Source organism: Bradyrhizobium sp. LTSPM299, assembly GCF_000938235.1.
Lineage (GTDB): Bacteria > Pseudomonadota > Alphaproteobacteria > Rhizobiales > Xanthobacteraceae > Bradyrhizobium.
The window spans coordinates 111596-225076 of the sequence record NZ_JYMU01000006.1 but is presented as its reverse complement, the minus strand read 5'-3'; the positions used below and the strand labels follow the sequence as shown (position 1 = coordinate 225076).

The following is a 113481-nucleotide window of genomic DNA, read 5'->3' as shown; positions in this document are numbered from 1 at the left end:
AGTCGCAGATCCTGGTGCCGCTCGACACTCCCGGCATCAAGGTCGAGAAGATGCTGCCAGTGTTCGGCTTCGACGACGCGCCGCACGGCCATGCCCAGGTGCTGCTGGAGAACGTGCGCGTGCCGAAGGAGAACATCCTGCTCGGCGAGGGCCGCGGCTTCGAGATCGCGCAGGGCCGGCTCGGCCCGGGCCGCATCCATCACTGCATGCGCACCATCGGCAAGGCCGAGGAAGCGCTGGAGAAGATGGTGAAGCGGCTGGCGTCGCGCACCGCGTTCGGCAAGAAGATCATCGAGCACTCGGTGTGGGAGCAGCGCATCGGCGAAGCCCGCGCCGATATCGAGATGAACCGCCTGCTGTGCCTCAAGGCTGCCGACATGATGGACAAGGTCGGCAACAAGAGTGCGCAGGCCGAGATCGCGATGATCAAGGTCGCGGCCCCCAACATGGCGCTGAAGATCATCGACAACGCGATCCAGGCCTATGGCGGCGGCGGCGTCTCCGACGAGGCTGGCCTCGCCAAGGACTATGCCCACATCCGCACGCTTCGCTTGGCGGATGGTCCGGACGAGGTGCACAATCGTGCCATTGCCAGACTTGAACTTCGGAAGTATGCAAACAAGTCGCACTAACGGGACGCCGCCTGAGATGGCGCTCCCCAAGAACCGATAGGGAGCGTCATCGTGGCGGACGGCGTCAGGAAAGACGAAGAATTTTCCGGCACAAGGGAAGTCGAGGAACGCCATCGCATCAACGAGGCGAACCTCGACGCCTGGATGCGGGAACACGTCGATGGCTATCAGGGCCCGCTCAAGGTCCTGCAGTTCAAGGGCGGCCAATCCAACCCGACCTACCAGATCGAGACGCCCGGCCGCAACTACGTGATGCGCCGCAGGCCGTTCGGTAAATTGTTGCCGTCGGCGCATGCGGTCGATCGCGAGTTCCGCGTCATCGCCGCCCTCGGCAAGCAGAATTTTCCGGTCGCCAAAGCCTACGCGCTGTGCACCGACGACGCCGTGGTCGGTTCCGCCTTCTACATTATGTCGATGGAAGAGGGGCGCGTGTTCTGGGATCCGGCGCTGCCGAGCCAGGAGCCGGGGGCGCGCCGAAAGATCTTCATCAGCAAGATCGAGACGCTGGCGCATCTGCACATGCTCGAGCCCCAGAAGATTGGGCTCGGCGACTTCGGCAAGCCCGGCAATTATTTCGCGCGTCAGGTCGACCGCTGGACCAAGCAGTATCGCGCCTCGGAAACGCAGCACATTCCGGAATTCGAGAAGCTCGCCGAATGGCTGCCCAAGACCGTGCCGCCGCAGGAGCGCGTCTCGGTCGTGCACGGCGACTACCGCCTCGACAACATGATCTTCCATGCTACCGAACCGCGCGTGCAGGCGGTGCTGGACTGGGAGTTGTCGACGCTCGGCGATCCCATGGCCGACTTCACCTATCTGCTGATGCAATGGACCATGCCAGGCCTGGCGGGCGCCGACCTCAAGGCGCTGAACATTCCGAGCCAGGACGAAGCCGCGCAGATCTACTGCAACGTCACCGGCATGACGGTGCCGGATCTGAACTGGTACTTCTCCTACAATCTGTTCCGGCTTGCCGGCATCACCCAGGGTATTGCGGGGCGGGTCCGCGACGGCACCGCCGCGAATGCCAAGGCCCTCGAATCGGCTAAGCGCACCGTGCCGCTGTCGCAGGCGTCATGGGACTACGCGCAGAAGGCCGGCGCGGTGTGACGCCGACGCTACGTTTGGCGTTGCAATGATCAAGGCCCCGGTTTGGATGCGACGCTTCGAAATCGACCGGGGCCTTTACTTTGCGTGCGGGCATCGCTGACGGGCGAAATCGCGCTTCAATGTGGGCCGCCGGACGGTTGGGGGGGCGCTTTATCGATGCCGCCGTTTTTCGGCTTGTGCGGGGCGCGCGGCGGCTCGGAGGGAGGTTTCCGCGACGCCGTCTTTGCATCGCGGGCCTTCGCGGCCTGCCCCTTGGGTTCATGATAGCGGCCGTCCAGGCTGCTGTTGATCACATCCCAGATCTGCCGCAGCCGCCTGACGTGAAGATCGTCACGGATGTAGGAGATGGCGGCGCCGAGGATGTCCGTTTGGTCGAGGATGCGTTCGGTCCCGACTGCGCCGTCCTGCAGGACGTGGGCCGCCGTGTCCGCAAAGCTGCTGATGTCCAGTCCGAGCAGGATGCGGGCGACGCGCTCCTTCAGCAGCGGATTGTCGAGGCAGCGTTCGAGATCGAAGATAGTGCGGATATGGATATCGCGCAGCGCGATCGTCCGCGCCGGCCCGACGGCCAGGATGAGCTGCGCCTGCGCGACCCAGTCGATCACCTCGTAGAGCCCGTAGGGCGTCTCCACGAAGATCTGGATCGGATTCATCGTCGCCAGGTTCTGCACGTCCTCGATCTCGAACTCGCCGAGGCGAAGCTTCATAAACGGGTCGATGCCCAGGATCATGTCGAGCGGCAGCTCCTCCTGCAGCGCCTTGCTGGCCGGTGAGACGCGCCGCAGCCTGATCCAGGGAAACTTCGCGATCAGCACGCTGATGAAAAGGTCGGGGACGAAGCCAATGACGAACGCCGCGGCAATCTTCGGCTTGTCGCCCAGCAGGTCGAAGACACCGCTCTGTGCCACGGCTGCGCTGACGAACAGTGCCAGCGTGATGTGCATGAAGGAGGTGAAGAACGAGATCGGAGACAGGTCGAAATTCGCGATCCGCCGCACCAGATATTGCAGCGTCCAGATGTAGCTGCTGAGGAATGTATATGTGACCATTCCCGGCCACCCTTTGGGTTGCGCGTAAAAGCTCAGGCCGTGGGGATCATAGAGGCCACTGGAATCGCGCGGCGTGAAAGCGAATTCGAAGCAGAGATACGTGAGCAGGACATAGATCGCGACCGGAAAGACATAGTAGCGGATCGAGTTGGCGTTGGTCGATCCGCTCCGCTTGGGGTTGGACTTGGGATCGTACTTGTATTTGACGAGCTCGAAAGACGGCAGGATGATCGGCCGGCCGTCGGATTTTGCAAACTGGAACAGTCTTTCGAGGTCGAGCACGATCTCGTGCCGGGAGGCACGCACATTCATGCGACCGACATAGACTCCCAGTGGAACAAGAAGGCTGAAGGTGGCGATCGCCATCATGCGAAGCACACTCTCGTCATTCAGAAGCTGATTAAGATAAGACATGATCCAATTCGCCTTTGCTGAGCGGACGTCAGAGACATCTGTGGCCCTCGGCAGGCATCCGGCAGCGTGCAACGGCTTTCTGCTCGTGCATCAATCGTGCCTTGAGGATTCAAACGCGCGATTGGTGCCTATACGCTGACGCTGAACCGGTTATGCGTCGAGGGGAGCTTCAAGAAACTTCCCGGCAATGGACTTGCATTCAATTTCAAACGTCGAATATGAGGGTATTCAACCATTGATAGAATATTACCGCAAGTGAAGCCGATCACACGTCAGGTGGGGCGTTGGTCCCGAAACCGGACACCAAGCCCTCACGGAGCGACAAAAATGCGCGACGCGGCTTGAGTTTGTGGCGCTGTTTTGGCAAGGGAATTGGTCAGATAACCTGCACTTGTCCTGATCGGACGCACCATCTTGAAGCTCTCCCCGAATGTCCGCGGCGGCCTGTTCATGGCGGTCGCGATGGCCAGTTTCACCACCAACGACACCATCACCAAGGCGGTCTCGTCCGAGATGAACATCGGACAGATCATGCTGGTGCGAGGCGGGTTCGCGATGCTGCTGATCGGCGCGCTGGCGCTGCATCGGCAGGCGCTGCGGCCGATGACCGCGTTGGCGGTCGGGCCGCTGAGCCTGCGGGTGTTTGGCGAGATCGGGGGAACACTGACCTATCTGCTGGCGATTGCGCATATGCCGCTCGCCAATGCCTCGGCGATCTTCCAGGCGCTGCCGCTGGTGATCACGCTTGGCGCCGCATTGGTGTTCGGCGAGCCGGTGGGCTGGCGGCGCTTGTTTGCGATTTCGGCCGGCTTCCTCGGCGTGCTCATCATCGTCCGTCCCGGCATGGCCGGTTTCAGCGAGTTCTCGCTGCTGGCATTGCTCTCGGTCGCGTTCTGCGCCGTGCGCGATCTCGTCACCCGGCGCATCCCGGCGGAGCTGCCATCGCTGTTCATCACGCTGGTGACGACGCTCGCGGTGACGACCGCCGGCGCCATCGTGCTGTTTCCGCTCGGCGGCTGGACCCCGCCATCCGCAAGCGCGCTCGGGCTGCTGGCGCTGGCGGCGGTGTTCGTGCTGATCGGCTATCAGTGCACCATCATCTCGTTGCGATCGGGCGATATCTCCGCGGTGGCACCGTTCCGCTATCTCGCGCTGCTCTGGGCGATCGTGACGGGCTATTTCGTATTCGGCGACCGGCCCGATGTTCCGATGATCGCGGGCGCCGCAATGATCGTGGCGTCCGGTCTCTACACGCTCTATCGCGAACGCATCCGTGACCGGTTGCGGCCGGCGGCAAGCGCATCAGGCTTGCCACCGGACGGGTTATGACGTCACGAGAAAAACCGCCTCAGTGCAGACCGCCCGTCACGTGCAACGTTTCGCCGGTGATGTAGGAGGCATCGTTCGAAGCAAAGAAAGCCACCGCCGCTGCGATCTCCTCGACCTTGCCGATCCGCGCCAGCGGCGTGACCGATTCGATCCACTTGCGCATGTCGCCCTCGGCAAGGCCGGCGGAAACGACGCCTTCGGTCGCGATCATGCCGGGGTTGACGGTATTGACGCGGATCTTGCGCGGCGCCAACTCCTTCGACAGCACCGAGGAGATCGCGTCCACCGCGGCTTTGGTCGCGGTATAGACCGCGGCGTTTGGCGGCGCGATCGTCGATACGCCGGAGCTGATATTGATGATGCTGCCACCGGCCGCATTGAAGTGCCGCGCGGCTTCCTGCGAAACCAGCAGCAGGCCGAGCACATTGAGATCGAAATGCTTATGGAAGTGCTCAGGCGTAATGCCATCCAGCGGCGCGAACTCGTAGAGGCCGGCATTGTTGACCAGGATATCGATCGGCCCAAACGCCTTGACGGTCTCTGATACCACCGACTTGACGTGGCTGGCGTCGGTGAGATTGCCATGGACGGCGATGGCCTTGCCGCCCTTTTCGGTGATCGCTGCCACCACGCGCTCGGCCGCCCCTTTGCTGGCACTGTAGTTGACGGCAACCGCGGCACCCTCGGCGGCGAGGCGGACCGCGATCTCGGCGCCGATACCCTTTGACGCGCCGGTTACCAGCGCCACTTTGCCTTCAAGTCTCTTGCTCATGTTGCTCTCCATGACCGCGCGGACGCGCGGCTTGTTCAATAGTTCAGTAATAGTGAACCATTGAACAGGTTCAAGGGCCGCGCTATATATTTCGGCATGGTGCAATTCGTTCACCCCTCGCGCGAGGACATCACATTGGCCGGAGTGCTGGCAGCGCTCGCGGACCCGATGCGGCTGAGGATTGTCAGAAGCCTGCTCGAGCAGGGCGATTGCATGTCGTGTACGGACGCGGCGCCGTGCCCTGGTATGGCCAAATCGACCCTGTCGAACCATTTTCGCGTTCTGCGCGAGGCAGGTCTGATTCAAACATCGAAAAAAGGCGTCGAGCATCGCAATGTGGTGCGCGAAGCCGATATCAATGCGCGCTTTCCCAAATTGCTGAAGACGATTTTGGGGTATCCGGATTAGTCCGTAGGATGGGTGGAGCGCAGCGATACCCATCAAGCTGTCAGGCAACGACGTCCACCATCGTGCTGCGGTGAAGTGATGGGTTTAGCAAGGGCTCTACCCATCCTACGGCATTACGCAGTCGCCTTCGCGCAATACGCGATCAACCGCGCGACGAAGTTTCCGCAGCTCTCGAGCTGCGATATCTCGATAAACTCATCCGGCGTGTGGGCCTGCGCGATTCCGCCGGGGCCGACCACGACCGACGGCACGCCGGCCATGTCGACGAACAGGCTGGCCTCGGTGCCGAAGGCCACTTTGGCGTGGTCGTTGCGGCCCGCGAGTTGCTTCGCCAGCGTGACGATGGGATTCTCCGCGGGCGTGTCCAGCGCCGGATAGTCGAGGATCTCCTCGAAATCGATGCCGCATTCCGGATGCCGCTTGCGCATCGCCGGCTCGATCTCGGCCTTGGCCCAGGCCACGATCGCGTCCGTTACCTGCCGGGACTCGCTGATGCCGATGCCGCGGCACTCGAATTCCACCGTGCAATGATCGGGCACGATGTTCAGCGCCGCGCCGCCATGCACGATGCTGGTCAGAAGCGTGGAGTGCGGAACGTCGTAGAGGCTGTTCTGTTCGGCCTCCTGAGCAAGCAACACGGCGCGGCGGCGAATCTCCGTGATCAGGTCGGCCGCGTATTCGATGGCGTTGACGCCATCAGGCGCGATCGAGGAGTGGCGTGCCAGTCCGCGGAACGTGGCGCGGACGCCGTGCTTGCCCTTGTGTCCGATGATCACCTGCATCTGGGTCGGTTCGCCGACGAAGCAGCCGAGCGGCTTGACCGGCTTGCGGCTGACCTCGCCCAGCATCCGCCGCACGCCGACGCAGCCGATCTCCTCGTCATAGGAGATCGCGAGATTGATCGGGGTCTCGAGCCTGGCTTCCAGCATCTCCGGCACCATGGCGAGGCAGACGGCGACAAAGCCCTTCATGTCGGTGGTGCCGCGGCCGTAATACCGCCCATCGCGCTCGACGAGTTCGAACGGGTTGTGGGTCCATTCCTGTCCGGCGACAGGCACGACGTCGGTATGCCCCGATAGCACCAGGCCGGCCTTGTCCTCAGGCCCGATGGCGACCCACAGCGAGGCCTTCTGCCCGGACTCGTCCACGATCCGTTGCCCGGTCACGCCGAGCGAGGCGAGGTAGTTTTCGATATAGGCGATCAGCGGCAGGTTCGAGCGATCGCTGATCGTGTCGAAGGCGACGAGGTCGGCGAGGATCTTGCGGATACGGTCGGGGCGTTGGGTTTGCATGTCTTGGTCTACTCAATGGCGTTGGAAAACTGGCTGGCCGGGTGGCCGGTCCGGACGAAGTTTGCGAGCGAGCGCGCGGCCGGCGCCAGCGATCCCCGCGCTGGAACGACGACGGCGGTTTCGAGCGTCATTTTGAGGTCCAGCGGACGGAACACCATGGACTTTTCGGGACGCAGTTCGAGCGGGAAGGGATTGAGGATCGCGATCCCGAGGCCGGCGCGGACCATCTCGACCAGAACCACCGAGGTGGAGGCCTCCGCGACGATCAGCGGTTCGGAACGAACCGCTGCAAAGGCTGCATCGATCTTGTTGCGCAGGGGGAAGCGCCGGCTCAATGCGATCATGCGCTCGCCGACGAGATCACCGATCGTCAGTTCGGATCTGATGGCCAGGCGATGCCGCTTCGGAAGCAGCGCATGCGGGCGCGCCCGCCGGAAAATCTCCAGCCGGACACCGTTATGGGACGTCGCCTGGTCCACCAGCCCGAGATCGGCGCTGCCGTCAGCAACAGCCCCGAGACAGTCGGTCGACTTGCCGACTTCCAGATGAACGCGCGTGCCCGGCTCGCGGGCGATGAAGCGCGCCAGCAGCGGCGCGAGAAACAGATGAGCGAGCGTCGGCGGTGCCACGACGCGGATCGTGGTCGCGACGTCGCCGCGCGGGGCCGCAAGCTGATCGAGCAGGTCGAAGACGACGGCGGCCCGCGCTTCGAGCGCGAGGGCTTCCGCAGTCGGCGCGAGACGGCCGTTGCGGCGCGCGAACAGCGGCTGCCCGAGGCGCGCCTCGAGGCTTGCGATCGCGCGCGACACCGACGGCTGCGACATGCCGAGCTGGCGCGCCGCATGTGTCGTCTTTCCCGTCGCGATCATGGCACGCAGCGCCTCGATCTCGCGCAGCGAGGGACGAATCTTGCTGTCGCCTGCCAAATCCACGGTGTTTGGTTTTCTATTCATCAACCGCATAGAAATTCGGAAAGGAAATAAATATTTGCATAGCATGATGCTGCGTGCAAGCTTTTTGCCCCACACGACGAGCCGACGCCGGTTGGCGCGGCATCGACGGGATTGCAACTGGGAGGGGGCACAGAGTGAGCGCAATTGCGGAAAGTGGGGCGGCGAATGAACGTCAGTCGGCGGCGCGCGCCGTCGTTGCGGCGACAGTCGGCAATATGCTCGAATGGTACGACTTCGCGATCTATGCGGCCTTTGCAGTCCCGATCTCGAAGGCCTTCTTTCCGGCTGACAGCGAGGTGGTGTCGCTGCTGCTTGGCTTCGTGACCTTCGGCCTCGGCTTTGTTGCGCGACCGTTCGGCGCAATCGTGCTCGGCGGCTTTGCCGACCGGCGCGGCCGGCGTGACGCGCTGAGTCTGACGATCCTGCTGATGGCGCTCGGCACCGGCATCATCGCGCTGTGCCCCGGTTACAACTCTATCGGACTTGCGGCGCCGATTATCATCCTGGTCGCGCGCCTGATCCAGGGATTTTCAGCGGGCGGCGAGATCGGCGGTGCCCTCTCGACGCTGGTCGAACACGCGCCACCGCAGCGCCGCGCGCTCTTTGCATCGTTTCAGCAGATGTCGCAGGGTGGATCGACCATGCTGTCGGGACTGGTCGCGATCACCATCGCGCTGCTGTTGCCGGCCGATGCCGTGACCGAATAGGGGTGGCGTCTGGCTTTCGTCGTCGGTCTCCTGATAGCGCCGGTCGGACTCTATATCCGCCGCGAGCTCGAGGACGCGCCGCTGTTCAAGGCATCAGACCATGCGGCCGAGGCGCCGATCCGGCTGGTGCTGCGTGAGCATTGGCGCACGGTGCTGACGGGCATTCTGATCGTGATGCTGTGGACCGTCGCGCAATACCTCGCGAATTATTTTCCGACCTTCGCGGTGCGCGAGCTGAAGGTGTCGCTGTCGCAGTCGTATCTCGGCCCGCTGGTGATCGGCACGGTGCTGTTGTTCTGTCCGCTGATCGGCGCGCTGGCGGATCGCTACGGCCGCCGCCGCATCATGCTCGCTGGCGCGGCCGGGCTTGCGGTCGTTGCCTATCCGGCGTTCTCCTATCTGATCGCGGCGCCGACGCCGCAGCGTCTGGTTTCGACTCAGATCGTCGTTGCCGTGTTCATGTTGATCTATACGGCACCGGCCTCGGCGGTGCTGGCCGAACTGTTTCCGACCCGGGTGCGTGCGACCGGGATCTCGCTCACCTACAGCCTTGGCGTCGCGATCTTCGGCGGGTTCACGCCAGCCATCATTACGGCCCTGATCAGCTGGACCGGACAGCCGGTCACGGTGGCGTTCTATCTGATGGGCGCGGCCGTCATCAGCTTTGCGGCGGTTCTGACGCTGACCGATCGCACCGGCGAGGTGCTGAAGTGATTTGGCTCCAGTCTTCGTCAAATCGCCAATCACTGAGTTGCCCGGCGGGTCAAGCCATCGCGACAGAAGTAATTTCGTATTTTCGGAATTTGTGCTTGATGCGCACCCCAACTCAGCCGTTTAATACCGCCGTCCCACCCGATCGAGGGGCGTGCGCACGTCACGCACGCGCGGTGGGATGCGGTGGACGCGGAATGCGCAACTGACGAGTGCGCATGACGCGGACGGTGAAATCGTGTGGACCTGACGCCCCAGTGGCAGGTGTCCTCTCGTGAAGTACGCGAAAGCGTCTTTGCGAGGGCGGTGACGAGCAAGCCTAGTCTCGCCAAGAGCACGTATAAGCCGTAACCCATCGCGAAGCCGGAGTGCCTCCGCTGAACCTGTATGCTCGTGTGCGTTTCTCTTTCTACTTTTGCACACGAGACCGCGGGCGCAGCGTGCACCCGGCTTTCCCTGCGCCCTCTGTTTCGAGAGGGGGCGGAACGAAGAGCAAAGCTCGGACAAATCATGTCGCGAGATGGCGAAGTTGCGTCCTCATTCACAGCTGTCATCGCCCGGCCTGTGCGCAATTGCGCACCTGGACCGGGCGACCCAGTACGCCGCGGCCCATCGACTCAATCACGACTGCCTCTGGAATACTGGGCGGATTCAACCGGTCGCCCGGTCAAGCCGGGCGACGACACTGAATGTTTGGCCTCAGTCGAATTCCAAAAACCGGTGGGACGACGAGTTGAGAGAACCCCTAAATCGGCTTCCCCGCATACGGCATCGATGCCGTGAGCCCACCATCGACCGGGATCGCCTGGCCGTTGACGTAGGAGGCGTCGTCGCTCGCCAAAAACAATCCCATCGCCGCGAGCTCGTGCGGCTGGCCGGCGCGCTTCAAGGGATTGAGCTGGCCGATCTTGTCGGCGGTGCCGCGCTCCTTGGCGCGGTCGAACACCGGTTTTGTCATGCCGGTTTCGATCAGGCCCGGGCAGACCGCGTTGATGCGCACGCCGGTGCCGGACAGCGAGTAGGCCGTGGTCTGCACCAGGCTGATGACCCCGGCCTTGCTCGCACCATAGGGATGTCCGCTGGCGCCGGACTTCAGGCCTGCGACCGAGGCGGTGCAGACGATCGAACCGAAACCCTGTTTGGTCATGTGCGGAATCGAATGCTTGATGGCGAGGAACGGACCGATCAGATTGACGCGCAGCACCTCCTGCCAGTGTTCCACGGTCTGGTCGGCAATCGGCACCAGGCCACCGCTGACGCCGGCATTGGCCCAGATCGCATCGAGCTTGCCGTATTTGGCGACAGCTTTTTCGATGAAGGCCTTCACGTCGGCTTCCGAACCCGCATCGGCGGTGACCGCTTCGACGGTACCGCCGGCATCGCGCACCAGCTTTGCGGTTTCGTTCACGCCGTCGGTGCGGTCGACTGCGATCAGCTTGGCGCCTTCCCTGGTGAACAGCAGCGAGGCCGCGCGGCCGATGCCGCTTCCGGCGCCGGTGATGATGACGGATTTGCCTTCGAGGCGGCCCATATGTTTCTCCCTGGTGACGTGTTCCTTCGCGCTTGCCGCGCGACGGAATTCAAACAAGATTTCAAACGTCCGAAGCACTTGAGACGATGTGCAGCGTGACGTACAGCGACAGGGGACAGTATTGAAGGGTCTTCGCCATGTCCAATCCAGACAAGCCAAAGGTGACGGTGACGCGGTGGTGGTGGGTGCGTCACGCGCCGGTGCGCAGCGATGGCGGTAACATCTACGGGCAGGCGGACATCGAATGCGACACCGGCGACACCGAAGTGTTCGAGGCGGTCGCCAAAATGCTGCCGCGCAATGCAGTGTGGTACGCCAGCAGTTTGAAGCGCACGCATCAGACCGCGGATGCGATCTGGGCCGCCGGCTTTCCGAAGCCCGCTGAGATGACCAAGGACGCGGCCTTCGCCGAACAGAATCTTGGGCAATGGCAGGGCATGAACCGCGCTGTGTTTCTGGCGAGCCAGCCCCCGGGCCGCGCCTGGTTTGCCGACGTCAACGAGCCCGCGCCCGGCGGCGAGAGTTTCATGGATCTCTATACAAGGGTCTGCCGCGCGATCGTGCGGATCACGGCCGCGGAGGCGGGCAAGGATATCATCGCGGTCGGCCATGGCGGCGTGATCAGGTCTGCGGTCGGCCTCGCGCTCGGTGGTCAGCCGGACCGAGGCTTGTCGTTCGACATCGACAACGTCTCGGTTACGCGGCTCGATCACATCGCAGGTCCCGGCCTATCGACGTGGCGGTTGCCGATGGTGAACCAGCAACCCTGGATCGCCGATCCCAGGCACGCCGCGATGCATCAGCCGGCCGGGCCGGAGGTGACTAGCAAGCTTGCTTGATCGTCATTCCGGAATGGTCCGAAGGACCATATCCGGAATCTCGAGATTCCGGGTTCGACGCTGGCGCGCCGCCCCGGAATGACGCTAAGACGAAAACCTCACACCTGGGAGAGAAACATGACCTTGTTCGACATGAAGGGAAAAGTCGCCGTCATCACCGGCTCGACGCGTGGCATCGGACGCGCCATTGCCGAGCGCATGGCCGAGCACGGCGCCAAGGTGGTGATCTCCTCGCGCAAGGCCGACGTTTGCGAAGAGGTCGCGACCGACATCAACGCGACCTACGGCAAGGGCACAGCCGTGGCGATCGCTGCGAACATCTCCTCAAAGGAAAATCTGCAAAACCTCGTCGACGAGAGCAACCGTGCCTTTGGCAAGATCGACGTGCTGGTCTGTAACGCGGCGTCGAACCCGTATTATGGTCCGCTCGCCGGCATCTCCGACGATCAGTTCCGGAAAATCCTCGACAACAACATCGTCGCCAACAACTGGCTGATCTCGATGGTGGTGCCGCAGATGATCGAGCGCAAGGACGGCTCTGTTATCATCGTGTCCTCGATCGGCGGCCTGAAGGGCTCGACCGTGCTCGGCGCCTACGCAATCTCCAAGGCCGCCGACATGCAGCTCGCGCGCAATCTCGCCTGCGAGTACGGCAAGCACAACATCCGCGTGAACTGCATCGCGCCGGGCCTGATCAAGACCGACTTCGCCAAGGCGCTGTGGGACAATCCGGACACGCTGAAGGCCTCGACCGCCCGCTCGCCGCTTTTGCGCATCGGCATCCCCGACGAAATCGCGGGCGCGGCCGTGCTGATGGGCTCGAAGGCCGGCGACTTCCTGACCGGCCAGACCCTCGTGATCGACGGCGGCGCGACGATTAGTTGATGGTTGGGAGTCATTCCGGGGCGCGCGTTAGCGCGAACCCGGAATCTCGCGCAACAATGTTGGGATTCCGGGTTCAGCCCTGCGGGCTGCCCCGGAATGACAACTCACTCCACCGCCGCGTACACGCCATTCCGCACCAGCGAGCGGAAATATTCGCGCTGGCCGGGGCCCTGCATCATGAAGACTGCGATCAGGTCTTCGCTCGGGTCGATCCAGAAGAACGTGCCGGCCATGCCGCTCCAGAAGAACTGGCCGACCGAGCCGGAGAATGGCGCGATGCCCTGCTGCATCCGCACGGAGAAGCCGAGGCCAAAGCTGTGGCCAGGCGACACCAGCGTGCCCTGGATCTTGACGTCAGACCCGAGATGATCCGCCGCCATCAGCTGCAATGTCTTGCGGCCGATGATCCTGGTGCCATCGAGAGAGCCGCCGTTGAGCAACATCTGGGAGAACCGCGCGTAATCCATCGTGGTCGAAACCAGGCCGCCGCCGCCGGATTCCATCGCCGGCTTCTCCAGCATGTTGAACAGCTGGACCTTCTCCCGGCTCCACGGATCCATCGCAAACGCCTCGGCGAGGCGGCCGGCATTTTCCTCGCCGGTGTGGAACGCGGTCTCCGCCATCTGCAGCGGGTTGAGGATGCGCTCGGCGAGGAACGCGCTGAGCGTCTTGCCGCTGACCACTTCGATGATGCGGCCGAGCACGTCGGTGGAGCGGCTGTAGTTCCATTCGGCGCCGGGCTGGCAGATCAGCGGCATGCTGGCGAGCATCGTGGCGTGCTCGGCATTGGTGATCTTGCGGCTGCGCAGCCGCGACTGCTGGTAGAGCCGCTGCACCAGGCCGCTGCCGGTGTGGTCGTATGTCAAACCGGAGGTGTGGCGGAGCAGATCCTGGATCGTCATCTGCCGCTTGGCGGGAACCAGTTCGAGCTCGCCATTGTATTCGACGCCGACCTTGGTCTCGGAAAATTCCGGAATGAATTTCGCGACGGGATCGTTGAGCAGGAAGTGGCCGTCCTCGAGCAGCATCATGATGCCGATGGAGACGATCGGCTTGGTCATCGAGAAGATGCGGAAGATCGCGTCATGCGCCATCGGCGCTCCGGCCAGCGGGCTCTGTCGGCCGATCGCGTCGAACCAGCCGATCTGGCCACGCCGCGCCACCAGCACCGTCACGCCCGGCGTGGTTCCCTTGTCGACCTCGCGCTTGAAGGTGTCGCTCATCGCCTGCAGCCGCGCACTCGACAGCCCGATCGCTTCGGGCTTGGCGAGGGGGAGGGACGGGGTTTTCGGGCTGCTTGCGTGCTTGGTGGCGGTTTGAGCGTTCATGATCTCTCCCTTGCGCATGCTTCTTGCGGCGGCGTATCGCCGGTTGGTGATGGCCGGAGTCTGGCGCAGAAGTTCTGCATTGAACAGGACGTTAACCGCTTCACTCTTGCAAACCGGCCATGCCCTGTGCTTGAAACGGCGCGAACCGGCGGCGACGCCGGTTCCCTGCAGGAGTGTAGCTCAATTGGTAGAGCACCGGTCTCCAAAACCGGGGGTCGCAGGTTCGAGCCCTGCCACTCCTGCCAGATAACATACTGAAATTACTTGAGATATTTGTTCGCAAATGTTCTCAAATTCTCGCGCTGCTACCGTTTTGCTACCATTCACCGCTTTTTCATCGCGGCTTGTAGAGCAGCATCGGCACGGGCGGCGGCGTCTTCTTGCATCCCCGGCATTACATGGCTGTAGAGGTCCAAGGTGATCCCGACTTTGCTATGCCCCAACCGCTCTGAGGCGACCTTAGGGTGGGCTCCCGAGGCCAGCAGATGCGTTGCGTGTGCATGTCGCAGGTCATGGAAGCGGTAAGCGGGCAACTCTGTTCCACGGATTAGTCTGACCCATTCGTGGGTAATCCATGTCGGCTGCATCATTCGACCGTCCGCATGGGCGCAGACGAAATGGTCCTCGGATAGCCTCACGCCGAGCTTTAGGAGGCTCTGGGCTTGTTCAATCCGATGGGCGCGCAGTTCATCAACGATTGTCTGCGCCAGCGCCACGGTCCGCGCCCGTCCACTCTTTGGCGGTTTGAGCCGAACGGTTCCGTTCATCTGTTCCGCGCTTTCGACCACGGCGACCTGACCGGCGTCCAAATCGACCGAACGCCAGCGAAGCGCCGCTATCTCGCCCCGGCGCATTCCCAGAAGCACGGCCAGCAACGTGGGGATAAACAAGCCAGTTCCTCGCATGGCTCCAATCAGTTCGCCAGTCTGTTTCAAATCGTAGGTTGTCATGGTGGCCCGCTCGACTTTGGGAGGGTCAACGGCGTCGGCTGGATTGCGGGCGAGCAACTCCCAGCGGACGGCTTGCGCCAAGGCCTGCTTTAGCACTCGGTGACAATGATGCACCGTGCGAGGTGCTAAGCCGCCACCGCCGTCACGCCGGCCACTGGTGAGCGCTGTGGAGTAGGCGGTAGAAATTGCCATCGGGGTGAGTTTCGTCAGCGCGATGCTGCCAATTAAGGGCGCGATATTTTTTCGAGCGAGTTCGCCGTAACGTTCAGCAGTCCGAGGGCTCACCTGGGATTTGATGTGCTCCAACCATTTGTCGAGATATTCGGCAACGGTGGTCTTGCTCGGTTCAAGATAACTCCCGGCCTGCACGATAGAGATCAGCCGAGCGCTTTCGATCTGCGCCTGTCGCTTCGTACCCTTAAATGAATGCCACTTCCTGCGGCGCTTCCCGGTCTGAGGATCGGGGATGTCGAGGATGATGGCCCAATGGCCGGGCGAACGCTCGCGGATATGGCCCTTCATGATCGCTCTCCTCGTGATTTTATACGGAATACGTTGTCTGCCGGGGAAGGAAGCTCACTTTGTCTAAGTAGACCTCGGAGATAAGGAAGAATCGCACTGGGCATTTCCGCGGTGATGAAAACAAATGCTCCAAGCGACGCTTGCCCGAATTGAATCGAACCACCGCTTTTCAGGCCGACAGCAGCCGTTCGCGGCTGGCGAAAAACTTGTATCCAGGTGATTTCATCGTCGTCCGATGAAAGGCAGTGCACAACCGCCGATCTAAAGGTACGAACTGTGGGCAACGCGTCCGCGCTCTGGGATTTATGACGGATTGCCTTCGAAACTTCGTTCGTATGTGCGACGACGTCAGACAGGCTATCTGTGGCCAACACCGAAATGATTAGCATAGCAACATTCTCGGGCGTCGCCTTGACCCCGCTGCCTGGGCCGCGACCCTTCGTTGCCGTTAACAGGCCACCGCGCACCAGTGCTCGTTGTCGTTCGTATAGGGCATATTCCGAAAGCCCCAGAACGTCCGGCAGCAGCGGGATAAAAGATTTCAGGCTGTGCATATTCGCGTTCTAGCCCGAATAATAGTGTATGTCCACCATTGAATGGTGTGAATTGTACACTACTTGCCTTCTTAGTGGTGATGTCCACCATTGGAGGCCATACAATGTATCGCAAGGTTTATAGTAGAGAAAACAGCCGCTTAGTGGGCGACAGCCGGTTGGTTTATGAGGTCCCGGAAGCGGGGGAAATGCTCGGCCTTGGTCGGAATGCCAGCTATCAGGCGGCAAAGCGGGGAGACATTCCGACAATCAAGATCGGCAAACTCATCAGAGTTCCGAAGGTGGCGTTCGATCTTATGTTGAAAGCCGTTGCAGCTCCAAGCGTGGCCGCTCAAACCGAGGAGGAATTTTGATGGTGAAAATTCCCTTGGAGCACCAAGAATTCTTGCAAAACAACAAGCAGGTGGTTTTTCCGGACCAGCGCATTCGCTTAATGACGCTGACGTCTATCCGTGACGCGGTAATTGCCGGCAAAGCCGATGGTTGGGGTGTGATCGACTTTGATTTCGATACCGGAGAAGCGACGTTCATCTGCGTCTATTGCGCGACAGGTGTTGAGCATCCCGACGCAGAGGCTTTTTCAGTCAAGCCTGGGGTCTTGAGTACGCTTCACTGACACGGACTTGCAGACTGATGCTGGCGTGCTCGGCAGCGTGTGAGCACGCCACAACATCATCGGGATTTTTTCGGCCTTCCGACAGTACGAACTCCTGGATCCGCGCCGAACCAAAAAGCGATAAAAGGAATATGGACAATGAATGAGCATTCGATTCACTCAAAGGCAGCGTTGCGCGGCGTAGATTTAGCACCAATGGCGCTTTCGCCGAACAAAGCCGATATTTCCGCGCATCTTTACGCGCTGTTTTCCCCGGCGTTAGCGAAGTCGTATCCTGATGCTTGGATAGAGATCGCGTGGAGCGATCCTGCGAATGGCGATCTCAATAGGGCTCGCAAGTTTGCCGCGCACGATCTGGAAACTATTGCGGATTTTGCCGAGAGAAAAAGCCGAGCTGGTTGCAACGTCTATGTTGGCGCCGCATTGCGTCAGGGGGACATGCCGCCAAAGGGCCGGGCGAATGACGATAACTTTCAGACTACGACATTTGCCTGGGCCGAGTTCGATGGCGCAGGCGACGCCACACGTATCAACATGGTACTGGAGGCAAACCAGCTGACGCCAGCATTGGTTGTTACCACTGGAAGTGTGCCACATCTCCGCGCGCATCTATACTTCGCTATCGATGATGGGGCCGACCGTACAAAAGTGGTCGCGGCGCTCAAATCGCTAAAGGTTCTGCTCAAAAGCGACAACGTGGATAACGCCAGCCGTGTGATGCGATTGGCCGGCACTGTCAATTATCCGACACCGAAGAAGGCGTTGGAGCGCGGATATGTCGTAGAATTGGTGACATTGCGTCAACAACAGCACGCCCCCGTATATCGTCCGACCGGTCTGGCGCCAGTAACGGATCTGGCCAATTCTTTTACGAAGCAGGGCGAGAGTGCCACGGGCGGACGCAGCGATGATGTGCTGGCGAAGTTGCTTGAACAAAGCCGCGTCGATGGTCAGTGGCACGAATCGATGCGGAGTGTAACGGCAACCATGGCTGGTCGCGGAAGGTCGGCCATCGAGATCCGATTAATGTGCGGATCTTACTGCAAGGGTGGTGCCCAGGATGCCGATCTGAAGGTGCTGATTGACGGGGCGATTGCCAAATACCAGTCCGGCGATGGTCTTGACGTCGAACGATCGTCGGCCAGAGAAGGCGATGAACGTGTGGCCAACCAGGCTCCGGTCGCAGCCGAGCTTCCAGTCCTTCAGATCAATCAGCGCATCTCAATGGTTACGAGCAGGACGCAGAAATTATTGATCGATGCCAGTGTCCCGTTCTATCAGCGCGGGGGCGAATTGGTGCGGCCGGTAATCCGAGCGGTTAAGGCGGCGCACGGTCGCTTAACCAAAACAGCACAGCTAAAGCCTGTAACCGCAACGTACTTGCGCGACACCATGTGCCGCCACATCCTGTGGGAACGGCTTACTGATGGGAGCTGGAGTAGCGCGATGGCCCCAATGAATGTCGCCACCACATTGTTGGATCGTGACGGTGTATGGGGATTTCAAGAAATCGTCGGGGTGATCGCTACGCCTACGATGCGGCCCGATGGATCGCTTCTCGTTAAGCAGGGTTACGATCTTGCGACCAGATTGCTTCTGATCGAGCCTCCACCGATGCCGGCGATTCCAGATGAGCCAACACGAGGCGATGCCCTGGAAGCACTCGCGTTGCTTGATGAACTGATCAGCGAATCACCGTTTGATGACGATTCGTCCAGATCAGTTGCCTTGTCTGGTCTCATCACGCCGGTGGTACGCGGCGCATTTGCGGTGGCTCCAATGCACGTTTCGTCGGCGCCGGTGGCTGGCTCTGGCAAATCGTTCCTATGGGACGTGGCCGCGGGAATATCGACCGGCCAACAGCGAATGCCAGTGATCGCCGCGGGCAATGAAGAAGAAACCGCAAAGCGCCTAACCGGTGTCATGCTTACCGGGCAGCCGCTCATCTCGGTCGATAACGTAAACGGTGAACTCAAAGGTGATTTTCTGTGTCAGGCGATCGAGCAGCACTTCCTTGACATTCGCCCGCTCGGTCGTTCCGACATCGTCCGTATCCAAACGGGCGGCGTGACGATCTATGCCACCGGCAACAATATCATCATCGTTGGCGACCTATGCCGACGCACCATAACCGCGCGCCTCGATGCCAAGTTGGAAAATCCGCAGTTGCGGCAGTTTCGTAACAATCCAATAGGCAAGATTCTCGATGATCGCGGCACGTACATCGCCGCGTGTTTGACAATCTGCCGCGCTTATATTGTCGCAGGCAGGCCAGGACTGTTGCCTCGGTTAGCATCGTTCGAGGGTTGGTCCGACACTGTCAGGTCTGCGTTGGTCTGGCTCGGCAAGGCCGACGCGGTCGACAGCATGGAGGATACCAGAGCGGAAGATCCACAGCGAGCGGCGCTGACCGATTTGCTAAACGCATGGTCTCAAGGTCACGGTGTTGGGTCAGGGAGTGGTGTCTCATTGGCGGTTATCATCGAGAAGTCGATGAAAATGGAAAAGATGGGAGGAAGCGAAACAGGCGAGTTCAAATATCCAGAGCTCAATGCGGCCGTCCGGGCGGCTGTGTTGGCGATAGCCGGAAATTCGCCAAGCTCAAAAATCGATCCCCCGCGGTTTGGGCAATACTGCAAGGCGAACAAGGGCAGGATTGTCGATGGACTTTTCCTCGCAAACAGGCCGAGCAGCAGAGGTGGTGCCGCGACGTGGTGGGTCGATCAGGCAAAGGCAGCATGATGGGGGAGATGGGGGATGATGGGGCAGTTTAGCTTCGGTCGAAGCGACGGTGGCATGAAGTAAAGCTGACCCTTTTTAGCACTTGCCTGAAATTGCCCCATCATCCCCCATCACGCCCATCATTGGGGGCGTCGATGTTGCTGCGCACGGTCGCCGCCACACCACGGTGAGCGATGCCGTGCATCCAGCACGGGTGCCTTTTCAGACAAGGAAACTCGATTCAAACGAATGTCGGTCATCATGAATGCAAATGAGTAGTTTTTACAAGTTTTGACTACGGTCTATTTCGCGCTGGCAAGAGGGGCGCCCCGACGACCTGCTACGGAATGCCAGTACCAATCGCACCGACGTGGTCCACACCGGCACCATCGACAACCAGAACGCCCGTCCCGCTGTTGCGTCCTGGCGTGGTGCGGATACCCCGACGCTTCGTTCGGACAGTTGAAATGCACATTTGTCGAAGTTCGGTAGCAATTGCGGTTGCAACCAATCGCTCCAATGCGGCCGGCTATTGAAATGTTGAGTCTGGTCAATGGCATAGGCGTGGCTGCCGGCGCAATAGCACCGGTTTCGCAATTCGGTTACGCGACCGATGGGTCCAATATTGGATTGATTGAACAATGGCGCATCCCGTGCGACCCGCATTCTTTAGCCCGCAACGCTATTCCGGAGCGTTGACCCGTGTGTCACACTAAATTTGCGTGCAATCACGGAGTAACCAAATGACCGTCGTCGAACGTACCTCTGCCGGCCTACAGACTGTCATCCCAGGTTGCGAGCGCCGCACATTGCCGAAATCCGTAACGCACGCGGATGAAAACGGCCAAGGTCTGCTGTATTTCTACAGGCCGCCAAGCCTACGCGAAGAACTCGCAAGGCAAGCGAGTGCACCTTTAGTCCCGAAACGAGGGCAAAAGGCGCTACCGAAAAGTGGCTTGTTTGTCTCATAGTGGACGAATGTCGCGGGCACGCGAATAGCTTCACTCCGCACCTCATCTCGACCGATGACCAATCGGCCGATCCGAGGGGGTAGAGGGGCCGCCGCCACACAGGGTTTTGGATACGATGATGCCGTGTCTGAATTTTTTCGGTTCCGTTATGGCGAGCAGGGTTGCAATTGTGTCTGACGCACGCTGAGTGATTGTTGTAACCAGCAAGACGTTCCATGGAACACACGTACCCGTGCCATCGGGCTTGCAACCTTAGACCGCTCAGTCATCCTGGCGACGCTATCGGAGACAGAATCGTGCTCCGCCCGTGGCAAACCGTCAATGTTTCACGTATAGATTGTGAAACGAGGCAGGCGTTTATGGCAAAAAAGTCGGGCAAGAAAATTATTCGAGAAGATATCGAGCTGGATGTGCGTTTGGATAATGACGGGCCAAATTCCACAAAATGGACTGTCATGAACGGCTCAAAGGGAGTGCAGTCAGGCACCGTTTCCGGGCCTGGGCACCGCGAGAAGGCCCGTACAGCGGGATACAAAAAGCAGATGGAGATAGAAGATCAGTATCGCAAAACGGGAAAGATAAAGCGCGCCGATAAGTTCGAAGCCGGCAGCTTCCTCGGCGTGCCTCGCAAGAAGTGACACTTTGGGTCGCTGGGTCACGGCCCAAAGTCAGGTGCCTGTTGGAGCCCGTGTCTGTTCGGAGAGCCCGAAAATCGAGGCCCAGCCATCGGGTGGGTTGGGGCTGTCTGAATAGCGCCTCTGGCGGGGCGGGTTGTATTGGAACTGGCGCGGCCCTCAATCTCTAGCGGCTGGACTCATCGTTCTCTTTTCGTTCTAATCCGGCCTTTCTGTAGGAGGGGACATGCCGGACATCGAATACATCCGTGCGGAGATCGAGCGCATGCGCGTCCAGGTCGGGCGCCAGCGGAAGGAGATCCTCACCCTAGAACGCGCCGGCATCCCGACGGCCTCGGCCAGTCTCCTGCTGGGGGACGGATGCTTGAGAAAATCGACAGCCTGTGTGCCGTACGTGACCGGCTCAAGAAAGACCTCCCGAGCCCAAAGACCGGGAAGGCTTTGGGAGGTCGGAGCGGGTGAGGCAACCTACGAGATGGTTCTGCGACGAACCTGGCCTTTCCCCATTTCCTGACGGCGCTCGAAGATGTGCGACGCAAAGCAACTCGTGAGGGATGGTGCCGAGCACACGTCGAAGCCATCACGGTTTCTATCGACCAGTATGCCGAAGCGGCCACGGGAAGCCGGGACTACTTCCTCAACAAGCCTCACTCAATTGGTGGTAGTAGGAAGGCTGGGGACGTTCCCTGATTAGAGGCTGTAATGTTTGAAGAGAACCGCTTCGAGTGGCAACTAGCGAAGCTGCAAAAAGAAAAAAAGAAACTTCGCGCCAGTTTCGCCGCTAAAATTGCAAAATCGAGAAAAGATAAAAAGTCGAGAGATGACCGAGAGGGCCTGCGGTCGCAGGAGCAATTCGAGGAGCAAGAACTTGATGCCGGCATCCAAGCATTGATCACGAGCTTTCTCATCGAACAGGCCAACAAGTTGTTGGTTCCGATTCCGCACTCTGAGACAGATTGGTTTACGGACACGACCTTCGGTGAAAGATTTTTGACCGCTGAGGCGAGGTCAAAACTGCGCAACGACATTCGAGCCGAGAAAAAAGCCCGCTGGGATCTGTTTCAATCTCACACAGGACTTCTGATTAGCTTAATCACAGCGACGACCGGAGTTCTAGGGACGGTCATCGGTGTTTTGTCATTTATGAAGGCAGCTCCACCACCGCATTAGTCCTTTGCCACCGGCGCTAGTGCGGCCTCGGCAATCTCAGCGTGATTTCTAACTGCCGCATCCCAACCTTCATCCCAACCGGGCACATTGCTAGCGCGGGGGCCTATAACCTCACGGTCTTTACGGATTTCTTCGAGGGCCTGCCGCATACGCAGCGCCTCCTGTGCTGGGCGCTCGGTGGCCAAGGCGCGGATTCAGTATGCACACTGACGTGTTGCTACAGCGCCGCCCTCCGCGTAGTTGGCGATACTGTTCTGGTGGTTTGCACGCCATTCATCAGCTTGAGCATCACAAATGAGAGCTGCCAGTTCGCGCTCATCTAAGGTGGCCCATCCATGGCTTGCCGCCTAGAAATCCCGCGAACAAGTCGAGAATCTCGTCAATCAGATTGCTAAGTCAGTGGACTGAAGAAGTCTGAACGAAATTGCGCACGAAAATAAAAGCGTACAACAAAATTACGGCCCTTGCGGAATATCGCCAGAACGCAATGTAGTTCTTCGCGTCGTTCGAGCTTCGCCAAACGCCGACCGAAGCGACGGCCCAATAGCCCCAAATCACAACCAACGAAATGATTTTGAAGGGCGGTCGAAAATCGGGAAATAAACCCATGAGAACCGCCATGAGGATTCCGATTATCAACTAGACAGCTAAAAAGCCCAGGACGTAAAAGCCCCAAAAGGTCCGCGGTAGTGGATACAGGCCCCACCAAAGCCGCCGAAACATTTCCATAATTATTACTCGCGCTAAAATTGAACATTAGCGGCGATGTTTTGGCTCTTCAACCGACTTAAAAAAAGCGGGATGCTGGGCATCACGCCTGCCTCACGGCGAGTAGCGGTTAGGCAAATGCAAGAGGGGTTTGGTGCGGCCGCAACTTAGTGAGGCTCGGCGCTCTTGCACGCGCCAAGGGCAGCGCCCTTTAGTCCCTCAGCTTCTTACGGCCCTCGATTTTTTGTCCAGCAAGAAGGCCACCGATGGTGCTGACGCAAACCAGCATGAGGTCAGCAAATCGTTTCACAAGAAATTCGGCCATAGGCTGATGCACCCAGGCATCGATCGCGGTTTCTGCCACCGCAAGCAAAGCGCAGGCCGCAAAGATGTAGCCAACCACTCTCAAGACGAGCTGGAAATCCGTCACGAAACGCTCCCACTGTTAGGAGCTATCTTGACCGGCCTAAGTAAAAATCGACTTAAGTGGAACGGTTTCTTAACCATCTCGTCGGCCATCGAAATGTCCTCTTGCCGACAACCCAGTGTGGCACGAACCATGGCGAAGTGAGGATGACATTGCTCCAGCAACGCGGAATATATGTCCCAACTTGGGACATAAGCAAAAACCCCCGCGCTAGGCGGGGATCTTCGAGACTGTCATTATTTGAGGGCTGAATGGCAGCAAGCGAGGGCAAAAGCTCGTCACCCGGAAATCCATCTCCCCGTAGACCCTGGACCAGAGATGCCGGCAATGTTCAATCTGCTCCTCGCTAGTGTGTGCCCTTCGAGCTGAACCAATAGCCGCAGGCTCGTTGAATCGGCTTCCACATTGTGTGGCCCCACATCGCCAGCCCCAGGGCGGTCAGTCCCGCTATGGCGTAACCTTCGACGGTGAAGCTTAGACGGTGAGGCGGCTCAGGTTGTCGCGGCGGGCGGCTTCGTCATCAATCACATGGGCGGCTCCGGGTTGGCCCATGGAATCTGATTTTGGGAATCGGCGTCAACTACCGTCTAGACAACCCCAAGCCCGTAGTTAGGCTTTCTGCTCGCTTCGAGGGAGAACGGCATGTTTCGGGCAACAATCACCGGGGTTATACCGAAGGGGATGCAGCTATCGGCGGCGCCGGTCGAAACCCGCGACTTTGACAACATCACCACTGCCAAGCAGTGGCTCCTGGGTGAAGCGCTGACCAACCTCCCGACACCCGTGTATTCCGTTCAAGTTTTTCAGGATGGACAGTCGGTCTGGCAAGCTTACCATTCCAGCCATGATGCTTTGAAGGACAAGAACGAGTTGTGGTGGGATGCCCGCGATCCTGGACGCCACGAACGGGAAAGGGAGAGGGTAGAACGAAAGCGGCAGGTCGAATCTGGCGCCATCTCTCACGACCAGCTTTCACTCAAGGAGCAATTTGAGAAAGCTAACCCGCGCTGGCTCGGGCCGTTTTTCGCCTGGCTACCAACCAGCACTATGGATGCTGGGACGGTGTGGATGTCGGAATATTGGGTGCGTGCTACGCTCGGCCTAAAATACAAAAACAAGTCGTTGTTCTTCGACAACGACTAGTTCTGTCTGGCATTCGACTCCCGGCTAGGCAGACCACGTGTTGGTCATGCTGCAAGCCGTTCATCAGCGAAAATCGGTAGATCGAACGTCACCATAACTGTGCGTACCATCGTGCCACTGTCTTTGAATGCGCCTTCGGGGAGCGGGATAAAGCGGCCACCCATCTCGTGCGCAAAGGATCTGAAAAACTCACTCTCCCAGGCAGTGAGATCCCTTTCTGATGTTCTTCAGCCGGCGCGCGAACGTGGCGTCGAGCTGGAAAAGGCCATCACGTCAATGTTTGCGGTGATAACGTCTACACCGGGGACCAGGCGAAACTGACCCTGCAGGTGGCGGAATGGTGTCACTACCTCGAAGACTTCCCGTTGTACGCCATCCGCAAGGCCGCAAAGTGGACCGTCGTCAGCAAGGACTGGCTGCCGAGCGTTGCCGCGTTCATTACTGATCTGACGCTGGCGATCGGGCTTGGGGGTACTGGAGCGCCGGAAGTTGCTCGAAGGCCTTAGCTAAGCGCAAGCACCACGTTGTGGACCAGGTCGCTGATGACATCGTCCGCCTGTGGTTGACCGATAACCATCGTGGAGGGGTGAGCAGCGATATTCCGCTTACCGAGCTTTTCCTTGAGATTGCGGGTGAGATTATCGTTGATCAAGTTCGCGTTCTTGCAAAATTCGATAATTTCGAACTCTTTCAACTCGTCAGAGAAATCGTCGTAGCGAGTGATGACAGTACCTGCCTTCTTCGGATTGTTCTGAAATCTCTTCGTTACAGCATCGTTAAAAGCAGCAAGCCGCGCGGGGTCTTTAAGTATCCAGTGCAGAAGATGGTCGAAGGCAAGATTCCAAACCATGACGATGCACGCTCGGTAGGCCTTGACCCGGTAGCAATTGATGGCCTCTTCGAGGAAGACCTTCTCCGCCACGTTTGGCACTTTGGTGGGTAGTTCGATCAGAAGCTTGCTTATCACCTGCATGCTCGGTTGATCGCCATACTTTGCATCAAATTGACTTCGCACTGGGCGCGTCAGCTTGAAGCCTTGCTTCTCGCGAACCACGTCTGGCGTGTTGTAACTGGCCATTCGCAGCAGATACTGGCCTATGTTCTCTGTGGTGACGAGATGAAGCGTCTTGTAACACGCGCGAATGTGGTCGGAGTGGAAATGCTCCTTTCCCTCATACGTGTGAAGATACCAACCGATCAGCTTGATCTTTTCCCTTGGTGGCAGCTTGTCAAAGCCCGGCACCTGGTCGACGAATTCACTCAGCACCATTGGCCAGCTTCTTATTCACGTAATCAAGGCCGATGTGGTTGATTTCGTAATGACCGCGCTCGGGCGTGGTGAAGAACTTGCGACCCTTCAACTCGCGCAAGGGCTGACCGAAGTCATTGATGGCGGTAGACCATCCAATCGACCGGAAGCAGGTGTAGATATGTCCATCGGTGACGATGGGCGTGTTGCGGTGGTCGTGAAGCCATGCGGCGGCGATCATGAACTTCTTGTGCTGACTGCCGTCATCCTTACCCTTCGCGAAGTCAGCAAACGACAGCGGCTCGTTCATTTCAATAGTAACGATGTCCGGAGCCTTCGGCGCCTTACGTGGCGACTTCTGCCGCGGAGCAGCCGGGGTCACATCGACGGTGTCGAGTTCGTTCTCTTCTTCATCGACGACCTCGGCTTCTGGTTCGGCGTGACCATTGATCGCAGGCATCGCAGGAAGCCTCCTCAGTTGCGGAGGACCTGAGGGGCCGCGAAAGGCATTGGTGATCGCCTGCGTCACCGACTGAATCTGGTCGTCGGCAATCTCGGCGTCGAACATGATGAACTTAATCCGGGAGGTCCCGGTCGGCTTACTAGGCTTTGCCATTACTCGGTTTCCATACTACTGGGACGAATCAGACGTTGCGAAGCAACCCTGATGTATCCCCCGGTAGCAAGTTCCATTCAAGGGAAGGTTGCTAATTTGTTCCAGTTGTCCGGCTTTTTCCCACGGTTGACTGCGCGTTCTCTTTTTGTTCTTATATGCTTTCCCTTTTGAGGCCAAAAAATACCGGACTTGGACCATATCCGCTCGGAAATCGAGCATATGCGGGTGCAAAACAGCCCGCCAGAGGAAGGAAATTCTCCAGCTACAGCGGGCTGGTATCCCCACCGGATCAGCCGAAGCGCTGCTGGAGCGTATGCTGGCCAAGGTGGATGGCCTGGTCGAAACGCGCGATCGGCTGAAGGCGGAAGCGAAGCTTGATAAGCCGACCTATTCGTCAGGGAAGAGGATACTCGGGACACCCGCCCACCGCAGGATGTGATGGACAATCTCCGGCGGTTTCCGGCGCCGTGGGTAATGGAAGAAGACGAGCACGGCTTCCGGGTGAAGGATGCCAACGGCTTCTTGATCTGCGCCGTCTCGCACCGCGACGATCTTCACGCCCGGCATTACCAATACGCTGACAATTACCTGTCGCGGGATGAGGCGAGGCGGATAGCAAAGCCATCTCAAGGCTGCCCGAACTGCTCCAGCGGCCTCAATACGAATCAGTACGCCGGCTCCGCGTGCGTCCGGCAATCAAATGGCCCGTCCTCGCCCGAGCCCTTGATGTTGGCGTTGTAGTGTTGGCCCATTGAGGACGCATTCAGGAAGGCGTCGTAGGTAGCCGCCGGCATTTCACAGTAGGGATAATAGGTGCCCTTGAGCTTGCACCACCATGAACTGCTTCGCCTTGTCGTAGCAGGCGCGGTTGATGAAGCTGCTTCTGGTGACATCGGTACAGGCGAACGGTGTGAGATCCAGCGAGCCGTAATACTTCACGTCGATCGTTTCCGCGTCCGCCCAGGTGGCGTTGGCGAGGATCGAAACGAGAAGGGTAAGAATGCGTAGCATTGAAATTTCCTAAGGCTCGTGGCTACCAACGGCCAAACCAACCTTTTTTCTTCTCTTCTGGTTTTGAGCCACCGCCTGCTTTTTCAACTTCCTGGCGATAGATAATTGAAAATTCGTCATCGTTGAAAAACGGCATATCGACAAGCTGTTCCTGCCCCTGAAAAACTGCGAACTTCAAATGTTGGCCGGTGTGCAACGAGAGGAGCTGACGTTGAATTCCCTGTGGGGTTCGGGGCGACATAAGTGCGGCTTTTCCACCATCGACCGATTTTACATCCACGCCTACCGGCATAGGGCGGTCGGCACCCATTGGCACCAGGGAAAGACCCAAGTCGAGGCCGTCCACAACCGCGAATGGCGCGAACCTGTACGAAAGTGTCGTTGCCGTGGTGCCTCGTTCGATCTTGCAGGTGAAGTGGATGGTGGCGACGTGCTGTTTCGTCTTGGAGTCCGCATAATCCAGCCGACGCCTCATCTCACCGTCTTGAACCGACCACGCGCTGTAATCGACACCTAATGCCATAGTGTGCCCCTCCGCCGTGGGCAGGTTCGCACCGCGGCCGGGTCGATTGCAAGCCTCATTTCGGTCTTCTGGAGGTGGTGGGACATCGCGTACATGCCAGCGGCTTACGAGAAGTGGAAGGCCGATTTCATCCGCTGCATTCCATACCAGTGCAAAGTCGGTCTAACCGGGGCGGTAAAGGTTTTCCATCGACGCCAGATGGCTTGTGCCCAAGTCGTACAGCAAAAAAGAGCGTGAGGACGCCCTAAGTGGCGTGAAGTATCCTGTCGCGGACAACGACAACATCGCCAAGGCTGTTCTCGATGCGATGACCCAGGGCGGCGTCTGGAAAGACGACAAACAGGTGGTTTGTCTGACCGTGATAAAGGGGTATGCGACGGCGGACGAGGGGATTACGGTCAAGGTTGCCTAGCCGTTTTGAGGTGAAGATGTTCGGCATCACCAATCCTTCGCAGCTCTACGCCAAGCTCGTCCTGGAGTTCGACGACTTCTGCGCCGACCAGGGCTCGGGCCGTCACGCGATGAATTTCGTCATCACGGCGTTTCATCTGACCGAATGGGTGTGGAAGGATTTCCTGAAAGAGGATGAGGCCAAGCGTAACGAGTTGGGGATCGCAAAGGACATCAACGCCTTCCATCGCTGGATCATGGATAAGAGTATCTGGACGGCCCAAATGCAGGATCTGGCCAACGGCTCCAAGCATTTCCAACCCAAGGGCTTACCTATCAGGCAGCATGTCGTCGGGCCGCTCAACACGGCAGCCTTCAACACCATCGGATTTAATGAAGTCGAGGTGACGCTGGTGGTCGATATGGGCGAGCTGGAGGGCAGGCCGCATTTTATCCCGGCGGCGCAACTGTTCGAGGTTGTCATGCGCTTCTGGCGAGACTTCTTATGCTTGCACGCCCCGTACGGTGGCCTCGTCTACAAGGGCAAGGTGAAGCTGTCGGACGAATGAGGCCTATCCGACCCTCGGCATTTCGATCTTCGCCTCCGCCTGGCGCCGTATCGCGGCTTCCTGAATGGCGCGCTGTACAGAATTGTCGTGCACAGCGGTCTTGTGGCACGTCGGGCAAGCGCGGATGGATGACACGGGCCTACCCTGTCACTGTCTCGCGATTGCTTACCGCCTGTCCGACGTGGAACGTACCGCCGAACGACTGAAACAAAAGAGAAAGTGAGGAAATGAACACCGACAAGCTTATCGACGACGCGCTGTACTGCGGCCTGATAGCCTTGGCGTGCGGCTGCACATTGTTCCTGTGTTCATGAACAAGGCAAATTCATTTCTCTTCCGTTCATTTTCGGAATCCAATTTGGCCGCAATCGTTAAAACTAAAGGATTAGGCCAACTGGCTTAGGAGCCGTTTTTTGTAGGCTTTCCGTCGCGATTCTTCGGGATTTCAAGCCTGCGACGAGATGACTAAAGTTTCTCGAAAAATTAACTTGGCAAGCAGGATCTGAGTGTCCACATTCGTGAGGTTGAGCCTCGAATGAGGAGAAGCACGATGGCCGTTTTTTGGAATATCACCTTCGGTGGCGTGAGCATTGAGTTCGCACCCCCACGCAATACGGTCGTACATTGTGTCGTTGCGTTCGTTCATTCTGTTCGGAGCGTCTTTGAGTTTGACCGACGCCATGAGCGCGCGGAACCCAGCCTGCGTCACCGCCAGACGCCCCTTTTTAAAGGGTCGTGGAGGTACGCACATGTCACAAACTCAGCAGAATGGCTCTCGCAACGGGGGGCAACACAAACCGTCTGCCCCGCGCTCTCATAAAGATGAGCCGGTGGTTGTCGAGCAACCGCCGGTCGTCGTCGAGCACAAGGAGGTTGTGCTCGCGCCGCAGCCTCACCATCAGTTGGAGAAGCTGGACGTCGTAAAGACGGCCGCGGAACAATTGAAATCCCTAGCCCCGATGATGGGGCGGGAAGGCGCGGTCATTGTCGCGGGCTCGTTCCCGGCGCATGCCGCCGTGATGGCGGGCGCCAATCCCGCCTATGTTTACGGCAGCGCGATCATCTTCGCGGTGCTTTACATGATCCAGACATGGAGGCATCCGTGACGTGGAAACGTCACGGTCGCCGACGCGCCGCAATTTGTGCTGGTCAGGTAGAGGTCTTCGTCATCTCTTCCGCCGGCTCGGCGATTTCCATTACACCTTCGGCAAGCAAAAAGATCGCCTCGATGGGCATTGTCTTCAGTTTGCCTACCAAGAACGCGGCTTTTGCTGCGCGGGAGCCGAAAACGTTGATCGCATCACCGGGGTGTTTTCGTATAAAATCCTCAACAGCCTTCAGGCCCGCACGCGTAATGTATTTGCGGCCCATTTTCTTTTCGACGACGCAATGGACGTTGTCGTCATGAATCTTGAGATGCTTCAGGATCACGGTGACCTGGGGTGGGTGAATGCGGTTGATGCCGTACACTTCCCTGACCACCTTTGTCAGCATCTTCGCGGCCTCGGTCGGGATGTTCTTGTCTTCGTCCTCCAGCGGCGCATGCACGACTTGCTGGAGATCCACGTTGCCCATGACGACATAGGCCGGCGCTCCAGCTTCCTGCACGATCTGGCCCTTGTTGATGAACGCCAAACCCTTGGCGGTTTCCTTGGACATGAAGATGCGGGATTTCGGTACCGACATGTCCACGATGCCGGCGTTCTCCAGCCCCACCTTTTGAATGACCTGCAGGGTTTCCATCATTTTGCGTAGGTATTGGGTCTCGCGATCGACCAGCATGGTGTGCAGCTCGGCAAAGCCGATGTTGCGCGTTTGGCCGGCGTAACGGAAGTAGATCGCGCCTTCCTGGATGACGCCAACGTCTTTCTTGCCCGCCTTTTTGTCGTCGACCACCTTTGACCGGGTCTTCTTACAGATAACAGGCTTATGCAGGCAGGAGTCGACGCCCACGGCATACAGCTTGAATTCGCCGATATCGTATTCACGGATGGAGAAGGGCATCTCGGGCTCGAAATCGTCCCGCAGTCGGTTCGCCCAATTCGCCTCGTCGCTCATGTCCTTGGCGCCGACGATTATCCGCGGCTTGTTGCTGACACCGAACACGATGACGCCGCCGGACGCATTGGCGAACGACGCCAGCACCTTGGTGTAGTCGGAGAGATCGCCGGCAATGAAGTCCTGCTTGAACTCCAACCGCTTCCCCTCACGGGTCGCCACGGCGCCGGTAGCGGCGTCAAAACTGACCAGTTCACTGAAATCAGCGGGCAAGGCGAGCATGGGGACACCAACTTGGCTGCGATCAATATCTCACTTCAAAAACACATTATAGGCGACCGTCCCCTGCAACGCTGACAAAGGTGGCGATGCCGACATAGCCCTGCCGCGCCTTGATGACCGTCACCACGACCACGAGCGCACCAAGGTATGGCCCGAAGGCCTCGCGGCATGCACGAGTATCTGGCTCAGTTCGGATTCAACGGGCGGCTTCTGCCGCCTCGGTGCGGGTTCACTGGTCATTCTTCACCGGTACAGGTACCGGATTTGCGACCGATACTGAGGGAATTGATTTCGGACTCATTTTTCCCGTGTGTTTTCGCAGCCAGATTGCCATTCTGCCAAGCTTCGCTGATCAAATCAGCTTTCGCCAGGAAGAACTCACCGCCAAGCGAGCAGCCTCCCGGTGGCCGACGCAGAACATCCTGCATCGCCAGCTCGCCGGCTTTGGCATGACCTGAACTCGGATAGGGCTCAGATCCGGCCTGCGAACCGGAATGGAGGACTTCCCATCTGAACGCGCACTTTGGAAGCGCCCGATTGAAATCGTTGCACCGGGTTATCGGACTTCGGGAAAAGCCCGCCTTGACTACATGCTTTCCATGTGTCGGCTCGCCCAGAAACGCGTCCATATCGCCTTGCAGCCTGAGGATATAGAGATGTTTCGGGCCCTCCGCCTCAGCCACAACATACGGTGATTGGGATACTGGTCCCGCCTTGGTCGGTGCAAGGATTTGTCGTGCTGTCCCACTCACGGACGCTAGAATAGGCGTCTCGCCGTAAACCTCAATCTCTTGCAAGTCGAGCTTAAGGATTCTCAGGGCTTCCTGGCGCGACAACGGCACGCCCTGTGAGCCGATGTGCTGCCAAGCCCCGCTGGCCGTCGCCTCGGGCGCAAAATCGCGAATGTCCATTCGTGATTCCGGCGTTACGCGCCATGCGCGAACCGCTTTGACGGCGAAGTTCCATCTTTCACGATTATTCGGGTCGCGCTCTTTCGCGATCCAGGCGGCCGGCGACATGAATGACTGTGTCGGGCCAATCTGATGCGAGCATTGCTGGATGCCTATCACTTTGCCCACTTCGTCCTTGGCTGCTCCAGTCGCTCCGTAGACGATGACCAGCACGCCGGGTCGGGTTTTGGCGATGAAGGTGCCGCGTTGGTTTTCCGGCGTAAAACCTATCAGCCCCCATTCCTCCGGTCTGAAACCGTAAAAGCTAGTCAACCAGACGTTCGGCGGATCGGAATAGATTGATGCCAAAGGATGCATGAGCTCGCCAGAGCCATAGACTTGCTCAAAAGCCCGAATGCTCCCGTACCTTTCAACAATGCGGGCAGGCGCTGCGGTCATCATTTTATTGCCTGGCTCAGGCCATTCGTGAGCTTCGAACAAGTTCTTGAAGCTTCCAAAGTAACTTCGAGCAATCCGAGCTATTGCTTGCGCATCTCCGCCTTGGTTGTATCCGTCTGAAGCGCTCATTGGACGGCCAGCCCCTTGCCCTTACTGCCAGTGCCTTTACTGCGAGAAACCATTTTGGTGTACAGCTCAAATAGCTTTTCTAACCGCTCCGTATCTTTGCGAAAGCGGCGGCCGATGTAAATTCGCTCAACCACCTCGTCGTTGCGCTCGTGCGCCTCGCGTATATCGGCGGACGTGGCGGAAGGACGTAGAGATTGGCGATGGTCGCTGGGAAATGCGCCTCCCGTGCCAAAAGGATGTCCTCAGCGCAGCGGGGCAGGTCAGCATCGTCGGTCGGCGTCGGGACTGGGAACGTGTTCCAGCCGAGGGTGCAGTTTCGCGGACGTCTCATCACTCGCGCAAAGGCAGCTAGCAGGGGAAATGAACCAGAACAAACGTGCTACCATTTTTGCTACCAAACTTCCGATAATGAGAAGTAATATGGCGGTATTCAGCTGTCTTTCTCACGCGACTTAGTCAAACAACATCAAACACATTCACACTACAGACAATTTGCTGGGATGGGAGTAAACGAGCTCCAAAACCGGGGGTCGCAGGTTCGAGCCCTGCCACTCCTGCCAGATTTTACCCAACAATTTGAAGCAATTGGCCGAGGTTTTGGATCTCGGCCATAATGATGCTCGCTCACTTGAGGAGCGGGCAGCCGTCATCCCGCCCGGCAGTAGGGACGGCCGCACAGCCAGGCTAAAATAACAAAAAAGAGCACATTCGGGAGGGACACCATGAGCGGAGATATCGCAGCGACCATCCAGCGCGCACGGGAGCACAGCATCGGCGATCTGCTGCGCCGGTCGGCAAGGCGCTATCCCGACAAGACCGCGCTGATCTGCGGCGAGGTTAAGTGGACCTTTGCGGAGATGGACGCGATCTGCAATCGGCTTGCGCACGGCCTGCTCGGGCTTGGCATCGGGAAGGGCGACCGCGTTGCCGTGCTGTCGCGCAATTCGCACGCCTTCGCAGGCCTGCGCTTCGCGGTGGCGCGGATCGGTGCGATCCTGGTGCCGATCAACTTCATGCTAAACCCGGACGAGATCAATTTCATCCTCGCCAACTCAGGCGCGAAGCTGCTCGCGGTCGGGCCGGATTTCGTCGAGACGGCGCGCGCCGCCGCGGCCAAGGGCTCTGCGGTCGAAACGCTGGTCTGGTTGCCGGGCGAGGATCCGGCCACGGCGCCCGACGGGATCAAGACCTTCGACGGCCTGCTGCACGGCGACGCCTCGGCGCCGGACGTCTCGGTCGATAGCCGTGATCCCGCGCAGATCATCTACACCAGCGGCACGGAGTCGCTGCCCAAGGGTGCGATCCTGACCCATGACGCTGTGATGTGGCAGTATGTCAGCTGCATCATCGATGGCGGCATGGCCGTTGACGACAACGTGCTGCACGCGCTGCCGCTCTATCACTGCGCGCAACTCGACGTCTTCCTGGGGCCTGCGATCTATCTTGGTGCCACCAGCCTGATCACCGGCAAGCCGGTGGCCGACAACATCCTGTCGCTGATCGCAACTCACAAGATCAACGCGTTCTTCGCGCCGCCAACGATCTGGATCGCGATGCTGCGCTCGCCGGCCTTCGACCGCACCGATCTGTCGACGCTGCGCAAGGGCTATTACGGCGCCTCGATCATGCCGGTCGAGGTGCTGTTGGAATTGCAGCGCCGGCTGCCGAACGTGAAGTTCTGGAATTTCTACGGCCAGACCGAGATCGCGCCGCTCGCGACCGTGCTGACCCCGGAGGATCAATTGCCGAAGGCCGGCTCGGCCGGCAAGCCCGCGATCAATGTCGAGACGCGGGTGGTCAATCCAGATATGACCGACGTCGAGGTCGGCGAAGTCGGCGAGATCGTGCACCGCTCGCCGCATCTGTTGTCCGGCTATTACAACGACCCGGCCAAGACCGCAGCTGCCTTCGCTGGCGGCTGGTTCCACTCCGGCGATCTCGCGACTGTCGATGCCGACGGCTACATCAGCGTCGTCGACCGCGTGAAGGACATGATCAAGAGCGGCGGCGAGAACGTGGCGAGCCGCGAGGTCGAGGAGACGATCTACCGGCTGCCGGCAGTGTCTGAGGTGGCGGTGGTCGGGCTGCCCGATCCGCGCTGGATCGAGGCTGTCACCGCGATTGTCGTGGTCAAGGCCGGCGAGAGCCTCGATGCCGACGCCGTTATCAAGCACTGCGCGGCTGCGATGGCGCATTTCAAGGTGCCGAAGCGCGTCGTCTTCGTCGACAGCCTGCCGAAGAACCCGAGCGGCAAGCTGCTCAAGCGCGAGCTGCGGCAGCGCTATCTCGGCGGCGCCACGCTCGACCAGGCGGTGCAGAAGAGTTTTGCCGGGTAGCGGGGTTAGGGGAATGGCGCGGCTTTTCGGGTACCATCAGCCTAAGCCCTTGATTCGAGAGACCCTGTTCCGTCCGGCCGGGGCGGGGGGCGGCGGCGCCGACCTTGACCTTTGGCCGCCGCCGCAGTACATACCCGCCACTCGCAGCCGGCCCGCTTTGATGGCGGATATCCGGCGCGGCCTTAAATCCCCCGAACAATCGAGCTCGTTCACCGGCTCAACCTTCCAACGAGGGCTGGGTCCTAAACGTCGGCTGTCCGGATTCCTTGAAACGTTGCAAATCGTCCGGCGACGGACGCGGATCTCACGATGGCTTTCAGCCCGTTCAAATTCCTGCAGGAAGTGCGCTCGGAGACCAACAAGGTCACCTGGCCGACACGCCGCGAGACGACCATCACCACCATCATGGTGTTCGTGATGGTGGCGCTGGCCTCGATCTTCTTTTTCGCCGCGGATCAGGTCATCCGCTATTTGATCACCCTGGTACTGGGCATCCACTGATGAGCACCGGAACCCTATTGATGGACAAGCGCTGGTACATCGTTCACGCCTACTCGAACTTCGAGAAGAAGGTGGCGGAATCAATCCGCGAGCAGGCCAAGCAGCGCGGGCTCGAAGAGCTGTTCGAGCAGGTGCTGGTGCCGACCGAAAAGGTCACCGAGGTGCGCCGCGGCCGCAAGATCGACGCCGAGCGCAAGTTCTTCCCGGGCTACGTGCTGGTAAAGATGAAGCTGACCGACGAGGCGTTTCATCTGATCAAGAACACCCCGAAGGTGACCGGCTTCCTCGGCGCGGAAAACAAGCCGATGCCGATCTCGGAATCCGAGGCGATGCGCATCCTGCACCAGGTGCAGGAGGGCGTGGAACGGCCGAAGGCGTCGGTGTCGTTCGAAATCGGCGAGAATGTCCGCGTTGCCGATGGCCCGTTCGCGTCGTTCTCGGGCGTGGTGGAAGAAATCGACGAGGCGCGCTCGCGCGTGAAGGTCGCGGTGTCGATCTTCGGCCGTGCCACCCCGGTGGAACTGGAATTCGGTCAGGTCGAAAAGGTGGTCTGACCGGACGGCGTGGGGTATATCCTCGCGTCACATAAGGCCGTGGGAGGGAGGAGGCGGTCGCCAGCCCCCTTCAACCGAACCACGGAACCTGAAACCGCCGGCATTGTCCGGCCCAACAGGAGTACTCAATGGCAAAGAAAGTGACCGGATACCTGAAGCTTCAGGTCCCGGCCGGTGCGGCGAATCCTTCGCCCCCGATCGGCCCCGCGCTTGGTCAGCGCGGTCTCAACATCATGGAATTCTGCAAGGCGTTCAACGCCCAGACGCAGAAGGAAGAAAAGAACACCCCGATTCCGGTGGTGATCACGATCTACGCCGATCGTTCGTTCACCTTCGAGATGAAGACCCCTCCGATGTCCTTCTTCCTCAAGCAGGCCGCCAAGATCCAGTCCGGTTCGAAAGCCCCGGGCCGTGACAAGGCCGGTGCGGTGACCAAAGCGCAGGTGCGCGAGATCGCCGAGAAGAAGATGAAGGATCTCAATTGCGATTCCATCGAATCGGCCATGAAGATGGTTGAGGGCTCTGCCCGTTCGATGGGTCTGGAAGTGGCGGGGTAACGGGTCATGGCAATCGGAAAACGTTTGAGCAAGGCCCGCGAGGGTGTCGACCGCGAGAAGCTCTATCCGCTCGTGGATGCCATCAAGATGGTCAAGGAGCGCGCCAAGTCGAAGTTCGACGAGACGATCGAGATCGCGATCAACCTCGGCGTCGATCCCCGTCACGCCGACCAGATGGTCCGCGGCGTGGTCAACCTCCCGAACGGAACCGGCCGCACGCTGCGCGTCGGCGTGTTCGCGCGTGGCGCCAAGGCTGATGAAGCCAGGGCTGCGGGTGCCGACGTCGTCGGTGCCGAAGACCTGGTCGAGAAGGTGCAGGGCGGCGTGATCGATTTCGACCGCTGTATCGCCACCCCCGACATGATGCCGCTGGTCGGCCGCCTCGGTAAGGTACTCGGCCCGCGCGGCATGATGCCGAACCCGAAGATCGGCACCGTGACCATGGACGTCACCACGGCCGTGAAGGGCGCCAAGGGCGGCTCGGTCGAGTTCCGCGTCGAAAAAGCGGGAATTGTCCAGGCCGGCATCGGCAAGGCCTCGTTCTCGGAAGAGAAGCTGGTGCAGAACGTCAAGGCGCTCGCGGATGCGGTCTCCAAGGCGAAGCCGGCGGGTTCCAAGGGCACCTACATCCAGCGCGTGGCGGTTTCCTCCACCATGGGCCCCGGCGTGAAGGTCGAGCCGGGCACGCTGCTCGGCTAAGGTCTGTCGCAGTGATGAGATAAAGGGGCGGGATCGGGCAACCGGTTCCGCCCTTTGTTTTGGCGTGAAGCCTCTCGCAGGAAACAACAAGAATGCCCGACAAGGTCCTGATCTATTCCCGCTTTCCCAAAGCCCAGCTCACCCGCTTCGGCGAGCGCTACGAGCTTTTGAATGCCGCCGGCAAGGGGCCGACCGAGATGTTCCCGGCGGGCGAGCTTGCCGACATCCGCGCGATGATCACCGCCGGGGGTACGCCGCTTGGTTGCGAGGCGATGGACCTGCTGCCGAAGTTGGGGGCGATCGCCTGCTACGGCACGGGGTATGAAGGGATCGATCTCGCCGCTGCCGCAAAGCGTGGCATCGCCGTGGGTCACAGTCCCGGCGCCAATGCGGCGTCGGTGGCCGACATCGCTGTGATGCTGATGCTGGCGGCGGTCCGCCGTCTGCCAGTCGCCGATAACTATATCCGCAGCGGCGATTGGGCTGGGAGGAAGCCGTCGCCGATGATGCGGCCGCAGGCTGGCATGCGTGGCCGCAAGGTCGGCGTCTACGGGATGGGGGAGATCGGCCGCAAGATCGCCGCCCGCGTCGCCGCCTTCGAGACCGAAGTCGGCTATTTCAGCCGCTCGAAGCACGACGTGCCCTATCATTATCTCTCGAGCCTGGAAGCGCTCGCCGACTGGTGCAGCGTGCTTGTTGTGGCGGTCCGCGCCGGCGCCGAGACCAACCATGCGGTCAACGCCGACATCCTGCGCCGGCTCGGCAGCGACGGCTTCGTCGTCAACATCTCGCGCGGTTCCGTCATCGACGAAACGGCGCTGGTCGCAGCCCTGACCAATCAGACCATCGCCGGCGCCGGCCTCGACGTGTTCGCCAAGGAGCCGCACGCCCCCGATGCGCTGACCGCGCTTCCGAACGTGGTGCTGTCGCCGCATCTCGGTGGCCACACCCTCGAATCGCACGTGGCGATGCAGGATTGCGTGCTGGCCAATCTCGAGGCATTCTTCGCCGGCAAGCCGCTGCCTTACGAGGTCAGGGGCTCCTGAATCGGGCTTATTTGCCCCCTGGAGCGGGTTCCCGGGGACAGTCTGAATTGGTCTGAAATTTGCTCTTGGCAAGTCGAGCAGGACTCGCTAGATAGCTCCTTCCGGGCGTGCTGGCCGTTGCTGGCATGTCCGTGCTCGCATTCCGAAAACCCGATACGATAGGAGATCATTCCTTTCTGCATGCCCGCAAGGATGCTCGAAAGGAAGGAAACCCGTCGCTTCAAACGGAATGAGAGCAGGGGTCTTCGGCTGAGCCGAATGGCCTCGATCCTGTCCGAGACTGCAGGCGCCCGCGAGAACATCACGTTTTCAACGGCTTAATCGCATGGCCTGCATAGACGGGTGAAGACCGGATTTTCGCATTCACGCAGCGATCGCATCGCGGCTGGATGCTGATTTGGTTCGAACCTCGACAACCCAGAGCCGCAAGGTTTTGGGAGGGCAGGCTTCTAGATGTCGTCTTGCCCGGCATGTCCTGGGGACTTCGGTCCCTGAGATCAGGTTTTGGGCGGGACGATGGGTGCAACCCGGCGGTCCTGCCTTCGCGGAAAGGCCGCCAACCGGAAAGAGCTTGCTGTGGAACGAGCGGCAAAAAAAGAGGCGGTCGAACAGCTCAACGAGGCCTTCAAGGCCACGAGCGTTGCGGTCGTCGCTCACTATTCCGGCCTCACCGTGGCCCAGATGCAGAAACTGCGCATGCAGATGAAGCAGGCGGGTGCGTCGGTGAAGGTCTCGAAGAACCGTCTCGCCAAAATTGCTCTTGAGGGCACTGACGTCGCTGCCATCGGCTCCCTGCTGAAGGGGCCGACTGTGATCGCTACTTCAAACGATCCGGTCGCGGCGCCAAAGGTTGCCGTCGAATTCGCCAAGGCGAACGAAAAGTTCGTCATCCTTGGCGGCTCGATGGGTAAAACCGTCCTGAATGTCGACAGCGTGAAGGCGCTTGCCTCACTGCCGTCGCTCGACGAACTGCGCGGCAAGATCGTGGGCCTCCTCGTGGCGCCGGCGACCAAGCTCGCTCAGCTGTCCAACGCGCCCGCGGCCAAGCTCGCACGCGTCATTCAGGCTTATGCCTCAAAGAGCGAAGCGGCCTGACCCTTCGCTAATCTCAAACCTGGTTCGAACCAAACGTTTAAGGAAACAGATCAATGGCTGACTTGCAGAAAATCGTCGACGACCTCTCGGGCCTCACCGTGCTCGAAGCCGCCGAACTCGCCAAGCTCCTCGAAGAAAAGTGGGGCGTCTCCGCCGCTGCCGCCGTTGCGGTCGCCGGCCCGGCTGCTGCCGCGGCTGCTCCCGCTGAAGAAAAGACCGAGTTCACGGTCATGCTCACCGCCGCCGGCGACAAGAAGATCGAAGTCATCAAGGAAGTCCGCGCCATCACCGGCCTGGGCCTGAAGGAAGCCAAGGACCTCGTCGAAGGCGCCCCCAAGGCTGTCAAGGAAGGCGTCAACAAGGACGAGGCCGAGAAGGTCAAGGCCCAGCTCGAGAAGGCTGGCGCCAAGGTTGAACTCAAGTAATGCGCGATCCGGGAGCGTCGCAGGGCGCTCCCGGACCATGCAAATGGCGTGCGACGGGTTGTCGCGTCGTGCGCCGGACACAAAAAAGTGTGGGGATTTCGTGGACTTAACCCTCGAATCTCCTTTATTGCCTTCCCATATCGGGTTGGCAGCGGAAAAACACGGTCGGTGGCGGGAACGGCAGGGTTCTCGGCGTGCGCCGTTGGGAGACAGTCAAATTTCGGGCTTTTTCAGTCCGTGAAGCGGAAGGTTTAGACGGGCGGGTGCAGGCATGCGCCCCGCGCGTCGTTTTGCGTTTTGGAGGCTGCAGGACCGTGTTGGGGATTTAATTCCTGAGCCCGGGCTTCGTTCCCTTCGAGACGGTTCGAAAATTCAACCCGGGGCCGATGGCAGTCGAGTCCCGGAAGGTTCGCCAGACAAAGGCGACGAAAATGAGAGGCCACGATGGCGCAGCAGACATTCACCGGTCGCAAACGCGTACGCAAGTTTTTCGGTCACATCAAGGAAGTCGCCGAGATGCCGAACCTCATCGAGGTTCAGAAGGCGTCCTATGACCAGTTCCTGATGGTTGACGAGCCGGTTGGCGGGCGCCTCGACGAGGGTCTGCAGGCGGTGTTCCGCTCGGTGTTTCCGATCTCGGATTTCTCCGGCACCTCGATGCTCGAATTCGTCCGCTACGAATTCGAGCCGCCGAAATATGACGTCGACGAGTGCCGCCAGCGCGGCATGACCTTCGCGGCGCCCCTCAAGGTGACGCTGCGCTTGATCGTGTTCGATATCGATGAGGAAACCGGCGCCAAGTCGGTCAAGGACATCAAGGAGCAGGATGTCTACATGGGCGACATTCCGCTCATGACGATGAACGGCACCTTCGTGGTCAACGGCACCGAGCGCGTCATCGTCTCGCAGATGCACCGTTCGCCCGGCGTGTTCTTCGACCACGACAAGGGCAAGACCCATTCGTCCGGCAAGCTGCTGTTTGCCGCGCGCGTGATTCCGTATCGCGGTTCGTGGCTCGACATCGAGTTCGACGCCAAGGACATCGTGTTCGCGCGCATCGACCGCCGCCGCAAGATCCCCGTGACCTCGCTGATGTACGCGCTCGGTCTCGACGGCGAGCAGATCCTGTCGACCTTCTACAAGAAGATCGCTTACAAGCGGACCAAGGAAGGCTGGCGCGTCCCGTTCGACGCCAACCGCTTCCGCGGCTACAGCACCATCAACGATCTGATCGACGCCGACACCGGCAAGGTCGTGCTCGAGGCCGGCAAGAAGCTGACCGTGCGCAGCGCGCGCCAGATGCAGGAGAAGGGCCTCAAGGCGCTGCGTCTGTCGGACGAAGAGCTGGTCGGCAATTATCTCGCCGAGGACCTCGTCAATCCGAAGACCGGCGAGATCTATGCCGAAGCCGGCGAGGAAATCACCGAGAAGTCGCTCAAGGCGCTGAACGAGCAGGGCTACAAGGAACTGCCGCTGCTCGACATCGACCACGTCAATGTCGGCGCCTACATCCGCAACACGCTGCATGCCGACAAGAACATGACGCGTGAGGACGCGCTGTTCGACATCTACCGCGTGATGCGTCCGGGCGAGCCGCCGACGCTGGATTCGGCGCAGGCCATGTTCCAGTCGCTGTTCTTCGATTCCGAGCGCTACGACCTGTCCGCGGTCGGCCGCGTCAAGATGAACATGCGCCTCGAGCTCGATGCGCCCGACACCCATCGCACGCTGCGCAAGGAAGACATCCTGGCGGTCATCAAGACGCTGGTCGACCTGCGCGACGGCAAGGGCGAGATCGACGACATCGACCACCTCGGCAACCGCCGGGTGCGCTCGGTCGGTGAGCTCATGGAGAACCAGTACCGCATCGGTCTGCTCCGCATGGAGCGTGCGATCAAGGAGCGCATGTCGAGCGTCGATATCGACACCGTCATGCCGCAGGACCTGATCAACGCCAAGCCGGCGGCCGCCGCGGTGCGCGAGTTCTTCGGCTCCTCGCAGCTCTCGCAGTTCATGGACCAGACCAACCCGCTGTCGGAGATCACCCACAAGCGCCGTCTTTCGGCGCTTGGCCCGGGCGGTCTGACCCGCGAGCGCGCCGGCTTCGAGGTGCGCGACGTGCATCCGACGCATTACGGCCGTATCTGCCCGATCGAGACGCCGGAAGGCCCGAACATCGGTCTGATCAACTCGCTGGCGACCTTTGCGCGCGTCAACAAGTACGGCTTCGTCGAGACGCCCTATCGCAAGATCAAGGACGGCCGCGTCACCGAGGAGGTCGTGTATCTCTCGGCGATGGAAGAGGGCCGTTATCGCGTGGCGCAGGCCAACGTGCCGCTCGACGCCAAGGGCCGCTTCACCGAGGACCTGATCATCTGCCGTCACGCTGGCGAAGTGCTCCCCATTACGCCGGACAAGGTCGACTACATGGACGTGTCGCCGAAGCAGCTCGTTTCGGTGGCCGCGGCGCTGATCCCGTTCCTCGAGAACGACGACGCGAACCGCGCGCTGATGGGCTCGAACATGCAGCGCCAGGCGGTGCCGCTGGTTCGTGCCGAGGCGCCGTTCGTCGGCACCGGCATGGAAGGCGTGGTGGCCCGTGACTCGGGTGCGGCGATCGCCGCGCGCCGCTCGGGCGTGATCGACCAGATCGACGCCACCCGCATCGTGATCCGCGCCACCGAAGATCTCGATCCGACCAAGTCGGGCGTCGATATCTACCGGCTGATGAAGTACCAGCGCTCCAACCAGTCGACCTGCATCAACCAGCGCCCGCTGGTGAAGGTCGGCGACATCGTCAAGAAGGGCGACATCATCGCCGACGGTCCGTCGACCGATCTCGGTGAGCTCGCGCTCGGCCGTAACGTGCTGGTCGCGTTCATGCCGTGGAATGGCTACAACTTCGAAGACTCGATCCTGCTCTCCGAGCGGATCGTGAAGGACGACGTCTTCACCTCGATTCACATCGAGGAGTTCGAGGTGATGGCCCGCGACACCAAGCTCGGTCCTGAGGAAATCACCCGCGACATTCCGAACGTCTCGGAAGAAGCGCTGAAGAACCTCGACGAAGCCGGTATCGTCTACATCGGTGCGGAAGTGCGCGCCGGCGACATCCTGGTCGGCAAGATCACGCCGAAGGGCGAAAGCCCGATGACGCCGGAAGAGAAGCTGCTCCGCGCCATCTTCGGCGAGAAGGCCTCCGATGTCCGCGACACCTCGCTGCGCGTGCCTCCGGGCGTGCAGGGCACCATCGTGGAAGTTCGCGTTTTCAACCGGCACGGCGTCGACAAGGACGAGCGTGCGCTGGCGATCGAGCGGGAAGAGATCGAGCGTCTGGCCAAGGACCGCGACGACGAGCAGGCGATTCTGGACCGCAACGTCTACAACCGCCTCGCCGAACTGCTGGAGAACCGCCAGGGCATTTCCGGCCCGAAGGGCTTCAAGAAGGATACCAAGATCACCCGCGCGGTGCTCGACGAGTATCCGAAGTCGCAGTGGTGGCTGTTTGCCTCGCCGAACGACAAGCTGATGGCCGAGATCGAGGCCATGCGGAAGCAGTACGACGAGTCGAAGAAGGGCCTCGAGCAGCGCTTCCTCGACAAGGTCGAGAAGTTGCAGCGTGGCGACGAATTGCCGCCCGGCGTGATGAAGATGGTCAAGGTCTTCGTCGCGGTGAAGCGCAAGATCCAGCCCGGCGACAAGATGGCCGGCCGTCACGGCAACAAGGGCGTGGTGTCGAAGATCGTTCCGATCGAAGACATGCCGTTCCTTGAGGACGGTACGCACGCCGACATCGTGCTCAATCCGCTCGGCGTGCCCTCGCGCATGAACGTCGGCCAGATTCTGGAGACGCATCTGGGCTGGGCCTGCGCCGGCCTCGGCAAGCGCATCGGCCAGACCATCGACGCCTACTATCAGAGGCAGGATCTCAAGCCGTTGCGCGAGACCCTGAAGAAGATCTATGGCGAGGATGAAACCATCAAGTCGCTGAACGACAATGAGTTGCTCGAGCTCGGACACAATCTGCGCCACGGCGTGCCGATTGCCACCCCGGTGTTCGACGGCGCCAAGGAGGCCGATATCGAGGAGATGCTGAAGCTCGCGGGCTTCGACGCCTCCGGCCAGTCGACCGTCTACGACGGCCGTACCGGCGATCAGTTCGATCGCAAGGTGACGATGGGCTACATCTACATGCTCAAGCTGCACCATCTCGTGGACGACAAGATCCACGCGCGTTCGATCGGTCCGTATTCGCTCGTCACCCAGCAGCCGCTGGGCGGCAAGGCGCAGTTCGGCGGCCAGCGTTTCGGCGAAATGGAGGTCTGGGCACTCGAGGCCTACGGTGCCGCCTACACGCTGCAGGAAATGCTGACGGTGAAGTCGGACGACGTCGCCGGCCGTACCAAGGTGTACGAGGCGATCGTGCGCGGCGACGACACGTTTGAGGCCGGTATCCCGGAATCGTTCAACGTGCTGGTCAAGGAAATGCGCTCGCTCGGCCTCAACGTCGACCTGCACAATTCCAAGGTGGCACCGGGGTCGACGTCAGAAGCGGCCGAGTAACGCTTAAGAATTTCATGTCCGGCGCTCAAATGCGCCGGGCATTCGTGCTCCGTTCGGACGCTGAGCGGGCGCGGGCTGAATAGAAGTTTCGAATTTGCTGCCGGTGACGATCGGCACGCGAGGAGAAGACCATGAACCAAGAAATTATGAATCTTTTCAATCCGACGACGCCGGCTCAGGTCTTCGACCAGATCCGGATTTCGATCGCGTCTCCGGAGAAGATTCTGTCCTGGTCCTACGGCGAGATCAAGAAGCCGGAGACCATCAACTACCGTACCTTCAAGCCGGAGCGTGACGGCTTGTTCTGCGCCCGCATCTTCGGACCGATCAAGGATTACGAGTGCTTGTGCGGCAAGTACAAGCGGATGAAGTACAAGGGCATCATCTGCGAAAAGTGCTCGGTCGAGGTGACGCTGTCGCGCGTCCGGCGCGAGCGCATGGGCCATATCGAACTGGCAGCACCGGTTGCGCATATCTGGTTCCTGAAGTCGCTGCCGAGCCGCATCGGCCAGCTGCTCGACATGACGCTGAAGGATCTCGAGCGGATCCTGTACTTCGAATACTACGTCGTGCTGGAGCCGGGTCTGACCGCGCTCAAGGACCGTCAGTTGCTGTCGGAAGACGAGTACCTGAAGGCGCAGGACGAATACGGCCAGGACAGCTTCACCGCCATGATCGGCGCCGAAGCGATCCGTGAACTGCTGAAGGGGTTGGAGCTCGAAAAGCTCGATGCGCAGCTGCGCGCCGACATGGCGGAGACCGACTCCGAAATCAAGCACAAGAAGCTCGCCAAGCGCCTGAAGATCGTCGAGGCCTTCCGCTACTCCGGCAACAAGCCGGAGTGGATGATCATGACGGTCGTGCCGGTGATCCCGCCGGATCTGCGCCCGCTGGTGCCGCTCGACGGCGGCCGCTTTGCGACCTCCGACCTCAACGATCTCTACCGCCGCGTCATCAACCGCAACAACCGCCTGAAGCGGCTGATGGAGCTGCGTGCGCCCGACATCATCATCCGCAACGAAAAGCGCATGCTGCAGGAGGCCGTCGACGCGCTGTTCGACAACGGCCGCCGCGGCCGTGTCATCACCGGCGCCAACAAGCGACCGTTGAAGTCGCTCGCCGACATGCTGAAGGGCAAGCAGGGCCGGTTCCGTCAGAACCTGCTCGGCAAGCGCGTCGACTATTCGGGCCGTTCGGTGATCGTGGTCGGTCCCGAGCTGCGCCTGCATCAGTGCGGCCTGCCGAAGAAGATGGCGCTCGAGCTGTTCAAGCCGTTCATCTATTCGCGGCTCGACGCCAAGGGCCTGTCCACCACGGTGAAGCAGGCCAAGAAGCTGGTCGAGAAGGAGCGTCCGGAGGTCTGGGATATCCTCGATGAGGTGATCCGCGAGCATCCGGTGCTGCTGAACCGCGCGCCGACGCTGCATCGCTTGGGCATCCAGGCGTTCGAGCCGGTGCTGATCGAGGGCAAGGCGATCCAGCTGCATCCGCTGGTCTGCGCCGCCTTCAACGCCGACTTCGACGGCGACCAGATGGCCGTGCACGTTCCGCTGTCGCTCGAAGCGCAGCTGGAAGCGCGCGTCCTGATGATGTCGACCAACAACATCCTGCACCCTGCGAACGGCCAGCCGATCATCGTGCCGTCGCAGGACATTGTGCTCGGTCTCTACTACGTCTCGATCATGCGCGAAGGCCTGCCCGGCGAGGGCAAGACCTTCGGCGACATGGCCCAGCTCGAGCACGCGCTGCACTCGAAGGTCATCCACCTCCACACCAAGATCAAGTACCGGTGGGACGGCATCGGCGAGGACGGCAAGCAGTCGCGTCGCTGGATCGAGACCACCGCCGGCCGCGTCATGCTGGGCACCCTGCTGCCGAGGAGCCCGAGGGTCCCGTACGAGATCATCAACAAGCTGATGACCAAGCGCGAGATCTCCGGCGTCATCGACCAGGTCTATCGTCACTGCGGCCAGAAGGAGACGGTGATCTTCTGCGACCGCATCATGGCGCTCGGCTTCTACAACGCGTTCAAGGCCGGCATCTCGTTCGGCAAGGACGACATGGTCGTGCCGCACAGCAAGTGGAAGATCGTCGAAAACACCCGTACGTTGGCGAAGGATTTCGAGCAGCAGTACAATGACGGTCTGATCACCCACGGCGAGAAGTACAACAAGGTCGTCGACGCCTGGTCGAAGGCGACGGAAGAGATCGCCAAGGCGATGATGAAGGAAATTTCCGCCACCAAGCGGACGGCAAGCGGAGCGGAAGCCGAAGTCAACTCGATCTACATGATGGCGCACTCCGGTGCGCGTGGTTCGCCGGCGCAGATGCGCCAGCTTGCCGGCATGCGCGGGCTGATGGCCAAGCCGTCGGGCGAGATCATCGAGACACCGATCATTTCCAACTTCAAGGAAGGTCTGTCGGTGCTCGAGTACTTCAACTCGACCCACGGCGCCCGCAAGGGCCTCGCGGATACTGCGTTGAAGACCGCGAACTCGGGTTACCTGACCCGCCGTCTGGTCGACGTCGCGCAGGACTGCATCATCACGCAGTCCGATTGCGGTACCAAGCTCGGCATCAAGATGCGCGCCATCATCGATGCCGGCACCGTGGTTGCTTCGCTCAGCTCGCGCATCCTGGGCCGCACGGCCTGCGATGACGTGCGCGATCCCCTCACCAACAACGTTGTCGTCAAGCGCGACACGTTGATGGAGGAGAGCCATGTCGACGCGATCCAGCAGGCCGGCATCCAGGAAGTGAAGATCCGCTCGGCGCTGACCTGCGAGCTCGTCAACGGCATCTGCGGCATGTGCTACGGCCGCGATCTCGCGCGCGGTACTCCGGTCAACCACGGTGAGGCCGTCGGCGTCATCGCGGCGCAGTCGATCGGTGAACCCGGCACGCAGCTGACGATGCGTACGTTCCACATCGGCGGCGCGGCGCAGCTCAACGAGCAGTCGTTCGTCGAATCGAACTTCGACGGCAAGATCGTGATCAGGAACAAGGCGATCTTGCGTAACAGCGAAGGCCAGCTGGTTGCGATGGTGCGCAACATGGTGGTTGCGATCGTTGACGCCGACGGCACCGAGCGCGCGACGCATCGTATTCAGTACGGTTCGCGCATGCACGTCGACGAGGGCGACACCGTCAAGCGCGGCCAGCGCATCGCGGAGTGGGATCCCTATTCCCGCCCGGTGCTCACCGAGGTCGAGGGTACGATCGGGTTCGAGGATCTGGTCGAGGGCCAGTCGATCTCGGAAACGCTCGACGAGTCCACCGGTATCGCCAAGCGCGTCGTCATCGACTGGCGCTCGACGCGCGGCGGTGCGGACCTGCGTCCGGCCATCGTGGTCAAGGGCAAGGACGGCAAGGTGCTGAAGCTCGCGCGCGGCGGCGACGCCCGTTACATGCTGTCGGTCGACGGCATTCTGTCGGTCGACACCGGCGCGAAGGTGAAGGGTGGCGACATCCTGGCGCGTATCTCGACCGAGAGCGCCAAGACACGCGACATCACCGGCGGTCTGCCGCGGGTGGCTGAGTTGTTCGAGGCTCGCAAGCCGAAGGACGCGGCGATCATCGCGGAAATCGCGGGCACGATCCGCTTTGGCCGTGACTACAAGAACAAGCGCCGCATCTCGATCGAGCCGATGGACAAGACCGAGGAGCCGCGCGAGTACCTGATCCCGAAGGGCAAGCACATCCACTTGCAGGACGGCGATATCGTCGAAAAGGGCGACTTCATCGTCGAAGGCAATCCGGCACCGCACGACATTCTGGCGATCAAGGGCATCGAGGAACTCGCTGCCTATCTGGTCAACGAAATCCAGGAAGTCTACCGGTTGCAGGGCGTGCTCATCAACGACAAGCACATCGAGGTGATTGTTCGTCAGATGCTGCAGAAGGTCGAGGTCACCGATCAGGGCGACACCGACATGATCTCGGGCGAGCAGGTCGACAAGATCGAGTTCGACGCGCTCAACGTCAAGGCAAAGGAAGAAGGCAAGAAGATCGCCACGGGAACGCCGGTTCTGCTCGGCATCACCAAGGCGAGCCTGCAGACCCGCTCCTTCTTCTCGGCGGCGTCGTTCCAGGAGACCACGCGCGTGCTCACCGAAGCGGCCGTCAACGGCAAGGTGGACCCGCTCGAAGGCCTCAAGGAGAACGTCATCGTCGGCCGTCTGATCCCGGCCGGCACCGGCGCCTCGATGGCGCGGCTCCGCGAAGTTGCGGTGAAGCGCGACAAGCTGATCATCGACGAGCGCGAGAAGCAGCAGGCGGCGATCGTGCCGACGGCACCGGAAGCGGAGCCGCTGGCCCTGCCGCCGGCGGAATAGGCGCCCGTGAGACTACGGTATTGACGAAAAGGCCGGCTTCGCGCCGGCCTTTTTGCTGCTTTCTTTGCCTGCTGCGGTGCAGGGACGCGCTTTGTTCATCTTTCCTTCAGGGTGAAAAGCGCTTTTGCTAGGGTGACTTAGACCGGCTGCTTGGCAGTTCCGGAGACGACGGAATTCAAATGCTTGACTTGGCTATCGTAGGCGGCGGCCCGGGGGGGCTGATGAGCGCTTGGTATTTGAAGCGCAAGCTCGGCGACCTCTGCCGCATCACCATTTTCGAAGCGTCGGGCCGGCTCGGCGGCAAGGTTCTTACGCGCAAATTCGAAACCGCGCCCGCGATGTACGAGGCCGGCGTCGCAGAGATCTACGACTACTCGATGACCGGGCCCGACCCGCTGCGCGAGCTGATCCAGCATTTCGGGCTGCAGACGATTCCGATGGATGCCGAGCAGGTGCAGCTCGACGGCGAACTGCTCGCCGATGTCCCGGGCATGCGCCGCAAATACGGGCCCAAGACCGCGGCTGCGATCGAGTCGTTCCGCAAGCGCTGCGCCGATCTGGTTTCGCCGATCGAATATTATGAGGGCGTCGGCGCCCACGACAACGAGCACCCTTGGGCCTACAAGACCGCCGAGCAGGTGCTCGACGAAGAGGTCGATGATCCCATCGCCAAGCGCTTCTTCAAGGTGATGGCACGCTCCGATATCGCGACCGAGAGCCACAACACCAACGGCCTCAACGCCCTGAAGAACTACGTGATGGACGTCGACGGCTATATCGGCCTGTACTCGATCCAGAACGGCAACGAACAGTTGATCGAGTGCCTGCGCTCAGAAGTCGACGCCGACATCCAGCTCAACCATCGCGTCCTCAAGGTCGGCAAGGTGGCCAGTGGCCGCTACCAGCTCAACATGATGAACGGCAAGGGGCCGGAGACGCGCGACTTCGATCTCGTGCTGGTCTGCCTGCCGCATTCCTGGCTCGCCACCATGCGCTGGGACGGCGAGGCGCTGCGCCAGTCGATGGTCAAGCACGTCGCCTATTTCGACCGGCCGGCGCACTATCTGCGCGTCTCGATCCTGTTCGACGAGCCGTTCTGGGGTGAGAAGATTCCGGGCGCCTGGTTCATGTCGGAAGCGTTCGGTGGCTGCTGCGTCTACAATGAAGGCGCGCGCCACGATGTCGGCAAGCACGGCGTGCTGAACTGGCTGATCGCGGGCTCCGACGCGCTGGCGTTCGCCAACCTCAGCGACCAGGAGCTGTTCGAGGCCGCGCTGAAGTCGCTGCCGGCCTCGCTCGGCAACGCGCGCGAGCATTTCCTGGAAGGCAAGATCCATCGCTGGCTGTCGTCGGTCAACGCGCTGCCGGGCGGCCTGCCGGCGCGCGACGTCATGACCAATCATCGCCCCGAGCCCAAGCAGCATCCGGGCATCGTGGTGGTCGGCGACTATCTGTTCGACTCGACGCTGAACGGACTGCTCGACTCCTCCGACGCGGCGACCGACATCATCCTCACCGAGTGGATGCGGCTGCGCCGCGCCCGCTCGCAGGAAGCGGCGAAGGTGTCCGACAAGATCGACCGCGGTTACTTCGAGAACTACCGCGGGCAGGGTCCGTACAGCGAAGCCTGGCGCAACTTCACCGACCCGGCCTATCTGATGGACCTGGTCAAGACGGTCTGGGGCAGGGCGAAGGGCTACAAGCTGCTGGTTGCCGGCTCCGCCAGCGGCGAACTCGTCGGCGCGCTGCGCGAACGCGGCGTCGATGCCTGGGGCATCGAGAACAATCGCACCATCCACGGCAAGACGCCGAAGGCGCTCAAGAAGTACAACAAGCTCGGCTCGGTCGTCGACATGCCGTTCAAGGCCAACGAATTCGACTTTGTGTTCGAGACCTCACTGTGCCATCTCGGCGAAAAGCAGGTCGCGCGTGCGGTGCGCGAGTTCAACCGCGTGGTCAAGACCGGCCTGGTGTTCGGTTCGGTGACCTCGGACATGGCGCCGGCGCTGATCGATCGCTACGACCTGCTGCGTGGCGTGAAGAAGCTCGGCACCTGGTGGGAATGGTCGGAGTTGTTCTTCGGCAACGGATTCGATCTGTCGATGCATCGCCGCGACTGCACCGACGCGCTGTGGGCTCTGACGCTTGCAGCAGGCAAGGGGCCGGGTCAGTGGTACGCCGACTCCGACAGCCTGCGCTATTCCTTCTTCGACAAGGTCGAAGCCGACGACGACTAGAGCTGACGGAATCGGAAACGATTCGGTCCTCACTTGGCTTGGTGCGGCGCGTCCGCCGCGCCAAACGCTTTGCTGAATTGATCCTGATCGCATAGGATCGCGGCCGCAGCGCTTGTCGACTGCGATTTCGATTTGCGGTCATGCCGGCCGTGGAGCATCGGTTGGTTTCATGGCGCCAAAGCCTCCCGCATCTGACGATCTGAAACCGGCCGTTGCCGATGATCCCGAGATGAAGAAGAAGCTCGCGGCGGCGTCCGGTGCGCCTGTGTCGGCTGCATCGGCGAAGGCGTCCGCTGCGCCGGCGGACGACGATGATGATGAGGATGACGACGAGCTTGAGTTCGACGACGATGAAGACGACGAGGACCTCGTCGTCTTCACGGCCAAGGAAGCCGCCGGTGCGCTCTCCACGATCTTCAGCTTCGTCAAGCCGTTTCTGGCCAGCTACAGGAGGCTGTTTGTCTTCGTCGGCTTCGGCCTGGTGGTCGAGACGTTGTTCAACGTCATCATGCCGCTCAGCCTGAAATTCCTGATCGACGACGCGCTCGGCGAGGAAGACTTCCAGGCGCTCTACAAGATCCTCGGCGTGCTCGCGGTCGCGGGCATCGTCACCTCGATCATCGCGGTCTGGTATGAGCGCTGGGATGCGCGGCTTGCCGCCGGCATCATCTCCGACGTCCGGACGCGGCTGTTCGATCATCTTCAGAACCTGCCGTCGTCTTATTTCGCCCGTACCAAGCGCGGCGAAATCCTGTCACGCTTCTCGATCGATCTCGCGGCGTTCGAGGGCTCGGTCAAGAGCTTCGCTAACAGCGCGGCGTTGCCGATCCTGGAGTTGGTCGCGGGCATCATCCTGATGCTGTTCCTGAATTGGCAGCTCGCCGTCGTCGCCTTGCTGGTGTTTCCGATCACGCTGATCGGCCCACGCATCCTGACCCCGAAGGCCGTGCACGCCAACTACGAACAGAAGCTCCAGGAGTCGGCGCTGCTGGGAATGGTGCAGGAGAACGTGGCCGCGCAAGCGGTGGTGAAGGCGTTCAACCTGCAGCGCCGCGCGCTCGGCTGGTTCACCATGCGCAATCGCGATGTGCGGGCGAGGGCGGCCTCCGCCATGTTCCTGTCGACCATGGTGGAACGTACCGTCACCATCTCGGTGCTTTTGCTGCACCTCGTGGTGCTGGCGATCGGAGCGTATCTGGCAACCAAGGGGCAGATCACCGTCGGCACCTTCGTGACCTTCGAGAGCGCGTTCTGGGAGGTGTCGTACAACATCGCCCATATCATGCATTTCATCCCGGTCTCGATCCAGTCGGCGGCGGCGGTGCGGCATATCCAGGAGATGCTCGACGAGCCGACCCGCGGCGCCGACCGTCCCGGCGCGCCCGATCTGCCGCGCATCACCCACGACATCACCTTCGAGCACGTTACTTTCCAGTACGAGAACGCGCAGACCCCGGTGCTCGACAATCTCAGCCTCAAGCTCAATGCCGGCAAGAGCATAGCGATCGTCGGCCCCAGCGGCTCCGGCAAGAGCACGCTGCTCAACCTGATCCTGCGCCTCTACGTGCCCGACGAGGGCCGTGTCACCATCGACGGCGTCGACATCCGCCGCGTGACGCGGGAATCGCTGCGGTCGAGCATGGCGGTGGTCTTCCAGGAGAACATGCTCTTCAACATGTCGATCCGCGAGAACATCCGGCTCGGCAAGGAAGGCGCGACCGACGCCGATGTCGTGGACGCAGCCAAGAAAGCGGAGATCCACCGCTTCATCATGAGCCTGCCGCAGAAATACGACACCTCGGTCGGCGAACGCGGTGACACGCTGTCAGGCGGCCAGCGCCAACGCATCGCGATCGCGCGCGCGATCATTCGCAATCCGTCGGTGCTGCTGCTGGACGAGGCGACGTCGGCGCTCGACCAGACCACGGAAGCCGCGATCAATCGCACGCTGCTCAAGGTCTCCAAGGACCGCACCATGATCTGGTCGACGCACCGCCTGACCTCGGTGGTCGAGATGGACGAGATCATCGTGATCTCGGGCGGCAGGGCGATCGAGCGCGGCTCGCACGCCGAACTGCTCGCCGTGAACGGCGTCTATCGCAAGCTCTGGGACGATCAGGGGCAGGCGCTGCACAGCGCGGCCGATCCGGCAGACGACGATGAAGACGAAGATGATGACGACGATGATGATGAGGGGGATGACGAGGAATAATTCCTCGTATTCGCTTTGCGGTCGATCGCGCCGCTCGGCTCAGGCGGGCCGCCCGCGCTGCGATTGTCCGCTGATCACGCGATGTTCAGGGCGCGCGGCCCGTGCGGGCAGCCGCTTGCGGATCGCATAGCGGACGCCCTGCGCGGAGCGAACCGCGAAACGGCCCCAGCGCGCGGCCCGCCAAGCAAGTCCGCGATCGATCGAGAGCGATCGGAGATGATAGGCCTTGGCGAGCGATTGCGCCTCGCACGCGACCTTGGCGGGGTCTTCGTAGAATTGCCTGATCTTGTCGACATCCATGCCGTCGGTCGCAAGCCAGGCCGGTATATGGATGTTGCAGAGGCGCTCGACGTCGGTGAACACTTTGGTCGTACCGGTGCCTGCAGCCGGACAGGACGTCGAGAAGGCGTCGCCGGCCAGGACGACACCTGGCTGAAGATAATCTTCCGTCGCGCAGAGGTCAGCGGGCCTGATCCGGACCGGGCCGCCGACGCTGAAGTCGCCCATCATGCGATGCAGGCCCGGCATCATCGCGATCAGGAGCGCTTCGGGAGCCTGCCGGAAGTCGCGCAGCCACGGATCGGTCATGTCGCGGTAGACCATCAGGTTGGCCCGCATCCGGTCGCCGATCGGGAAGATTGAGAGATAAGCCATCCGTGCAGCCGGCCGTCCCGGCCAGTAGGTCAGCGCCGGAAATTCGAAGCCGGCGCGGCCGACCGGCGCGACGTCGAACCCCAGCGTGATCGAATGACACGCGCTGATGACGCGACGTTCCATGCCGAGCATCTGGCGAAGGCCGATGTTCAATCCGTTGGCGAGCACGACGAGGCGCGCCGAGAGCAGGTCGTCGTTCGCGAGCGTGATCTGCTGGCGCTCGTCGCTGGTGGCGACCGCGTAGGCCTTGCCGTGGATGATCTCGACACTTGAAGGGATCTGCGCCCGCACGGCGTTGACCAGCGTGTCATACATGATGCCGTGCTGGTCGCTCGGTTTCTTCGCGACCACAAGTCCGAAGCGCGCCTCCCAGACCTCGCCGTCGAGCGTGGCGGAGCGCAGCGCTTGTTCGGCGAGTCCGGTCCTGCGCAACAGCTCGAGCTGATCGCCGCCCAGCTTCTCGCAACGCAGCTCGGGCGGATAGCTGACGTGTGGATCGATCAGGCAGGCCGACACGCCCGCGCGCCCCAGCATGGCGGCGGCAGTCGCGCCGGCAAGACCGCCGCCCACGATCGCAACGTCGGTATATCGCATGGTCACCGCATTGGGTTTTGCGCGCCGATGTGAAGCGGCAATCATGGGCCGGAATGGCAAAGAAACGCTGAAGCGCCGATCACGATCTGGTCAACGCGGTTGGGTTTAATTGAATGACAATCTCAGGCGAGCACGATGTTGCGTCGAAGCGGTCGCGCGGGCCAATTGCGATGATCTCGGTAACGATTGATTCACCAAGCCTGGACCTCTGCGTGCAGTGGGACGATCTTGTCCTGCGGGCGTCTCCGAACGTTTTCATGCATCCTGCGGCGCTGCAGGCGGCCAACGACACGAATTTCGCCCGGACCGAGATGCTGCTGGCATGGCATGTAAGCGCCGGCCCGCGCCGGCTCGTCGGCGTTTGGGCGATGCAACGGCGCAGGCCGGTTCCGTACTGGCCAGAGGTGCTGGAGACGCTGCCCTACAACTATGCCTTCCTGTCCAATCCGGTCGTCGACCCCGCCCATGTCGACGAGGTGATTCCGGCGCTGCTGGCCGCGATCGAGACGAACCCGCGGCTGCCGAAAACGATGAACCTGATGTCGTTCGATGCGGATACGCCGAGCCACGCGGCAGTGCTCAACACGCTGTCCGCGCGCGGCATCGTCCCGCTGGTGTTGTCGACGGGTGCGAGGCCGTTCGTGACCAGGGAGTTCGGCGTCAAGCGGTCCGGCTCGACGCGCAAGAAGCTGCGCCAGGACTGGAACAGGCTGTCGGCGCTAGGCGCCGTCGACATCATTAACGACAGATCCTCGGCTGCGGTGCGCGCGTCGTTCGAGACGTTCCTGGCCATGGAGCAGGGGAGCTGGAAAGGCACGCGAGGCACCGCGTTGCTGTCGCACGATCATGATGCTGTGTTTGCGCGGACGCTCGTGCAAAACCTCGCAGCCCGCCAGTGCGCTTCGGTTGCGCTGTTGCGCGCCGGCGGTGATGCGATCGCGGCGCAGGTCCTGATGTACTGCGGAACGACGGCCTACACCTGGAAGACGGCGTTCGATGCCAGGTTCGGCAAATATTCGCCCGGTGCGCTGCTGGTCGACAAGATCACCGACCAATTGCTCACGGACAGCGATATTTCGGCGATCAACTCCTGCGCCGCCGAAGATAGTTTCATGGGGCAGCTATGGGCCGGTCGCCGTCCCATGGTGGATATGATGATCGACGTTCGCGCCGGTCATTCGCTGGGTTACCGGATGGAAGCCAGCCGACAGCTCGGCTACCAACTGCTACGGCGTCTGCGCCATCGCATGCGTCACCGCCGCCTGGCGCCGCCCGCTGCGCAGCCGGCGAAGGCGGCCTTCGCCGAAATAGACCAGAAAGCGCGCCCAGCGCTGGGCTTGCCAGTAAGCTCCGCTATCGATCGACACCGAGCGGAAGTTGAACGCCTTGGCGTTTGACCAGGCGTCGCAGGCGATCTTGAGCGGATCGTTGTAGTACGCTGCGATTTTTTCTGCGCCCATCCCGTCGGTCGCAAGCCAGGCCGGGATGTGGACGTTGCAGAGTTGAGCCACGTCGGTGAACACCTTGTCGGTCCCGGTGCCGGTGACGGGGCAGGTGGTCGCGAAGGCGTCGCCGACCAGCACGATGCCCGGCTGCTGATAGCCGGTGCTGACATAGAGGTCCGCGGGCCTGATCTTAATGTCGCCGGCAACATCGAAGTCGCCGGTGATGCGGCGCAGCCGCGGCAGCGCCGCGTTCAGCGTCTCGACTGGATTGTGCCGCATCGCGCGCAGCCAGGGATCGTCGGCCTGGCGGTAGGTAAAGAGGTTGGCGCGCATCCGGCTTCCGACCGGAAACAGCGTGATGTAGGGGATCCGGTCGCTCGGCCGTTCCGAGAAATAGGTCATGGCCGGGAACGGGAAGGCCGGGCGCCCCACTGGCACGAAATCGAATCCGATCGAGATCGAGTGGCAGACGCTGGTGATCTGGCGCTCGATGCCGAGCATCCGGCGCAGCCCGACGTTTAACCCGTTGGCGAGCACCACCAGTCGCGCCGAGATCGTCTCGCCACTGGCGAGCACCAGCGTCTGCCGCTCGGCGCTGGTCGTGACCTCGACGACCTTGTCGCAGATGAATTCTGCCGGTCCCGATATCTCGGATCGGATCGCGCTGATCAGCGCGTCATACATGATGCCGAATTGCTGGCTCGGCGCCTTGTCGAGCAGCCGGCCGAATCGCGCAATCCAGTTCTCGCCGTCCGACGTGCTCGACCGCAGCACGGATTCGGCAAGGCCAGTCCTCGCGAATCGCTCGAGCTGCACGGCTCCGCCGAGCTTCTCGACCCGGAAATCGAACGGATAGACCTGGTGCGGGTCGATCAGGACGCTCGGGACTCCGGCGCGTCCGAGCATCGCGGCGGCGGTCGAGCCTGCAAGACCTCCGCCGATGATCGCGATGTCGGTGTACCGCATGAAGGGCTTCTGGCTCATAGAACCCGCTTTTTGCGCCGCAAATGGCAAATAAAGGCTTAGTTTTGGGCTTGGCCTTGAATGCAAAGCTGTAGAGAGTTGTTTCTAATCTTATTTTACCCGGATACAATATATCTCCGAATCCGCGTGGCGAGGAGGTGGATGTCATAAATCGTCGCGGATTGAGCGCCGGCGAAATGCAAAATCCGCAGGCGCCAGAGGCGTTTCTTTGCTTGTCGTTTTGCTTGACTTCACTATCTCTCGCTTATACAACCCGGCCACTTAACGACAGGCGGTGAGCAACGCCAGCGTCGGAACGGAACACCCGGAAGGCCTTTTTCAGGCCGGGACGGGCACCAACCTCGACGAATGCCGCTCAAACGCTGTCGATGATAGCTAGGCAATGCCAGGACGATTTAGTTCTCTTGAGGGAGTCCTCTTGAGAGTGAATTCGGATGCATGACCTCGGTGGCGGACTGACCAGCCAGTGCTGATCGGTCCGGGATCGCGGTCCTCTGTGGCGTCGATGCGCTTTCCGCCCAGTGATGGGTGGTTGGCGCGATTTCGCTTTGCGTGGATGTTTGATCCGCGTCGGGCGAGCCGTACGGGACGGTTGTTCCCGAGAGGAATTTGCGGAGCCACTCAAGGTTTCGCGCGAATTAAAAGGGTGAAGGCTGCATGCCGACGATCAACCAGCTGATCGCAAGTCCACGTGAAGTGCAGAAGTCGCGCAAGAAAGTGCCGGCGCTGCAGCAGTCGCCGCAGAAGCGCGGCGTTTGCACGCGCGTCTACACCACGACCCCGAAGAAGCCGAACTCGGCGCTTCGTAAGGTCGCCAAGGTGCGCCTGACGAACGGCTTCGAGGTGATCGGCTACATCCCGGGTGAAGGCCATAACCTGCAAGAGCACTCGGTGGTCATGATCCGCGGCGGTCGCGTCAAGGACTTGCCCGGCGTGCGCTACCACATCCTCCGCGGCGTGCTGGATACCCAGGGCGTCAAGAACCGTAAGCAGCGTCGTTCGAAGTACGGCGCCAAGCGTCCGAAGTAAGCGGGAAGATCAGATGTCTCGTCGCCATTCTGCTGAAAAGCGTGAAGTGAACCCGGATCCGAAGTTCGGGAACATTGTCATTACGAAGTTCATGAATTCGATCATGTACGACGGCAAGAAGTCTGCCGCCGAAAGCATCGTCTATGGCGCGCTCGCCATGATCGAGAGCAAGACCAAGCAAGGTCCGCTGCCGGTTTTCGAGCAGGCGCTGGAAAACGTGATGCCGACCATCGAAGTGCGCTCGCGCCGCGTCGGTGGTGCCACCTACCAGGTGCCGGTTGAAGTGCGCACGGTCCGCCGTCAGGCGCTGGGCATTCGCTGGATCATCACGGCGGCGCGTGATCGTAATGAGAAGACCATGACGGAGCGGCTCTCGGCGGAGCTGCTCGATGCATCGAACAACCGGGGCAACGCCGTCAAGAAGCGTGAAGACGTGCATCGGATGGCGGAAGCCAACCGTGCCTTCTCGCACTATCGCTGGTAACGGCGACTAACGGATCCAAGGAACAGCCCATGCCCCGCGTTCATGCCATAGAGAACTACCGTAACTTCGGTATCATGGCGCACATCGATGCCGGCAAGACCACGACGACCGAGCGCATCCTCTATTACACCGGCAAGAGCCACAAGATCGGCGAAGTGCACGAAGGTGCCGCGACGATGGACTGGATGGAGCAGGAGCAGGAGCGTGGCATCACGATCACCTCGGCCGCGACCACCGCGTTCTGGAACGGCAAGCGCCTGAACATCATCGACACCCCCGGCCACGTCGACTTCACCATCGAAGTCGAGCGTTCGCTGCGCGTGCTCGACGGCGCCGTGTGCGTGCTCGATTCGAACCAGGGCGTTGAGCCGCAGACCGAAACCGTCTGGCGCCAGGGCGACAAGTACCGTGTTCCGCGCATCGTCTTCGCCAACAAGATGGATAAGACCGGCGCCGACTTCTACAAATGCATGCAGGATATCGTCGATCGCCTCGGCGCCAAGCCGATTGCGATCCAGCTTCCGATCGGTTCCGAGAATAATTTCAAGGGCCTGGTCGATCTCGTCCGTATGAAGGCCGTGATCTGGGAAGAAGAGAAGCTCGACGCCAAGTTCTCAGACGTCGATATTCCCGAGGACCTGATCGAGAAGGCGAAGGAATATCGCGAGAAGCTGTTGGAAGCCGCCGTCGAACTCGACGACGAGGTTCTCGCCGCTTACCTCGACGGCAACGAGCCCGATGAGGCGACGTTGAAGCGCATGATCCGCAAGGCCGTGCTGACCGGCGCGTTCTTCCCGGTGCTGTGCGGCTCGGCGTTCAAGAACAAGGGCGTCCAGCCGCTGCTCGACGCGGTCGTGGATTATCTGCCGTCGCCGGTCGACGTGCCCGCTATCAAGGGCCTCGATGAAGACGGCAACGAAATCGTTCGTCTTCCGAACGACAGCGAGCCGCTGGCCCTGTTGGCGTTCAAGATCATGGACGATCCGTTCGTCGGCACCATCACCTTCTGCCGTATTTATTCCGGCACGCTCATGTCGGGCACCGGCGTTATCAATTCGACGCGTGACCGCAAGGAGCGTATCGGCCGCATGCTGCTGATGCATGCGAACAACCGCGAAGACATCAAGGAAGCCTATGCCGGCGACATCGTGGCGCTGGCGGGCCTGAAGGAAGCGCGCACCGGTGACACGCTGTGCGATCCCGACAAGCCGGTGATCCTCGAAAAGATGGAATTCCCGGAGCCGGTGATCGAAATCGCGATCGAGCCGAAGTCGAAGGCCGACCAGGAAAAGCTTGGCGTCGCGCTTGCGAAGCTTGCCGCGGAAGATCCGTCGTTCCGGGTGTCGACCGACCAGGAGTCCGGCCAGACCATTCTCAAGGGCATGGGCGAACTCCATCTCGACATCAAGGTCGACATCTTGCGCCGTACCTACAAGGTTGACGCCAACATCGGTGCGCCGCAGGTGGCGTTCCGTGAGCGCGTCACCAAGAAGGCCGAAGTCAAGTACACGCACAAGAAGCAGACCGGTGGTACCGGTCAGTTCGCCGAAGTATCGATCGTGGTTGAGCCGAACGAGCCAGGTGCGGGTTACGTGTTCGAGTCCAAGGTTGTTGGTGGCTCGGTGCCGAAGGAATACATCCCCGGCGTCGAAAAGGGCCTCAACAGCGTCATGGGCTCCGGTGTCGTCGCCGGCTTCCCGGTGGTCGACGTCAAGGTGACGCTGGTCGACGGCAAGTATCACGACGTTGACTCGTCGGCGCTGGCCTTCGAAATCGCATCGCGCGCGGCATTCCGCGAAGCGCTGCAGAAGGGCAAGTCTGTTCTGCTCGAGCCGATCATGAAGGTCGAAGTGGTGACCCCGGAAGACTACACCGGTTCGGTCATCGGCGACCTGAATTCGCGGCGCGGCCAGATCCAGGGTCAAGACATGCGCGGCAATGCCAACGTGATCAACGCGATGGTGCCGCTCATGAACATGTTCGGTTACGTGAACAACCTGCGCTCGATGAGCCAGGGTCGCGCGACCTTCACCATGCAGTTCGATCACTACGCCGAAGCTCCGGCGAACGTGTCGGCTGAAGTCCAGAAGAAGTTTGCCTGATTGTCGTTGATGGCAGTCAACGATTGAACGGAGAGTCAAATGGCCAAAGCTAAATTCGAGCGTAACAAGCCCCACTGCAACATCGGCACCATCGGTCACGTCGACCATGGCAAGACCTCGCTGACCGCAGCGATCACCAAGGTGCTCGCAGAAACCGGCGGCGCGACGTTCACCGCCTACGACCAGATCGACAAGGCGCCGGAAGAGAAGGCGCGCGGTATCACGATCTCGACCGCTCACGTCGAGTACGAGACCGCCAACCGTCACTACGCTCACGTCGACTGCCCCGGCCATGCCGACTACGTGAAGAACATGATCACCGGCGCTGCCCAGATGGACGGTGGCATCCTGGTAGTGTCGGCCGCCGACGGCCCGATGCCGCAGACCCGCGAGCACATCCTGCTCGCCCGCCAGGTCGGCGTTCCCGCGCTCGTCGTGTTCCTGAACAAGTGCGACATGGTCGACGATCCGGAACTGCTCGAGCTGGTCGAGATGGAAGTCCGCGAATTGCTGTCGAAGTACGACTTCCCGGGCGACACCATTCCGATCATCAAGGGTTCGGCTCTCGCCGCCCTCGAAGACAAGGACAAGACGCTCGGCCACGATTCGATCATCGCATTGATGAAGGCCGTCGACGAAAGCATTCCGCAGCCGGCGCGTCCGATCGACCAGCCGTTCCTGATGCCGGTCGAAGACGTGTTCTCGATCTCGGGTCGCGGCACCGTTGTGACCGGCCGTGTCGAGCGCGGTATCGTCAAGGTCGGCGAGGAAATCGAAATCGTCGGTCTGCGCGATACCCAGAAGACCATCGTCACCGGCGTCGAAATGTTCCGCAAGCTGCTCGATCAGGGCCAGGCCGGCGACAACATCGGTGCGCTGCTCCGCGGTACCAAGCGCGAGGAAGTCGAGCGTGGCCAGGTGCTGTGCAAGCCGGGTTCGGTCAAGCCGCACACCAAGTTCAAGGCTGAGGCCTACATCCTGACCAAGGAAGAGGGCGGTCGTCACACCCCGTTCTTCACCAACTACCGGCCCCAGTTCTACTTCCGCACCACCGACGTGACCGGCGTCGTGCATCTGCCCGAAGGCACCGAGATGGTGATGCCGGGCGACAACATCGCGATGGAAGTGCACCTGATCGTGCCGATCGCGATGGAAGAGAAGCTGCGTTTCGCTATCCGCGAGGGCGGCCGCACGGTCGGTTCGGGCGTCGTTTCCTCCATTATTGAGTAAGCGGATATTGCGAGTAGCGGGCGGTTGGAGCCGTTCGCTATTCGCCACTACTCGCCACAAGCGACGACAGAAAGAGACAACGGCAATGAACGGCCAGAATATCCGCATCCGACTCAAGGCGTTCGACCATCGAATCCTCGATACGTCGACCCGCGAGATCGTGAACACGGCGAAACGTACTGGTGCCCAGGTTCGCGGACCCATTCCGCTACCGACCCGCATCGAGAAGTTCACCGTCAACCGTTCACCGCACGTTGACAAGAAGAGCCGCGAGCAATTCGAGATGCGCACCCACAAGCGCCTCCTCGACATTGTCGACCCGACCCCACAGACCGTCGATGCGCTGATGAAGCTCGACCTGGCCGCCGGTGTCGACGTCGAGATCAAGCTCTAAGGTTTTTGGATTTTTACGTTCGCAACTGCGGACAGAAAGACAGGAAGCACGCCGATGCGCTCCGGAGTGATCGCACAAAAGGTCGGGATGACGCGGGTCTTTACAGAGGCCGGCGAGCATATCCCTGTGACCGTGCTGAAGTTGGGCAACTGCCAGGTGCTGGGCCACCGCACGACCGAGAAGAACGGCTATGTCGCCCTTCAGCTCGGCTCGGGTGCCCGCAAGACCGTTTACTTGCCCAAGGCGGAACGCGGCCAGTTCGCGGTCGCCAAGGTCGAGCCGAAGCGCAAGGTCGCCGAATTCCGCGTGTCGGAAGACGCGCTGATCCCCGTCGGCGCCGAGATCCAGGCCGACCATTTCGTGGTCGGGCAGTTCGTCGACGTGACCGGCACCTCGGTCGGTAAGGGTTTTGCCGGCGGCATGAAGCGCTGGAATTTCGGCGGTCTGCGCGCCACCCACGGTGTGTCGGTCTCGCATCGTTCGATCGGTTCGACCGGCGGTCGTCAGGACCCCGGCAAGACCTTCAAGAACAAGAAGATGCCCGGTCACATGGGCGTCGATCGCATCACCACGCTCAATCTGCGCGTGGTGCAGACCGACGTTGAGCGCGGCCTGATCCTGGTCGAAGGCGCCGTTCCCGGCTCCAAGGGCGGCTGGATCTCGGTGCGCGATGCGGTGAAGAAGCCGCTGCCGAAGGAAGCTCCGAAGCCCGGCAAGTTCAAGGTTGTCGGCGGCGAGGCTGTTGAGGCCGTGGCCGAGAAGGAGGGTGCGTGAGATGGAACTGAAAGTCACCACCCTTGAAGGCAAGGAAGCTGGCTCGGTCCAGCTGTCGGACGAGATTTTCGGTCTCGAGCCGCGCAAGGATATCATCCAGCGTTGCGTGCAGTGGCAGCTGAACAAGCGGCAGGCCGGCACCCACAAGGCAAAGGGTCGCGCCGAGATCTGGCGCACCGGCAAGAAGATGTACAAACAGAAGGGCACCGGTGGTGCTCGTCACGGCTCGGCCCGCGTGCCGCAGTTCCGCGGCGGTGGCCGTGCGTTCGGTCCGGTGGTTCGCTCGCACGAGACCGGCCTGCCGAAGAAGGTTCGCGTGCTGGCACTCAAGCATGCGCTGTCCGCCAAGGCCAAGGACGGCGGCCTGATCGTGATCGACAATGCGCAGCTCGAGGCTGCCAAGACCAAGGCCCTGATCGGGCACTTCTCTGGTCTCGGCCTGACCAATGCGCTGATCATCGACGGCGCCGAGCTGCACAACGGCTTCGCGATCGCGGCCCGCAACATTCCGAACATCGACGTGCTGCCGATCCAGGGCATCAACGTTTACGACATTCTCCGCCGCCACAAGCTCGTGCTGACCAAGGCTGCGGTTGATGCGCTGGAGGCGCGCTTCAAATGAAGAATATCGACCCGCGCCATTACGACGTGATCGTCGCCCCTGTCGTGACCGAAAAGGCGACGCTCGCCTCCGAGCACAACAAGGTGCTGTTCAAGGTCTCCGGCAAGGCCACCAAGCCGCAGATCAAGGAAGCGATCGAGAAGCTGTTCGACGTCAAGGTGAAGAGCGTCAACACGCTCGTTCGCAAGGGCAAGACCAAGGTGTTCCGCGGCAATCTCGGCTCGCAGTCGGACACCAAGCGCGCGATCGTGACCCTTGAAGAGGGCCACCGCATCGACGTGACGACCGGACTATAGGGCGCAACCACGATGGCATTGAAAACCTACAATCCCACGACGCCGGGCCAGCGCCAGCTGGTCATGGTCGATCGTTCGGCGCTCTACAAGGGCAAGCCGGTGAAGGCGCTGACCGAGGGCAAGCTCGGCAATGGCGGCCGCAACAACACCGGACGGATCACCGTGCGTTTCCGCGGTGGCGGCCACAAGAAGGCCTACCGCACCGTCGACTTCCGCCGCGACAAGGTGGACGTGCCGGCGGTCGTGGAGCGGCTCGAGTATGATCCGAACCGCACCGCGTTCATCGCGCTGATCAAGTATCAGGACGGCGAGCTGGCCTATATCCTGGCGCCGCAGCGGCTGGCTGCGGGCGACACCGTCGTCGCCGGCAACTATGTTGACGTCAAGCCCGGCAATGTCATGCCGCTCGGCAACATGCCGGTCGGCACGATCATTCACAACATCGAGCTGAAGATCGGCAAGGGCGGGCAGCTCGCACGTTCGGCCGGTACCTACGCCCAGATCGTCGGCCGCGACCAGGACTACGTGATCGTCCGCCTGAATTCGGGCGAGCAGCGTCTCGTGCACGGTCGTTGCCGCGGCACGATCGGCGCGGTCTCGAATCCCGATCACATGAACATCTCGATCGGCAAGGCCGGTCGTACCCGCTGGCTCGGCTGGCGCCCGCATAACCGCGGCGTCGTCATGAACCCGATCGACCATCCGCACGGCGGTGGTGAAGGTCGGACCTCGGGCGGTCGCCACCCGGTTACTCCGTGGGGCAAGCCGACCAAGGGCAAGAAGACCCGCACCAACAAGTCGACCACCAAATTCATTCTCCTCAGCCGCCACAAGCGGAAGAAGTAAGGAACGCCGGACATGGTTCGTTCAGTCTGGAAAGGCCCGTTCGTCGAAGGCTCTCTGCTCAAGAAGGCAGATGCCGCGCGTGCGTCCGGCCGTCATGACGTCATCAAGATCTGGAGCCGTCGCTCGACCATCCTGCCGCAGTTCGTCGGCCTGACGTTCGGCGTCTACAACGGCCAGAAGCACGTGCCGGTCGCGATCAACGAGGAAATGGTGGGTCACAAGTTCGGCGAGTTCTCGCCGACCCGTACCTTCCACGGCCACTCGGGCGACAAGAAAGCCAAGAAGGCTTGAGGATAGAGCGATGAGCAAACCTAAGCGCGAACGTGTCCTCGCGGACAATGAGGCCAAGGCCGTCGCCCGCATGTTGCGCGTCAGCCCGCAGAAGCTCAACCTGGTGGCGCAGCTGATCCGCGGCCGCAAGGCTTCGGCTGCGCTCGCCGACCTGCAGTTCTCGCGCAAGCGGATAGCGGTCGATGTCAAGAAGTGCCTGGAATCGGCGATCGCGAATGCCGAGAACAACCATGACCTCGAAGTCGACGACCTGGTCGTCGCCGAGGCGCATGTCGGCAACGGCATCGTGATGAAGCGTTTTGCACCGCGCGGCCGTGGCCGTTCGGGCCGTGTGTACAAACCATTCGCGCACCTGACCATCGTGGTTCGTCAGGTCGCGGCCGAGGCAAGCGCTTAAGAGCGCAGGAGAAGACGATGGGTCAAAAGATCAATCCAATCGGGCTGCGTCTCGGCATCAACCGGACCTGGGACTCCCGTTGGTTCGCCGGCAAGCAGGAATACGGCAAGCTGCTGCACGAAGACGTCAAGATCCGCGAGATCTTGCACAAGGAGCTCAAGCAGGCGGCCGTGGCGCGCATCGTGATCGAGCGCCCGCACAAGAAGTGCCGCGTGACGATCCACTCGGCGCGTCCGGGCGTGGTGATCGGCAAGAAGGGCGCCGACATCGACAAGCTGCGCAAGAAGGTCGCCGACATCACCTCGTCGGACGTCGTGATCAACATCGTCGAAATCCGCAAGCCGGAGCTCGACGCGACCCTGGTCGCCGAATCGATCGCCCAGCAGCTCGAGCGCCGCGTCGCGTTCCGCCGTGCCATGAAGCGCGCCGTGCAGTCGGCGATGCGCCTCGGTGCCGAAGGCATCCGTATCAACTGCTCGGGCCGTCTCGGCGGCGCCGAAATCGCGCGCATGGAGTGGTACCGCGAAGGTCGCGTGCCGCTGCACACGCTGCGCGCCGACATCGACTACGGCGTTGCGACCGCGTTCACGACCTTCGGCACCTGCGGCGTCAAGGTCTGGATCTTCAAGGGCGAGATCCTCGAACACGATCCGATGGCCCAGGACAAGAAGATGGCCGAAGGCGACAACACCCCGCGTTCGTCGCGCCGCGACGCCGCTTAAGGCAAAGCAGGAATTTGAGGGCCTAAAGCCATGATGCAACCTAAGAAAACGAAGTTCCGGAAGGCGCATAAGGGCCGTATCCACGGCGTTGCGACCTCTGGCGCGACGTTGGCGTTTGGCCAGTTCGGCCTGAAGGCGATGGAGCCTGAGCGCGTCACCGCCCGTCAGATCGAAGCCGCCCGCCGCGCGCTGACCCGTCACATGAAGCGTGCCGGTCGCGTCTGGATCCGCGTGTTCCCCGACGTGCCGGTGTCGAAGAAGCCCGCCGAAGTCCGCATGGGCTCCGGCAAGGGCGCACCGGAACTGTGGGTGGCCCGGGTCAAGCCCGGCCGCGTGATGTTCGAGATCGACGGCGTAACCGTGCAGACCGCGAAGGAAGCGCTGACGCTTGCCGCCGCCAAGCTGCCGATCAAGACGCGCTTCGTCGCGCGCATTGCGGAGTAATCGCCATGGCCGAGACAAAAGTTGAAGATATTCGCGCGATGAGCGACGACCAGCGCGAGGACGCCGTCCTCAACCTGAAGAAGGAGCGCTTCAACCTGCGTTTCCAGCGCGCCACCGGGCAGCTGGAGAACACCTCGCGGATGCGTGAAGCCCGCCGCGATATCGCCCGTATCAAGACCATCGCCGCGCAGCTGCGCGCGAAGAAGAAGTAAGGGACCAGCTATGCCGAAACGTACTCTGCAGGGCGTGGTCGTGAGCGACAAGCAAGCCAAGACGATTGTGGTGCGTGTTGACCGCCGCTTCACCCACCCGATCTACAAGAAGACGATCCGCCGTTCCAAGAACTACCATGCGCATGACGAGAACGATCAGTTCAAGCCGGGCGACATGGTCTGGATCGAGGAATCGAAGCCGATCTCGAAGTTGAAGCGCTGGACCGTGGTCCGGGGCGAACACAAGAAAACGGCCTGATAGCTTCGACTTAGCCGAAGTCTTTCAGGAAAATTTTGAGCGCGCTGAAGCGCAGAAAGAGGACGAGGTGCATCAATGATTCAGATGCAGACCAACCTCGACGTGGCCGATAATTCTGGCGCACGCCGTGTCATGTGCATCAAGGTTCTTGGAGGTTCCAAGCGCCGCTATGCCACCGTGGGCGATGTTATCGTTGTGTCGATCAAGGAAGCCATTCCGCGTGGCAAGGTGAAGAAGGGCGACGTGATGAAGGCCGTCGTGGTGCGCGTCCGCAAGGACATCCGCCGCGCCGACGGTTCGGTCATCCGTTTCGACCGCAACGCCGCCGTGCTGATCAACAACCAGTCGGAGCCGGTCGGCACCCGTATCTTCGGGCCGGTGCCGCGCGAGCTTCGCGCCAAGAACCACATGAAGATCATCTCGCTTGCGCCGGAGGTGCTGTGATGGCTGCCAAGATCCGCAAGGGTGACAAGGTCATCGTGCTGACCGGCCGCGACAAGGGGCGCACCGGCGAGGTGTTCGAGGTGCGTCCGGACGAGCACAAGGCTCTCGTGCGCGGCGTCAACATGGTGAAGCGTCACCAGAAGCAGAGCCAGTCCCAGGAAGGCGGCATCATCTCCAAGGAGATGCCGATCCACCTGTCCAACATCGCGTATGTCGGCAAGGACGGAAAGCCGACCCGCGTTGGGTTCAAGATTCAGGCCGATGGCAAGAAGGTTCGCGTTGCCAAGAGCTCGGGAGCAGAGATCGATGGCTGATACAGCTTACGTGCCGCGCCTGCGCGCGGAGTATGACAAGAATATCCGCGGCTTGATGACCGAGAAGTTCGGTTATGCCAACGTGATGCAGGTTCCGCGCCTGGACAAGGTCGTGCTGAACATGGGCGTCGGCGATTCCGTCAACGACCGCAAGAAGGCCGAGACCGCCGCTACCGAGCTGGGCCTGATCGCCGGCCAGAAGGCAATCGTGACCTATTCGCGGGTCGCCATCGCGACCTTCAAGCTGCGTGAGAACCAGCCGATCGGCTGCAAGGTCACGCTGCGCAAGTCCCATATGTACGAGTTCATCGACCGCCTGGTGAACGTGGCGCTGCCTCGCGTCCGCGACTTCCGCGGCCTGAACCCGAAGAGCTTCGACGGCCGCGGCAACTATTCGCTCGGCATCAAGGAACACATCATTTTCCCCGAGATCGACTTCGACAAGGTCTCGGAAGCCCGCGGTATGGACATCACCGTCTGCACCACGGCTTCGTCCGACGACGAGGCACGCGCCTTGTTGACCGCTTTCAATTTCCCGTTCCGGCAGTGAGTAGCTGAGCCAAAGCCACTCAAACGCGGATACCCAGGAGCCAAGCATGGCAAAGAAGAGCTCGATCGAGAAGAACAACCGGCGCAAGCGGATGGCGAAGAACGCCGCCCCGCGCCGCGAGAAGCTGAAGGCGATCATCGCCGACAAGACCAAGCCGATGGAAGAGCGCTTCGCGGCGACGCTGAAGCTCGCCGAGATGCCGCGCAACTCGTCACCGACGCGCATCCGTCTCCGCTGCGAACTGACCGGGCGTCCGCGCTCGATCTATCGCAAGAACAAGCTCTCGCGCATCGCGCTCCGTGAACTCGGCTCCAAGGGCCTGGTTCCGGGGCTCGTGAAGTCGAGCTGGTAAGGAGGATCGGAACCATGTCTACGCACGATCCGATCAGCGATTTGATCACCCGTATCCGCAATGCGCAGATGCGTTCGAAGTCCAAGGTCTCGACCCCGGGCTCGCGGATGCGCGCCAGCGTGCTCGAGGTGCTGAAGTCCGAGGGTTACATCCGCGGCTACGCCAGCGTCGAGCATGCCTCGGGCCGCAGCGAGCTCGAGATCGAGCTGAAGTATTTCGACGGCGAGCCCGTCATTCGCGAGATCGAGCGGGTGTCGAAGCCCGGCCGCCGCGTTTACGCCTCGGTGAAGAACCTGCCGCGGGTGAACAACGGTCTCGGCATTTCGGTGTTGTCGACGCCGAAGGGAATCATGGCTGACCACGAAGCGCGTGAAGCGAACGTGGGCGGCGAAGTTCTCTTCACGGTGTTCTGAGGAAGGATTTTTACGATGTCACGTATCGGCAAGAGGCCGGTGGCGATCCCGTCCGGAGTGACGGCGAGCGTCGAAGGCCAAACGGTGAAGGTGAAGGGGCCGAAGGGTCAGCTTCAGTTCGTCGTGCATGACGACGTCGAGGTGAAGTTCGAGAACGGTGAGGTCAAGGTCGCCCCGCGCGTCAAGACCAACCGTGCGCAGGCGATGTACGGCACCGCGCGCGCGCAGGTGGCGAGCCTCGTCGAGGGCGTCACCAAGGGCTTCGAGAAGAAGCTCGAGATCACCGGCGTTGGTTACCGCGCCGCGCTGCAGGGCAAGAACCTGCAGCTCGCGCTCGGCTACAGCCACGACGTGGTCTATGCGATCCCGGAAGGCATCACCATCGTGGTGCCGAAGCCGACCGAGATCACGATCACCGGCAACGATTCGCAGCGCGTCGGCCAGGTTGCCGCCGAGATCCGCGCCTATCGCCCGCCGGAGCCGTACAAGGGCAAGGGCGTGAAGTACGCCAACGAATTCATCTTCCGCAAGGAAGGCAAGAAGAAGTAACGGAGCCGGTCATGTCACTCAAGGTTACGAATGCCCGGCGCAAGCAGCGCGTGCGTATTTCGCTGCGCCGTTCCGCCAACGGCCGTCCGCGGCTGTCGGTGTTCCGCTCGTCCAAGCACATCTACGCCCAGGTCATCGACGACCTGAAGGGCGAGACGCTGGCGTCGGCCTCGTCGCTCGAAAAGTCGTTGCGCGACGCCGGCAAGACCGGCGCCGACATCGATGCGGCGAAGGCGGTCGGCAAGCTGCTGGCCGAGCGCGCCGCGCAGAAGGGCGTCAAGGAAGTCGTGTTCGATCGCGGAGCCTACATCTATCACGGGCGCGTCAAGGCGCTCGCGGATGCGGCCCGCGAGGGTGGGCTCAGCTTCTAACCGAATTGAACGATTACAAGGAAAGAGGCTTGGGCCTCCTAGAGATTGGAAAACACCATGGCAGGTGAACGCGAACGCGGTGGCGGCCAAAGGGGCGGCCGGGAAGAGCGCGACAGCGAGTTCGTCGACAAGCTCGTCCACATCAATCGTGTGGCGAAGGTCGTCAAGGGCGGCAAGCGCTTCGGTTTCGCCGCGCTGGTCGTGATCGGCGATCAGAAGGGCCGGGTCGGGTTCGGTCACGGCAAGGCGCGCGAAGTGCCCGAGGCGATCCGCAAGGCGACCGAATCGGCGAAACGCAACCTGACGCGGGTTGCCCTGCGCGAAGGCCGCACGCTGCATCATGACATCGCCGGCCGTCACGGCGCCGGCCGCGTCTATCTGCGTGCAGCTCCCGCCGGTACCGGCATCATCGCCGGCGGTCCGATGCGTGCGGTGTTCGAGACGCTCGGTATCCAGGACGTGGTGGCGAAGTCGATCGGTTCGTCGAATCCCTACAACATGGTTCGCGCGACCTTCGACGCGCTGAAGCATCAGGATTCGCCGCGCTCGGTGGCCGCCCGCCGCAACATCAAGGTCTCCACCCTGCAGTCGCGCCGCGTCGGCGGCGACGCCGAAGTGGTGGCGGAATAAGCAAACAGGCGCGTTCTCGGCGCTTTCTGGAGTTATTGTCATGGCTAAGGCCGCAAAGATGATCAAGGTCGAGCAGATCGGCAGCGCAATCCGCCGCCATCACTCGCAGCGCGAGACGCTGATCGGCCTCAAGCTCAACAAGATCGGCCGGGTAACCGAGCTGCAGGACACCCCTGCAATTCGCGGCATGATCGCAAAGGTTCAACATCTCGTCCGCGTCGTCGACGAGAAATAAGGAGACAGGGCGATGAAGCTCAGCGATATCGCCGACAATGCCGGCTCGCGCAAAAAGCGTATGCGCGTCGGCCGTGGCATCGGTTCGGGCAAGGGCAAGCAGGCAGGCCGCGGCGGCAAGGGCCAGACCGCGCGTTCGGGCGTCCGCATCAAGGGTTTCGAAGGCGGCCAGATGCCGTTGCATCGCCGTCTGCCGAAGCGCGGCTTCAACAACATCTTCCGGCTCGACTTCGCCGAGATCAATCTCGACCGTCTGCAGGACGCAATCGACAGCAAGCTGGTCGACGTGTCCGCCACCGTGAACGTCGAATCGCTGGTCAAGGCCGGCGTGCTGCGCCGCGCCAAGGATGGCCTGCGGCTGCTCGGCCGCGGCGAGATCAAGGCGAAGCTGACGATCGAGGCGCACGGCGCCTCCAAGTCGGCGATTGCCGCGGTCGAAAAGGCCGGCGGCTCGGTCAAGATCCTGGCCCCCGCCAAGAAGGAAGACGGCGAGGCCGCGTAACATCTGCGTCATTGCCCGCCGCGCGCGGGCAATCCGCGGATCGAACGATGGACTTATCGAGGCCAAGCACCAGATAATGTCCGGCGTCTGCCGGTTGCCCCGTTAAGGGGGAATCGGCGAAGGGGGCTCCGGGAGAAAGCCGAACATGGTCTCAGCAGCCGAACAACTTGCAGCGAACCTCAATTTCGGAGCGCTGGCGAAGGCCGACGAACTGAAGAAGCGCATCTGGTTCACGCTGGGTGCGCTGCTTGTTTATCGGCTGGGCACCTACATCCCGCTGCCGGGCATCGATCCCAATATCTGGGAGCAGGTGTTCCGCACCCAGGCCGGCGGCATCCTCGGCATGTTCAACATGTTCGCTGGCGGCGGCATCCACCGCATGGCGATCTTCGCGCTGAACATCATGCCGTACATCTCGGCATCGATCATCATCCAACTGCTCACGACGGTTTCGCCGCAGCTCGAGGCGCTGAAGAAGGAAGGCGAATCGGGCCGCAAGACGCTGAACCAGTACACGCGTTACCTGACGGTGATCCTGGCCGCGTTCCAGTCCTACGGCATCGCGGTTGGCCTTGAAGGCGCCGGCAATGTCGTGGCCGATCCCGGCCTGTTCTTCCGTCTCTCGACCGCGATCACGCTGACCGGCGGCACCATGTTCCTGATGTGGCTCGGCGAGCAGATCACCTCGCGCGGCATCGGCAACGGCATTTCGCTGATCATCCTGTCCGGCATCGTCGCCGAGCTGCCCTCGGCGCTCGCCAACATGCTCGAACTCGGCCGCCAGGGCGCGATGTCGACCGGCCTGATCCTGATCGTCATTGTGATGGCGGTCGCCGTGATCGCCTTCATCGTGTTCATGGAGCGGGCCCAGCGCCGGCTTCTGATCCAGTATCCGAAGCGTCAGGTCGGCAACAAGATGTTCGAGGGCCAGTCCTCGCATCTGCCGCTCAAGCTCAACACCTCGGGCGTGATTCCGCCGATCTTCGCCTCGTCGCTGCTGCTGCTGCCGACCACGGTCGCGAACTTCAATGCCGGCAAGGGCCCGGAGTGGTTCCAGTGGATCACCACCCAGCTCGCACACGGCCGTCCGCTGTTCCTGCTGATGTATCTGGCGCTGATCGTGTTCTTCGCGTTCTTCTACACCGCGATCGTGTTCAACCCGACCGAGACCGCCGACAATCTGAAGAAGCATGGCGGTTTCATCCCCGGTATCCGTCCCGGCGAGCGCACCGCCGAATACATCGACTACGTGCTGTCGCGCATCACGGTGCTGGGCGCGATCTACCTGGCGATCGTCTGTCTGATTCCGGAAATTCTGATTTCCTACGCCTCGGTGCCGTTCTACTTTGGCGGCACGTCGCTCTTGATCGTCGTCAGCGTGACGATGGACACGGTGTCGCAGGTTCAGGGCTATCTGCTCGCTCATCAATATGAGGGGCTGATCAGGAAGTCGAAGCTGAGAGGCCGCCGTAGATAGGGGCCTTCGCCGATGACCCAGGAGCTCGCGCGCCGCATCGCTATCACGATCGGCGCGTTGCTCATTTTCAGGCTCGGCTGCTATATCCCTCTCGGAGGTATCTCGACCCGGACGGGTGTGCTTTCCTCGATTTCAGCCTCCCGCGTCTCGATCTTCGCGCTCTCCATTGTCCCCTATCTGACCGCCGCGATCATCATCCAGCTCGTCTCGGTGGTATGGGGCAGGCTGAGTGCGCTCGAGCGATCGGGCGAGGCCGGCCGCCGCAGGATTATCCGCTACACATTGATCCTTGCGCTGCTGCTTGCCGCATTCCAGGCTTTCGGCGTCGCATCCGCGTTGCAGGGTATACGGGGCTTCGTTGTCGAGCCGGGCAACTGGTTCCTGGCATCGGCCACCGCAACAATGGTGGGTGGAGTGTTCTTCCTGGTCTGGCTCAGCGAGCAGATCACGCGCCACGGGGTCGGGAACGGCCTTGCGCTCATCTTAAGCGTTGCAATCGTCATTTCATTCCCGGCAGACGTCGCAACGGGCTTCGAGTTGCTGAGACAGGGAGCTGTCTCCAGCAACCTCGTGCTGTTCAACACCGTGCTCTGGATTGCACTTGTCGCGGTGATGGTCCTCGTCGAAACGGCGCGGCGGAACGTGCCCGTGCAATATGCCGCTCGGCAGGTCGGAAAGCGGCTGCTTGCCGCGCGTTCCTCGGCACTATCGATCAAGCTCAATAACGCCGGGTTCCTGATCCCAACGATCGTGGCGCCCTGGATCCTCTATCTGCCGCTGGCTGCCGCGAGCTTTCTGTTCGGTCAGACGCCGTGGCTGGCTGCGGCTGGCGCGCACATTCGGTTCGGCCAGCCGGTGCATGTGATTCTCGGATCCATCGCGGTCTTCATCCTCATCTTCATCTATACGGCCCGTGTGCTGGATCCCGAGCAGGCCGCCGAAACCCTGCAGGAGCAGGGCGGCGTGGTCGAAGGCATTACGCCGGGCGAGGCGACCGCCGACCATCTCGATCGCATCGCATCGTTGACGACCGTCGTCGGAGCCGTCTACCTCGTTGCGGTATCGCTGATTCCGGAGGGCCTTCTGGCAATCGGAATAGCGCTACCCTATAAAATCGGTGGTGGTTCGGTGCTGATTGTGGTTTGCACTATTCTTGACCTAAAAAAGCAGGTGCGCGATCGATCGCTCACCAATCGCGGGGGCGAACGCATATGAGACTGATTCTTCTCGGACCGCCGGGCTCGGGCAAGGGAACGCAGGCACAGCGGCTGGTGCACAAGCACGGCATCGTTCAACTTTCGACCGGCGAAATGCTGCGCGCCGCGGTCGCCGCCGGTACGCCGATCGGCTTGCAGGCCAAGGAGATCATGGCCAATGGCGGTCTGGTGCCCGACGAGGTGGTGGTGGGAATCATCGCCGACCGCATCGACGAGTCCGACGCCAAGAAGGGTTTTATTCTCGACGGATTTCCGCGCACCGTTCCGCAGGCGGCAGCCCTTGATGAGCTCCTGAAGAAGAAGCACCTCAAGCTCGATGCCGTCGTCGAATTGCGGGTCAACGAAAGCGCGTTGCTGGCGCGTGTCGAGAAGCGCGCCGAGGAGACCCGGGCGCGCGGCGAGGAGGTCCGGCTCGACGATACGCCGGAAGTGCTGACCAAGCGCCTCGCGCAGTACCGGTCGCTAACCGAGCCGCTGATTCACTATTATTCGGAGCGACGGAAACTCCTGACGGTCGATGGCATGATGGCCATCGAGCACGTCACCCGCGAGATCAACCGAATCCTCGGCGCGATCGGCGCGCTGGAGCCGAAGGACGAGGAACCGGCCAAGGCAGCAAAAAAGCCTGCCAGGAAAGTGTCCAAAAAACCGGCCAAGGCCGTCGAAAAGGCGCCCAAGGCGGCCAAAAAAGCCGCCAAACCGGCCCGAAAGGCCACCAAGGGGGCTTCCAAGGCCAAAGTTGCGAAGAAATCGGTCAAAAAGGCTGCCAAGGCCGCAAAGCCCGCAAGTGCCCGGAAGGGTGCAAAAGCCGCCAAAAAGCCTGCAAAAAAGCTCACGAAAAAGCGAGCTAAACGCTAGCAGAGGTTGACGAAACCGACATGAATCCTTTAATAAGCCCCGCATCCAAGTCGGATAGTTCAGACGATGCCGGGCCCCAAGGAATCTGAGGGGACGGGCGTCGTGTTCGCGTTTGCGGACCCTGCCCGAGATAGCAAGAACTTAAAGTCCGGTTCGAGAGACCGGCGACAGGAGAGAAGTCCGTGGCCCGTATCGCCGGCGTGAACATTCCCACCAACAAGCGCGTGCTGATCGCGCTTCAGTACATCCATGGCATCGGCCAGAAGAACGCGGCCGAGATCGTGGAGAAGGTCAAGATTCCGCTGGACCGTCGTGTCAACCAGTTGACCGACCAGGAAGTCCTGCAGATCCGCGAAGTCATCGACCGCGACTATCTGGTCGAGGGCGATCTCCGTCGTGAGGTCGGCATCAACATCAAGCGGCTGATGGACCTCGGCTGCTATCGCGGCCTGCGTCATCGTCGTGGTCTGCCGGTGCGCGGTCAGCGCACCCACACCAATGCGCGTACGCGCAAGGGCCCGGCCAAGGCGATCGCCGGCAAGAAGAAGTAATTTCGCGAATAGCTGATAGGGAGTGGCGAATAGATTCTATTCGTTACACGCCGTCAGCCATTCGCGTTTTGAGGTGTAGCCGCTGGCACTACGGCGGCGTTTGAGATCACAGGAAAGGTTTGAAATGGGCAAGGACGCCACCCGCGTACGTCGTCGCGAACGCAAGAACATCGCCTCCGGCATCGCGCACGTGAATTCATCGTTCAACAACACGACCATCACCATCACCGACGCGCAGGGCAACACCATTGCCTGGTCGTCGGCCGGAACGATGGGCTTCAAGGGCTCGCGCAAGTCGACCCCCTATGCTGCGCAGGTCGCGGCCGAAGACGTCTCCAAGAAGGCGCAGGAACATGGCATGCGCACGCTGGAGGTCGAAGTCGCCGGCCCGGGTTCGGGCCGCGAATCGGCGCTTCGCGCGCTGCAGGCTGCGGGCTTCACCGTCACCTCGATCCGCGACGTGACCACGATCCCGCACAATGGCTGCCGTCCGCGCAAGCGCCGGCGCGTTTGATTAAAGTCGCGGGCGGCCGCGACGTTGACTTGGCCGCACGCGATTGTTTTTGGAATTGACCGCGCGGACTATTCCGCGATCTCCAACGCCAGCTACGGCCATTCGACCGGCCCGAACGACTGGCAAAGGGTGAACCAGTGACGATCCAGAAAAATTGGCAAGAACTCATTCGACCGAACAAGCTGCAGGTGACGCCGGGCTCGGACGCGAGCCGGTTCGCCACCGTCGTCGCCGAGCCGCTCGAGCGCGGCTTCGGCCAGACCCTCGGCAACGCGCTGCGCCGCATCCTGTTGTCCTCGCTGCAGGGCGCTGCGGTGCAGTCGGTGCATATCGACGGCGTGCTGCACGAGTTCTCCTCGATCGCTGGCGTTCGTGAGGACGTCACCGACATCGTGCTCAACATCAAGGACATCGCGATCAAGATGCAGGGCGAAGGCCCCAAGCGCATGGTCGTGAAGAAGCAGGGCCCGGGTGCCGTCACCGCCGGCGACATCCAGACCGTCGGCGACGTCGTGGTGCTCAATCCGGACCTGCAGATCTGCACGCTCGATGACGGCGCCGAGATCCGCATGGAGTTCACGGTCGCGACCGGCAAGGGCTACGTCGCCGCCGAGCGCAACCGTCCCGAGGACGCGCCGATCGGCCTGATCCCGGTCGACAGCCTGTTCTCGCCGGTCCGCAAGGTCTCCTACAAGGTCGAGAACACCCGCGAGGGCCAGATCCTCGACTACGACAAGCTGACCATGACGATCGAGACCAACGGCGCGATCACGCCGGAGGATTCCGTGGCCTATGCCGCGCGCATCCTGCAGGATCAGCTCAACGTGTTCGTCAACTTCGAGGAGCCGCGCAAGGAAGTCGCGCAGGAGATCATCCCCGATCTCGCCTTCAACCCGGCGTTCCTCAAGAAGGTCGACGAGCTCGAGCTGTCGGTGCGTTCGGCAAACTGCCTGAAGAACGACAACATCGTTTACATCGGCGACCTCGTGCAGAAGTCAGAAGCGGAAATGCTCCGTACCCCGAACTTCGGCCGCAAGTCGCTGAACGAGATCAAGGAAGTGCTGGCCCAGATGGGTCTGCACCTCGGCATGGAAGTGCCGGGCTGGCCGCCGGAGAACATCGACGAGCTCGCCAAGCGCTTCGAGGATCACTACTGATCCGACACGACCGTCGTGGCCGGCCATCCCGGCCACGATTTTTATGGGCGAACGCAGGCAGCCCACCTGAGCAACATGTCCGACGAACCGTCGCGACGAATGGAATCCAAGGAATAGCAAAATGCGTCACGGCAAGGTTCATCGGAAGCTCAACCGCACCGCCGAGCATCGCAAGGCGATGTTCGCCAATATGTGCGCCGCGCTGATCAAGCACGAGCAGATCGTCACCACGCTGCCGAAGGCCAAGGAGCTGCGGCCGATCGTCGAGAAGCTCGTCACCCTCGGCAAGAAGGGCGGTCTCTCGATGCGCCGCCAGGCCATCTCCGAGATGCGCGACAAGGATCAGGTCAGGAAGCTGTTCGACACCCTGGCCCCCCGCTACAAGGACCGCCAGGGCGGCTACACCCGCATCATCAAGGCCGGCTTTCGCTACGGCGACAACGCGCCGATGGCCGTGATCGAGTTCGTCGACCGCGACGTCGATGCCAAGGGCAAGGATTCCGGTCCGGTACAGGAAAAGGAAGCCGAGGCGGCGTAAGCCTTGGCAGAGTGGATTTCAGAAGCGGCGCCATCGAGCGCCGCTTTTTTTTGAGCTGCGACCGCGCCATCGAGCGCTGCGGATATTTTATGAGTTGAATTGGCCGGGGGGCTTCAATGAGGATTGTCGTTGCGATCACGCTGGCGCTGTCGATCTCGCCGGCAACGGGCGAAACGCTGGTCGAGCGCGGTGCCTATCTCGCCAACAGCGTGATGGCCTGCCACGGTTGCCATACCCCGCGTGGACCTCAGGGCTTTGATTTCTCGCGCGCGTTGTCGGGCGGACAGACGTTCGACGAGCCCGCTTTCAAGGTGACGGGCTCCAACATCACGCCGGACAGGGACACCGGGATCGGCAACTGGACCGATGCCGAGCTGAAGCGGTTTTTCGTGAGCGGCACCCGGCCGAACGGGACAGCGGTCGCGCCGATCATGCCGACCGAGTTCTACACGGTGCTCACCGCACGGGATCTCGATGCACTGGTGGCGTATCTGCGATCGGTGCCGCCAGTTCGCCGCGAAATCCCGGCGCCGGAATATCGGACGGCCGCAAAACCGGAAACGCCGCCCTACGCCGCCGTACAGATGACCGACGCCGCGATGACCGACCAGATTTCGCGTGGCCGTTATCTCCTGACCATTGCCCATTGCCTCGAATGTCATACGCCGGAAAGCCCGTCTGCCGCCCACGATTTTGCGGCGTCGAGCGGCAAAGGAGGCCGAAGAATCCGGGGGCCGTGGGGCGAAGTGGTCTCCGCCAACATCACTGCGCATCCGGTATCCGGTCTCGGCCAATGGAGCGACGATGAGGTCAAGCGCGCCGTAACCCAGGGCATCGCGCGCGACGGACACAAGCTCAAGCCGCCGATGGCCTATGCGGCCTACGCCACCATGACGGCGCAGGACCTGGATGCCATCGTTGCGTTTCTCAGGACGCTGCCGCCGCTGGAATAGCTGCGCCACAAGCGAGGCGGGACTGATGGTCGGTGCTTCCCGACCGCCCCTGATTTGTGCATCTGCCCTGCGTGTGCCCCGGTTGCAGCGGCGCGATTGCGCACAAATATCTCCTTCAGCATCGACAGGAGACTTGCCATGAAAATCGACCTTTCCGGAAAGACAGCACTCGTCACCGGCTCGACCGCTGGCATCGGCAACGCCATCGCAAGGGGCCTGGCTGCGACCGGGGCGGAGGTCGTGATCAACGGCCGCGGCCAGGCCAAGGTCGATGCCGCGGTCGCGGCGATCGAGAAGGCAGTGCCTGGCAGCAAGGTCCGTGGCATCGCAGCCGACGTCTCGACCGCCGCCGGCTGCAAGGCGCTGGTCGCGGCGCTGCCGCAGGTCGATATCCTCGTCAACAATGCCGGCATTTTCGAGCCGAAGGATTTTTTCGATATTCCCGATGAGGACTGGAGTCGCTTCTTCGAGGTCAATGTGATGTCGGGCGTACGGCTGTCGCGCGGCTACATGCAGGGCATGCTGAAACGCAATTGGGGCCGCATCGTCTTTATCTCCTCGGAATCCGGGCTCAACATCCCGACCGAGATGATGCATTACGGCATGACCAAGACCGCGCAGCTTGCGATCGCGCGCGGGCTCGCGCAATTGACCCGCGGCACGGCGGTCACCGTGAATTCCGTGCTGCCGGGCCCGACCATGTCGGAGGGCGTCGAGACCTTCGTGAAGGATCTCGCCAGGCAGAACGGCCAGTCGGTGGAGGAGGCGGCCACCAACTTCGTCAAGCAGCACCGGCCGACCTCGCTGCTGCAGCGCTTCGCCAGCACCGAGGAGATCGCCAACCTCGTGGTCTATGTCTGCTCGAAGCAGGCGTCGGCGACCAACGGTGCTGCGCTGCGTGCCGAGGGCGGCATCGTCAACACGATTGCATAAGGTGCGCGATGTCGGCCTATGTGATTTCTGAAGTGGACGTCAAGGACGCCGTAGGTTTTGAGGCCTATCGTACCATCGCTGCGAAAGCGATCGCGCAATATGGCGGGCGCTATCTCGTGCGCGGCGGTACCGCTGACATCGCCGAAGGCGTACCGCCGCCGAACAACATCATCGTTGTCGAATTCCCGTCGATGGCACGCCTACGCGAGTGGTACGCGTCACCGGAATATGCCGAGGCGCTCAAGCACCGGCGGACCGCGTTGGACCGCCGATTGATTTTTGTCGAGGGTGTACCGCCCCAAGTGTGAAGCTGTAAGGTGGGCAAAGCGAAGCGTGCCCACCATCTCGAGCAGGGCCCGAAATGGTGGGCACGGCGCAAGGGCACCTTTGCCCACCCTACGCACCTACGCAGTCGGGCCTACCAACCCTCCAGCACGATCTTGCCGCGTGACTTGCCGCTCTCGAGCAGCGCGTGCGCTCGCTTCAAATTGGCGGCGTTGATGGTACCGAAGGTCTGGTCGAGCGTGGTGCGCAGCACGCCCTTGTCGATGAGGTCGGCGACATCGTTGAGCAGATGGTTCTGCGCGATCATGTCAGGCGTCTGGAACGACGAGCGCGTGAACATCGATTCCCAGTGCACCGACACCGCCTTGCCCTTGAATGCGGCGACGTTGAACTCCGCCGGATCGTCGATCAGTCCGAACTTGCCCTGCGGTGCGATGAAATCGACGATGCTCTTGTAGTGCTGCTCGGTGTAGGTGAGGCTGGCGACGAGCCCGACCGGCGGCAGCTTCAATTTTTCGATCTGCTCCTTCATCGGCTTGCCGTGATCGATCACCGCGTGGGCGCCGAGATCGAGGCACCATTTCTGCGAATCCGGCCGCGTTGCGGTCGCAACCACGGTGAGGCCGGTGAGGCGACGCGCAAGCTGGATCAGGATCGAGCCGACACCGCCGGCGCCGCCCGTGATCAGCAGCGTGCGCGTATCGAGGCTCTTGCCCGGCACCGCGCCGAGCCGGTCGAACAGCAATTCCCATGCGGTGATCGAGGTCAGCGGCAGCGCCGCGGCCTGCGCGAAGGATAGCGATTTTGGCTTCTTGCCGACGATGCGCTCATCCACCAGGTGAAATTCCGAATTGGTGCCCTGACGCTGGATCGAGCCGGCATAGAACACCTCGTCGCCCGGCTTGAACAGGCTGACGTCGGGACCGACCGCGTCGACGACGCCGGCGGCGTCAAAGCCGAGGATCTTGGTGTCACCCTCCGGCGGTGCCACGCGCTTGCGAACCTTGTAGTCGACCGGATTGGCCGAGATGGCTTTCACCGCGACTCTGATGTCGCGGCCTTTCGGCTCAGGTTTGGCGATCTCGAAATCAACGAGCGACTCCGCTGCCTCGATCGGTAGCGATTTTTGGTATCCAACGGCCTTCATGCCTTGTCTCCATAGTGGCGGCGATTGCCCTGCCGTCTAACTTGCGCGCTGGCTTCAATTTGGCAAGTACTGTACATTTGGGGAACTAGTCCCCATTTTGATACTATTGGGAAAAAGGCGATGAAACGGAAGAATTTTGCGCGCCGGCCGGGCTGCGCGGTCGAGGCTGCGCTCGACCTGATCGACGGCAAGTGGAAGGGCGTGATCCTGTTTCATCTGCAGGGCGGCACCCAGCGCTTCGGCGAGTTGCGGCGGCGGATGCCGGGCATCACCCAGCGCATGCTGACCAAGCAGCTGCGCGCGCTGGAGGACGACAATCTCGTGATCCGCAAGGTCTATGCCGAAGTGCCGCCGCGGGTTGAATACACGCTGTCCGAACTCGGCGAGAGCCTGCGCCCGGTGATCGATATCCTGAAAGCCTGGGGCGAGAGCCATCAGGAGCGACTGTCCTGCGCGCCGGCGCCGGCGCCGGCACCGGACGCGGTGCGGAAGCCGAAGCAGGCGGCCTGAGCCGCGCCGCGATCGTGACCGGGAGCAGGGTGCCGCTCCCGGCCTTATTATGACTGGCCACCGGCCGCGTCAGAACGCGATCTGCGTGCGCATCGCCACAGCGTCGAACTTCGAGCCCACATCGGCGGTCGAGATCGGGGATGCCTGCTTGCCGATGGTGCCATGCAGGTAGTCCAGCATGAACCGGACGTTGCCGTTGACGTACCAGTTCAGCGCGGCGGTGTAGATGGTCTGCCGTCCGCCCGCGATGCCGGCCGCCGTGGCGAGCTGATCGTTCAGGTTCATCTGGCTCACGCGTCCGGCGATTTCCCAGGCGCCCCAGCCGCCGCTGGCCAGCGAGAACGGATCCGCCGGCTTGATGCCGCCATAGGAGGCCGTCGCCGGATTGTAGGCGCGCGTCTCGCCGGTCAGCACGTAGCCGACTTGCGCGTAGCCGCCGTCGAATTTCAGGCTCGGCGCGCCGAACGGCGGCAGTCCGGTGTTCGCAGTGCGGTCGACATTGAACCAGTAGTACTCGCCCTGCGCGATGAACGAGCCGTAGGTGGCTGCTGCTTCGACGCCGTAGACCTGTGCCCCGGAGACATTGGCGATCGCGCCCGTCGAAATCAGCGTCGTCGGATCGATGCGTAGCTCGGGCCGGTCGCTCAGCGTAAGGGTCTGCGCCTGCGTCACCAGGTTGCGCGGCGGCTGGATCAGCCACTCCGCATCGGCGCCGATATGCACCGAGTAATTCTTGCCGCTGATCGGGTTGCCGGCGATACGGACGACCCCGCCATATTGCTCCGATGTTCCGGGCGGCGAGACGGTGGACGCGGAGTGGATCGCGCCCGTGGTCGGTCCGGTCACATAGCCGCCGACCCAGAGCTGATCGTTCCACCAGCGGGTGCCGAAGGTCGAACGGAAGTCGCCGGCTGCGATATTTTGTGCGATGATGCCAACCGAGGCACGCTCCATGAAGAGAATGTCGTTGGAGCTGGTGGCTTCGTCCATGGTCCACGGCAGGTCCATGATGCCGCCTTCGATCGCCATCTTGCCGCCGAACGGCTTGAATCCGGTGTAGCTCAGATAGGCATTTTCGACGCCCGCCGTCGCGCCGCCCGGAAGGAAGCCGACCGCAGTCGCGCCCGCCGCGCCGGTGCCGCCGAAGCCGTCGGCGGTGCCGCCGAAGTCGTAGATCAGCGCGTAATTCCAGTCGCCGAAGAATTTGCCGATGACACCGATGCGCGCGCGGCGGAGATTCTCGCCGTCGTCGAGCTTCTGAGGCGACGTCCCGGCCGTATCGGGGCGATAGTTATAACCTCCGACGTCCCAGTGCACGCGGCTCGTGATTGCGATGCAGTTCTGCTCGTCCGCGGTGCAGATCGTCGGTCGATTGTTCGGCATCGACACCACGACCCCGAACGGCGCGACCGGACCCTTGACCGGAAGCGCGGCGTTGGCGTTGGCGACGGTCGCAGCCTTTGCATCTGCCGCCTTCGCGTGGGCGTTCGCGGTGGCCGCGGTCGCGGTGTTTGCGTTGGTCTGCTGCTGCAGTTTGTCGAGCTTCTGCTCGAGCATGTGGAGCTGCTGCTTGAGCAGCGCGATCTCGGCGTTGCTGCCGGACGATTCGGAATGCGCGGGCGAGGCGGCCAGAGCCCCTGCCAAGCCTATGACGATTGCACCAACCCTTGTCGCACCCATGTTATGCTCCCCTGTTGCGTTGGAATTCCCCACTCACCGAAACCTGAGTCGTAGAAGTGCATCGTGACTGACGCACGACAGCGCACGAAGCGATCACGGTTCCGCTTGTTGTACACACGCAACAGGCGAGGCCGCGCAGTGAGATGACATGGATCATATAAGTTTGGCGGTGGCCTGCAATCCGTCTGCGTCGGGTTTTGCACCGGCCGGCCGGGGTACGAGATATTGAACCGAATACCCTTCATTTGCCGCGCGAACGCGCCTATATTCCGGCGTTTTCCGCGAGAGGTGAGAATGCTCGGATCTGTCCGCTTTGCTGCTATTGCCGCCCTTTGCACGCTGACCTTCTCGGCGAGTCTTTGCTACGCCCAGACCCAGGACCGCCGCGTGCCATCCTCGCAGGCGGAGCTGCGGCTGTCCTATGCGCCGATTGTGCAGCGGGTGCAGCCGGCGGTGGTCAACGTCTACGCGGCCAAGACCGTGCAGGTCCGCAATCCGTTCCTGGACGATCCGATCTTCCGCCGCTTCTTCGGCGCGCCGGGACAGCAGCCCGAGCAGATGCAGCGTTCGCTCGGCTCCGGCGTGATGGTCGATGCGTCCGGCCTCGTCGTGACGAACAATCACGTGATCGAGGGCGCCGACCAGGTCAAGGTCTCGCTCGCCGACAAGCGCGAATACGAGGCCGAGATCGTGCTGAAGGACAGCCGCACCGACCTTGCGGTGCTCAGGCTGAAAGACACCAAGGAGAAGTTCACGACGCTGGACTTCGCCAATTCCGATGAGCTGTTGGTCGGCGACGTGGTGCTCGCGATCGGCAATCCGTTCGGCGTGGGCCAGACCGTCACGCACGGCATCATCTCGGCACTGGCGCGCACCCAGGTCGGCATCACCGACTACCAGTTCTTCATCCAGACCGATGCCGCGATCAATCCCGGCAATTCCGGCGGCGCGCTGGTCGACATGACCGGCCGGCTCGCCGGCATCAACACCGCGATCTTCTCGCGCTCCGGCGGCTCGCAGGGCATCGGCTTTGCCATCCCGGCCAACATGGTGCGCGTGGTGGTGGCCTCCGCCAAGAGCGGCGGCAAGGCGGTGAAGCGGCCGTGGCTCGGCGCGCGCCTGCAGGCGGTGACGCCCGAGATCGCCGAGACGCTGGGGCTGAAGCTGCCGAGCGGCGCGCTGGTCGCCAATGTCGCACCGAACAGCCCGGCGTCGCGTGCGGGGCTGAAGCTTTCCGACCTGATTGTCGCGATCGACGGGCAGGCCATCGATGATCCCAATGCGTTCGATTATCGCTTTGCGACCCGTCCGCTCGGCGGCAGCGCGCAGATCGACGTGCAGCGCGGCGGCAAGGCCGTGAAGCTCACCGTGGCGCTGGAGACCGCGCCCGACACCGACCGCGACGAGATCGTGCTGACCGCGCGGTCGCCGTTCCAGGGCGCCAGGGTCGCCAACATCTCGCCCGCGGTGGCCGATGAGCTGCATCTCGATGCCGGGGCCGAGGGCGTCGTGGTGACCGATCTCGCCGACGACGCTACCGCAGCCAGTGTCGGCTTCCAGAAGGGCGACATCATCCTCGCGGTCAACAATGAGAAGATCACGCGGACCAGCGACCTCGACAAGGCCTCGAAGACCGGGACGAGGGTCTGGCGCATCACGCTGGTGCGCGGTGGCCAGCAGATCAACGTGACGCTCGGCGGATGAGCCCCAAGTGAGCCCAAAGCAACCGCGCGACGCTGCCAATTTGTTCGCCGCGGCGGGGATGGAGCAGGACGCTCCGCGACCGCTGCCGGACCGGCTGCGCCCGCGATCGCTCGCCAATGTCGTCGGCCAGGACCACATCCTCGGTCCCGACGGCGCGCTGACCCGCATGCTCGAGACACGCACGCTGGGCTCGCTGGTGTTCTGGGGACCTCCGGGCACCGGCAAGACCACGGTGGCGCGGCTATTGGCCGATGCCACCGAGCTGCATTTCGAGCAGATATCGGCGGTGTTCTCCGGCGTTGCCGACCTGAAGAAAGTGTTCGACGCTGCGCGCGGCCGCCGCGAGACCGGCAAGGGCACGTTGTTGTTCGTCGACGAGGTGCATCGCTTCAACCGCGCGCAGCAGGATTCTTTTCTGCCTGTGATGGAAGACGGCACGGTGGTGCTGGTCGGCGCCACCACCGAAAATCCGTCGTTTGAACTCAACGCGGCGCTCTTGTCGCGCGCCCGCGTGCTGGTGTTTCACTCGCTCGATTCCGCCGCGATCGAAAAACTGTTCGCCAATGCCGAGAAGATCGAGGGCAGGGCGCTGCCGCTCGATGTGGAAGCCCGCGCGGTGCTGGTGCGGATGGCTGATGGGGACGGCCGCGCGTCGCTGACCCTGGCGGAGGAGGTCTGGCGGGCCGCGCGCAAGGACGAGGTGTTCAACGCCGAGCAGTTGCAGGAGATACTGCAACGCCGTGCGCCGATCTATGACAAGTCCGCCGACGGTCATTACAATCTGATCTCGGCGCTGCACAAGTCGGTGCGCGGCTCGGATCCGGACGCTGCGCTGTATTATCTCGCCCGCATGTTCGATGCCGGCGAGGATCCGCTGTTCCTGGCGCGGCGCGTGGTGCGGATGGCGGTGGAGGACATCGGGCTTGCCGATCCGCAGGCGCTGGCGGTCTGCAACGCCGCCAAGGATGCCTATGACTTCCTCGGCTCGCCGGAGGGTGAGCTCGCGATCGCGCAGGCCGTGATCTATCTCGCCACCGCGCCTAAATCGAACGCAGCCTACGCCGCGTTTGGCGCTGCGATGCAGGCGGCGAAGCAGAATGGCTCGCTGCTGCCGCCGAAGCACATCCTGAATTCGCCGACCAAATTGATGAAGTCGGAAGGCTACGGCTCGGGCTATCAATACGACCACGACATGCCGGACGCGTTCTCCGGTCAGGACTATTTCCCGGAAGCGATGGGGCGCCAGACCTTCTACGATCCGCCCGACCGCGGTTTTGAACGCGAGATCCGCAAGCGGCTGGACTATTGGGCCAAGCTGCGGGCGCAGCGCGGAAACGGCTGACACTTCCCTGAAATAGCCTTATGATATGCCAGCAACCTCTGGAGGTGCCGCGTGGATAATGTCTGGCTGACCGCTGCCATCGTCGGCGTGCCACTTCTCGCCGGTCTTGGTCTGATCGGGGCATTGGTGCGCAGGATCCTCAACAATCCTGACATCCCCAATGGCGTCGCAGCCGTGCTTGGTGTTGCGGCGTTGCTGTGCGTCGCGCCGACCATCCTCAATCTCGCCATCAAGCTGCCCGGCGGCACCGAAGTCAGCCTGGTCAGGGAACAGCTGCAGACGCAGACCCAGCAGATCAAGGCCGATGTCGGCGAGCAGGGGGCCGACGTCAAGGGACAGATCGTGGCGTTGCGCAGGCGCGTCGAGGCGCTCGAGAAAGCGACCAGAGTAGCCGCGGCGCCGGCCGCCGCGCCGCTGGAAACCGACGCTAACAAGAACAAGGTCGTGGTCGTGCTCTATGTCGCCGAGCAAAAGGACCTGGCGAAGCAGATGCAGGACTATCTGCTGCAGCAGGGCTATAGCGCCAACGCGGTCTATACCGATTTCGCCGAGCTCAGCGATGCCAACCACCTGGCTTCAGGCACGGTCGCGTTCGTCTCGGCAGAAAGCAACGCTTCGCTGCGCAACGATGTCGAGAAGGTGCTGCGCACCAAGTTTCCGCAGGTGCAGACGGCCGTCGACGCCAGTTCGCCGAAGATCACCAGCGGCGCGATCCAGGTGCGGCTGTTCTGAGCGCGCCGCCACGGCCGATCTGGCGCATCCCATTCGAACGCTCCCCGGTTCAAGCCTGTTTAGCCCGGCATCGCCTACTCTGGCGCGGAATTTGTACCGATTCGCCGTGACGATTCGCGGCATTTGCGCTACCCAACGGCTTAACTTCGGAGTTCCAACCCCATGAGCCGCCGCGTCAAGAGACCTCTCCGCCCAGCAGGCGATCGCCCCAAGGGCGCGCGTCCGTATCGCGGCTCGGCAGCCGAGCGGGCGCCGGTGCATCGTGCGGGCGGCAAGCCACCGCCGCGCTTTGCCGCCGCGCCGCCGCGTGCCGCCAAGCCGTTCGTGCCCGAGCCCGAGAAAGTCGTCGTCGAGCCACCGCCGTTGCCGACCAAGGTGCAGACCGTGGTCGTGACTGCCGATGAGAACAACATGCGGGTCGACCGCTTTCTCGAGGCGCGTTTCCCTGGCCTGTCGTTTTCCCACATCCAGCGCATCGTCCGGAAGGGCGAGTTGCGCGTCAACGGCAAGCGCGCGGACAGCAAGGACCGGCTCGAAGAAGGACAGAGCGTCCGCATTCCGCCGCTGAAGCTCGACACGCCCAGGGCGGCCGGCAGCCTCTCCGAAGCGGCCAAGAAGACTCTTCAGGACCTCAAGGACATGATCCTGTTCGAGGACGCCGACGTGATGGTGCTGAACAAGCCCGCAGGTCTGGCGGTCCAGGGCGGCTCCGGCATCACGCGCAATGTCGACGACATGCTGGAGGTGATGCGCGATGCCAAGGGACAGAAGCCTCGGCTGGTGCATCGCCTCGACCGGGAGACTTCGGGCTGCCTGGTGATTGCCAAGACGCGCTTTGCCGCGACCGCATTGACCGGGTCGTTCCGGCATCGCTCGGCGCGAAAAATCTACTGGGCGCTGGTCGCGGGCGTGCCGAAGCCGAAGCAGGGCCGCATCTCGACCTATCTTGCCAAGGAGGAGAGCGAGGACGACACCATCATGCGGATCGCAGCGCATGGCGATGAGGGCGCAAGCCACGCCGTGACCTACTATGCGCTGGTCGAGGCGTCGGCAGCGAAGCTCGCCTGGGTGTCGCTCAAACCGGTGACCGGCCGCACCCACCAGCTGCGTGCGCACATGGCGCATATCAATCACGCGATCGTGGGCGATCCCAAATACTTCAACAAGGAGAACTGGCAGCTGCCCGGCGGCATGCAAAACCGGTTGCATCTGCTGGCGCGCCGCATCGTGATCCCGCATCCGCGCGGCGGCGTGATCGATGCGTCCGCGCCCTTGCCGCCGCACATGCTGCAATCCTGGAATCTGCTCGGGCTCGAGGCCGACCGGTTCGATCCGATCGAGAACGCCCCCGAGGAGTGACCGGCTGCCGCTTCGCTTGAAGACGCTCGAGCGCCGGCGCTGAAATAAGCGTCGAACACAGCAACAACGATCAAACGGCGTCGAACGCGGCGGCTATGTTGCCGCGCGCTGGGTCTTGCCAGCGTGCCATCATGATCGAAGAGGCTGTCCATGACCGGGACCTGGCTCCGCACCGCGCTTTGGCTTGGGCTTCTTGGCTCGGCTGCCGTTCCGACGGCCGCCGATGCCGAAACAATCGTGCTGCGGGGCGGCAGTGTTTACGCTTCGCCCGACGCCGCGCCGCTACCTGATGCCGTCGTCGTGATGACCGACGGCGTCATCAGCGCGGTCGGCAAGTCCGGAGAGATCCAGCTGCCTTCAGACGCGCGGGTGATCGATTGCAGCGGCAAGACGATCGTTGCCGGCTTCTGGAACAGCCATGTCCATTTCACGGAAGGCGCGTGGCGGAATGCCGCCACGGCACCGGCCGCGCCGATGACGGCGCACATGCAGGAGATGCTGACGCAATGGGGGTTCACTACGGTGTGGGATCTCGGTTCGAACCCGGTCGACATCATCCCACTGCGCAAGCGCATCGCCGCGGGCGAGGTCGCCGGCCCCACCATCTTGCTTGCCGGCAACATGTTCCCCAAGGGCGGTCATCCCGTTTACGTCCCCAGCGAGGTCAAGCTTCCCGAAGTCGCGACGCCGGAGGAGGCCGCGCAATGGGCGCGCGACTATCTCGCCATGGGCGAGGACGGCATCAAGCTGTTCACCGGCGCGTTCATGGGCGACAAGCCGGTCATCAACATGGACCCGGCCATCGCCAAGGCCGCGGTCGATGTGGCGCATGCGCGCGGCAAACCAGTGTTCGCCCATCCGCAGAACAAGATCGGCGTAGAGACGGTGATCGCGGCGGACGTCGACATTCTCGCGCACACCGCACCTTCCCAAGGCGACTATACTCCCGAACAGCTTGCACGCTTCAAGGCGCAGGGAACGGCATTGATCCCGACGCTGTCGCTGTTTACGACCGTCGTCCTCATCCCCGCAGTCACGGAACGCCTCGTTGCCGCGGGCGTCAATCAGCTCAAGCAGTTTTCCGAGAACGGCGGCGCGATCCTGTTCGGCACCGACGTCGGATTCATCAATCTCTACGACACCACGCGGGAATATCAGCTGATGCATCGCGCGTTGTCGGAGCGCCAGGTGCTGGCGTCGCTGACGACCAACCCCGCGCGGTATTTCAAGGCTGCAAGCAAGGGCCGGGTCGAGAAAGGATTTGACGCCGACATCGTGGTGCTCGACAGCGATCCCATCAGCGACGTCGGCAATCTTGCGAAAGTGAGCACCACGATCCGCGCCGGTCACGTGATCTATCAGAAGCCGTGAAGGTTAATCCGGGAACCGGCATATCACCGCGGCGTTGACGATCGTGCGGTTGGCTTGAACCGTCGCCACAGGGTGACGACATAGATGCCATGAAACGATCGTTGATCCTCAGCTGTGCCGTGATCTGCGCCTTGAGCGCCGGCAGCGCATTCGCGCAAACCATCCCGCCCGGCGGCTCGCTGTACAACCCGCCGCCGCCTGCGCCTCCGCCGCCACCCCGGATCTACGTGCCGGCAATCCCGAAGATGGACGCGGTGCCGACGCAGCCGAGCGTCCGCTCCGGCCGCAGCTCGTTCGGCGACCGCGTCAGCAGATGCCTGGACGAGGGCGCCGCCGCGGGGCTGAACCAGGCCGACCGTTCCACCTATTCGCGGTCCTGCGCCAATCTCCGGGACTAGGCCATACGCTCGTCAAACTTGAGACGCCCGCTTGAGAGACCAAAGCGGACGCAAGCCGGCCGTTCCAGCATTCCGCCTTTACCCCGCAGCGCACCCACGTCTGAAGAGCGACACGATCTGACACCTGTCAGTTGGGACGGTGCGTCCGTCGGCACCAACCGTACGCGGCGTCGCCTTCACGATTGCTTCGTTGCGATCGTCCGCCTAAGATTTCATCGGCGCTGCATAGAACCGTCGAACTTACGCAAAGGAGGCGCCGCCATCTCTCGGCGTCGCAATATCGCAATTGGGCCAGCCTCACCATTCTGGCGATATCCGCGAGGTGTCCGCGCCGGGTGGCCTAAATGTTGCTTTCCATTCTTCAAGCCAGACCCGGTGTTTAAGCCAATGTCCCGGTGAATAGATCGTAGGCTCCAAGCGAGGCACTCTTACCCCCAAAAGAGGAGACCCCATGAAACCGCTCCAGCAGACACGCCGTGCTTTAAACGTAGCCATTGCTGTCACCGCGATCGCCGCAGTTGTTGGTGGCACCGCAGCATTAGCCGAACAAAAGGTGGTCAAGGTCGGGATTATATTGCCGTTCACGGGGGCCGACGCCGAGGACGCCACCCTGATCAAGAATGGAGTCTTGATCGCTTTCGACGAGGCCAACGCTGCGGGTGGGGTGGCCGGTTATACGATCGTTCCGGTGATCTATGACGACGGAACAGCCACCGCCGGCCAGTATGATCCGGCCCAGGCCGCCACCAATACAAAGAAGCTGATCGCCGACCCGCTGGTCGTCGCCAATGTCGGGCCGGAAATGAGCGGCAGCGGCAAGGCGATGTCGCCGATCCTCAGCGCAGCCGATATGGCGACGATCACGCCATCCTCGACCAACCCCGATATCACTGATCCCAAGATGGCCGCGCAATTCCGGCCCAAGGGCAAGGCCGTCTATTTCCGGACCGTGACGACGGACGCCTACCAGGGCCCCAACATGGCCAATTACTTCAAGGCCAAGCTGCATGTGAAGAAGGTCTACATCCTCGATGACTCCGGTGCCTACGGCGTCGGTCTCGCCAATGCATTCGAAAATCGGGCGAAGGCGATCGGCATCGAGGTCGTCGGTCACGACCAGCTCGATCCCAAGGAAGCCGACTACACGACCGCTCTGACCAAAATCAAGGCGCTCAATCCGGACGCCCTCTATTATGGCGGCGTCGCCCAAGCCGGCGTCAAGCTCGCCAAGCAAGCGTCAGAGACCATCCCGACCATGATCAAGGCTGGCGGCGATGGCGTCGCCGGCGGCAGCTTCCTCAAGGGCGGCGGCTTCCCGGCGATCGAGGGCTGGTATGGGACCAATGCCGGCCCGCATTTGACCGAAAGCCCGGAGGCGGCTTCGTTCGTGAAGACCTTCCAGGAGAAATATAAGGCGACCCCGGACGATTATTCGATCACCGCCTATGATGCGGCGAAGGTCATCCTTTCGGCCGTCGAGGACGTGGCCAAAAGCGGCAAGGACATGAACCGCTCGAATGTCCGCGACGCGATCCAGAACTCGCACGTCAAAACGCTGCAGGGAGTCGTTGAGTTCGACCAGAATGGCGACATTCTCGACCGCACCGTCAGCGTCTTTCAGTACAGGCACGATGACAAATACCCTCTCGACGACATCACGCACCAGCTGAAGTATCTCGAGCCAGCGCCGCAGTCGTGAACGCAAGGCTCTTGATGCCGCATCGAGAGAGCTGGCGATGACGCATTGGGATGTGCTGATCCAGCAGGTGATCAACGGTGTAAGCCTCGGCGCGATGTATTCGTTGCTCGCGCTCGGCTTCACCATGGTCTACGGCATCATCGAGTTGATCAACTTCGCGCATTTCAACGTCTTCATGGTGGGCTCGTTCATCGCCATGTGGACGCTGGAAGCCCTCGGCTTTCCCGGTCAGTCGCATGTTCTCCACGGGCTGCCATTGGCCGGCGTCCTGATTGCGGTGTTCATCGTCACGATGCTGGGGTCCGGCCTTCTCGGCGTCGCCATCGAGCGGTTCGCGTTGCGGCCGCTGCGTGGTGTATCGGGCACCGCGCCGATGATCACCACGATCGGCGTATCCTACATCCTGTACAATCTGGTGCTGCTTGGGGCCGGCGCCGACTCCAAGAATTACTCCAACCCGATGCCCAACACCGCGTGGGTTTTCGGTGGTGTCACGCTGCGCCTGCGCGAGGTGCTGTTGTGGACGATATCGCTGGTGCTGATGGTGGCGCTCCACTATTTCGTCCGGCGGACGAAGATGGGCAAGGCGATGCGGGCGATGGCGCAGGACCAGGAGGCGGCGCGCATGGTTGGCGTCGACGTCGACCGCGTGGTCGGCATCACCTTCTTCCTGGGATCCGCGCTCGCCGGAGCTGCCGGACTGATCTTCGGGCTCTACTACAATTATACGAGTTACGTGATCGGCTACACCTCCGGCCTGCGGGCCTTCACCGCGGCGGTTCTCGGCGGGATCGGCAATATACCCGGCGCGATGCTGGGGGGCGTCGTGATCGGGCTGATCGAATCGCTGGGCGGCCAGTACATCGCCGTGCGCTGGACTGACGTCATCATCTTTTCGCTTCTGGTGCTCGTGCTCGTCCTGCGCCCCTCGGGGCTGCTCGGCCGCGCCGCGCCGACAAAATCCTAGGGCACCGGCGTGGCGGATCAACATCTCGAACGCGCGCAACAGGCGGTGCTCCCGGCGATCGGGCGCTCGCAAAGCTTGATACAGGCGATCCGGGATCGCGTCGGGAGTGAGCAGTTCCGTCCCTATCTGCTCGCCATCATCTTCGTGGCGGCGCTCGCCTTTCCCTATATCGACCGCAACGAAGGCGACATCGATGCGGCGGCCAATGCGCTCGCCTATGCCATGCTGGCGATCGGGCTCAACGTTGTCGTCGGCTACGCCGGCCTGCTCGACCTCGGCTATGCGGCGTTCTTCGCCATCGGTGCCTATACCTACGGCGCGCTGTCGTCCTATCAGATCCAGCCGGAGTGGAGCAGCTTCTGGGAGCCGTTCCAGTGGCTTGGCCTTGTCCAGCATCTCGACGCGGGGGGCGGCGTCGGCACCGTCCATCTTGATGTGTCGTTCTGGCTGATGCTGCCGATTTCAGCTTTGGTCGCCGCCTTCTTCGGCGTGTTGTTCGGTGCGCCTACGCTCAGGCTCAAGGGTGATTACCTTGCCATCGTGACGCTCGGCTTCGGCGAGATCGTGCCGATCGTGGCGCGCAACACGCCCTATGTCACCAACGGCGCGCAAGGCCTCAGCGGCGTCACGACGCCGAAATTCTTCGGCTACGATTTCAGTGTCTTGTCGACGCCCTATTACTATCTCGGGCTGGCCATCGTCGTGCTGTTGATCTTCATCAGCGCGCGGCTGAAGCATTCGCGCGTCGGCCGGGCCTGGCTTGCGATACGCGAGGACGAGATCGCAGCCGAGGCGATGGGGGTGAACCGGACCAAGCTCAAGCTGCTCGCCTTTGCCATCGGCGCGAGCTTTGCCGGTGTGACGGGAACCTTCTACGTGGCCAAATTACAGACGGCCACGCCGGAGATGTTCATGTTCCCGGTCTCGATCATGATTCTCGTCATGATCGTGCTGGGTGGCATCGGCAATGTCGCCGGCGTGGTGGTCGGCGCGCTCATCCTGCAATTGCTGCAATCGTGGTTTCTGCAGGACCTGACGCAGTGGATTCAAGCGTTGGGCAATCTGACCGGCATTGGCTTTCTGCAAAGGGTTGACCTGACCCAGTCGATCGAGCTGATCTTCGGCATCATCCTCGTGGTGATGATGCTCTATCGGCGCCAGGGGCTGATTCCCGAACGCACGGCGGTGGCGGCGCTGACTTACGAGCAGCAGAACGCGATGCCAACGCGCAGTGATGTCGAGGCCGGACTTGTGCCGCTGCATCGGCGGACGATTGACCCGGGCAAGCCGCTGCTTGAGATCAAGGGCCTGGCGAAGTCGTTCGGTGGCATCAAGGCCGTGAACGGCATCGATCTCACCGTCATGCCGGGGGCAATCGTCGCCATCATCGGGCCGAACGGCTCCGGCAAGACGACCTTCTTCAATCTCATCACTGGCCTGATCCAGCCAAACGGCGGCAAGGTGCTGCTCGCAGGCGAGGACGTCACTGGATTGAAGCCCCACCGGATCGTCGAAAAGGGCATTGCGCGCACCTTCCAGAACCTGCGGCTGTTCGCCAACATGACGCTGATGGAGAACGCGCTTGTCGGCGCGCATACGCGCACCTCGACAGGGGCCATCGGAGCCGTGCTGCGGCTGCCGCGCGTGAAGCGCGAGGAGGCCGCCTCGCGCAGCCGCGCAATCGACATCCTGGGCATTTTCGGCAACCGGCTGATGCCGCGCGTCCAGCATCTCGCGTTCTCGCTGTCCTACGCCAACCGGCGGCGGCTGGAGATCGCGCGGGCGCTGGTGACGGAGCCTGTGCTTCTCCTGCTCGACGAGCCGACGGCCGGCATGAATCCGACGGAGACGCTCGAGCTGACCGACCAGATCCGGCAACTGCGCGAACGTGGCGTGACGATCCTCCTGATCGAGCACAAGCTCGACGTCGTCAACGAGATCGCAGACAAGGTGATCGTGCTCGATCACGGCGAAAAGATCGCCGAGGGCACGCCCAAGCAGGTTCATTCAAACAAGGAAGTGCTGCGTGCCTATCTTGGACGAACCACAGACGCCGTCGCCGCGGCCGCCGCCGCTTCTTGAGTTCAAGGACGTCAACACCTATTACGGCGAGCTTCACGTCCTGAAGGACGTCGACTATCGCGTCGGCGAAGGCGAGATCGTCTGCCTGCTCGGCGGCAATGCCTGCGGCAAGTCCACCACCATGAAGACGATCCTCGGCATCGTAACGCCCAAGAGCGGCGCGATCACCTATGCGGGCGCGCGCATCAATGAGCTGCCGACCGCCCAGCGGGTGAAGCGGGGCATTGCGCCGGTGCCGGAGGCGCGCCGACTGTTTCCGCGCATGACCGTGCTCGAAAACCTGGAAATGGGCGCCTTCACGCGCGACGACCATGTCGAGATCGAGGCCGACAAGGAGCGCGTCTTCGGCCTGTTCCCGCGCATCAAGGAACGGCTCAAGCAACAGGCGGGCACGCTGTCGGGCGGCGAGCAGCAGATGGTCGCGATCGGTCGCGCGCTGATGGCGCGTCCGAAGCTCTTGTGCATGGACGAGCCGTCGATGGGCCTGTCGCCCGCCTTCGTCGAGCAGGTGTTCGACATCATCCAGGTGATCAATCGCCAGGGCACCAGCATCTTCATGGTCGAGCAGAACGCCAACATGGCGCTGTCGATCGCTAATTACGGCTACGTCCTGCAGACCGGGCAGGTGGTGCTGCACGGCTCGGCCGCAAGCCTGCGCGACAACGAAATGGTGCAGCAGGCCTATCTCGGCGAGATGAAGGCACGGCCGGCAGCGGTGGGCGCTGCCGGTTAGCCGCGTCAATAAATACAAGAGTTGCCGCAAATACCTGACGATTCTTGCGTCCCGTCCCTACACGTCCTACCCTTTGATCACTACCGGGGAAAGCCAGCGCGCCCAAACGCGGCGGGGGACGGTATGCGACCAATCATCATCCTTTTTTCGATTCTCGCCGCGGCGTGTTTTCGAGCGCCACTGGCGGACGCGCAGATTTCCAACGATGTCGTCAGAATTGGCGTGCTTAACGACCAGTCGGGCCTCTACGCGGATTTGGGCGGCCAAGGCTCGGTCGTTGCCGCGCGTATGGCTGTCGAGGATGCCGGCGGCACAGTTCTGGGCAAACCCGTCGAGATCATTTTTGCCGACCATCAGAACAAGGCCGATGTCGGCATGGCGATCGCCCGTGGCTGGTTCGAAACGGCCAATGTCGACATGGCGGTCGGGTTTGACAACTCGGCCGTAGCTCTTGCGGTCGAACAACTTGCCGCTGGCCACAACCGGATTGCCATTGCCGGCGCGGTAGGGAGCACTGCCTTCACCGGCAAGGGATGCACGCTGACGGAGGCGTCCTGGGTTCACGACAGTTTTGCGCTTACGACCGCCCTGGCCAGGTCCATAGTGGCGGAAGGCCGCGATACCTGGTTCTTCATCACGGTCGATTATGCATTCGGCCATTCACTTGAAGCGGATGCGACCGTTGCAGTGCAAGCTGCCGGAGGAAAGGTGCTCGGTAGCGTGCGACATCCTCTGAGCACCTCGGATTTCAGCAGTTACCTGCTTCAGGCGCAGGCGTCTGGTGCCAAGGTCGTGGCCTTTGCCAACAGTGGCGGAGACATGATCAACGCCGTCAAGCAAGCCAACGAGTTTGGACTGACAAAGAAGCAGACGATGGTCTCTCTGCTGGTTTTTATTTCTGACGTTCACAGCATGGGCCTGCAGGTCGCGCAGGGGCTGAAGTTTGTGACCGCATTCTACTGGGACCGAAACGACGAGACCCGAACCTGGTCGCGACGTTTCTTTGATCTGCATGGAAAGATGCCCACCATGGCGCAGGCCGCCACCTATTCGGCCGTCCGCCATTATCTAGCGTCAATCGCTTCTGCAGGTACCGACGAGGCAAAGGCGGTCATGGCCAAGATGCGGGAGATGCCGGTGAACGACTTTTACACCAGGAACGGCCGCGTCCGGGAAGACGGCCGAATGGTCCACGACATGTATTTTGCCCAGGTTAAAAACCCGTCCGAGTCAACCAGGCCGTGGGACTACTATAACATCCTCGCTGTGATCCCCGGCGATCAGGCATTCCGGTCGCTGGCGGATAGCGATTGTCCCTTGGTGGCGCACTGATCTGATTGGACGCGTCTAGTTGCCGGCAGTCAACACTGTGCGCACGCTATCGATCTCGGCAATGATGAAATCGAAGAATGTCCGGACGCGCGGCGTATGCCTGATGTCCGGGTGTGTCAGCAGGTAGATCGGCGAATAGAGTCCGGGCAACGGGCCCAGCACGGACACAAGGTCGGTCTCTCGGACAGCGAGCGGCATGGGTAGCGGCGCAAGGCCAGCCCCCGATCTCACGGTCATGAGCAACCCCGGCACGGTATTGCTTCGGGCAACCACCCGTGCCGTGGGAGCGACCGACCGGAGCCATTTGGCCGCGTGATGATCTCTGATATCGCCATCGAATTCGATGATCGAATGGCCGGCGATGTCTTCGACACGCTCGACCCGGCCGTGGCGAGCAAGGTAGGCACGGCTGCAATAAAGCGCCCAGGGCACATCGGCGATTTTGCGTCCCACGAGCGTTTCTTCGTTCGGGATACCGGCGCGTATCGCGACGTCGGCTTCGCCCTTGGCGATATCGAGGAAGTGGTCGCCCATAATGAGTTCGACCCGCAGGCTGGGATGACGGCTTTGAAAGGTCTCGAGCAGCGGCGACTGCGTCAAGCGATAGCCGATGGACTCCGAGCACGTCACCCGGACCGAGCCGGTTGGTGTGTCGTCTGCTGCGACAAGATGGCGCTCGAGCGAGGCGACGGCGCTTTCCACCTGTTCAGCCCAAGGCTGCAGTGCCGTGCCGAACTCAGTGAGCCGATAACCCGTCGCATGTCGAACAACGACATCCCGCCCGATGCATTTTTCAAATTCGGCGAGCCGGCGATGAACGGTCGACTGGCTGAGATTGAGTGCCTTCGCGGCCGCGATCGTGCTGCCATGGCGGGCCACCGCCAGGAAATGCCGAAGATCGTCCCAGTCAAACATGAGTTATTCACTCTTGACTTTGCGCAACGCAATCTTGCGGCTGCCACGGCAAAGAAAATACGCCTAAGCCTGCCTCATTAACAGTCGATACTAGGGAGGCTGGCGAACATGTTCAGGAATTCCTTAGGTCTGTTTTCTGTATCCGCTCTGTCCGGCCTGCTGTTTGCTGGGCAGGTTGCAGCGCAAGATACAATCAAGATCGGATTGGTCATGCCGCTCACCGGCGTGCTGGGCCCTGTCGGAAAGCAGGCTGTGGCCGGGGCTCGCCTGTACGTGGCGCAACACGGCGACGTGGTCGCCGGCCACACAATCGAGCTTATCGTCAAGGATGATGCCAGCATTCCCGACAATTCGAAGCGGCTGACCCAGGAGCTGATTTTGTCCGACAAGGTCGCCATTCTGGGCGGGGGCCTTACACCAAACGTGCTCGCCGTCGCGCCCCTGGTCAACGAGAGCAAGACCGCGACGGTGGTGATGGTGTCGGGGACGTCGATCGTCACGGAACGGTCTCCCTATTTTGTGCGTACCAGCTGGACTCATGCACAACAGGCAAGCGTACTGGCGAACTGGGTCGCGAAGAACGGATCGAAGCGCGTCACCATCATTGCTTCGGACTGGGCACCGGGGCATGAGGCCTCCGGTGTGTTTTCCGCAACCTTCACCGAGGCGGGCGGCACCATCGTGGAGGCGCTCAAGGTGCCTCTGGCGAACCCCGACTTCGCCCCGTTCTTGCAGCGTGCTCGTGACGGCAATCCGGATACCTTGTTCATCTTCGTCCCCGCCGGCCAGGCGGCTATCCTGGCCAAGCAATTCGTCGAACGCGGACTCGACAAATCCGGGATCAAGTTGATCGGGCCCGGCGATATCGCCGACGACGAAGACCTGCCCGGAATGAGCGATGCGATGGTAGGCACCGTGACGGCCGGCTTTTATTCCGCCCATCACGGATCCGCGTTGAACAAGGAATATGTAGCCGCCTTCAAGAAGGCAAACGGCAATGTGCGGCCAAACTTTGTCAGCGTCGGCGCTTATGACGGCATGCACTTGATTTACGAAGCGTTGAAAAGGACCGACGGCAAGACCGACGGTCCGGCACTTGTGGAGGCGATGAAGGGAATGGCGTGGGAAAGTCCGCGTGGCCCGATGTCGATTGATCCAAAGACCCGCGATGTCGTCCAGGACATCTACATTCGCCGGGTCGAGAAAGTTGACGGTACGCTGTATAGCGTCGAATTCGAGACGTTCAAGGCGGTCGCTGATCCAGCCAAGCTTGCCATCAAGTAATCCGGGCTGCCTGATCGAGGGGCAATCCCGTAGTATTCCGTCGCGCGACGAAGTCCTGGAAACCAAAGGCTGGTGCAACACATGATCGCGATCGACCAGCTTCGATACGTCCGCCTCGCGACACGCGACCTGGCTGCCGCAGTCGATTTCGCCGAGCGAGTGCTTGGGCTGCAACTGGTCGATCGGACCCACCAGGCCGCTTACTTCCGCTCGGATTTCCGCGATCACACGCTGGTATTCTTCATTGGCGAGTCTGCCGAAAATACTGTGGGCTTCGAGGTTCGCAGCCGGGCGCATTTGGACGAGACTATCGCCGAGCTGTCGCAGCACGGTATCGAAGTTGTCGTTGGCTCGGAGCAAGATTGCTCTGCACGGAAAGTGCGCGCGTTCGCGAGCTTTCGTGATCCAGGGGGCAATACGATCGATCTCGTTCTGAGACCCTTGCAGTCGGGTTGGCGTTACTTCCCGGGGCGCGATGCCGGTGTTGTAGGATTGACGGGCGTAGTCCTTCGCAGCCGGGACGTTCTGGCGTGCGAAAGGTCGTGGACCACGCTGTTCAATGGCCGCGTCAGCGACTGGATCGGCGACGCGGTGTTTCTCCGGTTCGACCGGGCGCACCATCGGCTCGCTTATTATCCCTCAACCGGCAAAGGGACTCTCGCAATCGAGTTCGGCGTCGAGAACGTGGATCTGCTGATGCAGAACAGCTATTTTCTGCGATCGGCGCAGGTGCGAATTGTCCACGGCCCCGGGCGGCGTCCGACGTCGAACCAGATGTTCGTGACCTTTGTCGGTCCCGACGAGACGTTATTCTCCTTCGTTACCGAAGGTGACGACATCGCCGACGAAGCAACCCATCGCCCGCGTCAGTTCCCTCGCAGTCGTTCGTCGTTTTGCACCTGGGGTAGCGAGAGCGACCTACCCGAATTCTGCTGACCGGCGAGAAACAGGAGCGACATTTGATCAGGCTGATGGATGTAAGCTACGTCAGGCTCGGGACCCTTGATCTTGAGGGAGCATCGCGGTTTGCGGTCGACTATCTCGGTCTGCAGGTCTCCGAGCATCGCAAGGGGGCAGTTTGCTTCAAGTCCGATGCGCGCGACCATACGCTTTGCTACTTCGAAGGTAATCCTGCCGACCAGGCGGTCGCTTTTGAGGTCCGCGATAAGCAGGATTTGGACATGGCAGCGTCCGAGCTCGAGCGGCTCGGGCATGCAGTCCGTGGCGGCACCGAAAGCGAAGCGAGTTCGCGGCACGTCAAAGGCTTCATTGCCTTCAGGGACCCCAGCGGTAACAATATTGAACTCGTCTACCAGCCTGAGCGGTCCGGAAGACGCTACTTCGGGGGGCGCGACGCCGGCGTCACTGGATTTAGCCACGTCGGTCTTTGTTCGTCAGATGTTGCCCGCGACGAGCAGTTCTGGACAAGCGTTTGCAACGCCCGTGTCTCCGATCGAATCGGCGATGCCCCCTTGTTGCGCATCGACGAGGTCCATCATTCGATCGCGTTGTTTCCTTCCGATCGCAGCGGCATCCAGCACATCAACCACCAGGTTGAGACCGGCGACGACGTGATGCGATCCTACTATTTCCTGAAGGAGAGGGGCATTCCGATCACCTTCGGTCCGGGACGGCATCCATCCTCATCGGCCCGCTTCCTCTATTTCAGGGGCCCCGACGCGATGGTGTTTGAGTATTCTTCCGGTGTAAAATCGATAGCCGACGAACTGCTCTATCGCGAACGCCAATTTCCCTTCGAGCCCAAGGGCTTTTGCTCTTGGGGTGCAAAGCCGCAAATCTCGCAATTTGGATAACGGCAAGTAGCCGTCGACCTCCCTTCATGGTCGAGCAGAACGCCAACATGGCGCTATCGATCGCCAATTACGGCTACGTCCTGCAGACCGGCCAGGTGGTGTTGCACGGTTCGGCCGCAAGCCTGCGCGACAACGAAATGATGCAGCAGGCCTATCTCGGCGAGATGAAATCGCGGCCGGCTGCTGTGGGGGCTGGCGGGGATTAGGCGGCGTGTACTCGTAAGCGCGAGTCGTTCGCTCTTGGGGGGAGCCAGAGTTGTGCAGGCAACTCCGGGATGTCGCCCCAAGGCGGAAGTCGGAGGGTCGTCGGTTGCCTCTCCGGCTCGCCTGCGCGAACCGGTGGTATCTGCAATTGATCGTGTCGGCGCAACCTTGACCGAAAAGCGACGAGAGCGCATTTTACCCGTGCCATGACCCGGCTTCCCCGAGCGCGCGCCGCAACCACCGAAGCTTTCCTGGAGCAAACCGGCCCGGAGCTTGCCGCGTTGTGCACGGAATGCGGCGCCTGCTTCAACGCCTGTCCGATGGTCGACTACGTCAATTTGCGCGGCGCTGATCCCAAGATCGTCACCAGTGGATTGCGGCAGTTGGCGAGCGGTGCGGCTGCTCCAGAAGAGACGGTGGCCTGGGTCGGCGCCTGCACCAAGAGTGGCCAGTGCGTCGATGCGTGCCCGCAAAAGGCTGTGGGGCTTGATGCCATGCTGCTGGTCCGGATTGCCAAGCAACGCGCGATCAACGAAACGCGCCAGCTACCGGCCAAGCAGGATCCTTCTTATTTCCCGCGCATCAAGGCCTTCGCACGACTGCAGCTCAGCGATGAGGAGCTTGAGAAATGGATGTGAGCGACAATCGCGTCACGTTCTGGTTCGGCTGCAACATGCTGCGCCACGCCGAAATGATCCGGCTGTCGATCATGCTGCTGGAGCGTGCAGGCTACGATGTCAGCGCCGCCGGCGGCCCGGCCTACTGCTGCGGCACCAGCCACGACCATCAACCGCTTGGAGCGAGCAACATGGCGGGCCGGACCGTCAGCCGCTTCAATGAAGCCGTCACGAGGGATGGTCGCGGCACGCTCGTTACCTGGTGTCCCTCGTGCCACATGCACATGTCCGACATCATGGCGCCGGGCAACGCGGTTGCGTTCGATATCACGCACATTTCCGAATTGCTCGTCGCATCAATCGAGCGGCTGGCGCCATTGTTGACTGTTCCAGTGCCGCACCGCGTGCTGCTGCACCAGCATCTCGGTTTCTCAACTCACGTGCCGATCAACGATCGCGTCACCAGCGTGCTGTCGCGAATACCAGGGCTCGAACTGATCGAAGGACCTGCACATCCCGGCCACATGTGCAGTGGCATTGCTACTGTGCCAGGCGCACTGAAGGCGGTGATCGGCGAGACCTGGTCGGCGGCGATCGAAAATGGCGCCGACACCGTGTGTACGATCTTTCATCCGTGCCATCGCGAAATCGCAGCGCTCGACGGTCGCGACAACATCAGGGTCAGGAACTGGGTTCAACTCGTTGCCGAGGCAATGGGTATCGAGACCAGCGACGCCTATGTCGGCTGGCGCAATGGCGGCGCACCCGATATTGCGGCAATCGAACGTGCCGAGCCGTCGCGCTATCAGACGCTGATTGAACCTGAACTGCGCGCACCGCCGGTGGCCTCTGCAGGCGTGGCGGAGTGACGAGGCGACTGCGCCCAAAGGCGCACGCCGAAACTCTTCCCTTCCGCTCGCGGACGCTGACTACTTCTTCTGTGCCCTGTTGGGGGTGAACCAGACTCAGGCAGGCAACTCTGGGATCTCGTCCTTTGACCCAAAACGGACGTGCGCGCTGCCGAAATGGGTGCGCATCGGCTGTGGCGCTGCGGAGGGGACCCTTGTTCGACCGATTGAACCTGACCTGAGAACGCCGGATGTGGGGACATTGGACGCCACGGCGGGCGTTCGGTCGTGCCTAGGGCCGCCAATCGTCTCGAAATGGTTCCAATCTGATTGCTGGACGGCCGTGCGGTCGGAACGAATGCCGGCGCGCCGGATTGGTGTGCAGAGGGAATGACGATGCAGAAGTTCTTCTTCGATATGAAAGATGGCGTCCCGCATAGAGATAAAGTTGGGATCGAGTTCAAAACACAGTCGGAAGCAATTGACTATTGCAAGGAAATTGTCCGGCACTTCCGCGACGGGAGCCTCCGCGACGACCAAGACCTTGAGATATCCGTGGTCAACGCGTCAGGACGCGAAGTTCATCGACAGTTCGTTCACCGGCAGAACGATGACGGTGATTAGGCTGGAACGCCGCTCCTGGCCTGAAAGAGTGAGCAAAAGTGCTCACATTTAGGTTCGATTCTTTGATATCCACGACAGTCAGTATTCATGAGCCTGATTGCATGCCAGCTCGGAAAGAGATTGTCAGGTAGCTATGCTTTTGCGCAAACCAGAAGTGCCGCCGAAGGTTCTCGTCGTCGAAGATGAAATGATGCTGCGCATGCGCGCGGTGGACATCGTCGAGGACGCTGGCTTCACTCCTATCGAAGCGGTGAACGCCGACGAGGCGTTGGCCATTCTTGAGTCGCGCTCGGATATCGAACTCCTGTTTACGGACATTCAGATGCCCGGCAGCATGGACGGCCTCAGGCTGGCTCACGCCGTCCATGAGCGATGGCCCTCCATCAAGATTATCCTGGTTTCCGGTAAACTGGTGCCGACGGACGCCGAAAGGCCCGACCACAGCCGCTTTTTTGGAAAGCCGCTGGAGGTAAAGCAGATGATTGCAGAAATGCAGCAAATGATTGGGCAGGGTTCACTGAGCATCATACAAGCTGATCTTTCTCCGGTTCTCGCAAAGGCCGTGCAGGCGGAAACTCGGAAAACGCCCGACACCTCACGATCAACTGACCCTGCTTCCAACGAATTCCTGACGGCAGAAAATGACAACCTTCGCCTGTTGCTCGAGCAAGCAAGCATCGACGCAGAGGTGCTTCTTGCGCAGGCTGGCATCGACGCAAAGGAGCGCGAGGCGGCTGACAAGCTGCAGAAATTAATTCTGGAGGAGTTGCACCACCGCATCAAGAATACCTTGGCGACAGTGAGCGCCATTGCCTCACAAAGTCTGCGGACCGCAACAAGTCTCGAACATGGGCAACACGCGATCGAAGGACGACTGGTGGCGCTCGGTCGAGCGCACGATCTGCTTTTGCAGGCGAGATGGGCAAATGCCGACTTTGCAAACACGATCCGCGGCGCGACAGCGCCATATGACAACGAAGAAGGCGTCGGAAGATTTTCGATCGCGGGTCCCGACATCAAAATCACGTCCGGAGCGGTGATCGCCCTCGCGATGACGCTAAACGAACTTTGCACCAATACCACGAAATTCGGGGCGCTCTCGGTGCCGACCGGAAGCGTCGACATTGTATGGAAGATTGACGAGCCGACGGAGCGGCTGCAACTAACCTGGTCCGAAAAAGGTGGTCCCTCAGTCCGTGCACCTTCCCGACAGAGCTTTGGAACGCGCTTGATCGGATCTCTTGGCCAACAATTGAGAGGTCAGGTCAAATTGGCGTATGACGCAACAGGTTATGTGTACGCGCTGGACGTTCCCATGTCGTCGCTTGTCGCACCGGCCTGAAGAAAGCGGTTGTCTCCATTGTTCTGCGCTGTGATCAGAGATTCTATTCACCTCCTTTTTGGCCCTTAACCGACGTGCTGGATCTAGCCGACCACGTCCGCTCCTGACGGCAGCGCGGGCATGGACTGACCGGATTTGCGAGTACATGCCTCCGCTAGAGCATGCTGCCGGTGATTAAACGGATGAAGCACTGACCGCTGAAGGGCAGGCCTTTTGCGCAAACCGTCGCGCCGGTGGCTCATACGTGCAGAATGTCTGCTTTGGGGGCTACGCAGACTACGCAAGCAACTCCGGGATGTCGCTTCCCTGTTGCGAGCGTTTCGGATCGAACAGCGGGCTCGCGTGATCAACAAAATCAATAACTTATTCGGAGCTAGAAAAGGGCTTGTTCGCCTTGTTGAACAGGGTCCAAATGCTGTGAAATTACGTGTGTCTGTTTTCTCCGTGTGACGCCGATTGGGAAAGCGCATGATAATTCGTCCAGCGAACGTCGCCGATCTACCTGCAATAGAGCGTATCGTATCGGATGCATACCGCGTGTACGTCGAGAGGATCGGAAAACCTCCAGGACCTATGCTGGACGACTATTCAGCGCACGTACGGAACCATGCCGCCTGGGTGGCGGAAGTTGGCGATCAGCTAGCAGGGGTGCTGATCCTCATCGACGAAACAGACCACCTTCTCCTGGATAACGTCGCCGTTGACCCGAGCCATCATGGTCGCGGTATCGGGCGCGCGTTGTTGAATTTTGCTGAACAAGAAGCAGTCCGTCGCGGCTATCGCGAGATAACCTTGTACACACACGAGAAGATGTCGGAAAATCTGGCGATGTATCCAGCTCTCGGATGGGTAGAAACAGAGCGTCGCGAGCAGAATGGTTATCAGCGCGTGTTTTTCCGCAAGTCGCTTGGTGACTGATTGGCGTTCAGTTGTTTGCTACTATGGCTTGATTAACCAGACCTCGGAACCGTCCGTTTGACACGCAGAGTGCCGCGGGAGCCATCTAGCCAGGAGTGTTTGCGGCCCATGACAACCGACTCCTGCCCGAACGTTTTATTCGTTGTCGTTGACGATTGCGGCTATGCCGACCTGTCAAGTTGCGGCCAGACCGACTACGCGACGCCAGCGCTGGACCGCCTCGCATCCGAGGGGGTGCGGTTCACCCAGGCCTATGCCAACGCGCCGTTGTGCACGAACACGCGCGTCGCAATCATGACCGGCCAGTATCAGTATCGCTTCCCGCTGGGCCTGGCGGAGCCGCTCCTGCCGGAGCAGCGATCGCAGGACGGCATGGGCCTGCCGCCCCGCTTTCCGACGATGCCGAAGCTGATGCAGCGGGCGGGATACCGCACCGCCCTGATCGGCAAGTGGCACCTGGGCTACTTGCCGCGCTATGGACCGCTTCGAAGCGGGTATGACGAATTCTTTGGCGTCATGGGTGCCTTCACGGGTTATTACACGCATCGCGGAGATGACGGCGAGCTGGACCTCTACGAAGGCGAGACCACGACGGATGAGGTCGGTTACGTCACCGACCTGCTAAGCGACCGCGCAACCGCCTATGTCGAGCGATCCGACGCTGGTGAGGCACCCTGGTTCCTCAGCCTGCACTACACCGCTCCCCACTGGCCATGGTCGGCACCGTCGGTGGAGGCTGCCGCCCGCGAACGCGAGGTGGACCCTGCGGAATGGAAAGAGGGAGGCTCTCCTCGCATCTATGCCGAGATGATGGGCATCCTGGATACCGGGATCGGGCGAGTCATGGACCCGTGCGGAAGAGCGGCCGCGAGACGCTCGTCATATTCACGAGCGACAATGGCGGCGAACGCTATTCCAAGATGTGGCCTTTTGTCGGACGGAAGTGGGACCTGCTCGAGGGCGGACTGCGCATTCCCCAGATCATCTGGTGGCCGGGGCACGTTCAGCCGGGCATGGTCTCGCACCAGGTGACCATCAGCATGGACCTGACCGCGACGTGCCTGGCCGCCGCGGGCGTTGCCGCCGACCCCATGCTCCAACTGGACGGCGTGGACCTCATGCCGTTGCTCGCGGACGAGCGGCCCCCACAGCAACGCACCCTGTTCTGGCGTCTCGCCAACCGACAGCAACGAGCCGTGCGTTCCGGGGATTGGAAATACCTGAAGGTCGGCGACAGGGAGTTTCTGTTTGACATCGCCTGGGACCCACGCGAGCGGGGCGATGTCGCTCGCAAACATCCCGATCTTCTCAACGAGCTCCGCACGCAATGGGTGGAATGGGACCGCAAGATGCTGCCTGTTTCCCCTGACTTTGTCCTACCAGCGCTCGACCTGAGCGGCATGCTTTGGTAAGAAAAGTTCAAACGATTTCGTTCGTGCGGTCTTGAGGTTCGCTGGATGGCCCTTCAGTCCGAAGGCGGACGACTTCGCTTTCACCCATTTTTGGCGGCCCTCCCATTTGGAAGCGCGATGGGACTCAATCGAATGAACGACTGATCTTCGGCAATTCCTGCATCGCCCCTCCAAGCCTGTCACATAGGAAAGCGAGCGTATCGCATTCGCGATTGATGGATTTGCCTAACGCATTGCCCTCGGAGTGGCCGGCACGCCGCTCAACGCCCAGGTAGACCGTGCTCTCTGGCGACAGGGCCTGCAACGTTGCCACGAACTTATACGAATGAGCCGGCGCAACCCGGTCGTCGTTATCCGCCGTCAGAACCAGCAGCGGCGGATACTTCACGCCCTTGCGGATATTGTGAAGCGGCGAATAGGCGAAAAGCGCCTTGAAGTCGGCTTCGTTGGCTTGAGGATTCCCGTATTCCGGAATCCAGTTGATGCCGAACGTGAACTTCGTGAAACGCAACATGTCGGTGACTGGAACGGCGGAGACGACTGCTCCGAAAAGCTCGGGCCGCTGCAGCATGGCTGCCAGCACCAGCAGGCCGCCATTGCTCGCGCCATTGATACCCAACCTGTCCGGACGGGTGTAGCCGTTGGCCATCAGCCATTCGGCCGATGCGATAAAATCGTCGAATGAGGCCTGCTTGTGGGTGCGTCGACCTCCGTCATGCCACGGCTGGCCGTACTCGCCTCCGCCACGTATCGAGGCAAGGGCGTAGACACCACCCATCCGGACCCAAGCGGCAATCTTGTCACTGTAATAGGGCCACAATGCGTAACCGAAGCCGCCATAGGCGTTGAGCATCGTTCGATTGCTGCCGTCGAGTTGGATATCGCGTTGACGGATCAAGGTCATCGGGACACGCGCGCCATCCTTGCTGGTCACAAAAATCTGCTGGACCACAACATCGGCAAGGTTGTGCTTCGCCGCGGACGGACGAAACAGGGACGGCTTGCCGGTCTCCAGGTCCAACCACTCAATGCGGCTTGCTTGCTTGTAGTCATTGACCTCGAGCAGCAGATGATCATCGTCCCTGAAATGCCGTCCAAACGACACGCTCTCGAAGCCGCCGAGGTCAACGGTCGACAGGTGCTTGCCACTGAGATCATGAATGGCGACGCGTTGATTGACGTCTTGATAGTGTTTGACGACCAACTTGCTGTTGAACACCGCAGCGGAATTCAGCGGCGCCTCACTTTCGGCAATCACGGTGTGCCATCGATCCGGTTTTGGATCGGACTGGTCAATGCGCACAAGCCGCCATTTGGGTGCATCGAGGTTGGTGATCGCGTAGTGCGTCGGACCGACATTTGCGATCGGATAGAAGCCCGCTGAACCGATTGGGAAGATTTCCACAATCTGGGAGGCATCGTGGAGGGGCGCGACGAAATAGCCGGCCTTTTCCGACGTTCCGACCCTGGCGACGATCTTCAACAGGTCGGCATCGATGGATGACGCGACCTGAAAATAATAGTCGCGGGCATCCGTCTGCCGGAAAATGACTCGATCGGCCGACTGCGGCTCTCCAAGCCGATGCAGGCATACGATCTGGCCGCGGCGGTTCCAATCGGCGGGATCGTTGTCGCCGGGGTAGCGGGAATAATAGAAACTGTATCCGTCACGGGACCAGGCAACCGTCGTATGCTTGCACCAGGCCAGAACGTCGGGCAGGTCCTGGCCGGTCTCGACGTCGCGGACTCGCATCGTTTCTCGATCGCTTCCGGCTTCGGACAAGAGGTAAGCGACCTTGGTGCCGGGCCGGTCGGGGAAGATCGACTGAATTGCCACCGTGCCGTCGGACGACAGGGCGTTTGCGTCGATCAGCGTCTTTCGCGGGCCACCTGGATGCTCCTGAACCCCGGCACTACGCTGATCGTCCAGGCCTTCGGAGAAAAGCGTGAAGTAGCGTCGGCCATATCGCGCCGGAACCGTGGTCCGCGGATAGTCCAGGGCCGCATTCATGAAATCATGAAGCTGCTTTCGGATCGGCAGGGAGTCTATCAATGCGCGCGTGCGGACATCCTGAGCGTCGATCCAGGCCTTCACATCGGCCCGCGATGAATCCTCAAGGGGGCGATACGGATCAGGGATGTTGACGCCATGAAAGGTGTCCACAGTGCTGTCGCTCGGGGCAGACGGCGGATTACCGTTGCTGGCAGTGAGGCCGTTCACTGCCTGGCCAAACGCCCGATCGGCCACGACCAGCGCGCCGGATGCGACCCCACTCAGGACGGCCCGGCGGGTCAGCCGGCTCCCTTCGTTCAGCTTCATTTGTCCTCCCAATGAGGCGTTCGCCTTTTCAATGACGGCTGGGGATCAAAACTACCATAGATTTTATGTTTGTAACTGGGACCCCTTCGGACGGCTCTGGACGACGTGTGCTGACGTTTGAAATGAAGAATCGCCGGATATGAGCGGATTGTCGCGCGGCGTGAGCCGCAAGGAGTCTTCGTGTGGTACTGTGAAAGTTACCCTTGGGCAGTACCCACGCAAGGAATGCGTCGTGGCCAACGAACCTGATAGTCCCAACGACGGGCCACTGGATCGCGCTATTGCCATCCTGGTCTTCGTGGCCGAGCAGAAGAAGGCGCTCTCGGCTGCCGAAATCGCCGCCGCGCTCTCGCTTCCACTCCCGACCGCGCATCGCCTGATCGGCAATCTTGAAAGCCGCGGCCTCATCCAGAAAGCCCTGGGGACGAAACGCTATGTCGTCGGAAGCAAGCTGGTCACGCTCTCGGCCAAGACCATAGGGGCGGCGTTTCGCACCGTGCGTCGGCACGCGGTTCTAAGTGCGGTCGCCGACCGCATCGGAGAGCAGTGCGAGATCGGTGTCGTCCGCGACAACGTCGTGGTCTATGTCGATAGTGTCCGATCCAAGCCGCAGCAAGGATTGCAGTTCAATCCCGGAGATGCAGCTCCACTGCACTGTACCTCGACGGGCAAAATCTACATGAGCCGTCTGCCCGCAAGGGTCCGACAACGGTTGGTCCATTCACTTCCGCTGGTCCGGTACACCCCGACGACGATCGCCGATCCGGAGACGCTGTTGGCGCTTCTGGAGGAGACGCGGCGCAGAGGCTGGGCAAAGACGAACGAGGAATTCGTTCGAGGGGTGGTGGGGTGCGCCGTTCCGATTGTCTCTCCAGAGGGCGACCTCATCGCCTGCCTGGGGGTTTCTGTGCCTGCGGCGCGCGTTGGCTTCGCGGGCCTTGACGCCTTCATTGCTCCTTTGCAGGACGCAGCGTCCTTGTTGTCCCAGACGATCCTGCAGGATCACGAAGACGAAGTTTATATTTCTCAATTTTCGGAATAATTACTCTCATTTTTCGATTATATAACTCGACCGTGAACAAGGTCGGTATATTCTTAGGGCAGTCGATTGAGCTGACTGAAATCCAGGCAGCTCTCTGCAGTCCACGTCGCCAAACCTGAATTGATTGGAGGCACCCGCCGGCTCCGTCCGGCGCGATGCTCCGCCATGTCACGTCACCGGGGTGATCATGATCCAGCACTATGACGTTGCCGCCGTTCGCAAGGCCTTCCCCGCCGTCGATCAAATCGTCTACCTCGACAGCGGCTTTCAGACGCCGCTCTCCCGTCCGGTGAAGGAGGCCTATGAGCGCTTTCTACGGGAAGGCTTCGAAACGGCCGGGCCCAAGCAAATCTGGCTCAAGCGCCTCGAAGAAACCCGCGCCAAGGTCGCGACCTTCCTTGGCGTCAAGTCGCATGAGATTGCCTTCACGAAGAACACGTCCGAGAGCATGAACATCGCCGCCAACGCGCTACCCCTCGGCGCCGGCGACAAGGTTCTGATGATCTATGGCGATCATCCCAACAACGCCTACGCATTCCTCAATTTGCAGAAGAAGGGCGTGGAAATCGTCTTCATTCCCATGACTGATGTGGTGGACGCAGAGAGTTTCCGATCGCACATCGATGACAGGACGCGTGCGATCTCCATGTCGCACGTCACCTTCCACGCCGGGCATCGGTTTGACGTGGAGAGCGTGGGCGAACTTTGCGCGCAGCACTCCCTCTATTTCGTCGTGGATGCGATGCAGGGCATCGGCGTGGTGCCGATCGACGCAAAGGCCATGAAGGCCACTTTCATCGGCTCCGGCACGCACAAGGGCCTGCTCGTGCCGCAAGGGCTCGGTTTGCTCTACTGGGACGCAGCGCGCGTCGAACTGGAGCCGGCCTATCTCGCGGCTGCCAGCCTTGCCGAACCGCCGCAGGACTTCATCGCCCGGCCGGACGACATGGCCTTGCCGGCGACGGCATGTCGGTTCGAACTCGGCAACTTCAATCTTCCGGCCGTCCAAGGCCTCGGCGCGGCGATCGATTTCATCAACGCGATCGGGATCGAGAACGTCCAGCGCCACTGCTTCGACCTCGGCGACTATCTGATCGAGCGTCTCGATCAGCTCTACGTCGGACTGGTTGGCCCGCGCGATCGGCAGCACCGCGCGCCGCACATCTACGTTATTGCCCTGCCGGCGGCAGACTGGCTGGACTACTTTACGCAGAACGGCATCCGCGTTTCGCCGGAGCGCGACGGCATTCGCGTGTCGTTTGGCATGTTCAACACGACGGCCGACATCGACCGGCTGATTGAGGCCATCCGCGCCCGCAACGTTCCGTCAGTCCAGACCCGTACCGCCGTCCTTTCCAAGCTCGGATAGTCCTGTCCGGCCCCGTCCGCAGCGGCACCCCGAGACGCTGAGAAGCGCCACAGCTCGGATGCCATGAACCCTTGGTGGCGCGAAGGATCACGTCATGCAGGCAGGCAGCAAAGCTCCAAATTCGAACCGGCTGACCACATACATCATGGTCAGCCTGTTCCTCGGCATCGCCGTGGGTTACGCGTGCAATACGCTGGCGAGCCCGGAGCACGCCAAGGTCATTGCCGGCTATTTTGCCATCGTGTCGGACATCTTTCTGCGAATGATCAAGATGATCATCGCGCCGCTGGTGTTTGCCACGATTGTCTCCGGAATTTCTAGCCTCGGCGCGAGCGGCGGCGCAGTCGGGCGAATCGCCGTCAAGTCGCTGGCCTGGTTCATCACCGCGTCGCTGCTGTCGTTATTGGTCGGGCTTGTGCTCGCCAATCTGCTTCAGCCGGGGCACGGTCTTGGTCTGACGCTGCCGGAGGCAAATGCGACGACCAACGTCCAAACCAGCAGCCTGAACGTCAAGGACTTCGCTGCGCACGTCTTTCCCATCAGCGTCGTCCAGGCAATGGCAGGGAACGAGGTGCTGCAGATCCTTGTCTTCTCGATATTCTTTGGCTTCGCGTTGAGCGCCGTCAAGACAGCGCTTGCCCCTGATATCGCAAGGTCGATCGATCAAATCGTTCCGGTGATGCTCAAGTTCACCGATTACGTCATGCGCTTCGCGCCGCTCGGCGTGTTCGCCGCGATGGCCGCGGTCATCACCACGCAGGGAGTAGGGGTCCTCGTGACCTACGGAAAGTTCGTCAGCGCCTTCTACTTCGGCCTTGCGGTGCTCTGGGTCATCATCATCGGCGCCGGAAGCGTCGTACTCGGTGGTTCAATCAAGACGCTGCTTCGCCTGCTCCGGCAACCGATGATGATCGCTTTCTCGACCTCGAGTAGCGAGGCTGCGTTCCCGAAGATGATCGAGCAGCTGATGAAATTCGGCGTCTCGGAGCGCATCACCGGCTTCGTCCTGCCGCTCGGCTATTCGTTCAATCTCGACGGTTCGATGATGTACCAGACCTTTGCGGCCCTGTTCGTTGCCCAGGCCTTCAACATCGACATGCCGATCACGACCCAAATCGCAATGCTGCTTCTTTTGATGGTCACCAGCAAAGGCATTGCTGGCGTACCGCGAGCATCCCTGGTCGTGGCTGCCGCGACCCTTCCCACTTTTGGTCTGCCTGCCGGAGGCCTCGTCCTGCTCATCGGCATCGACGCCTTTCTGGATATGGGACGCACGATGACCAACGTCATCGGCAACGGCGTTGCAACCGCCGTCGTTGCGAAGTGGGAAAACGAACTGGGTGAGCCCGTCGAGGAAGACGCACAATTCCTGCCGACGGCAGTGCCCGGATAGTGTCCGATCGTGCCAATGGCCCTTGAGATGATCGCTGAAGATGATTGCGCGTCCGAAGCTGCTGTGCATGGACGAGCCGTCCATGGACCTGTCGCCCCGTCTTCGTCGAGCAGGTGTTCGATATCATTCAGGTAATCAACCGCCAGGGGACCAGCATCTTCATGATCGAGCAGAACGCCAACATGGCGCTGTCGATCGCCAATTACGGCTATGTCCTGCAGACCGGGCAGCCGGTTGTTTGGAGCCGACTCGGCGCGCCTCGGCTCAAAGCCTCCTGACGAAAAATGGAGATTTCATTCACCCTTAAGTTGTGCAAACCCAGTGCATACTTAAGGTAGTGTTCTGGTCTTTCGTCGATCATATTCAAAGACGCACTCCGGGGCGTCGAGTACAACCGTGACCGTGGAAAAGAGCCCGGTTTGCCGAATGCACAGCGATTGCTGGGATTTATATCTGACCTTCAATGATCCTGATGACGACAGGCGGGCAACAAGAGTCTTTCAATTCACAGTTGATGTCTCCGATATAATGCCGGTCACGGTCGGCACCGTGAAGTCATGGACAAAGAGGCGGATTTAGCGACGAGGTTCTTGCACGGACGTTCGCGGCTGGAACGAATGGCCTCTTGCCCCCTAGCCGACGTGCCGGGG

General features: G+C 61.3%; 117 protein-coding genes, 1 tRNA gene and 2 pseudogenes (1 of these 120 running past the window's edge). 96 read left to right on the top strand and 24 right to left on the bottom strand.

From position 1 onward, the window contains the following. Positions 1 to 632, top strand: partial view of an acyl-CoA dehydrogenase family protein gene (locus tag UP10_RS02160; protein ID WP_044585756.1) — the 3' portion only. 601 nt of this gene lie to the left of the window's left edge; 632 of the gene's 1233 nt are visible here — the last part of the coding sequence; its start codon lies beyond the left edge, outside the window; its stop codon occupies positions 630 to 632. 51 nt (positions 633 to 683) lie between these two features. Then, entirely contained in the window at positions 684 to 1742 is a 1059-nt protein-coding gene (locus UP10_RS02155; protein WP_044585755.1) for a phosphotransferase family protein, read from the top strand. 116 nt (positions 1743 to 1858) lie between these two features. Here the strand turns inward: UP10_RS02155 and UP10_RS02150 are convergent, their stop codons facing one another. After that, positions 1859 to 3205: a hypothetical protein gene (locus UP10_RS02150; protein WP_044585754.1), complete on the bottom strand. Its 1347-nt coding sequence runs from the start codon at positions 3203 to 3205 to the stop codon at positions 1859 to 1861. 414 nt (positions 3206 to 3619) lie between these two features. Here UP10_RS02150 and UP10_RS02145 point away from each other — a divergent pair, with 414 nt between their 5' ends. Continuing rightward, positions 3620 to 4534 carry a DMT family transporter gene (locus UP10_RS02145; protein WP_044585753.1) on the top strand — a complete coding sequence of 305 codons (915 nt, stop codon included), beginning with the start codon at positions 3620 to 3622 and terminating at the stop codon, positions 4532 to 4534. A 19-nt stretch (positions 4535 to 4553) separates the two neighbouring features. Here the strand turns inward: UP10_RS02145 and UP10_RS02140 are convergent, their stop codons facing one another. After that, complete coding sequence (locus UP10_RS02140; RefSeq protein WP_044586125.1) at positions 4554 to 5306, bottom strand: SDR family NAD(P)-dependent oxidoreductase; 753 nt, start codon at positions 5304 to 5306, stop codon at positions 4554 to 4556. A 96-nt stretch (positions 5307 to 5402) separates the two neighbouring features. Between UP10_RS02140 and UP10_RS02135 the strand changes: the two genes are divergently transcribed. Continuing rightward, entirely contained in the window at positions 5403 to 5714 is a 312-nt protein-coding gene (locus UP10_RS02135; protein WP_044585752.1) for an ArsR/SmtB family transcription factor, read from the top strand. A gap of 113 nt (positions 5715 to 5827) precedes the next feature. Here UP10_RS02135 and argE read toward each other — a convergent pair whose 3' ends face one another. Both argE and UP10_RS02125 read right to left on the bottom strand, forming a co-directional pair. Next, the gene (gene argE / locus UP10_RS02130) at positions 5828 to 7006 is read right to left on the bottom strand and encodes an acetylornithine deacetylase (RefSeq protein WP_044585751.1); all 1179 of its coding nucleotides are present in this window, start codon (positions 7004 to 7006) and stop codon (positions 5828 to 5830) included. An 8-nt stretch (positions 7007 to 7014) separates the two neighbouring features. Further along, the gene (locus UP10_RS02125; RefSeq protein WP_197086722.1) at positions 7015 to 7959 is read right to left on the bottom strand and encodes a LysR substrate-binding domain-containing protein; all 945 of its coding nucleotides are present in this window, start codon (positions 7957 to 7959) and stop codon (positions 7015 to 7017) included. Between the two features lie 134 nt (positions 7960 to 8093). Between UP10_RS02125 and UP10_RS45110 the strand changes: the two genes are divergently transcribed. Both UP10_RS45110 and UP10_RS45105 read left to right on the top strand, forming a co-directional pair. Next, positions 8094 to 8666, top strand: coding sequence for an MFS transporter (locus UP10_RS45110; RefSeq protein WP_050043538.1), 573 nt, complete (start codon positions 8094 to 8096; stop codon positions 8664 to 8666). A gap of 126 nt (positions 8667 to 8792) precedes the next feature. Further along, entirely contained in the window at positions 8793 to 9380 is a 588-nt protein-coding gene (locus UP10_RS45105; RefSeq protein WP_050043537.1) for an MFS transporter, read from the top strand. Between the two features lie 742 nt (positions 9381 to 10122). On the opposite strand, the gene UP10_RS02115 is transcribed toward UP10_RS45105, so the two are convergent. Further along, positions 10123 to 10908, bottom strand: coding sequence for an SDR family NAD(P)-dependent oxidoreductase (locus UP10_RS02115; RefSeq protein WP_044585750.1), 786 nt, complete (start codon positions 10906 to 10908; stop codon positions 10123 to 10125). Positions 10909 to 11045: 137 nt separating this feature from the next. On the opposite strand from UP10_RS02115, the gene UP10_RS02110 reads away from it, so the two are divergent. Together UP10_RS02110 and UP10_RS02105 are read left to right on the top strand one after the other, a co-directional pair. After that, entirely contained in the window at positions 11046 to 11747 is a 702-nt protein-coding gene (locus tag UP10_RS02110; protein WP_044585749.1) for a histidine phosphatase family protein, read from the top strand. 117 nt (positions 11748 to 11864) lie between these two features. Then, positions 11865 to 12632, top strand: a complete 768-nt coding sequence (locus UP10_RS02105) for an SDR family NAD(P)-dependent oxidoreductase (RefSeq protein ID WP_044585748.1) — start codon at positions 11865 to 11867, stop codon at positions 12630 to 12632. Between the two features lie 104 nt (positions 12633 to 12736). Here UP10_RS02105 and UP10_RS02100 read toward each other — a convergent pair whose 3' ends face one another. Further along, on the bottom strand, positions 12737 to 13960 hold the full coding sequence (locus UP10_RS02100) for a serine hydrolase domain-containing protein (protein ID WP_044586123.1): 1224 nt from the start codon (positions 13958 to 13960) through the stop codon (positions 12737 to 12739). A gap of 169 nt (positions 13961 to 14129) precedes the next feature. Here UP10_RS02100 and UP10_RS02095 point away from each other — a divergent pair. After that, positions 14130 to 14205, top strand: a tRNA-Trp gene (locus UP10_RS02095). 78 nt (positions 14206 to 14283) lie between these two features. Here UP10_RS02095 and UP10_RS02090 read toward each other — a convergent pair. Beyond that, positions 14284 to 15432 carry a site-specific integrase gene (locus tag UP10_RS02090; RefSeq protein ID WP_044585747.1) on the bottom strand — a complete coding sequence of 383 codons (1149 nt, stop codon included), beginning with the start codon at positions 15430 to 15432 and terminating at the stop codon, positions 14284 to 14286. After that, the gene (locus tag UP10_RS43905; RefSeq protein ID WP_156179617.1) at positions 15429 to 15986 is read right to left on the bottom strand and encodes a hypothetical protein; all 558 of its coding nucleotides are present in this window, start codon (positions 15984 to 15986) and stop codon (positions 15429 to 15431) included. Before UP10_RS43905 ends, UP10_RS02090 begins: the two co-directional genes overlap by 4 nt. A gap of 104 nt (positions 15987 to 16090) precedes the next feature. Between UP10_RS43905 and UP10_RS02085 the strand changes: the two genes are divergently transcribed. The 6 genes from UP10_RS02085 (at position 16091) to UP10_RS02060 (ending at position 22099) form a co-directional block, all read left to right on the top strand. Further along, a complete protein-coding gene (locus tag UP10_RS02085) occupies positions 16091 to 16339 on the top strand; it encodes a helix-turn-helix domain-containing protein (protein ID WP_044585746.1) in 249 nt (82 codons plus the stop codon). Further along, on the top strand, positions 16339 to 16602 hold the full coding sequence (locus UP10_RS02080; RefSeq protein ID WP_044585745.1) for a hypothetical protein: 264 nt from the start codon (positions 16339 to 16341) through the stop codon (positions 16600 to 16602). Before UP10_RS02085 ends, UP10_RS02080 begins: the two co-directional genes overlap by 1 nt. A 138-nt stretch (positions 16603 to 16740) precedes the next feature. Continuing rightward, positions 16741 to 19344: a hypothetical protein gene (locus tag UP10_RS41935; RefSeq protein WP_156179616.1), complete on the top strand. Its 2604-nt coding sequence runs from the start codon at positions 16741 to 16743 to the stop codon at positions 19342 to 19344. A 1246-nt stretch (positions 19345 to 20590) separates the two neighbouring features. Next, a complete protein-coding gene (locus UP10_RS02070) occupies positions 20591 to 20932 on the top strand; it encodes a hypothetical protein (RefSeq protein ID WP_197086721.1) in 342 nt (113 codons plus the stop codon). Between the two features lie 223 nt (positions 20933 to 21155). Next, positions 21156 to 21443 (top strand): hypothetical protein, encoded by a 288-nt coding sequence (locus UP10_RS02065; protein ID WP_245321643.1) that lies wholly within the window; start codon positions 21156 to 21158, stop codon positions 21441 to 21443. A gap of 188 nt (positions 21444 to 21631) precedes the next feature. Beyond that, positions 21632 to 22099: a hypothetical protein gene (locus tag UP10_RS02060; protein WP_044585743.1), complete on the top strand. Its 468-nt coding sequence runs from the start codon at positions 21632 to 21634 to the stop codon at positions 22097 to 22099. 919 nt (positions 22100 to 23018) lie between these two features. On the opposite strand, the gene UP10_RS02045 is transcribed toward UP10_RS02060, so the two are convergent. Then, the gene (locus UP10_RS02045) at positions 23019 to 23237 is read right to left on the bottom strand and encodes a hypothetical protein (RefSeq protein WP_044585740.1); all 219 of its coding nucleotides are present in this window, start codon (positions 23235 to 23237) and stop codon (positions 23019 to 23021) included. Positions 23238 to 23876: 639 nt separating this feature from the next. Between UP10_RS02045 and UP10_RS02040 the strand changes: the two genes are divergently transcribed. Next, positions 23877 to 24377 (top strand): hypothetical protein, encoded by a 501-nt coding sequence (locus UP10_RS02040; protein WP_044585739.1) that lies wholly within the window; start codon positions 23877 to 23879, stop codon positions 24375 to 24377. 502 nt (positions 24378 to 24879) lie between these two features. Here the strand turns inward: UP10_RS02040 and UP10_RS02035 are convergent. Then, positions 24880 to 25647, bottom strand: coding sequence for a hypothetical protein (locus UP10_RS02035; protein ID WP_044585738.1), 768 nt, complete (start codon positions 25645 to 25647; stop codon positions 24880 to 24882). Continuing rightward, the gene (locus UP10_RS02030) at positions 25634 to 26194 is read right to left on the bottom strand and encodes a hypothetical protein (protein WP_044585737.1); all 561 of its coding nucleotides are present in this window, start codon (positions 26192 to 26194) and stop codon (positions 25634 to 25636) included. Before UP10_RS02030 ends, UP10_RS02035 begins: the two co-directional genes overlap by 14 nt. Positions 26195 to 26680: 486 nt before the next feature. On the opposite strand from UP10_RS02030, the gene UP10_RS42750 reads away from it, so the two are divergent. Continuing rightward, positions 26681 to 26983: a hypothetical protein gene (locus UP10_RS42750; protein WP_245321642.1), complete on the top strand. Its 303-nt coding sequence runs from the start codon at positions 26681 to 26683 to the stop codon at positions 26981 to 26983. Here the strand turns inward: UP10_RS42750 and UP10_RS46605 are convergent. From UP10_RS46605 to UP10_RS02015, 3 genes are read right to left on the bottom strand one after another with little or no spacing between them, the layout of a single operon-like run. After that, the gene (locus tag UP10_RS46605) at positions 26908 to 27135 is read right to left on the bottom strand and encodes a KTSC domain-containing protein (protein ID WP_502692148.1); all 228 of its coding nucleotides are present in this window, start codon (positions 27133 to 27135) and stop codon (positions 26908 to 26910) included. The genes UP10_RS42750 and UP10_RS46605 overlap by 76 nt on opposite strands. Further along, entirely contained in the window at positions 27038 to 27253 is a 216-nt protein-coding gene (locus UP10_RS45095) for a hypothetical protein (protein WP_197086719.1), read from the bottom strand. Before UP10_RS45095 ends, UP10_RS46605 begins: the two co-directional genes overlap by 98 nt. A 22-nt stretch (positions 27254 to 27275) precedes the next feature. Continuing rightward, entirely contained in the window at positions 27276 to 27776 is a 501-nt protein-coding gene (locus UP10_RS02015) for a hypothetical protein (protein ID WP_156179615.1), read from the bottom strand. Between the two features lie 187 nt (positions 27777 to 27963). Between UP10_RS02015 and UP10_RS02010 the strand changes: the two genes are divergently transcribed. Further along, positions 27964 to 28188, top strand: a complete 225-nt coding sequence (locus UP10_RS02010) for a RusA family crossover junction endodeoxyribonuclease (RefSeq protein WP_082076947.1) — start codon at positions 27964 to 27966, stop codon at positions 28186 to 28188. A 16-nt stretch (positions 28189 to 28204) separates the two neighbouring features. After that, positions 28205 to 28735 carry a hypothetical protein gene (locus UP10_RS02005; RefSeq protein ID WP_050043534.1) on the top strand — a complete coding sequence of 177 codons (531 nt, stop codon included), beginning with the start codon at positions 28205 to 28207 and terminating at the stop codon, positions 28733 to 28735. Positions 28736 to 29180: 445 nt separating this feature from the next. Here UP10_RS02005 and UP10_RS02000 read toward each other — a convergent pair whose 3' ends face one another. Then, the gene (locus UP10_RS02000; RefSeq protein ID WP_156179614.1) at positions 29181 to 29444 is read right to left on the bottom strand and encodes a hypothetical protein; all 264 of its coding nucleotides are present in this window, start codon (positions 29442 to 29444) and stop codon (positions 29181 to 29183) included. Between the two features lie 40 nt (positions 29445 to 29484). On the opposite strand from UP10_RS02000, the gene UP10_RS43900 reads away from it, so the two are divergent. Then, a complete protein-coding gene (locus UP10_RS43900; RefSeq protein WP_156179613.1) occupies positions 29485 to 29841 on the top strand; it encodes a hypothetical protein in 357 nt (118 codons plus the stop codon). Positions 29842 to 29884: 43 nt separating this feature from the next. Here the strand turns inward: UP10_RS43900 and UP10_RS01990 are convergent, their stop codons facing one another. From UP10_RS01990 to UP10_RS45695, 3 genes and pseudogenes are all read right to left on the bottom strand, one after another. After that, positions 29885 to 31015: an AlbA family DNA-binding domain-containing protein gene (locus UP10_RS01990; protein WP_044585731.1), complete on the bottom strand. Its 1131-nt coding sequence runs from the start codon at positions 31013 to 31015 to the stop codon at positions 29885 to 29887. 236 nt (positions 31016 to 31251) lie between these two features. Continuing rightward, positions 31252 to 32493 (bottom strand): hypothetical protein, encoded by a 1242-nt coding sequence (locus UP10_RS01985; protein WP_156179612.1) that lies wholly within the window; start codon positions 32491 to 32493, stop codon positions 31252 to 31254. Beyond that, positions 32490 to 32803, bottom strand: a pseudogene (locus UP10_RS45695) (type IIL restriction-modification enzyme MmeI); the annotation flags it as partial. The pseudogene UP10_RS45695 and the gene UP10_RS01985, both read right to left, overlap by 4 nt. Before the next feature lie 412 nt (positions 32804 to 33215). On the opposite strand from UP10_RS45695, the gene UP10_RS01980 reads away from it, so the two are divergent. From UP10_RS01980 to UP10_RS01920, 12 genes are all read left to right on the top strand, one after another. Beyond that, positions 33216 to 34829: an acyl-CoA synthetase gene (locus UP10_RS01980; protein ID WP_044585729.1), complete on the top strand. Its 1614-nt coding sequence runs from the start codon at positions 33216 to 33218 to the stop codon at positions 34827 to 34829. A gap of 309 nt (positions 34830 to 35138) precedes the next feature. Continuing rightward, complete coding sequence (gene secE / locus UP10_RS01975) at positions 35139 to 35330, top strand: preprotein translocase subunit SecE (protein ID WP_044538526.1); 192 nt, start codon at positions 35139 to 35141, stop codon at positions 35328 to 35330. A 20-nt stretch (positions 35331 to 35350) separates the two neighbouring features. Then, positions 35351 to 35884, top strand: a complete 534-nt coding sequence (gene nusG, locus UP10_RS01970) for a transcription termination/antitermination protein NusG (RefSeq protein ID WP_044538613.1) — start codon at positions 35351 to 35353, stop codon at positions 35882 to 35884. A gap of 128 nt (positions 35885 to 36012) precedes the next feature. Then, the gene (gene rplK, locus UP10_RS01965) at positions 36013 to 36441 is read left to right on the top strand and encodes a 50S ribosomal protein L11 (protein ID WP_007602986.1); all 429 of its coding nucleotides are present in this window, start codon (positions 36013 to 36015) and stop codon (positions 36439 to 36441) included. A gap of 6 nt (positions 36442 to 36447) precedes the next feature. Beyond that, positions 36448 to 37140, top strand: coding sequence for a 50S ribosomal protein L1 (gene rplA / locus UP10_RS01960; RefSeq protein WP_044538527.1), 693 nt, complete (start codon positions 36448 to 36450; stop codon positions 37138 to 37140). Between the two features lie 92 nt (positions 37141 to 37232). Next, positions 37233 to 38186, top strand: coding sequence for a 2-hydroxyacid dehydrogenase (locus UP10_RS01955; RefSeq protein ID WP_044585728.1), 954 nt, complete (start codon positions 37233 to 37235; stop codon positions 38184 to 38186). Positions 38187 to 38762: 576 nt separating this feature from the next. Beyond that, the gene (gene rplJ, locus UP10_RS01945) at positions 38763 to 39281 is read left to right on the top strand and encodes a 50S ribosomal protein L10 (RefSeq protein ID WP_044538530.1); all 519 of its coding nucleotides are present in this window, start codon (positions 38763 to 38765) and stop codon (positions 39279 to 39281) included. Between the two features lie 53 nt (positions 39282 to 39334). Then, positions 39335 to 39706: a 50S ribosomal protein L7/L12 gene (rplL, locus tag UP10_RS01940; protein WP_044538531.1), complete on the top strand. Its 372-nt coding sequence runs from the start codon at positions 39335 to 39337 to the stop codon at positions 39704 to 39706. A 444-nt stretch (positions 39707 to 40150) separates the two neighbouring features. Beyond that, positions 40151 to 44269, top strand: coding sequence for a DNA-directed RNA polymerase subunit beta (gene rpoB / locus UP10_RS01935; protein ID WP_044538532.1), 4119 nt, complete (start codon positions 40151 to 40153; stop codon positions 44267 to 44269). Between the two features lie 131 nt (positions 44270 to 44400). Then, positions 44401 to 48603 carry a DNA-directed RNA polymerase subunit beta' gene (gene rpoC / locus UP10_RS01930; RefSeq protein WP_044538533.1) on the top strand — a complete coding sequence of 1401 codons (4203 nt, stop codon included), beginning with the start codon at positions 44401 to 44403 and terminating at the stop codon, positions 48601 to 48603. Between the two features lie 179 nt (positions 48604 to 48782). Beyond that, positions 48783 to 50840 (top strand): FAD-dependent oxidoreductase, encoded by a 2058-nt coding sequence (locus UP10_RS01925; RefSeq protein ID WP_044585726.1) that lies wholly within the window; start codon positions 48783 to 48785, stop codon positions 50838 to 50840. 169 nt (positions 50841 to 51009) lie between these two features. After that, positions 51010 to 53052, top strand: a complete 2043-nt coding sequence (locus tag UP10_RS01920; protein WP_044585725.1) for an ABC transporter ATP-binding protein — start codon at positions 51010 to 51012, stop codon at positions 53050 to 53052. A gap of 39 nt (positions 53053 to 53091) precedes the next feature. Here the strand turns inward: UP10_RS01920 and UP10_RS01915 are convergent, their stop codons facing one another. Beyond that, entirely contained in the window at positions 53092 to 54300 is a 1209-nt protein-coding gene (locus UP10_RS01915; protein WP_044586120.1) for an FAD-dependent monooxygenase, read from the bottom strand. A gap of 113 nt (positions 54301 to 54413) precedes the next feature. On the opposite strand from UP10_RS01915, the pseudogene UP10_RS42740 reads away from it, so the two are divergent. Next, positions 54414 to 55355, top strand: a pseudogene (locus UP10_RS42740) (GNAT family N-acetyltransferase); the annotation flags it as partial. Positions 55356 to 55526: 171 nt separating this feature from the next. On the opposite strand, the gene UP10_RS43895 reads toward UP10_RS42740, so the two are convergent. Continuing rightward, a complete protein-coding gene (locus UP10_RS43895; protein ID WP_044586119.1) occupies positions 55527 to 56711 on the bottom strand; it encodes an FAD-dependent oxidoreductase in 1185 nt (394 codons plus the stop codon). A 675-nt stretch (positions 56712 to 57386) separates the two neighbouring features. Between UP10_RS43895 and rpsL the strand changes: the two genes are divergently transcribed. The 35 genes from rpsL (at position 57387) to UP10_RS01730 (ending at position 79696) form a co-directional block, all read left to right on the top strand. Further along, positions 57387 to 57758, top strand: a complete 372-nt coding sequence (gene rpsL / locus UP10_RS01900; protein ID WP_044538537.1) for a 30S ribosomal protein S12 — start codon at positions 57387 to 57389, stop codon at positions 57756 to 57758. Positions 57759 to 57771: 13 nt separating this feature from the next. Continuing rightward, on the top strand, positions 57772 to 58242 hold the full coding sequence (gene rpsG, locus UP10_RS01895; RefSeq protein WP_044538538.1) for a 30S ribosomal protein S7: 471 nt from the start codon (positions 57772 to 57774) through the stop codon (positions 58240 to 58242). Positions 58243 to 58271: 29 nt separating this feature from the next. Further along, the gene (fusA, locus tag UP10_RS01890) at positions 58272 to 60344 is read left to right on the top strand and encodes an elongation factor G (protein ID WP_044538539.1); all 2073 of its coding nucleotides are present in this window, start codon (positions 58272 to 58274) and stop codon (positions 60342 to 60344) included. A gap of 39 nt (positions 60345 to 60383) precedes the next feature. Next, the gene (tuf, locus tag UP10_RS01885; protein WP_044538540.1) at positions 60384 to 61574 is read left to right on the top strand and encodes an elongation factor Tu; all 1191 of its coding nucleotides are present in this window, start codon (positions 60384 to 60386) and stop codon (positions 61572 to 61574) included. 85 nt (positions 61575 to 61659) lie between these two features. After that, positions 61660 to 61968 (top strand): 30S ribosomal protein S10, encoded by a 309-nt coding sequence (gene rpsJ, locus UP10_RS01880; protein ID WP_002712302.1) that lies wholly within the window; start codon positions 61660 to 61662, stop codon positions 61966 to 61968. Positions 61969 to 62022: 54 nt separating this feature from the next. Further along, complete coding sequence (rplC, locus tag UP10_RS01875; protein ID WP_044585723.1) at positions 62023 to 62742, top strand: 50S ribosomal protein L3; 720 nt, start codon at positions 62023 to 62025, stop codon at positions 62740 to 62742. 1 nt (position 62743) lies between these two features. Continuing rightward, a complete protein-coding gene (gene rplD, locus UP10_RS01870; RefSeq protein WP_044538542.1) occupies positions 62744 to 63364 on the top strand; it encodes a 50S ribosomal protein L4 in 621 nt (206 codons plus the stop codon). Beyond that, complete coding sequence (locus UP10_RS01865) at positions 63361 to 63660, top strand: 50S ribosomal protein L23 (RefSeq protein WP_044538543.1); 300 nt, start codon at positions 63361 to 63363, stop codon at positions 63658 to 63660. The genes rplD and UP10_RS01865 overlap by 4 nt, the downstream gene beginning before the upstream one ends. Before the next feature lie 12 nt (positions 63661 to 63672). After that, a complete protein-coding gene (gene rplB, locus UP10_RS01860; protein WP_044585722.1) occupies positions 63673 to 64506 on the top strand; it encodes a 50S ribosomal protein L2 in 834 nt (277 codons plus the stop codon). 12 nt (positions 64507 to 64518) lie between these two features. Next, the gene (gene rpsS, locus UP10_RS01855) at positions 64519 to 64797 is read left to right on the top strand and encodes a 30S ribosomal protein S19 (RefSeq protein ID WP_018272137.1); all 279 of its coding nucleotides are present in this window, start codon (positions 64519 to 64521) and stop codon (positions 64795 to 64797) included. A gap of 10 nt (positions 64798 to 64807) precedes the next feature. Then, the gene (gene rplV / locus UP10_RS01850; RefSeq protein WP_044538545.1) at positions 64808 to 65194 is read left to right on the top strand and encodes a 50S ribosomal protein L22; all 387 of its coding nucleotides are present in this window, start codon (positions 64808 to 64810) and stop codon (positions 65192 to 65194) included. A 17-nt stretch (positions 65195 to 65211) separates the two neighbouring features. Beyond that, the gene (gene rpsC, locus UP10_RS01845; RefSeq protein WP_044538546.1) at positions 65212 to 65916 is read left to right on the top strand and encodes a 30S ribosomal protein S3; all 705 of its coding nucleotides are present in this window, start codon (positions 65212 to 65214) and stop codon (positions 65914 to 65916) included. Positions 65917 to 65946: 30 nt separating this feature from the next. Continuing rightward, complete coding sequence (gene rplP, locus UP10_RS01840) at positions 65947 to 66360, top strand: 50S ribosomal protein L16 (protein ID WP_044538547.1); 414 nt, start codon at positions 65947 to 65949, stop codon at positions 66358 to 66360. A 5-nt stretch (positions 66361 to 66365) separates the two neighbouring features. Then, positions 66366 to 66572, top strand: coding sequence for a 50S ribosomal protein L29 (rpmC, locus tag UP10_RS01835; RefSeq protein ID WP_044585721.1), 207 nt, complete (start codon positions 66366 to 66368; stop codon positions 66570 to 66572). 10 nt (positions 66573 to 66582) lie between these two features. Continuing rightward, positions 66583 to 66831: a 30S ribosomal protein S17 gene (rpsQ, locus tag UP10_RS01830; protein ID WP_029081765.1), complete on the top strand. Its 249-nt coding sequence runs from the start codon at positions 66583 to 66585 to the stop codon at positions 66829 to 66831. A 75-nt stretch (positions 66832 to 66906) separates the two neighbouring features. After that, positions 66907 to 67275 carry a 50S ribosomal protein L14 gene (gene rplN / locus UP10_RS01825; protein ID WP_011473865.1) on the top strand — a complete coding sequence of 123 codons (369 nt, stop codon included), beginning with the start codon at positions 66907 to 66909 and terminating at the stop codon, positions 67273 to 67275. After that, entirely contained in the window at positions 67275 to 67589 is a 315-nt protein-coding gene (rplX, locus tag UP10_RS01820) for a 50S ribosomal protein L24 (protein ID WP_044538549.1), read from the top strand. Before rplN ends, rplX begins: the two co-directional genes overlap by 1 nt. After that, on the top strand, positions 67582 to 68139 hold the full coding sequence (gene rplE, locus UP10_RS01815; protein WP_044538550.1) for a 50S ribosomal protein L5: 558 nt from the start codon (positions 67582 to 67584) through the stop codon (positions 68137 to 68139). The genes rplX and rplE overlap by 8 nt, the downstream gene beginning before the upstream one ends. A 46-nt stretch (positions 68140 to 68185) precedes the next feature. Next, positions 68186 to 68491, top strand: coding sequence for a 30S ribosomal protein S14 (gene rpsN / locus UP10_RS01810; protein ID WP_044585720.1), 306 nt, complete (start codon positions 68186 to 68188; stop codon positions 68489 to 68491). Between the two features lie 14 nt (positions 68492 to 68505). After that, positions 68506 to 68904 carry a 30S ribosomal protein S8 gene (gene rpsH / locus UP10_RS01805; RefSeq protein WP_044538552.1) on the top strand — a complete coding sequence of 133 codons (399 nt, stop codon included), beginning with the start codon at positions 68506 to 68508 and terminating at the stop codon, positions 68902 to 68904. Positions 68905 to 68919: 15 nt separating this feature from the next. Further along, positions 68920 to 69453, top strand: a complete 534-nt coding sequence (rplF, locus tag UP10_RS01800) for a 50S ribosomal protein L6 (RefSeq protein ID WP_044538553.1) — start codon at positions 68920 to 68922, stop codon at positions 69451 to 69453. Between the two features lie 11 nt (positions 69454 to 69464). Then, complete coding sequence (gene rplR, locus UP10_RS01795) at positions 69465 to 69824, top strand: 50S ribosomal protein L18 (RefSeq protein ID WP_044538554.1); 360 nt, start codon at positions 69465 to 69467, stop codon at positions 69822 to 69824. 57 nt (positions 69825 to 69881) lie between these two features. Beyond that, positions 69882 to 70454 carry a 30S ribosomal protein S5 gene (rpsE, locus tag UP10_RS01790; RefSeq protein ID WP_044585719.1) on the top strand — a complete coding sequence of 191 codons (573 nt, stop codon included), beginning with the start codon at positions 69882 to 69884 and terminating at the stop codon, positions 70452 to 70454. Between the two features lie 40 nt (positions 70455 to 70494). After that, on the top strand, positions 70495 to 70689 hold the full coding sequence (gene rpmD, locus UP10_RS01785; protein ID WP_044538556.1) for a 50S ribosomal protein L30: 195 nt from the start codon (positions 70495 to 70497) through the stop codon (positions 70687 to 70689). 12 nt (positions 70690 to 70701) lie between these two features. Continuing rightward, the gene (gene rplO / locus UP10_RS01780; protein ID WP_044538557.1) at positions 70702 to 71190 is read left to right on the top strand and encodes a 50S ribosomal protein L15; all 489 of its coding nucleotides are present in this window, start codon (positions 70702 to 70704) and stop codon (positions 71188 to 71190) included. A 145-nt stretch (positions 71191 to 71335) separates the two neighbouring features. Continuing rightward, positions 71336 to 72667 (top strand): preprotein translocase subunit SecY, encoded by a 1332-nt coding sequence (gene secY, locus UP10_RS01775; protein ID WP_044538558.1) that lies wholly within the window; start codon positions 71336 to 71338, stop codon positions 72665 to 72667. 12 nt (positions 72668 to 72679) lie between these two features. Then, the gene (locus UP10_RS01770) at positions 72680 to 73882 is read left to right on the top strand and encodes a preprotein translocase subunit SecY (RefSeq protein WP_044585718.1); all 1203 of its coding nucleotides are present in this window, start codon (positions 72680 to 72682) and stop codon (positions 73880 to 73882) included. Next, positions 73879 to 74742 (top strand): adenylate kinase, encoded by an 864-nt coding sequence (locus tag UP10_RS01765; protein WP_044585717.1) that lies wholly within the window; start codon positions 73879 to 73881, stop codon positions 74740 to 74742. The genes UP10_RS01770 and UP10_RS01765 overlap by 4 nt, the downstream gene beginning before the upstream one ends. A 182-nt stretch (positions 74743 to 74924) precedes the next feature. Next, entirely contained in the window at positions 74925 to 75293 is a 369-nt protein-coding gene (gene rpsM, locus UP10_RS01760; protein WP_044538561.1) for a 30S ribosomal protein S13, read from the top strand. A 124-nt stretch (positions 75294 to 75417) separates the two neighbouring features. Further along, entirely contained in the window at positions 75418 to 75807 is a 390-nt protein-coding gene (gene rpsK, locus UP10_RS01755; RefSeq protein WP_044585716.1) for a 30S ribosomal protein S11, read from the top strand. A gap of 119 nt (positions 75808 to 75926) precedes the next feature. Then, complete coding sequence (locus UP10_RS01750; protein WP_197082664.1) at positions 75927 to 76964, top strand: DNA-directed RNA polymerase subunit alpha; 1038 nt, start codon at positions 75927 to 75929, stop codon at positions 76962 to 76964. A 121-nt stretch (positions 76965 to 77085) separates the two neighbouring features. After that, a complete protein-coding gene (gene rplQ / locus UP10_RS01745; RefSeq protein WP_044585715.1) occupies positions 77086 to 77502 on the top strand; it encodes a 50S ribosomal protein L17 in 417 nt (138 codons plus the stop codon). A 116-nt stretch (positions 77503 to 77618) separates the two neighbouring features. Beyond that, the gene (locus tag UP10_RS01740) at positions 77619 to 78455 is read left to right on the top strand and encodes a c-type cytochrome (protein ID WP_044585714.1); all 837 of its coding nucleotides are present in this window, start codon (positions 77619 to 77621) and stop codon (positions 78453 to 78455) included. 138 nt (positions 78456 to 78593) lie between these two features. Beyond that, positions 78594 to 79388, top strand: coding sequence for an SDR family NAD(P)-dependent oxidoreductase (locus UP10_RS01735; protein WP_044585713.1), 795 nt, complete (start codon positions 78594 to 78596; stop codon positions 79386 to 79388). A gap of 8 nt (positions 79389 to 79396) precedes the next feature. Further along, complete coding sequence (locus UP10_RS01730; protein WP_044585712.1) at positions 79397 to 79696, top strand: DUF1330 domain-containing protein; 300 nt, start codon at positions 79397 to 79399, stop codon at positions 79694 to 79696. Between the two features lie 110 nt (positions 79697 to 79806). On the opposite strand, the gene UP10_RS01725 is transcribed toward UP10_RS01730, so the two are convergent. Further along, entirely contained in the window at positions 79807 to 80820 is a 1014-nt protein-coding gene (locus UP10_RS01725) for a zinc-binding alcohol dehydrogenase family protein (RefSeq protein ID WP_044585711.1), read from the bottom strand. 120 nt (positions 80821 to 80940) lie between these two features. On the opposite strand from UP10_RS01725, the gene UP10_RS01720 reads away from it, so the two are divergent. Further along, positions 80941 to 81330 (top strand): winged helix-turn-helix transcriptional regulator, encoded by a 390-nt coding sequence (locus tag UP10_RS01720; RefSeq protein ID WP_044585710.1) that lies wholly within the window; start codon positions 80941 to 80943, stop codon positions 81328 to 81330. Between the two features lie 69 nt (positions 81331 to 81399). Here the strand turns inward: UP10_RS01720 and UP10_RS01715 are convergent, their stop codons facing one another. Continuing rightward, the gene (locus tag UP10_RS01715) at positions 81400 to 83010 is read right to left on the bottom strand and encodes an OprO/OprP family phosphate-selective porin (RefSeq protein ID WP_044585709.1); all 1611 of its coding nucleotides are present in this window, start codon (positions 83008 to 83010) and stop codon (positions 81400 to 81402) included. A 294-nt stretch (positions 83011 to 83304) separates the two neighbouring features. Here UP10_RS01715 and UP10_RS01710 point away from each other — a divergent pair, with 294 nt between their 5' ends. From UP10_RS01710 to UP10_RS01660, 11 genes are all read left to right on the top strand, one after another. Next, a complete protein-coding gene (locus UP10_RS01710) occupies positions 83305 to 84714 on the top strand; it encodes a DegQ family serine endoprotease (RefSeq protein WP_044585708.1) in 1410 nt (469 codons plus the stop codon). Between the two features lie 58 nt (positions 84715 to 84772). Beyond that, positions 84773 to 86056, top strand: a complete 1284-nt coding sequence (locus tag UP10_RS01705; protein WP_502692156.1) for a replication-associated recombination protein A — start codon at positions 84773 to 84775, stop codon at positions 86054 to 86056. A gap of 51 nt (positions 86057 to 86107) precedes the next feature. Further along, positions 86108 to 86788, top strand: coding sequence for a hypothetical protein (locus UP10_RS01700; RefSeq protein ID WP_044585706.1), 681 nt, complete (start codon positions 86108 to 86110; stop codon positions 86786 to 86788). A gap of 162 nt (positions 86789 to 86950) precedes the next feature. Beyond that, positions 86951 to 88147 carry an RluA family pseudouridine synthase gene (locus UP10_RS01695; protein WP_044585705.1) on the top strand — a complete coding sequence of 399 codons (1197 nt, stop codon included), beginning with the start codon at positions 86951 to 86953 and terminating at the stop codon, positions 88145 to 88147. A 150-nt stretch (positions 88148 to 88297) separates the two neighbouring features. Further along, positions 88298 to 89518: an amidohydrolase family protein gene (locus UP10_RS01690; RefSeq protein ID WP_044585704.1), complete on the top strand. Its 1221-nt coding sequence runs from the start codon at positions 88298 to 88300 to the stop codon at positions 89516 to 89518. An 89-nt stretch (positions 89519 to 89607) separates the two neighbouring features. Further along, positions 89608 to 89916: a hypothetical protein gene (locus UP10_RS01685; protein ID WP_044585703.1), complete on the top strand. Its 309-nt coding sequence runs from the start codon at positions 89608 to 89610 to the stop codon at positions 89914 to 89916. 451 nt (positions 89917 to 90367) lie between these two features. Continuing rightward, positions 90368 to 91615: a branched-chain amino acid ABC transporter substrate-binding protein gene (locus tag UP10_RS01680; protein ID WP_082076946.1), complete on the top strand. Its 1248-nt coding sequence runs from the start codon at positions 90368 to 90370 to the stop codon at positions 91613 to 91615. Positions 91616 to 91652: 37 nt separating this feature from the next. Then, entirely contained in the window at positions 91653 to 92582 is a 930-nt protein-coding gene (locus UP10_RS01675) for a branched-chain amino acid ABC transporter permease (protein ID WP_044585702.1), read from the top strand. A gap of 9 nt (positions 92583 to 92591) precedes the next feature. Further along, positions 92592 to 94664, top strand: coding sequence for a branched-chain amino acid ABC transporter ATP-binding protein/permease (locus UP10_RS01670; protein ID WP_197086718.1), 2073 nt, complete (start codon positions 92592 to 92594; stop codon positions 94662 to 94664). Further along, on the top strand, positions 94609 to 95397 hold the full coding sequence (locus UP10_RS01665; RefSeq protein ID WP_502692147.1) for an ABC transporter ATP-binding protein: 789 nt from the start codon (positions 94609 to 94611) through the stop codon (positions 95395 to 95397). Before UP10_RS01670 ends, UP10_RS01665 begins: the two co-directional genes overlap by 56 nt. 123 nt (positions 95398 to 95520) lie before the next feature. Next, positions 95521 to 96729: an ABC transporter substrate-binding protein gene (locus tag UP10_RS01660; RefSeq protein WP_044585700.1), complete on the top strand. Its 1209-nt coding sequence runs from the start codon at positions 95521 to 95523 to the stop codon at positions 96727 to 96729. Between the two features lie 15 nt (positions 96730 to 96744). Here UP10_RS01660 and UP10_RS01655 read toward each other — a convergent pair whose 3' ends face one another. Then, complete coding sequence (locus UP10_RS01655) at positions 96745 to 97644, bottom strand: LysR family transcriptional regulator (protein WP_044585699.1); 900 nt, start codon at positions 97642 to 97644, stop codon at positions 96745 to 96747. A gap of 108 nt (positions 97645 to 97752) precedes the next feature. Between UP10_RS01655 and UP10_RS01650 the strand changes: the two genes are divergently transcribed. The 11 genes from UP10_RS01650 to UP10_RS45090 all read left to right on the top strand — a co-directional run bounded on the left by UP10_RS01650 (position 97753) and on the right by UP10_RS45090 (position 106707). Further along, positions 97753 to 98928, top strand: a complete 1176-nt coding sequence (locus UP10_RS01650) for an ABC transporter substrate-binding protein (RefSeq protein ID WP_044585698.1) — start codon at positions 97753 to 97755, stop codon at positions 98926 to 98928. A gap of 81 nt (positions 98929 to 99009) precedes the next feature. Continuing rightward, positions 99010 to 99864, top strand: coding sequence for a VOC family protein (locus UP10_RS01645; protein ID WP_044585697.1), 855 nt, complete (start codon positions 99010 to 99012; stop codon positions 99862 to 99864). 23 nt (positions 99865 to 99887) lie between these two features. Next, positions 99888 to 100742, top strand: a complete 855-nt coding sequence (locus UP10_RS01640; RefSeq protein ID WP_044585696.1) for a VOC family protein — start codon at positions 99888 to 99890, stop codon at positions 100740 to 100742. A gap of 26 nt (positions 100743 to 100768) precedes the next feature. After that, a complete protein-coding gene (locus tag UP10_RS01635) occupies positions 100769 to 100948 on the top strand; it encodes a hypothetical protein (protein WP_044585695.1) in 180 nt (59 codons plus the stop codon). A gap of 204 nt (positions 100949 to 101152) precedes the next feature. After that, entirely contained in the window at positions 101153 to 101584 is a 432-nt protein-coding gene (locus UP10_RS01630; RefSeq protein ID WP_044585694.1) for a 4Fe-4S dicluster domain-containing protein, read from the top strand. Next, a complete protein-coding gene (locus UP10_RS01625) occupies positions 101575 to 102432 on the top strand; it encodes a heterodisulfide reductase-related iron-sulfur binding cluster (protein WP_044585693.1) in 858 nt (285 codons plus the stop codon). The genes UP10_RS01630 and UP10_RS01625 overlap by 10 nt, the downstream gene beginning before the upstream one ends. Positions 102433 to 102807: 375 nt before the next feature. Then, on the top strand, positions 102808 to 103035 hold the full coding sequence (locus tag UP10_RS01620; RefSeq protein WP_044586116.1) for a DUF6894 family protein: 228 nt from the start codon (positions 102808 to 102810) through the stop codon (positions 103033 to 103035). Between the two features lie 133 nt (positions 103036 to 103168). Continuing rightward, positions 103169 to 104377 carry a sensor histidine kinase gene (locus UP10_RS42735; RefSeq protein ID WP_082076945.1) on the top strand — a complete coding sequence of 403 codons (1209 nt, stop codon included), beginning with the start codon at positions 103169 to 103171 and terminating at the stop codon, positions 104375 to 104377. A gap of 468 nt (positions 104378 to 104845) precedes the next feature. After that, a complete protein-coding gene (locus tag UP10_RS01610) occupies positions 104846 to 105295 on the top strand; it encodes a GNAT family N-acetyltransferase (RefSeq protein ID WP_044585692.1) in 450 nt (149 codons plus the stop codon). A 108-nt stretch (positions 105296 to 105403) separates the two neighbouring features. Beyond that, positions 105404 to 106327 carry a sulfatase-like hydrolase/transferase gene (locus UP10_RS01605; protein ID WP_050043531.1) on the top strand — a complete coding sequence of 308 codons (924 nt, stop codon included), beginning with the start codon at positions 105404 to 105406 and terminating at the stop codon, positions 106325 to 106327. After that, positions 106216 to 106707 carry a sulfatase family protein gene (locus UP10_RS45090; RefSeq protein WP_349643951.1) on the top strand — a complete coding sequence of 164 codons (492 nt, stop codon included), beginning with the start codon at positions 106216 to 106218 and terminating at the stop codon, positions 106705 to 106707. Before UP10_RS01605 ends, UP10_RS45090 begins: the two co-directional genes overlap by 112 nt. A 124-nt stretch (positions 106708 to 106831) precedes the next feature. On the opposite strand, the gene UP10_RS01600 is transcribed toward UP10_RS45090, so the two are convergent. Beyond that, positions 106832 to 109027, bottom strand: coding sequence for a prolyl oligopeptidase family serine peptidase (locus UP10_RS01600; RefSeq protein ID WP_050043529.1), 2196 nt, complete (start codon positions 109025 to 109027; stop codon positions 106832 to 106834). 232 nt (positions 109028 to 109259) lie between these two features. Here UP10_RS01600 and UP10_RS01595 point away from each other — a divergent pair, with 232 nt between their 5' ends. The 5 genes from UP10_RS01595 to UP10_RS46595 all read left to right on the top strand — a co-directional run bounded on the left by UP10_RS01595 (position 109260) and on the right by UP10_RS46595 (position 113410). Further along, the gene (locus tag UP10_RS01595) at positions 109260 to 110069 is read left to right on the top strand and encodes an IclR family transcriptional regulator (protein WP_044586113.1); all 810 of its coding nucleotides are present in this window, start codon (positions 109260 to 109262) and stop codon (positions 110067 to 110069) included. A 187-nt stretch (positions 110070 to 110256) separates the two neighbouring features. Then, positions 110257 to 111438, top strand: a complete 1182-nt coding sequence (locus tag UP10_RS01590; protein WP_156179609.1) for an aminotransferase class V-fold PLP-dependent enzyme — start codon at positions 110257 to 110259, stop codon at positions 111436 to 111438. A gap of 94 nt (positions 111439 to 111532) precedes the next feature. Further along, positions 111533 to 112831 carry a dicarboxylate/amino acid:cation symporter gene (locus UP10_RS01585; protein WP_044585690.1) on the top strand — a complete coding sequence of 433 codons (1299 nt, stop codon included), beginning with the start codon at positions 111533 to 111535 and terminating at the stop codon, positions 112829 to 112831. A gap of 113 nt (positions 112832 to 112944) precedes the next feature. Next, positions 112945 to 113109 carry a hypothetical protein gene (locus tag UP10_RS46600; protein ID WP_197086716.1) on the top strand — a complete coding sequence of 55 codons (165 nt, stop codon included), beginning with the start codon at positions 112945 to 112947 and terminating at the stop codon, positions 113107 to 113109. Positions 113110 to 113173: 64 nt separating this feature from the next. Beyond that, positions 113174 to 113410, top strand: a complete 237-nt coding sequence (locus UP10_RS46595) for a cyanobactin maturation protease PatG family protein (RefSeq protein ID WP_502692155.1) — start codon at positions 113174 to 113176, stop codon at positions 113408 to 113410. Positions 113411 to 113481 lie beyond the last annotated feature (71 nt).

Bases quoted from the DNA above. Each gene is read 5' to 3' on its own strand.
- UP10_RS01735 (WP_044585713.1), top strand. From the start codon at position 78,594: ATGAAAATCGACCTTTCCGGAAAGACAGCACTCGTCACCGGCTCGACC.
- rplE (WP_044538550.1), top strand. From the start codon at position 67,582: ATGGCTGATACAGCTTACGTGCCGCGCCTGCGCGCGGAGTATGACAAG.
- UP10_RS01715 (WP_044585709.1), bottom strand. From the start codon at position 83,010: ATGGGTGCGACAAGGGTTGGTGCAATCGTCATAGGCTTGGCAGGGGCT.
- UP10_RS02085 (WP_044585746.1), top strand. From the start codon at position 16,091: ATGTATCGCAAGGTTTATAGTAGAGAAAACAGCCGCTTAGTGGGCGAC.
- UP10_RS46605 (WP_502692148.1), bottom strand. From the start codon at position 27,135: ATGTCACCAGAAGCAGCTTCATCAACCGCGCCTGCTACGACAAGGCGA.
- UP10_RS02105 (WP_044585748.1), top strand. From the start codon at position 11,865: ATGACCTTGTTCGACATGAAGGGAAAAGTCGCCGTCATCACCGGCTCG.
- UP10_RS01585 (WP_044585690.1), top strand. From the start codon at position 111,533: ATGCAGGCAGGCAGCAAAGCTCCAAATTCGAACCGGCTGACCACATAC.
- UP10_RS42735 (WP_082076945.1), top strand. From the start codon at position 103,169: ATGCTTTTGCGCAAACCAGAAGTGCCGCCGAAGGTTCTCGTCGTCGAA.
- UP10_RS01990 (WP_044585731.1), bottom strand. From the start codon at position 31,015: ATGCTCGCCTTGCCCGCTGATTTCAGTGAACTGGTCAGTTTTGACGCC.
- UP10_RS01770 (WP_044585718.1), top strand. From the start codon at position 72,680: ATGACCCAGGAGCTCGCGCGCCGCATCGCTATCACGATCGGCGCGTTG.
- UP10_RS41935 (WP_156179616.1), top strand. From the start codon at position 16,741: ATGAATGAGCATTCGATTCACTCAAAGGCAGCGTTGCGCGGCGTAGAT.
- rpoB (WP_044538532.1), top strand. From the start codon at position 40,151: ATGGCGCAGCAGACATTCACCGGTCGCAAACGCGTACGCAAGTTTTTC.
- rpsJ (WP_002712302.1), top strand. From the start codon at position 61,660: ATGAACGGCCAGAATATCCGCATCCGACTCAAGGCGTTCGACCATCGA.
- UP10_RS43905 (WP_156179617.1), bottom strand. From the start codon at position 15,986: ATGCACAGCCTGAAATCTTTTATCCCGCTGCTGCCGGACGTTCTGGGG.
- rplB (WP_044585722.1), top strand. From the start codon at position 63,673: ATGGCATTGAAAACCTACAATCCCACGACGCCGGGCCAGCGCCAGCTG.
- UP10_RS01725 (WP_044585711.1), bottom strand. From the start codon at position 80,820: ATGAAGGCCGTTGGATACCAAAAATCGCTACCGATCGAGGCAGCGGAG.
- UP10_RS01590 (WP_156179609.1), top strand. From the start codon at position 110,257: ATGATCCAGCACTATGACGTTGCCGCCGTTCGCAAGGCCTTCCCCGCC.
- UP10_RS01720 (WP_044585710.1), top strand. From the start codon at position 80,941: ATGAAACGGAAGAATTTTGCGCGCCGGCCGGGCTGCGCGGTCGAGGCT.
- UP10_RS01600 (WP_050043529.1), bottom strand. From the start codon at position 109,027: ATGAAGCTGAACGAAGGGAGCCGGCTGACCCGCCGGGCCGTCCTGAGT.
- UP10_RS02100 (WP_044586123.1), bottom strand. From the start codon at position 13,960: ATGAACGCTCAAACCGCCACCAAGCACGCAAGCAGCCCGAAAACCCCG.
- rpsL (WP_044538537.1), top strand. From the start codon at position 57,387: ATGCCGACGATCAACCAGCTGATCGCAAGTCCACGTGAAGTGCAGAAG.
- UP10_RS01675 (WP_044585702.1), top strand. From the start codon at position 91,653: ATGACGCATTGGGATGTGCTGATCCAGCAGGTGATCAACGGTGTAAGC.
- rplL (WP_044538531.1), top strand. From the start codon at position 39,335: ATGGCTGACTTGCAGAAAATCGTCGACGACCTCTCGGGCCTCACCGTG.
- UP10_RS02140 (WP_044586125.1), bottom strand. From the start codon at position 5,306: ATGAGCAAGAGACTTGAAGGCAAAGTGGCGCTGGTAACCGGCGCGTCA.
- UP10_RS01740 (WP_044585714.1), top strand. From the start codon at position 77,619: ATGAGGATTGTCGTTGCGATCACGCTGGCGCTGTCGATCTCGCCGGCA.
- fusA (WP_044538539.1), top strand. From the start codon at position 58,272: ATGCCCCGCGTTCATGCCATAGAGAACTACCGTAACTTCGGTATCATG.
- rpoC (WP_044538533.1), top strand. From the start codon at position 44,401: ATGAACCAAGAAATTATGAATCTTTTCAATCCGACGACGCCGGCTCAG.
- rplD (WP_044538542.1), top strand. From the start codon at position 62,744: ATGGAACTGAAAGTCACCACCCTTGAAGGCAAGGAAGCTGGCTCGGTC.
- UP10_RS02125 (WP_197086722.1), bottom strand. From the start codon at position 7,959: ATGAATAGAAAACCAAACACCGTGGATTTGGCAGGCGACAGCAAGATT.
- rplV (WP_044538545.1), top strand. From the start codon at position 64,808: ATGAGCAAACCTAAGCGCGAACGTGTCCTCGCGGACAATGAGGCCAAG.
- rplQ (WP_044585715.1), top strand. From the start codon at position 77,086: ATGCGTCACGGCAAGGTTCATCGGAAGCTCAACCGCACCGCCGAGCAT.
- rpsK (WP_044585716.1), top strand. From the start codon at position 75,418: ATGGGCAAGGACGCCACCCGCGTACGTCGTCGCGAACGCAAGAACATC.
- UP10_RS02005 (WP_050043534.1), top strand. From the start codon at position 28,205: ATGTTCGGCATCACCAATCCTTCGCAGCTCTACGCCAAGCTCGTCCTG.
- UP10_RS02035 (WP_044585738.1), bottom strand. From the start codon at position 25,647: ATGGTGCTGAGTGAATTCGTCGACCAGGTGCCGGGCTTTGACAAGCTG.
- UP10_RS01955 (WP_044585728.1), top strand. From the start codon at position 37,233: ATGCCCGACAAGGTCCTGATCTATTCCCGCTTTCCCAAAGCCCAGCTC.
- UP10_RS42750 (WP_245321642.1), top strand. From the start codon at position 26,681: ATGGACAATCTCCGGCGGTTTCCGGCGCCGTGGGTAATGGAAGAAGAC.
- UP10_RS01980 (WP_044585729.1), top strand. From the start codon at position 33,216: ATGAGCGGAGATATCGCAGCGACCATCCAGCGCGCACGGGAGCACAGC.
- UP10_RS01685 (WP_044585703.1), top strand. From the start codon at position 89,608: ATGAAACGATCGTTGATCCTCAGCTGTGCCGTGATCTGCGCCTTGAGC.
- nusG (WP_044538613.1), top strand. From the start codon at position 35,351: ATGGACAAGCGCTGGTACATCGTTCACGCCTACTCGAACTTCGAGAAG.
- UP10_RS01655 (WP_044585699.1), bottom strand. From the start codon at position 97,644: ATGTTTGACTGGGACGATCTTCGGCATTTCCTGGCGGTGGCCCGCCAT.
- rplA (WP_044538527.1), top strand. From the start codon at position 36,448: ATGGCAATCGGAAAACGTTTGAGCAAGGCCCGCGAGGGTGTCGACCGC.
- rpmD (WP_044538556.1), top strand. From the start codon at position 70,495: ATGGCTAAGGCCGCAAAGATGATCAAGGTCGAGCAGATCGGCAGCGCA.
- UP10_RS01710 (WP_044585708.1), top strand. From the start codon at position 83,305: ATGCTCGGATCTGTCCGCTTTGCTGCTATTGCCGCCCTTTGCACGCTG.
- rpsC (WP_044538546.1), top strand. From the start codon at position 65,212: ATGGGTCAAAAGATCAATCCAATCGGGCTGCGTCTCGGCATCAACCGG.
- UP10_RS02060 (WP_044585743.1), top strand. From the start codon at position 21,632: ATGTTTGAAGAGAACCGCTTCGAGTGGCAACTAGCGAAGCTGCAAAAA.
- UP10_RS01620 (WP_044586116.1), top strand. From the start codon at position 102,808: ATGCAGAAGTTCTTCTTCGATATGAAAGATGGCGTCCCGCATAGAGAT.
- rplP (WP_044538547.1), top strand. From the start codon at position 65,947: ATGATGCAACCTAAGAAAACGAAGTTCCGGAAGGCGCATAAGGGCCGT.
- UP10_RS02015 (WP_156179615.1), bottom strand. From the start codon at position 27,776: ATGGCATTAGGTGTCGATTACAGCGCGTGGTCGGTTCAAGACGGTGAG.
- UP10_RS02040 (WP_044585739.1), top strand. From the start codon at position 23,877: ATGTTTCGGGCAACAATCACCGGGGTTATACCGAAGGGGATGCAGCTA.
- UP10_RS01705 (WP_502692156.1), top strand. From the start codon at position 84,773: ATGGAGCAGGACGCTCCGCGACCGCTGCCGGACCGGCTGCGCCCGCGA.
- rplC (WP_044585723.1), top strand. From the start codon at position 62,023: ATGCGCTCCGGAGTGATCGCACAAAAGGTCGGGATGACGCGGGTCTTT.
- UP10_RS01625 (WP_044585693.1), top strand. From the start codon at position 101,575: ATGGATGTGAGCGACAATCGCGTCACGTTCTGGTTCGGCTGCAACATG.
- secY (WP_044538558.1), top strand. From the start codon at position 71,336: ATGGTCTCAGCAGCCGAACAACTTGCAGCGAACCTCAATTTCGGAGCG.
- rpsQ (WP_029081765.1), top strand. From the start codon at position 66,583: ATGCCGAAACGTACTCTGCAGGGCGTGGTCGTGAGCGACAAGCAAGCC.
- rplO (WP_044538557.1), top strand. From the start codon at position 70,702: ATGAAGCTCAGCGATATCGCCGACAATGCCGGCTCGCGCAAAAAGCGT.
- UP10_RS02110 (WP_044585749.1), top strand. From the start codon at position 11,046: ATGTCCAATCCAGACAAGCCAAAGGTGACGGTGACGCGGTGGTGGTGG.
- rpsE (WP_044585719.1), top strand. From the start codon at position 69,882: ATGGCAGGTGAACGCGAACGCGGTGGCGGCCAAAGGGGCGGCCGGGAA.
- UP10_RS45095 (WP_197086719.1), bottom strand. From the start codon at position 27,253: ATGCTACGCATTCTTACCCTTCTCGTTTCGATCCTCGCCAACGCCACC.
- UP10_RS02150 (WP_044585754.1), bottom strand. From the start codon at position 3,205: ATGTCTTATCTTAATCAGCTTCTGAATGACGAGAGTGTGCTTCGCATG.
- UP10_RS43900 (WP_156179613.1), top strand. From the start codon at position 29,485: ATGTCACAAACTCAGCAGAATGGCTCTCGCAACGGGGGGCAACACAAA.
- UP10_RS45090 (WP_349643951.1), top strand. From the start codon at position 106,216: ATGTGGCCTTTTGTCGGACGGAAGTGGGACCTGCTCGAGGGCGGACTG.
- UP10_RS01610 (WP_044585692.1), top strand. From the start codon at position 104,846: ATGATAATTCGTCCAGCGAACGTCGCCGATCTACCTGCAATAGAGCGT.
- rplK (WP_007602986.1), top strand. From the start codon at position 36,013: ATGGCAAAGAAAGTGACCGGATACCTGAAGCTTCAGGTCCCGGCCGGT.
- UP10_RS02115 (WP_044585750.1), bottom strand. From the start codon at position 10,908: ATGGGCCGCCTCGAAGGCAAATCCGTCATCATCACCGGCGCCGGAAGC.
- UP10_RS02065 (WP_245321643.1), top strand. From the start codon at position 21,156: ATGCCGGACATCGAATACATCCGTGCGGAGATCGAGCGCATGCGCGTC.
- rpsS (WP_018272137.1), top strand. From the start codon at position 64,519: ATGGTTCGTTCAGTCTGGAAAGGCCCGTTCGTCGAAGGCTCTCTGCTC.
- UP10_RS01680 (WP_082076946.1), top strand. From the start codon at position 90,368: ATGAAACCGCTCCAGCAGACACGCCGTGCTTTAAACGTAGCCATTGCT.
- UP10_RS01915 (WP_044586120.1), bottom strand. From the start codon at position 54,300: ATGCGATATACCGACGTTGCGATCGTGGGCGGCGGTCTTGCCGGCGCG.
- UP10_RS01920 (WP_044585725.1), top strand. From the start codon at position 51,010: ATGGCGCCAAAGCCTCCCGCATCTGACGATCTGAAACCGGCCGTTGCC.
- UP10_RS02090 (WP_044585747.1), bottom strand. From the start codon at position 15,432: ATGAAGGGCCATATCCGCGAGCGTTCGCCCGGCCATTGGGCCATCATC.
- UP10_RS01695 (WP_044585705.1), top strand. From the start codon at position 86,951: ATGAGCCGCCGCGTCAAGAGACCTCTCCGCCCAGCAGGCGATCGCCCC.
- tuf (WP_044538540.1), top strand. From the start codon at position 60,384: ATGGCCAAAGCTAAATTCGAGCGTAACAAGCCCCACTGCAACATCGGC.
- rpsH (WP_044538552.1), top strand. From the start codon at position 68,506: ATGTCTACGCACGATCCGATCAGCGATTTGATCACCCGTATCCGCAAT.
- UP10_RS01765 (WP_044585717.1), top strand. From the start codon at position 73,879: ATGAGACTGATTCTTCTCGGACCGCCGGGCTCGGGCAAGGGAACGCAG.
- argE (WP_044585751.1), bottom strand. From the start codon at position 7,006: ATGCAAACCCAACGCCCCGACCGTATCCGCAAGATCCTCGCCGACCTC.
- UP10_RS01645 (WP_044585697.1), top strand. From the start codon at position 99,010: ATGATCGCGATCGACCAGCTTCGATACGTCCGCCTCGCGACACGCGAC.
- rpmC (WP_044585721.1), top strand. From the start codon at position 66,366: ATGGCCGAGACAAAAGTTGAAGATATTCGCGCGATGAGCGACGACCAG.
- UP10_RS01690 (WP_044585704.1), top strand. From the start codon at position 88,298: ATGACCGGGACCTGGCTCCGCACCGCGCTTTGGCTTGGGCTTCTTGGC.
- UP10_RS01925 (WP_044585726.1), top strand. From the start codon at position 48,783: ATGCTTGACTTGGCTATCGTAGGCGGCGGCCCGGGGGGGCTGATGAGC.
- UP10_RS43895 (WP_044586119.1), bottom strand. From the start codon at position 56,711: ATGCGGTACACCGACATCGCGATCATCGGCGGAGGTCTTGCAGGCTCG.
- UP10_RS01660 (WP_044585700.1), top strand. From the start codon at position 95,521: ATGCGACCAATCATCATCCTTTTTTCGATTCTCGCCGCGGCGTGTTTT.
- UP10_RS01605 (WP_050043531.1), top strand. From the start codon at position 105,404: ATGACAACCGACTCCTGCCCGAACGTTTTATTCGTTGTCGTTGACGAT.
- UP10_RS01985 (WP_156179612.1), bottom strand. From the start codon at position 32,493: ATGAGCGCTTCAGACGGATACAACCAAGGCGGAGATGCGCAAGCAATA.
- rpsN (WP_044585720.1), top strand. From the start codon at position 68,186: ATGGCAAAGAAGAGCTCGATCGAGAAGAACAACCGGCGCAAGCGGATG.
- rplR (WP_044538554.1), top strand. From the start codon at position 69,465: ATGTCACTCAAGGTTACGAATGCCCGGCGCAAGCAGCGCGTGCGTATT.
- rpsG (WP_044538538.1), top strand. From the start codon at position 57,772: ATGTCTCGTCGCCATTCTGCTGAAAAGCGTGAAGTGAACCCGGATCCG.
- UP10_RS02135 (WP_044585752.1), top strand. From the start codon at position 5,403: ATGGTGCAATTCGTTCACCCCTCGCGCGAGGACATCACATTGGCCGGA.
- UP10_RS01635 (WP_044585695.1), top strand. From the start codon at position 100,769: ATGGTCGAGCAGAACGCCAACATGGCGCTATCGATCGCCAATTACGGC.
- UP10_RS02030 (WP_044585737.1), bottom strand. From the start codon at position 26,194: ATGTTCGACGCCGAGATTGCCGACGACCAGATTCAGTCGGTGACGCAG.
- rplN (WP_011473865.1), top strand. From the start codon at position 66,907: ATGATTCAGATGCAGACCAACCTCGACGTGGCCGATAATTCTGGCGCA.
- UP10_RS01650 (WP_044585698.1), top strand. From the start codon at position 97,753: ATGTTCAGGAATTCCTTAGGTCTGTTTTCTGTATCCGCTCTGTCCGGC.
- UP10_RS01730 (WP_044585712.1), top strand. From the start codon at position 79,397: ATGTCGGCCTATGTGATTTCTGAAGTGGACGTCAAGGACGCCGTAGGT.
- rplX (WP_044538549.1), top strand. From the start codon at position 67,275: ATGGCTGCCAAGATCCGCAAGGGTGACAAGGTCATCGTGCTGACCGGC.
- UP10_RS01865 (WP_044538543.1), top strand. From the start codon at position 63,361: ATGAAGAATATCGACCCGCGCCATTACGACGTGATCGTCGCCCCTGTC.
- secE (WP_044538526.1), top strand. From the start codon at position 35,139: ATGGCTTTCAGCCCGTTCAAATTCCTGCAGGAAGTGCGCTCGGAGACC.
- UP10_RS01630 (WP_044585694.1), top strand. From the start codon at position 101,153: ATGACCCGGCTTCCCCGAGCGCGCGCCGCAACCACCGAAGCTTTCCTG.
- UP10_RS02080 (WP_044585745.1), top strand. From the start codon at position 16,339: ATGGTGAAAATTCCCTTGGAGCACCAAGAATTCTTGCAAAACAACAAG.
- rplF (WP_044538553.1), top strand. From the start codon at position 68,920: ATGTCACGTATCGGCAAGAGGCCGGTGGCGATCCCGTCCGGAGTGACG.